The organism is Streptomyces calvus, assembly GCF_006782915.1.
Classification (GTDB): domain Bacteria; phylum Actinomycetota; class Actinomycetes; order Streptomycetales; family Streptomycetaceae; genus Streptomyces; species Streptomyces calvus.
Genome location: NZ_VCNP01000009.1, coordinates 114,494 through 219,061 on the forward strand (window position 1 = coordinate 114,494; position 104,568 = coordinate 219,061).

The following is a 104,568-nucleotide window of genomic DNA, read 5'->3' on the forward strand; positions in this document are numbered from 1 at the left end:
GGATCCGAGCGACGATCGCACGGGCCTCGTCGGTGTCGTGCGGTGTGACGTAGCCGATGTCGGCGGCGCGGGCCACGAGCCGGTACGGGACGGTGTCGTGGGCGAGCGCGCTGACGATCGGCTGGCCCTGCGGCGGACGGGGGGTGATGGAGGGGCCCTTGACGCTGAAGTACGGGCCCCGGAAGTCGATGTAGTGCAGTTTGTCGCGGTCGATGAAGCGGCCGGTGGCGGCGTCCCGGATCTCGGCGTCGTCCTCCCAGCTGTCCCACAGGCGGCGCACCACCTCCACGTAGTCGGTGGCCTCGTCGAAGAGGCCGGCGACCACTTCCTGTGTGTCCGGATGGTCGTGGGCCTCGATCCGCGGGATGGTGCGGCGGCCGAAGTGCGCGGCCTCGTTCGGGCGGGCGGTGATCTGCACGCGCAGGCCCGCGCGGCCGGTGCTGATGTGATCGAGGGTGGCGATCGCCTTGGAGATGTGGAACGGCTCCGTGTGGGTGGCGACCACCGTCGGCACCAGCCCTATGTGCCGGGTCAGTGGTGCCACGCGGGAGGCGATGAGGACGGCGTCCAGACGACCGCGCACCTGGTCGGTGCGCTCGTCCGGGTCCGGGAAGTGGGACGACTGGAGGCCGAGGCCGTCCTCGATGGTCACGAAGTCGAGCAGCCCGCGCTCGGCCTCCGCGACCAGGTCGGCCCAGTAGGCGGCGGTGAACAGGTCGCGGGGGCGGGCCACCGGCTCGCGCCAGGAGGCGGGATGCCAGCCGGTGCCGTCCAGGGCGACGGCAAGGTGCAGCGGGGAACGGGATGCTGAGGACACGCGGGTGTGCCTTCCTGGAAGTCCGTGAAGGGGCGAGGACGGTTCGGGGCGGCCGGCCTTCTCGTTCTTGCTGTTCCACTGGCTCACGGTCGTTCTCCTTGCGCGTGGAACGGGTGAGGGGCGGTCAGAGGACCTTGGCGAGGAAGGTGCGGGTGCGCTCGTGCCGCGGGTCGTCCAGAACGGCCGCGGGCGGTCCCTGCTCCACGACGACTCCGCCGTCCATGAACACCACGGTGTCGGCGACCTCACGGGCGAAGCCGATCTCGTGGGTCACGACGATCATGGTGGTGCCGCTGCCGGCCAGGTCCTTGATGACGTCGAGGACCTCACCGACCAGTTCCGGGTCCAGCGCCGAGGTGGGCTCGTCGAACAGCAGCACCTTCGGTTCCAGGGCGAGGGCCCGGGCGATGGCCACGCGCTGCTGCTGCCCGCCGGAGAGCTGGCGCGGGTAGGCGTCGGCCTTGTCGGCGAGACCGACCCGGGCGAGGAGCCGGCGGGCGGTCTCCTCCGCCTCCTTGCGCGGCCTGCGCAGCGCGGAGACGGGGGCCTCGACCAGGTTGTCCAGCACGGTCAGATGCGGAAAGAGGTGGAAGTTCTGGAAGACGAACCCGATGTGGGTGCGCTGCTTCAGGACGTCCTTCTCCTTCAGCTCGTGCAGCCTGTCCCCGGAGCGGCGGTAGCCGATGAGGTCCCCGTCGACGCCGATCCAGCCGCTGTCGACCTTCTCCAGGTGGTTGATGGTGCGCAGCAGCGTGGACTTGCCGGACCCGGAGGGGCCGAGGATCACGGTGACCTCACCGGCGCGCACCTGGAGGTCGACGCCGCGCAGCACCTTCAGCGGGCCGAAACTCTTGTGGACGCCGTGGACGTCCACCATGACCTGACTCATCGGCTGTCTCCCAGGAGTTCGGGGGTCTTGAGTGCCGCAACGGGCCGGTGGCGCCGGGCCGGCGCCGCGCGCGGCGCCGGCGAAGCGGCGGGCGCGCCGGACCGGAGGGGACGTGGGCGGGCGGCGGGCCGCGCGGGTGTGGTGGTGTGCGGGGACGGCCTGGAGCGGGCCGGGTCGTCCGGGGCGGGTCTCATGTGTGCTCGGGCGGGTTGATCCGCGACGCATCGATCGCGGAGGCGCCGGTGCCCCATTTCGCGAGGATCCGGGCGTAGGTGCCGTCCTCGATGAGCTCGTTGACGGCGGCCTGGAAGGCCTTGGTGAGCGGGGAGCCCTTCTTGAAGACGAAACCGACGTCGAGACGGTGGTACTCGCCGAGGAACGCGGTCCCGGAAGCGGGCTGGGCCGCCTGGTGGCGGAGGCCGTTGATGGTCGACATGATCACGTCGATCCGGCCCTGCTGGAGCGCGGTGAGGGTCGCCCCGTTCTCCGAGTAGACCTTCACGTCGTACGGCTTCCTGCCCGCCTTCGCGCACACGCCCTTCTGTGCGGTGAGGGTCGCCTCGAAGGTGGTGCCGGCGCCGGTGCCGACGGTCAGCCCGCACAACTGGGTGAGGTCGGTGACCTTCGTCCGCAGCCGGGTGTTGCCCTTCTTCACCGCGAAGCCCTGGCCGTCGTTGATGTAGGTGACGAAGTCGATGGTCCTCAGGCGCTCACGGGTCACACCGAAGTTGCCGGTGCCGACGTCGTACTTGCCGCTGCCCAGCGCCGGCAGGATCGTCTCGAAGGAGGCGTCCTGCCGTTCCAGCTTCACGCCGAGCACCTTGGCCACGGCGTCGGCCAGATCGATGTCCTGGCCGGCGGGCGCGCTGTCCGGGCCGTTCGGGTAGTAGGCCCCGGGCGGGAAGCCGATCGAGCTGCCGACCCGCAGTGTGCCCTTCCTGCGCACGTCGGCGGGCAGCAGGGCGGCCACGGAGTCGACCTCGCGTACGGCGGCGACCGGGTCGTCGGTCGGTGCAGGAGAGGACCGGGCGGCCTGTGCCGCCGTGCCGTCGGTGGCACCGGAGCCGCAGGCGGTCAGCGCGAGCAGCGGCAGCAGGAGAGCGAGGACGGCGGCGCTGCGCGGTCCGCTTCCGGTCCTGGGGGCGTTCACAGGTCGGTGGCCTTTCCGGGGTGCGAGGTGATGGCGAGGTGCTCCTCCAACGGCAGCGGGCCGATGCCCTCCGGGCCGGCCGCCGTGTCGAGCCGCGGCGTGCATCCGGTGGCGAGGTGGAGGCCGCCGGCTTCCGGCCGGCGTGGGCCGGTGGTCCATCGGATCCGCCGCTCTCCGCGAGCACGCGCCGCGCGCTCCTGTTCGGCAGGCACGCGCCGGGCGGGGTCGTGGGTGGCGGCGGTGCCTGGGCATTCCACGGGCATGGCGATGGCCTTTCGGAAGCGACCGCACGCGGGCATGGCGGAACCGCCCCGCGAACGGGCATGGGTGATGAATCGTCAGACAGGCGGGTGCGTAAGGGCGTGACGACGTCGGGCGTCAGGAGGAACGGAGCTGCGGCAGCGCGCGTGAAGAGAGAACCCGGCCCGCAACGGGGGCACCGAGGGAGGGAAGGGCCGGTCGGACGGCCCGCTGCCGGATCAGGCGCAACACGCGGCCGACCACACCCGACCGAAGTCGATGTGGTGGCGCGAGACCAAGCGCTCCTGGGCAGTCATGCGGTCAATTGAGCAGGACATCCCGCTGTTCGTCAAGCGGCGGCCGGATGCCGGACACCGTCTCGGACCGCCTCTCCCAACGCCTTGTTGACACATCCGTGCCAGGGGCACATAGCATCTCGGTGACGGACCGGCCCCGCCCTGGCGCGGCAGCCCTTCCGGCCGCGTTGAGGGACGCGGCGAACGTGACGACGCCGAACCCCGGCCGCACCGCACCCCGCGCATCGCCCGCACCGTTGCGCCTCCCTGCGGATGTCACCGGGTGATCACCCACGCCTGCGACTTCCCTCCCGGAGAGCCTCCCGATGGTCACACCATCCGACGTCACATCCGTCTCTGCCGCCAAGTCCCCGGGGCCCGCGCCCGCCCCGGGACCCGACCTGCCGCGGGTCGTGCCTCGCCGCCGCATCGGCCGGTGGGTGGCCGCTGCCGCCGCCCTGCTGGTGTTCTCGATGGTGCTCAACTCGGTCGTCCGCAACGAGGCCTTCCAGTGGGGCGTGGTGGGGCGGTACTTCACCAGCGCCGCCGTGCTCGACGGGCTGGTGCTCACCCTGTGGCTGACGGGCGCGGTGATGGTGCTCGGGTTCCTGCTCGGCACCGTGCTCGCGGTGATGCGGCTTTCGGACAATCCGGTGCTGCGCACACTGAGCTGGGGCTACGTGTGGATCTTCCGGTCCACGCCGCTGCTGGTGCAGCTGCTGTTCTGGTTCAACATCGGTGCCCTGTACCCGACGCTGGGCCTCGGCATCCCGTACGGGCCGGAGTTCGTCACCGTCACCACGGTGCACCTGCTCGGCCCCACCCTCACCGCCGTCATCGGCCTGACCCTGCACGAGGCCGCCTACGCCGCCGAGGTCGTGCGCGGCGGCATCCTCTCCGTCGACGCCGGCCAGACCGAGGCGGCGCAAGCGCTCGGCCTGCCCGGGCACCGCACCCTGCGCCGGATCGTCGTCCCCCAGGCGATGCGCTCCATCGTGCCGACCGCAGGGAACATGCTGATCGGCACGCTCAAGGGCACCAGCATCGTCAGCGTGCTCGCCGTGCACGACCTGCTGTACTCGGTGCAGCTCATCTACAACCAGACGTACCAGGTCATCCCGCTGCTGATGGTCGCCACGCTCTGGTACGTCGCGGTCACCAGCGTGCTCGGCGCGGGCCAGTACTACGTCGAGCGGTACTACGCGCGCGGCGACTCCCGGGCGCTGCCGCCCACTCCGCTGCAGCGGCTGCGCGGTCGCCTCTCCGTCGTACGCACCCGGCTGCGCGTCCCGGCGGCCGCCGACGTCCGCCCCGCGACCGGCGGTGACCGGTGAGCGGCGTCCCCGCCCCGGCCGTCCTGGTCGTCGTCGGCGCGGGGCCGCGCGCCACCGGCCTGCTGGAGCGGATCGCGGCGAACGCCCCCGAACTCTGGGACGGCACAAGGGCGTTGCGCATCCACCTCGTCGACCCGCACCCGCCCGGCCCGGGACGGATCTGGCGGCACGAGCAGTCCCCGCTGCTGCGCATGAACTCCATGGCCGAGGACGTCACCATGTTCACCGACGAGTCCTCCACGATCGAGGGCCCGGTACGGCCCGGCCCCTCCCTCGCCGAATGGGCCGCCCGGCACGCCGGTCACGACCCGCGGCGCTCACCGCACTCCCCCGGCCTCCCGGCCCCTCCCCCGGCCCCGGCCGCGCCCGAACCGGAAGACGCCCCCCGAGCCCGCACGGCGTCCCCACCGCCCGCCGACCCGGACGTGCTCGCGGAACTGCGCACGCTGGCCGGCAGCGACTTCCCCACCCGCCGCGCCCAGAGCGCCTACCTGGACTGGGTGTTCCGCCGGGCGCTGGCCGAACTGCCGCCGTCCGTCACCGTCGAGTGGCACCGGGCCACGGCGACGGCCGTCACCGGGCCTGCGGACGGGCCGCAGTGCGTGCACTTGGCCGACCGTGCCACCCCGCTCACCGCCGACCTGGTGGTGCTCGCCCAGGGACACATCAGCTCCGCACCGGACGCACGGCACCGCGCGCACGCCGAGTTCGCCCGCCGCCACGGTCTCTTCCACCTCCCGCCGGAGTTCTCCTCCGACGCCGACCTGTCGGCGCTGCGGCCCGGCGAGCACGTCATCGTCCGCGGGTTCGGGCTGGCGTTCATCGACCTGATGGCGCTCCTCACCGAGGGGCGCGGCGGCTCCTACCGCACCGAAGCCGACGGCACCCTCACCTACCTCCCGTCCGGCCGCGAGCCCGTCCTCCACGTCGGATCGCGACGCGGGGTGCCGTACCACTCCAAGACCCGCTACCGCCTGCGCGGGCCCAGGCCCCCGCTGCCACGCCACTTCGGTCCCGACGCGGTCGACGCCCTGCTCGCCGGGGCACGCCCGCTGGACCTGCGCCACGACGTGTGGCCGCTGATGGCCAAGGAGATCGGCTACGGTCACTACCACGAGCTCTTCCACGCCCGTCCCGGGCGCACCACGCTGCCCTGGCCGGACTTCGCCGACTCCTACGACCGACTCGACTGGTACTCGGACGACATGGCCGCCCTCGTTGCCTCCGCCGTGCCCGATCCGGCGGACCGGCTGGACTTCGAAGCCCTCGACCACCCCCTGGACGGCGTGTCCTTCGACACGCCGGAAGCGTTCCAGGAGCATCTGCGCGACCACATCGCGCGGGACGTCGCACGCCGCGAGAACCCGGAGTTCAGTGCCGACCTCGGGGCGTTCCTCGCCCTGCTGTCCGTCTACGGCCACCTGCCCCGCCTGGTCGCCTCCGGCCGGCTCACGGCCCGCTCGGTCGCCGACGACCTCGACGGCTGGTGGCACGGCTTCTTCAGCTTCCTCGCCTCCGGCCCGCCCGGCTTCCGCCTGCGCCAGCTCCTGGCGCTGTCGCGGGCCGGCGTCGTCCGCTTCGTCGGCGCGGAGATCCGGATCGGCACCGACGAGGCCACCGGCACGTTCACCGCGACCAGCCCCACCGTCCCCGGCCGTCCCGTCCACGCCGGGGCCCTGATCGAGGCGTACCTGCCGCGCCCCTCCCTGGCCCGCACCGAGGACCCGCTCCTGCGCGGCCTGTACCGGGACGGCGCGCTCGCCGAGGAGGTCGTCGCCGACGCCACCCACACCCACCGCTCCGGCCTGCTGGCCGTCTCCCCCGCCGACGGCCACGTCGTCGACCCCTCACTGCGCGGCCCTCATCCCCGCCGCATCGCCCTCGGCGCACCCACCAACAGCAGGGCCGTCGCCGCCTTCGCCCGTCCCCGCACCGACGCCCCGGTCTTCCGCCAGAACGACGCGGTGGCCCGCGCCCTGCTGCGCACCCTGAGCGCCCTGCCCGGGTCCCCGTCCCCGTCCCCGTCCCCGACGAGCCCGCCGGCCACCCGGCCGGCGATGTCGCAGACCGCTTCCGCGATCGCGCACACCCCGCGTTCGCCCGGCCCGCCCGACCCGGCGGAGCCGGCCGACGGACCACCGGGGCGGCCCTGGGCGGGCGTGCGGTGAGGGAGCTGCCATGACGTGGTCGACGGGGCTCGCCGGGTTCGCGTTCGGCCTGTTGACAGCGGTGGTCACCGCGCCGGTGGGAGTGTCCGGCGCGGTGTTCCTGCTGCCCGTGCAGCTGAGCGTGCTCGGTGTGGCCGGCCCGGCGGTCACGCCCACGAACCTGCTGTTCAACGTGGTGGCCGGGCCCGGTGCCCTGGTGCGCTACCGCCGTGCGGGTTTGCTGCACAGCCCGCTGACCCGCCTTCTGCTCGCCGGCACCCTGCCCGGGGTGGTCGTGGGAGCCGTGCTGCGGGTCTTCGCCGTTCCCGGCGCGACGGCCTTCCGCCTCCTGGTCGCCGTTCTGCTACTGCCTCTGGGCCTGTGGCTCGTCGCGCGTACCCTCCGGCCCGCCCGGCACACCCCGGCCCAGGCTCCCTCCCGCCGTGCCGTCACCGGACTCGCTCTGGTCGTCGGGGTCGTCGGCGGGATCTACGGGATCGGCGGCGGATCCGTCCTCGGGCCCGTCCTGGTCGGCCGGGGCCTGCCGGTCGCCCGGGTGGCGCCCGCCGCCCTCGCGTCGACCTTCGCCACGTCCGTGGCCGGCGCGTCGACCTTCGCGCTGCTGTCCCTGACCGGTTCCGGTGCCGTCGCCCCCGACTGGTACCTCGGCCTGGCCTGCGGTCTGGGCGGTCTGATCGGCGGCTACTTCGGGGCGCGTCTGCAACCGCGGCTGCCCGAAACCGCGCTGCGTCTGGTGCTCGGCGCCCTGGCCGTCGCCCTCGGTGCCCTCTACGCCGTGCAGTCACTGCGCTGACGGTCCCGCTCCCACAGAGACGACGGCAACGACAGCTACGGCTGCGCCGGCGGAATGCACCGGACCGGTGAATCAACAGGATCGGCGGGATCCGCACGTCGACCTCACCGTGCAGTCGGTGCATTGTGAACGCCGTACTGCACTCGCATGTCGGACTGTTGAGAACGTGCGACGTATTCCCACGGCACATTGACGTGGCCGCCCTTCGCTGAAACTCTCGTAACCGTGATCCCGTCCAAGAACCTCGCCGCCCGTCTGCACGTCGATTTGCGACGTCAGGCCAGCGCCATCTGTGCCTGAATCGTCGCAGCCATCTCGGACGAGGCCCTTCCTCCGATCAGGGTTCTCCACTTCCAGGAACGCATTTCGCCGCGTTCCTCATCGTTCAACGGAACTGCGCACGGACAGAATTCCGGAAGGTTTCCGGGAATTCCCCCAATTCCCGCCGGAACAGGCGACGTCAGAAACACAATGCGCTTTCCAGCAGCTCCAGCCGATCTCGAACAGGAATCGCCCATGGCCACGACGGCATCGAACCGACGACAGTTCCTCTCCCTGCTCGGTCTTTCGGCGGTCGCCGTGGGCTGCGGCCCGGTCGCCACGGGCGCCACCGCCGGCGGGGGCCGGACCAGGACCATCCGGTACCAGGGCTGGGCGGGCCAGGTCATCCTGCCCGAACTGGCCGAGGACCTCGGCTATTTGGAGGACGTGACACTGGAGTGGGTCGGCAACACGAGCAGCGGACCGCAGGACATCCAGTCCGCGGCCACGGGCCAGACCGACTTCGGCGGCGCGTTCAACGGCGCGGTCGTCAAACTGGCCGCCAACAACGCCCCCGTCAAAGCCGTCATCAGCTACTACGGCGCCGACCAGTACGCCTACAACGGCTTCTACGTCCTTGAGGACAGCCCCGTCCGCTCGGCCCGGGACCTGATCGGCGCAAAGGTGGGGATGAACACGCTCGGCGCGCACGCCGAGGCCATGCTCGACATCTACCTGCGCAGGGGCGGTCTGCCCCGGGCGCAGATCGGCACGGTGGAGCCACTCGTGGTGCCCCCGGTCAGCACCGAGCAGTCGCTGCGTCAGAAGCAGATCGACGTGGCCGTGCTCGGCGGCATCCTGCGCGACAAGGCCCTGGCCGCCGGTGGCATCCGCCCGCTGTTCACGGACTACCGCCTGCTCGGCGCGTTCAGCGCCGGCACCTACGTGATGACGGACCGTTTCCTGAAGCAGAACCCCGACACGGCCCGGACCTTCGTCACCGCCGTCGGAAAGGCGATCGAGTGGTCCCGTTCCACTCCGCACGAGGAGGTCGTCGCCCGGATGACGGACATCGTGAAGAGGCGCGGCCGCAACGAGGACACCGCGCCCCTGAAGTACTGGCGGTCCTACGGCGTCGCCGAGACGGCGGGCCGGATCACCTCCGAGGAGCTCCAGCTGTGGATCGACTGGCTCGCCGAGCGCGGTGACATCGACAGGGACCGGGTCACGTTGTCGGACCTCTACACCAATGAGTTCAACGCCGCGGGTCAGGGCGCCGTGGCACCGTCCGCTGCGGCCTCCTCCGCCACGACGAGCGGGAGCTGATCCCATGCCCGGAACCACCACGCAGTCCCCGACGCCCAAGATCGTGTTCAAGGACGTACGGAAGGAGTTCACCGTCAAGGACCGCGCGGGAAACCGGCGGACGAGCCGGTTCACCGCCCTCGACGGTGTCGACCTGGAGATCGCGGACGGCGAGTTCGTCGTCATCGTGGGCCCGAGCGGCTGCGGGAAGTCGACCCTGCTGGACCTGCTCGCCGGCCTCGACCGGCCCACCGGCGGGCGGATCCTGCTGGACGGCCGGCCCGTCACCGGTCCGGGACCGGACCGGAGCGTCGTGTTCCAGCAGTACGCGCTGCTGCCGTGGCGGACGGCGCTCGGAAACGTCGAGTTCGGACTGGAGGCCACCGGCGTGCCGCGGCGTCCACGTGCCGCGCGCGCCAGGGAGTTCCTCGGGCTCGTCGGCCTCTCCGGGTTCGAGGACCGGCATCCGCACGAGTTGTCGGGCGGGATGCGGCAGCGGGTGGCGATCGCCCGCAGCCTCGCCTACGACCCCGGCGTCCTGCTGATGGACGAGCCGTTCGCCGCACTGGACGCGCAGACCCGGGAGTCGCTCCAGGACGAGCTGCTGCGCATCTGGCAGCGCACCGGCAAGACCGTCGTCTTCATCACCCACGGCATCGACGAGGCGGTCTACCTGGGACAGCGCGTCGCCGTCATGACGTCGCGGCCGGGACGCGTCAAACAGGTCGTGCCGGTCGCCCTCGGCTCCCGTACGGCCACGGACGACCTGCGTTCCAGTCCCGAGTTCGCACGCCACCGGCACCGGATCTGGTCACTGCTGCACGACGAGGTAACCAGGGCCCAGCGGTTGGAGAAGGAGGAGGTTTCCGTATGAGCCCCGTACCGGGCACGACCACCGGCAGCGGCACGACGGCACCGGACTCCGCACAAGCCGCCGCACCCCTGTCGGCCCCCGCGCTTCCCGCACCGTCCGCACCCACTGCCTCCGCGCCGTCCGAAGGTCCGTCCTCGGACGCACGCCGGGCCCTCGCCACCACGGAACGGATCCGCCGGTCGGTGCGCCGGCTGCCCCACCTGCTGCTGGGCGGGGCGACCAGGTCCGCGGCGATCGTGGCGCTGGTGCTGCTGTGGGAGGCCGCGCCGCGACTCGGCCTGGCCGACCGGACCTTCCTGCCGCCGTTCAGTGAGGTCGCCGCCGCCTGGTGGGACCTGGCCGCCGACGGCCAGTTGGCCGACAACGCACGCGCCAGTCTGGTGCGCTCCTTGAGTGGATTCGGTCTCGCCGTGGTCTGCGCCGTACCGCTGGGCCTGCTGATCGGCTGGTACCGGCCGGTCGCCGACGTCCTGGGGCCGCTCCTCGAGGTCTTCCGCAACACGGCGGCGCTGGCCCTGCTCCCGGTGTTCGTGCTGCTGCTGGGCATCGGCGAGACCTCGAAGATCTCCATCGTGGTGTACGCGTGCACCTGGCCCGTCCTGCTCAACACCATCAGCGCGGTCCGCACCGTCGACCCGACCCTGCTGAAGCTGGCGAAGTCGATGGACCTGTCCGCGGCCCGGGTGTTCCAGAAGGTCATCCTGCCGTCCTCGGTACCGATGATCTTCACCGGCATCCGGCTGGCCGGAGCGGTGTCGATCCTGGTGCTGGTCGCCGCCGAGATGATCGGCGCCAAGGCGGGCCTCGGATACCTGATCAACGCCTCGCAGTACAACTTCGCGATCCCGCAGATGTACGCGGGCATCGTCACGATCTCCGCCATCGGCGTGGCCTTCAACCAGTTGCTGGTGGCCCTGGAGAAGCGGCTCAGCTCCTGGCGCGTACCCGCCGGCGGCTGAACCCGGCCGCCCTCTCCACGACCGTCCCCGACCGATCACCTCCCGACCGGTCACCTCCCGACCGGTCACCTCCCGACCGGTCACCACCTGACGGCCACCACCTGGCGGCCACTTCACGGAAGGACACCCGCATGACCACCGGCACCGGCTTCGACATCCGCAGGATCGGCGGCCGCATCGGCGCCGAGATCCTCGGCGTGGATCTCTCCGCCGACCTCGACCCCGCCGTCGTCACCGAGATCAACTCCGCGCTCCTCGAACACAAGGCGCTCGTCTTCCGCGACCAGCAGCTCGACGACGCGGGCCAGCTCCGTTTCGCCTCCCTCTTCGGTGAACTCACCGCCGCCCACCCCACCGTGGCCTCCGTCGAGGGCCGGCCGCAGATCCTGCCCGTCGACGGCGAAGAAGGCATCCGCGCCAACCAGTGGCACACGGACGTCACCTTCGTCCGGACGCCCCCGAAGGCGTCCACGCTGCGCAGCATCGTGGTGCCGCCCTACGGCGGCAACACCCTCATCGCCAACTCGGCCGCCGCCTACCGGGACCTGCCCGACCCGCTGCGCGAGCTCGCCGACCGGCTGTGGGCCGTGCACACCAACGACTACGACTACGCCGCCCCGAGGAACGAGAAGGCGGCCGAGTACCGCAGGCGGTTCGTCTCCCGTACGTACCGCACCGCCCACCCCGTCGTCCGCGTGCACCCGGAGACCGGCGAGCGCGGGCTGTTCATCGGCGGCTTCGCCCAGACCCTCGTCGGCCTCGGCTCCTCCGACTCCCGCGACCTGCTGCGCATCCTCCAGTCGTACGTCACCCGACCCGAGAACATCGTGCGTGTGACCTGGACGCCCGGTGACCTCGTCCTGTTCGACAACCGCATCACCCAGCACTACGCGCCCGACGACTACGGCGACCTCCCGCGCCTGCTGCACCGGGTGACCGTCGCCGGCGACGTCCCGGCCGGTGTGGACGGCAGCCGCAGCTACATCGTCGAGGGCGACGACGCCTCCGACTACACCCCGGTCGCGGCTGCCTGAGACCCATGAACCGCCGGGCAGGGGACACGCGCCCCTGCCCGGCGGTTCGTGGAACGGCGGCGGGGCGCGCGGGCCCGTCTCAGGACGTCACGAGAGGTACGCCTCCACCTCACTGAACTGGGCCGCCGGCCAGCCGGTGTTGCCGGTGACGTGCAGCCGCAGGTGGCGGACGCTGCCGCTGACCGGGATGGTCACGGTGTTGCCGGTGGCCGGGTCGAAGCGGTAGTCCTTCGAGGCGACCAGCGTCGCGTACGCCGAGCCGTCGGTGCTGCCCTGCACGGACAGTGTCTGGGTGCGGGCCTGCCACGCGGCCTGCGGCGGCAGCTTCAGCACCAGCCGGCGCACGGTCCGCGTGGAGCCGAGGTCGACCGTCAGGGACTGCGGGAAGGCGTGGTTGGCGGACTCCCAGTAGGTGTTCGCGTCGCCGTCGACGGCCTTGCCCGGGGTGTAGACGTCCTGGGAGCCGGTGGCCGTGGCCGTGCGGCCCCGGGCGAGGTTCACGTCCGGGTCGGGGTCGGGGGTGCCCTGGCCGGGCTGCGGCCACGTGGAGCAGTCCGGCCAGGTGCTGTCCCAGCCGGAGTTGCCGCCGCCGTCGGTGAGCGTGAAGGCGCCCGAGCCCGCCGGGTAGGGGCAGTTGTAGACGCCGGCCGAGCCGACGCCGGTCGCGGTGACGTCGCGGAAGGTGACGGCGCCCTGGGTCTCCGCCTGCACGACGACCGTGCCCACCCGGTTCACGGTGGCGCCGTCGACGGTGATGTTCTTCGCGGCGTGTCCGCGTCCGCCGCCGGAGACGAACTCGAAGGCGCTGTAGGGACTGTCGGTGACGGTCGTGTTCGTGATCTTCACCTGCGCCTCGACGGCGCTGTCGTAGGAGTCGACGCGCAGGGCGCCCATCGGGTGGTTCCAGTTGGGGTTCATCGCGCCGGTGCGCACGAGGGTGTTGCCGTCGACGGTGATGGTGCCGGACAGCGGGTGGAAGGGGTCGAGGAACTTCTGGTTGGAGATGGCGATGCCGCTGCCGAGGGCGTTGGTGTCGGTGACCAGGTTGTTCCGGACGGTGATGTCGGTGCCGCCGTAGATCGCGATGCCGTTGGCGAGGTTCGGCTGCGAGACGGTGTTGTTCTCGAAGGTGCTGTCGGTGTTCGGCGCGTACAGCGACCACATGGCGAGCGCGTCGTCGCCCTGGTTGCGCAGGAAGTTGTTGCGGACCGTCACGCCGCGTGCGTTGCCGTTGAGGTTGAGTCCGTCGGCCGTCATGTCGAGGAAGCGGTTGTTCTCCACGACGAGGTTGTCGTTGGTGCCGGTCAGCCAGAGGCCCACCTTGAGGTGCTGGAGCCACATGCCGGAGACGGAGGAGTTCGGGCCGAGGGAGCCGTTGACGAAGTTGTCCGGGTTGGAGTCGACCCGTTCGGTGACCTCGCCGATGACCGCGAAGTCCTGGATGCGGACGTTGCCCGCGGAGTTCTGCTGGTCGATGAAGCGGGAGGTGCGCACGATCGAGTGCCAGTGTCCGGCGCCCCGCAGGGTGACGTTCTGTACGCCGTTCAGTGAGGAGGTGAGGCGGTACTCGCCCGGCGGTATCCACACCACTCCTCCCTGGGCGGCGGCGATGGCCTCCCGGAACGCCTGTGTGGAGTCGCCCTGGCCGGTGGGGTCGGCGCCCTTGTCGGTCACGGAGACGGAGCCGGCGGGCCGCGCGGCCGGACCGGCGGCCTGCTCGAAGTCGGCGACGTCCACGGTGACCTGGACGCCGGTGGCCTGGAGGGCGACCTTGTCCCCGGCCTGCACGTCACGGCCGAGCAGCAGCCGGGAGTTGGCGTAGAAGTGGTGGGTGCGGGCGCCGGGGATCCAGCCGGTGTCGACGTAGGAGTACTTGGAGGTCACCGGGAGGGTCCTGGCGAGCTTCTGGCCGTTGACGTACACGTCGAGCGAGCCGGACTGGCCGTCGGGGACGCTGTAGGCCACGTTCACGGCGTTGGCCGCGCGCGGCACCGTGAACTCCACGCGCTGACCCGCGTTCAGTCGTACCGCCCGGCGGCCGGAGGCCTCGGAGGCGAGGGTGCCCTGGGTGTGGTCGGGGCCGATCTTCGAGCCGGTGGTGGTGGCGGACTCGGCCTCGACGGAGGTGAAGGGGAGGGTGGCGCCCGCGGCGTGGGCGGGCACGGGGGCCAGGGCGACGAGCGTGCCGGCGGCCAGGGCGACCGCGACAGCGACCGCGGACATGCTCCTGACGGTGGACCGGGTGGTTCCGTGCGTGCTCATGTGCTGATCCCTTCGTGTGGGGGTGCGGGAACGAGCGGGTGCGGTCTCAGGCGCGCAGCCAGACCGCCGTGTCCTGCGGCAGTCGTCCGTCGGGGTCGAGCGGGCCGCTGGCGAGGAGGATCCCGGCGGGGTCGGGCAGTGCGGCCGGGGTGTCGGAGAGGTTCACCAGGCAGCGCGCACCGCCGGCCCGCGCGAAGTGGAGGACGCCGTCGGGTGCGGGGAGCCAGGTGAGCGGTCCGTCGCCGAAGGCGGGGCGCAGGCGGATCGCCCGGCGGTACAGGGAGAGCATGGAGCCGGGATCGTCGAGCTGGCGGTCGACCGCGTGGTCCGCCCAGCCGTCGGGCTGCGGCAGCCACGGTGTCCGACGCGACCCGAAGCCCGCATACGGCGCGTCGGCCGCCCAGGGCAGCGGCACCCGGCAGCCGTCGCGTCCCGGGTCGACGCCGCCGGACCGGGCGTGCATCGGGTCCTGGATCAGCTCGCGCTCCACCTCCACTTCCGGCAGGCCCAGTTCCTCCCCCTGGTAGAGGTAGACCGCGCCGGGCAGGGCCAGTGACAGCAGGGCGGCGGCGCGGGCCCGGCGGGTGCCCAGCGCCAGGTCCGTGGGGGTGCCGAAGGCCTTGGTGGCGAAGTCGAAGCCGGTGTCGGCGCGGCCGTAGCGGGTGACCGTGCGGGTCACGTCGTGGTTGCACAGCACCCAGGTGGCGGGGGCGCCCACCGGAGCGTGCTCGGCGAGTGTCTCGTCGATGGAGGCGCGCAGCCGGGCCGCGTCCCAGGGGCAGGCCATGAAGGAGAAGTTGAACGCGGTGTGCAGTTCGTCGGGGCGGAGGTAGCGGGCGAAGCGTTCGGTGTCCGGGAGCCAGACCTCACCGACGAAGACGGCCCCGTACTCGTCGGCGATGGCCCGCCAGGAGCGGTAGATGTCGTGGAGTTCGTCGCGGTCGACGTAGGGGTGGGGGTCGCGGCCCTCGGTGAAGTCGGGCAGCCGCGGGTCCTTCACCAGCAGCGCGGCGGAGTCGATGCGCACGCCCGCCACGCCCCGCTCGAACCAGAAGCGCAGGATGTCCTCGTGCTCCTGGCGGACGGCGGGGTGGGCCCAGTTGAGGTCGGGCTGTTCCGGGGCGAACAGGTGGAGGTACCAGTCGCCGCCCGTATCGGCAGAGCGCGACGGGCCGTCCTGGACAGGGTCAGGGGAGGCGGGAAGGCGGGTCCAGGCGGGGCCGCCGAACTCCGACCGCCAGTCGTTCGGCGGGAGTTCGCCGTGTTCGCCGCGGCCCGGGCGGAAGTGGAACAGGTCGCGTTCGGGGCCGCCGGCGAGGGCGGCGCGGAACCACGGGTGCTGGTCGGAGACGTGGTTCGGCACGATGTCGACGATGGTGCGGATGCCCAGCTCGCGTGCCTCGGCGATGAGTTTCTCCGCCTCGGCGAGGGTTCCGAAGGCCGGGTCGATCGACCGGTAGTCGGCGACGTCGTAGCCGCCGTCCTTCATCGGGGACAGGTACCAGGGGTTGAACCACAGGGCGTCGACGCCGAGTTCGGCGAGGTACGGAAGCCTGGCGCGGACGCCCGCGAGGTCTCCGGTGCCGTCGCCGTCGCCGTCGGCGAAGCTGCGGACGTACACCTGGTAGATGACGGCGGAGCGCCACCAGTCGTCGCTCCGGGCAGGGGTGGGCTGTCCCACGGTGCGTGCCTTTCTCTTCTGTGAAGGGTGCCGGTGTCAGCCCTTGGTGCTGCCCGCGCTGATTCCGGCGATGATGTGCCGCTGGAAGACGAGGAACAGCGCGACCATGGGGATGCTGGCGATCACCATCGCGGCGATGAGCACGGTCAGTTGGATGTTCTGCGAGAGCTGTACGAGGGCCACGCCGATCGGCTGCTTGTCGGTGTCGGAGAACACCATCAGCGGCCACAGGAAGTCCTGCCACACGGCGACCAGCGCGAAGATCGACACCACGCCGAGCACGGGCCGGGACATGGGCAGCACGATGGACCACAGGGTGCGCAGCCGGCCCGCGCCGTCCATCTCGGCGGCCTCCAGCACGTCCCTGGGCAGCTGGTCGAAGAACCGCTTGAGCAGGTAGAGGTTGAAGGCGTTGGCGACGGCGGGCAGCCAGATGGCGAGCGGGTCGTTGAGCAGCCCGAGGTCCGCCACGGTCAGGTACTTCGGTACGACCAGGGCCTGGGCCGGGACCATCAGCGTGGCGAGGATGCCGCCGAGGACCAGCTTGCCGAAGGCGGGCCGCAGCCTGGACAGGGCGTAGGCGGCGGCCGTGCAGAACACCAATTGGAACAGCCAGGCGCCGGCCGCCTGCACCACCGTGTTCCACAGGTGGGTGGGCAGCTGCATCAGGTCCCAGGCGTCGCTGTAGCCGCTGGTGTTCCAGCTCTCCGGGACGAGGGTGGGCGGGGTGCGCGCCACCTCGTCCGGTGACTTCATCGCGCCGCTCACCATCCAGTAGACGGGGAAGAGGAAGGCGAGCGCGAACAGCACGACGACGCCGGTGAACACCGTCCAGTAGGCGGCCCTGCCGCGGGGGCGGGCCAGCACGGCCGGGGAGACGAGGGTGCGGGTGCCGGCGCTCATGCGGCCTCCTCTGCGGAGCGGGTGAGCCGGAGGTAGACGGCGGAGAACACGCCGAGCAGGGCGAGGAGCATCACGCTGAGCGCGCAGGCGCCGCCGAAGTCGTTGTAGAGGAAGGCGTACTTGTAGATGAGGTAGAGGACGGTGACCGTGGAGTTCTCCGGACCGCCGCCGGTGATCACGAAGGGTTCGGTGAACACCTGCATGGTGGCGATGATCTGCAGGAGCATCAGCATCAGGATGACGAACCTGGTCTGCGGGATCGTCACATGGCGGACGCGCTGGAGCAGGCCCGCGCCGTCGAGTTCGGCGGCCTCGTACAGCTCGCCGGGGATGGACTGCAGGGCGGCGAGGTAGATGAGGACGGTGCCGCCCATGTTGGCCCAGGTCGCGACGAGGACGAGGGAGACCAGGGCGGTGTCGGCGCCGTTGGACCAGTTCGAGGTGGGCAGGTGGAGGAAGCGCAGTGCCTCGTTGGCGAGGCCGGCGCCCGGGTCGTAGAACCACTTCCACAGCAGGGCGCTGACCACCGGCGGGATCATCACCGGCAGGTAGACGACGACCCGGAAGAACGCCTTGGCGTGCCTGAGTTCGTTGAGGACGAGGGCCAGCACGAAGGGGATCGCGAAGCCGATCAGCAGGGCGAGCAGGGTGAAGGTGAGCGTGTTGCGCCAGGCGGCGCCGAACTCGGGGTCATGGAGGACGCGGGTGAAGTTGGCGGTGCCGACCCATTCGGCTTCCGAGCCCGGTGTGTACGTCTGGAAGGCGATCACGACCGCGCGGATCGCCGGGTACCAGGAGAACAGCGCGAAGCAGACGAGGCCGCCGGCGAGGAAGCCGTAGGCGCGCAGGTGGTCGGCGAGGCGGCGCCGTCTGCGGTCCCCGGCCGGGGACGGCGCCTGCACCGGGCGGACCGGTGGGAGCGGGGCCGGCCGTTCGACGGTCTTCATCGCCGGTCAGCCCCGCGCCAGAATGCCGTCGATCTTGCCGGAGGCGTCCTTCAGCAGGCGGTCGATGTCCGCGTCCTCCTTGGTGAGGACGGCGGAGACGACGCCGTCGAGGACGGAGTAGAGCTGCTGGGCGTGCGGCGGCTCGATCTTCGTCTCCAGGCTCTGGTTGCCTTCGAGGAACGCCCGGTAGTTCTCCACCGGGACGTTCGCGTGGGCCTTCTTGACCTGCTGGTCCTTCGCGTCGGCGGCGCCGGTGAACAGGCGGGGCTCGGGCAGGCCGACCGGGGCGTCGTGCTTCTCGGCGCGGGCGTAGTCGCCGAGGAAGCCGTCACCGGGCGTGAGGAACATGTGGTCGAGCCACTTGAGGCCGGCGCGGATCTGCTCGGGTGAGGCGTCCTTGTGGAACATGTAGCCGTCGCCGCCGATGAGCGTGGCCTTGCCGCCGGGCATGGGCGCGATCGCGATGTCCTCGTATTCCGCGCCCTTCTCCTTGACCAGGATCGGGATGTTGTCGGGGGCGGCGAGGTACATGCCGAGCTTGCCGGAGCCCATCATCTGCTGGACGTCGTTGATGACGAGCAGCTGCTTGCTGCCCATCGACTCGTCCTTCCACCGCATGTCGTGGAGGGTCCGCAGCACGGCGCGGCCCTCGGGGGTGTCGATGGTGGCCTTCCTGCCGTCGGCGCTCACCACGTCGCCGCCCTGGGAGTACAGCTCGGCGGTGAAGTGCCAGCCGCCCTGGTTCTGGGCGCTGTAGTCGGCGTAGCCGACGGTGCCGTCGCCGAGCGCGGCGATCCTCCTGGCGGCGTCGCGGACCTCGGCCCAGGTGGTGGGCGGCCGGTCCGGGTCGAGGCCGGCCTTCTCGAAGAGGGCCTTGTTGTAGATCAGGCCCATCGAGTAGCCGGTGCGGGGGATGCCGTAGACCTTGCCGTCGACGGTGTAGATGTCCCGCAGTTGCTGCTGGATGGTGGCGTAGCTCTTCAACTCCTTGACGTACGGGGTGAGATCGGCGGCCTGGTCGATGTCGACGACGTGCCGGGCGTCGGTGAAGTACGTGTAGAACACGTCCTCCATCTGGCCGCCGGCGAGCTTGGCGTCGAACGTCTTCGGGTCCTGGCAGGGGAACGCGTCGTGCGGGACGACGTCGATGTCCGGGTTCTTCTTCTCGAAGGCGGCGACGTCCTCCTCGAAGAACTGGCGGTCGACCTTGGCGCTCTTGGGCGGCATGCAGTTGACCGTGATGCGGGTCTTGCCGTCGGCGGCGTCGTCGCCGTCCGAGCCGCAGGCGGTGAGCGCGAGCGCGCCGACGCCCAGCGCGACAAGGGAACGGCGGATCCCGGTGCTTCTCATCGGTGGACCCCTTAAGGGACAGGAGCGAGTGGACCCCTCGCCACAGGAGCGGCGGGCGGGCCACACTCAAGCACCGACGACAACGGTGCGCAAGATGTCGCGCAGACTTTGAAATTATTCGACAGCTCGGTGATTCTCAGGTGCGGGGCGCCTGGGCGGTCGAGCCGCGCACCACCAGCTCGGGTTCGAACAGCAGCTCCTCCGGGGCCACCGCACTGCCGTTGATCTGCGCGTTCAGCAGCTCCACCACGGCCTTGCCCATGGCCTCGATCGGCTGCCGGACGGTGGTGAGCGGGGGCTCGGTGCAGTTCATCAGCGCCGAGTCGTCGTATCCGACCACGGAGATCTGCCCCGGCACGTCGAGTGCCTTGCGGCGCGCGGCCCGTACGACACCGAGCGCGAGGGGGTCACTGGCGCAGATGAAGCCGGTGACGCCCCGCTCGATCAGCCGGGAGGCGGCGGCGTGGCCGCCCTCGATGGAGAACATGGCCCGGGCGACGTGCTCCTCGGGCACCTCCCCGGCGACCGCGCGGGCCGCGGCGAGCTTGCGCGCGGAGGGCATGTGGTCGCCGGGGCCGAGCACCATCCCGATGCGCTCGTGGCCGAGCGAGGCCAGATGCCGCCAGGCCTGCTCCACGGCCACCGCGTCGTCGCACGACACGGCCGGGAAGCCGAGGTGCTCTATGGCCGCGTTGACGAGGACGACGGGGATGTTGCGCTCGGCGAGCCGGCGGTAGTGGTCGTGCGGCGCGTCGGCCTGGGCGTAGAGGCCGCCCGCGAACACGACGCCGGACACCTGCTGCTGGAGCAGCAGGTCCACGTAGTCGGCCTCGGAGACACCGCCGCGGGTCTGGGTGCACAGCACCGGCGTCAGTCCGAGCTGGGCCAGCGCGCCGCCGATGACCTCGGCGAAGGCGGGGAAGATCGGGTTCTGCAGCTCGGGCAGGACCAGGCCGACCAGCCGGGCGCGCTCGCCGCGCAGCTGGGTGGGCCGCTCGTAGCCGAGCACGTCCAGGGCGGAGAGCACCGCCTGCCGGGTCGCCTCGGAGACCCCGGGCTTGCCGTTGAGCACCCGGCTGACCGTGGCCTCGCTGACCCCGACCTTCTTCGCCACCACAGCAAGTCGTCGCGTCATGAACGCAAGCTTAGCGCAAGAAACGCAAACTACTTGCGTAATGACGCAAGAACCGGTGTCAGGGAGCTGCCCAGAGCCCTCGCACATGCCCAAGGTGGCGGGTCATCACGGCCCGCACGGCCTCGGGGTCCCGGGCGAGCAGCGCGTCGAGCAGCTCCAGGTGCTCCTCGGCCGACGCCTCCAGCCGGCCCTGCTCCACCAGCGCGGTCAGCCCGTACAGCCGGGCGCGCTGCCGCAGGTCCCGCACCACCTCCACCAGGTGGCCGTTGCCGGCGAGCGCCAGCAGCCCCAGGTGGAAGCGCTGGTCGGCCTCGACGTACGCGATGAGGTCGCCGGCCGCGGCGGCGGTGACGATCTCCTCGGCGACCGGCCGCAGCGCCTCGAGCGCCACCGGGTCCGCGGTGACCGCGAGGTCCGCCGTCGTCGGGATCTCGATCAGGGAGCGGACGTGGGTGTACTCGTCCAGTTGCCGGTCGGAGACGGCGGTGACCCGGAACCCCTTGTTCGGCACGGTGTCGACCAGGCCCTGCTTGGCGAGGTCGAGCATGGCCTCGCGCACCGGGGTGGCGGAGACGCCGAAGCGGGCGGCGAGCCCGGGCGCCGAGTACACCTCTCCGGGCCGCAGTTCACCGGCGATCAGCGCGGCCCGCAGCGCGTCCGCGACCCGCTCCCGGTAGCTGGGCCCGCGCCCTCCGATGGAGCGCAGGGCGGGAGGGGTCCCGGTCACAGGACGAATCCCGCCGGGAACGGGTCGCGCGGGTCCAGCAGGTACTGCGCGGTGCCGGTGATCCAGGCGCGTCCGGTGAAGCTGGGCAGCACCGCCGGGCGGCCGGCCACCTCGGTGGTGCCGAGCAGCCGGCCGGTGAACCGGGTGCCGATGAAGGACTCGTTGACGAACTCGGTGTGCAGCGGGAGTTCGCCACGGGCGTGCAGCTGGGCCATCCGGGCGCTGGTGCCGGTGCCGCAGGGCGAGCGGTCGAACCAGCCGGGGTGGATCACCATGGCGTGCCGGGAGTGGCGGGCGGTGGCGTCGGGAGCGGTCACCTGCACATGGTGACAGCCGCGGATGGACGGGTTCTCGGGATGGACGGGTTCGCCGGCCGCGTTGACCGCCTCCATCAGGGACAGGCCCGCCGCGAGGATGTCGTCCTTGCGGGACCGGTCGAAGGGCAGCCCGAGCCGGTCCAGCGGCAGGATGGCGTAGAAGTTGCCGCCGAAGGCGAGGTCGTAGGTGACCGTGCGCCCGTCGGGCAGGGTGGCCTGCCGGTCGAGTGCGACGGCGAAGGACGGGACGTTGCGCAGGGTCACGGCGGTGGCGGCCCCGTCCTCGACGGCGACCTCGGCGACGACGACCCCGGCGGGCGTGTCCAGGCGGATGGTGGTGACCGGCTCGACGACCTCGACCATACCGGTCTCGACCAGCACCGTGGCGACGCCGATGGTGCCGTGCCCGCACATCGGGAGGTAGCCGGAGACCTCGATGTAGACCACGCCCCAGTCGCAGTCCGGGCGGGTGGGCGGCTGCAGGATCGCGCCGCTCATCGCGGAGTGCCCGCGCGGCTCGTTCATCAACAACTGCTTGATGTGGTCGCGGTGGTCGCGGAAGTACAGCCGCCGCTCGTTCATGGTCGCGCCGGGGATGGTGCCGATGCCTCCGGTGATCACCCGGGTGGGCATGCCCTCGGTGTGCGAGTCGACGGCGTGCAGGACGAGCTTGCTGCGCATGACCGGCCCTCCCCTACGCCAGTCCGGCCGCGAGGGCCTGCTCGGTGGCCGCGCGGACGGCCGCCTCCTGACCGGGTTCCAGCGGGACGCGGGGCGGGCGGCAGGGGCCGCCGTACCGGCCGGTGAGGTCCATGGACAGCTTGATCGCCTGGACGAACTCCACGCGCGAGTCCCAGCGCAGCAGCGGGTGCAGCCGCCGGTACAGCGGCAGCGCGGTGGCGAGGTCACCGGCCGCGGCGGCGCGGTAGAGCTCCACGCAGGAACGGGGCAGCGCGTTCGGGTAGCCGGCCACCCAGCCCTTGGCGCCCGCGACGGCCAGCTCCAGCAGCACGTCGTCGGCACCCGCCAGCAGGTCGAGTTCGGGCGCGAGTTCGGCGATCCGGTAGGCGCGCCGGACGTCACCGGAGAACTCCTTGACCGCCTGGACGTATCCCTCGCCGTGCAGCCGGGCGAGGAGTTCCGGCACCAGGTCGACCTTGGTGTCGACGGGGTTGTTGTAGGCGACGACCGGGAGTCCGGCGGCGGCGACCTCGGCGTAGTGGGCGAGGACGGAACGCTCGTCGGCGCGGTAGGCGTTGGGCGGCAGCAGCATCACGGCACGGCAGCCCGCCTCCGCCGCCTGCTCGGCCCAGCGGCGTGCCTCGGCGGAACCGTAGGCGGCCACACCGGGCATGACGCGCTCCCCGCCGACCGCGGCGACGGCCGTCTCCACGACCCTGGCGCGCTCCTCGGCGGTGAGCACCTGGTACTCGCCGAGCGAGCCGTTCGGTACGACGCCGTCGCAGCCGTCGGCCACCAGCCGGGCGCAGTGCTCCGCGTAGCGGTCGTGGTTCACGGTGAGGTCGTCGTTCAGCGGCAGCGCGGTGGCGACGAGGACGCCGCGCCAGGGGCGGTGGTCGGTCATGAGTGTCCTTCCTCGGAGTGCTGTCCGGCGAGTACGCCCAGCGGCACGGGCCGGGCGAACGGCCGCCGGGAAGGAGTGGGTTCGCAGCCGGCGAGGCCCGCGACCGCCGGTTGGCACATCCGGCCCTGGCACCAGCCCATGCCGGCCCGGGTGAGCAGCTTGACGGTGCGGGCGTCCCCGGCGCCGAGCGCGAGTGCCTCGCGGACCGCGCCCGCGGTGACCTCCTCGCAGCGGCAGACCACCGTGTCGTCGGTGACCCGGTCGGTCCAGCGGGCGGGCGGTGCGTACACGGATCCCAGGGCGGCCGCGTGCCGGCGCGCGCGGGCCCGCACCCGGGCGGCGGGCGCCCACTGCCGCGGATCCGGTGCGGTGCCGCGCAGCCGGGCGACGACGGAGCGGCCGGCGATGTGTCCCTCGGCGAGCGCGAGCGCCGCGCCGCCGACACCGGTGGCCTCGCCCGCGGCCCACACTCCGGGTACGTCGGTGCGCTGCTCCTCGTCGACGGCGACGGTGAGCCCGTCGAGCCGGCAGCCGAGGGCCTCGGCGAGGTCGGTGTGCGGGAGCATGCCGTGGCCCACGGCGAGGGTGTCGCAGGGCAGGAGGCGTTCGGTGCCGGGCCGGACACCGCCGTGCGCGTCGAGCGCGGCGACGGTGACGCCGGTCAGCCGCTCGTCGCCGTGGGCGCGGACGACGGTGCGGCGGGCGAGGAACGGCACGCGGTGCCGCAGCAGCCGGGCCGCGTACCCGGCCGCCTCCGGGAACTTCCCGGCCAGCGTCACGGCGTGCCGCGGCAGGCGTTCGGGCCCGGCGGACTCCACCAGCGCAGCAACGGTCACTCCGGCGGCGGCGAGTCCGGCCGCCACCGGCAGCAGCAGCGGCCCGGTCCCGGCGACCACGGCGGTCCGGCCCGGTGTCACGAGCCCGCCCTTGAGCATGGCCTGGGCGCCGCCGGCGGTGACGACACCGGGGAGCGTCCAGCCGGGGAAGGGCAGCACGGTCTCGTGGCCGCCGGTGGCCAGCAGCACCGCGCGGGCGTGCACCTCGGCGGGCTCCTCCTGGTCCGGTCCGAGCAGCGCGTGCACGGTCAGTCCGCCGGACGTCCGCTCCACGCCCCACACGTGATGCTCCGTCAGCAGACGTACCGAGCCTGCGGCGAGGCCGTCCCGCAGCCGGGTCCAGGTGCGCCACCGGTGGTGCAGGGCCTCGGGGCGGGCCGCGCGCAGCCCGGCGGCGGGCTGCCGGTGGAACTGTCCGCCCGGCTCCGGTGCCGCGTCGATCAGGGTGACGCGGACGCCGCGCGCGCAGGCCGCGAGGGACGCGGCGAGACCGGCCGGGCCGGCGCCGATCACCGCGAGGTCAGTGGGCATGTCCGGTCCCCTCCTGGGTGCGGATGTCGTCGCCCGGCCGTGCGGGCACCAGGCAGGCCCGCTGGTTGGGTCGGCCGTTGACGGTGACCAGGCAGTCGAAGCACACCCCGATCCCGCAGAACACCCCGCGGGGGCGGCCGCCGTCGCGGGTGGCACGCCAGGAGGTGATGCCGGCCGCCCACAGCACCGCGGCGACGGTCCGGCCGGGCAGGGCCTCGATCCGCCGTCCGTCGAACGTGACCGTGAAGGCGGGTCCGGGCCGGGCCCCGGCGAGCTCCAGTGGGTTCACCGCGCGGTCTCCTTCGTGGTCCGGGGAAAGCGGTCGGGCCGGAACGGTGTGAGGTCCAGGGCCGGTGTCCGCCCGGTCAGCGACTGGGCGATCAGCAGTCCGGTGCCGGTGGCCAGTCCGATGCCGGCGCCCTCGTGACCGCACGCGTGGTACAGGCCCGGCGCCCTGGGGTCGGGGCCGATCGCCGGGAGGTGGTCGGGCAGGTACGGCCGGAATCCGGCGTACGTCCGCAGGGCCCGTACGCCGGACAGGAAGGGGAACAGGGCCGTCGCGCCCGCCGCCAGCGCCCGCACCGCGGGCAGCGACAGGGAGCGGTCGAAGCCGACGCGTTCCCGGCTGGCGCCGATGAGCACCGGTCCGGCGGCCGTGCCCTCCACCACCGGTGAGGTCTGCAGCGCCGCCGAGTCGCTGGCGACGTCGGCCACGTAGTCGGCGGCGTACACCTTGTGCCGGATGCGCGGCGGCAGCGGCTCGGTGACCAGGACGAAACCGCGGCGGGGCAGCACGGGCAGCAACACGCCCGCACGGGCGGCGAGTTCGCCGCCCCAGGTGCCGGCCGCGTTGACGACCGCCGGCGCCTGCACGTCGCCGCGGTCGGTGCGCACGCCGCGCACCGCGCCGCCGGGGGCGCGCAGCACCCGGGTCACCTCGCGGCCGGTGAGCAGCCGGGCGCCGGAGGCGCGCAGCAGATGGGCGGCGGCGAGGGCGGGCATCACCTGGGCGTCCTGCGGATAGTGGACGCCGCCGGCGAGTCCCGGGGCGAGGCGGGGTTCGAGGTCGTGCAGTCCGTCGGCGGTGACGGGGTCGGCCGTCACGCCCGCCGCCCGCTGTGCGGCCGCGAACGCCCGCAGGGAGTCGAGGGCTTCGGGTGTGCGGGCGACGACGAGCCCGCCCTTCGCCTCGTACTCCACGGCGGCGCCCAGTTCTTTGGCCGTCTCGGCCCACAACCCCAGGGAGAGCAGCGCGAGTTGGAGTTCGGGTCCGGGCGCCTTGTCGGAGACGAGGAGGTTCCCCTCGCCCGCGCCGGTCGTGCCGCCGGCCACCGGGCCCCGGTCCACGACGGTCACCGACAGGCCCGCCCGGGCCGCGTACAGGGCGCATGCGGCGCCCGTCATCCCGGCGCCCACCACCACGACATCGCAGGTCAGCGACTCGCTCACGCCAGTACTATGTCACACATCACACATGCGGGGAACAGGTCGGACAAGGGCGGTCCGCAGCCGCTCAGTCGGCGGTGCGGACGACCCTCAGGTGGGAGGCGGCGCGGCGGGCCCTGCGGTGGCCGGCGGAGACCCGGGGCGCCTCGCGCAGGACCAGGGTCAGCCGGGCGCAGTCCATGTCCCGCAGGGTGCGGGTCGTCTCGACGACGATGCGGCAGTCCGTGGCGCCCCAGCGCGGGTCGGGGTGGAGCAGCGGCCGTACGGCGCCGTCGTGCTCGGCGGCCTGCTCGCCGACCACGCGCAGCCAGTGCGGGACCCCGTACCGGTAGGCGGCCTCCATGATGGGGTCCTGGGCGATGTCACGGCGGATCGACTGCAGTCCGCGGTCGTGGCCGTAACGCTCGACGGTCTGGGCGAAGTGGGCGAGCATCGGCAGGCACCAGCTCGACTCGTGGTCGCCGAGCACCGTGGCGGCGTCCGGGTGGAAGAGGACGAACCGCAGGAAGTTGTCGACGGGCAGGGCCGTGGGGTGCGGCTCGACGTCCTGGAAGAGCGCCCGGAAGGCGCTGTTGGTGAGCAGGACGTCCCAGCGGTGGTCCACCACCAGCGAGGGGTGCGGCGCCGCCTCCAGGAGGTCGGCGTAGTCCCGCAGATAGGCCTGGGCCTCGGGAGTCCCGGTGGTGGGCCGCGGCGCCGGCCGCTGCCCTCCTGCCTGATGTGCCATCGGGAGGTCACCCCTCTTGCCTGTGCGGCCCTGACGCGGCGCCCCGATCCTGCTGCCCAGACCTGTGGCATGTCAACTATCGTGGCATTTCATGCCGGTTGACGGCTGAAATTGGCCACAGTTGTGGCGAGACCTGGATGTGAGTTCGAAGCACGGCTAGTCTCCGTGAAGTTCACGGCAATCGCTTGTGAGAAGCCTGTGAGAGACGTAGGAGATCTTTCGGTGACGGGTGGCTTCGAGGGTCCGGGCACCGCGCCGACGACCGCGCTGCCGGCCGTCGTCGCCCGCGTCACCGCACTCGCCGACCGGCTGGGCGTGGCGCAGAGCGAGGTCTTCGACGTGGGCCGGCTGTCCGTCGCCTCCGGTGTGCCGGAACCCGTGGTCAAGGCGTTGCTGAGCGGACGTCCCGCGGGCGAGCCCGATGTGCAGGCCCGGTTCCTGCAGCGGCTGGACCTGCTGCGCCGCACCCGGCTGAAGCCCAACGGCCGCAAGTACACGCAGCAGGAGATCGCCGACGGCGCGGGCATGTCGCGCCAGCAGGCCGGAGCGCTGATCAACGGCGACCGGCGGCCCACCATGGAGCACTGCGACGCCATCCAGCGGTTCTTCCGGGTGCACGCCGGTTTCCTCACCGCGGAGGACCCCGAGGCCCTCACCGGCGCGCTTCAGCACACCGAGCAGGAGCTGCTGCAGAAGCTCGCGGACCGGGAGCGGGCGGCGGCGGCTCCGGCCGACGACCCGCTGGAGCGGCTGCTCCAGGACCACGGGGTGCGCGGGATCGCGTGGCGGGCCGCGCAGCTGCCCACCGACCAGCACCGCGACAAGGTCGCGGAGTGGCTGGACATGCTCCTGGAGAGTGTCCAGCGGCCCAAGTCCTGACCCGGGGAGAACCGTGGGCATCGGCAAGGAAATGCGCCGTCTGTGCGGCGAGTTGGTCGCGGAGCTGACGCTTCCCGCTCCGGCACGGCCCGCTGATCTGTACGCCGCCCTGTGCGAGGCGATGAGCCGGCGCCGGGGCCGCCCCGTGCTGTTCCGTACGGCCGTCTTCCCGCCGGGCACCGCCAGCGGACTGTGGCTCGACATGACGGACCTGGACCTGGTGGTGGTCGAGGAGCGCACCGCGCCCGACCACCAGTTGGTGATCCTCGGCCACGAGCTGTGGCACATGAAGGCCGGCCACTGCGGTCACCATGTCGCCGGCGCCGAGGTCGCGACCCGGCTGCTGGGCGACACGCCCGACGAGGACGCCCTGCGGGCCACCGTCCTGCGGGTCGCCGCGCGCACCCGCTTCGACCTCGCCGAGGAGAAGGACGCGGAGGCGTTCGGCCTGCTGCTGGCCAGCAAGTGCCGGACGTGGCTCGCCGGTTCGTCGCTGCGCGGGCCGGTGCAGCGGGACCATCTCGCGGGCCGGATCGGGGCGTCGCTGGGTTACCTGGGTCCGCAGGGCTGACCGGGCGCGCCCCGGCGCGCGAGCCCCTCCAGGCGGGCGAACCGGGCTGCGTCTCGGCCCGATTGTCAGTGGTGGGCGGCAAGCTGGAGGTGCGCGCCCGCAGTGCGTGGGCGTGGGACCCATGACGACGACACGGGGAGAGCCGAGCGATGCCCACCGCCGTACTGACCGACCGCGAACGCACCGCCGTCCAGGCCTATCTGCGGCTGCTGCACACCGTGCGCGCCGCCTTCGACACGCCGTCGGCGTCGCCGGACACGCCCGGCCCGCCGCTCATCCCGCCCGCCGTGCTCGCCGAGGCGGAGACGGCCCTGGCGCGGGCGGGACTGGCGGGCAACGAGGCGGAGTTCTTCCGCATGCTGCGCGACTGGCGGCGCGCCGAGCCCTGAGGACCGCGGCCGGCCGGGTCCCGGGACGGCGGCCCGCCGTCCCGGGACGGTCCGGTGCAGCCGCGCGGGACCGGCGGAAGGCCGTGAAGTGCAGGACCGGCGGAGGTCCGGACGGTGCGGGACCACCGGGGTCGGATGACGCGGGCCACCGGGGACCGGCTGGCGCGGGACCACCAGGTTCGAATGGTGCGGGCCACCGGGGACCGGCTGGCGCGGGACCGCCGGGTACGGATGGCACGGGCCACCGGGGACCAGTTGGTACGAGACCACCGGGGTCGGATGGTGCGGGCCGCCGAGGTTCGGTGGTTCGGGACCACCGGGGCCCAGTTGGTACGAGACCACCAGGTTCGTATGGTGCGGGCCGCCGAGGTTCGGTGGTTCGGGACCACCGGGGACCAGTTGGTACGAGACCACCGGGGTCGGACTCCGCGGGCCGCCGAGGGTTCAGGTGTGCGGGACCGCGATCGCGGTGGCGATCAGGCCGTCCCGGGTGGTCCAGCGGCCGGTGAAGTGGTCGAGCACCCGGGTGCCCACCCGGGGGCCGGGCACGAGGAGCGTGGCGCGGAAGCCGCCGCGGGTGGCTGCGTCGGGGTCGGGGACGATCTCGATGTCCGCCTCCGAGAAGTCCAGCCACTTGCGGGTCAGCGGGAACCACGCCTTGTAGACGGACTCCTTGGCGCTGAACAGCAGCCGGTCCCAGTGCACGGCCGGGTGCTGCCCGGACAGTCGTTCGAGGCGCGTCACCTCCTGCGGGAGTGCCACGGCGTCCAGGACGCCCTCCGGCAGCGGGCCGTGGACCTCGGCGTCGACACCGAGGGACGCCAGGTCGCCGGCGCGGACCAGAGCGGCGGCGCAGTAGCCCTGGCAGTGGGTCATGCTGCCGGTCACGCCCTCGGGCCAGACGGGGGCGCCGCGCTCACCGGGCAGTACGGGCTGCGGCGGCACCCCGAGCTTCTCCATGGCGCGGCGGGCGCAGGAGCGCACAGCGGTGAACTCCCGGCGGCGCTTGAGGACGGCCCGCGCCACCAGCGCCTCCTCCTCCGGGTACAGCGGGGCGTCGACGCCCTCGTCGCCGTAGGCCGCCACGGCGACCACCGTCTGCGGCAGCAGTTCCTCGATCATCGCTTCCCGTCCTCCCTCGGCACGATCCGGCGCAGCCGGCCCGGCGGCTGGTCCCGCTTGCGCCACTCGCGCGGGTAGCCCACCGACACCTCCTCGAAGCGGACACCGTCCTGCCAGGTGGTCCGGGGGATGTGCAGATGGCCGTAGACCATGGTGTGGAGGTTGAACCTCCGGTGCCAGTCGTCGGTCAGTACGGTGCCGCACCACATGGCGAACTCGGGGTACCACAGCACGTCCGTCGGATGGCGGTGCAACGGATAGTGGTTGACGAGGACGAGCGGCCGGTCGTCCGGCAGTGCGGCGAGGCGCCGCTCGGTCTCGGCGACCCGGGCCCGGCACCAGGCCTCACGGCTCGGGTACGGGTCGGGGTGCAGCAGGTGCTCGTCGGTGCACAGGACGCCGGTCTTGTGCGCGTACGCCAGTCCCTCGTCCTTGGTGGCGCATCCGGGCGGCAGGAAGGAGTAGTCGTACAGCAGGAACAGGGGTGCGACGGTCACCGGACCGCCGGGGCCGTCCCAGACCGGGTAGGGGTCCTCGGGGGTGAGCACGCCGAGGGCGCGGCACTGTTCGACGAGGTGGTCGTAGCGGGCGGCGCCGCGCAGCGTGACCGCGTCACGCGGATGGGTCCACAGCTCGTGGTTGCCGGGCGCCCAGACGACCTTGGCGAACCGTCCTGCCAGGGTCTTCAGGGCCCAGACGATGTCCTCCACGGTCTCCGCGACATCACCGGCGACCAGCAGCCAGTCCTCGTCCGACTCCGGCCGCATCCGTTCGACCAGGGCGCGGTTCTCGTCGTAGCCGATGTGCAGGTCGCTGATGGCCCACAGCTGTCCGCCGTCTGTCCCCGACATCACCCGTCGCCCCTTCAAGCGTCACGAACGACCCCACGAGATCACATCCGTGGCGCCGGGACAAGCGCGACCCGGCACTTGCCGGTGGTATCTGGAGCGTCCGTCGAAGCCGTATGATCTGCGGCACCACCGCCGTGAAACGCCCTTCTGACAGGGCGGTTTGGCGATCCTCCATACACCTGCCCGGGCAACGGGCCGCCGAGCCCTGCCCGCGAACCGTGAAAGGCGGCCTGCATGGTCTCTCGCGTACGCGTCTGGCTCAACCGCACGTACGCGGAGAACGTGTTCTTCATGGATCAGCTGCGGAGAAATCCCAGCGACCGCGCCGTCGAGATCCATGCCACCCACGGCGACCCCGACTCCCCCGTGCTGGCCGCCGCCGACACCGCCGAGCTGGAGCCGGAGGGCCTGTCCCCGGCGGCGTACGTCGAGTACGCGCTCGCCCAGTGCGAGCGGCGCGGCATCGACGTGTTCGTGCCCCGGCTGCACCAGGCGGCGGTCGTCGCGCACCGCGCCGAGTTCGAGGCCGTCGGCACGGCGCTGCTGGCGCCGCCGCCCGAGGCGGTGGCCGTGTTCCGGGACAAGGTGATCGCCTACGAGGCGGTCCAGGCGATCGGGGTGCCCGTGCCGCCGTGGTGGCGGGTCCGTGACGCGGACGAACTCGTCGCCGCCGTCGAGGAGTTGGAGTCGCGGGGACTGCGGGCCTGCTTCAAGCCCGCGTCCGGCGCGGGCGGGGTCGGTTTCCGTGTGATCACCCGAACCCCGTTCTCGCTCACCCAGCTGAACGGCTTCCCCAGCCCGTACGTGCCGCTCGACCTGGTGCTGGAGGCGGTGCGGCAGGCGGAGGAGCCGGTGGACTGGCTGGTGATGCCGCGGCTGGAGCAGCCGGAGGTGTCGGTGGACTGTCTCACCGGACCCGACAACCGGATCCGGCTGGCGGTGGGCCGCACCAAGAACGGCCGGCGCCGCGGGTTCACGCTGCACGAGCAGTGGCTGGAGCCGGCCCGGCGGATCGCCGAGGGTTTCGGGCTGCACCACCTGTCCAACATCCAGTTCCGGATGCTCGGCGACCGGCCCGTGCTCATGGACGTCAACACCCGGCCGGCCGGCGGGCTGCACCAGCTGTCGCTGTGCGGTGTGAACGCGCCGTGGGCCGCCGTGCGGTTGGCGCTCGGCGAGGACCCGGGCGAGATCGTCCCGCCGTTCCTGGGCCAGGACTACACGGTGGTCTCCGGTCCGCGTCCGCTGCTGCCGGTGCCGCTGCCGCAGCAGCTCGCCGACCTGCCCGCGGCCTCGCCCGCGCTGGACGCCGTACCGGCTCCGGCGGCGTCCGTGGAGCCGAGGACGGCGACCGGGGCACGCTCCTGAAAAAAATCTCCGGGGAATTTCCCGCCGGGGTGTATCAGGAGCCGGGCAGCGCGCTCTTAACGGTGAAGGCGACTGGGGAAGCCGCCGGGGGGAGCACGGGGGAACGGGGGGCTCGGGTCGGTCGGCCGCTGTCACGGGGGGCGACCGGCCGACCCGAAGCCGTTTCCCGGCCGCCTAGTTCAGATAGGCGAGGCCGGGGTGGACGGCCGTGTAGCCGTCGACCAGCCGCCGGGCCACGTTCACCGAGTCCACGAGCGGGTGCAGGGCGAACGCCTTGACCGCTGTCGTACGGGAGCCCGACCGGGCGGCGGCCAGCACTTCGCGTTCGACGGCCTTGACCGCGCAGACCAGACCGGTGGCATGGCCGGGCAGCGGGTCCACGGCGACGGGGTGCGCGCCGTTGGCGTCCACCAGGCAGGGCACCTCGATCACGGCGTCCGCGTCCAGCGGGGCGAGGGTGCCGCGGTTGCGGACGTTGAGGATGAGGGTGGTGCGCTCGTCGCGGGCGACGGCCCGCATCAGGGCGAGGGCGACCTTCTCGTAGCCGCCGGACAGGTCGTCCGCCTCGCGCTCGCCCGCGCCGGCCGCCTCCCGGTTCTCGGCCATGTAGGTGGCCTCGCGCTCGGCGCGCGTGCGCTCCCACAGGTCCAGGGCCGAGACGGCGGGGTCGTCCGTCCCGGCGTAGAAGCGGGCCTGCTGGTCGTGCAGGAAAGCGCCCCTGGTGCGCTCGGCCCGCCGGTAGGCGTCGACCGCCTCCCGGTTGAAGTAGTAGTAGTGCAGGTACTCGTTGGGCACCGCGCCCAGCGAGCGGAGCCAGTCGGCGCCGAAGAGCCGGCCCTCCTCGAAGGAGCCGAGCAGCACCGGGTCGTCGAGCAGGCGGGGCAGCTCGTCACGGCCGGCGACGCGCAGGCCGCGCACCCAGCCGAGGTGGTTGAGGCCGACGTAGTCGATCCACGCCTCCTGCGGTCGCGCGCCGAGCACCCGGGCGATACGGCGGCCGAGGCCGACCGGCGAGTCGCAGATGCCGATGACGCGGTCGCCGAGGTGGCGGGACATGGCCTCGGTGACCAGGCCGGCCGGGTTGGTGAAGTTGATGACCCAGGCGTCGGGGGCGAGACGGGCCACCCGGCGGGCGATGTCGACGGCGACCGGGACGGTGCGCAGACCGTAGGCGATGCCGCCCGCGCCGACCGTCTCCTGGCCGAGGACGCCCTCCGCGAGGGCGACCCGTTCGTCGTCGGCCCTGCCCTCCAGGCCGCCGACGCGGATCGCGGAGAAGACGAAGTCGGCGCCGCGCAGCGCCTCGTCCAGGTCGGTGGTGGCGGTCACCTCGGGGGCATCGGGCACCCCGGCCGCCTGCTCGGCGAGCACCCGGGTGATCGCGCGCAGTCGGCCGCCGTCCACGTCGTGCAGCACCACCCGCGTCACCCGCCCCTCGGCACGATCGCCCAGCAGCGCCCCGTACACCAGCGGCACGCGGAACCCTCCGCCGCCCAGAATCGTCAGCCTCACACCGCACCTCCGCCTCGCCGACGCGACGACCCTACTCGCGGGACGCGGTCCCGGCGGGCAGCCGCCCGCCGCAGCGGGCCGGCACCGACCGTCCCCGCGGCTGGGCGGAGTCCGGGCGAAATCCCTCTCACCGGTGAGGACCGGGCGGGCCGGCCGTCGTGATACTGGAACGTCCCCCGCCCCCGAGGAGCCGCCCATGTCCCTCCGGTCCGCCTTCACGCCGGTCGTCACCCGCTGGCGCTCGGCGAATCCGTACGCCCTCGACACGGCGCTCGCCGCGCTCGTGCTGTTCGCCGTGTCGCTGCACTGGATCTTCCCCGGCAAGGGCGACGAACAGCTGACCTGGCAGGGCTGGCTGCTCGCCGCCGCCACGGCCGTACCGCTGGTCTGGCGGCGGCGGTCGCCGTGCGCGTCCGCGTGGGCCGTGTCGGCCGCCACCCCGGCGCAGGCGCTCTACCACGCGCCCCCACCGGACGTGATGTACGGCGGGATGGTCGTCCTCTACACCATGGCCGCCCTGGCACGGCCCTGGCAGCGCCGGCTGATGCTCACCGGCTGGGTGGTGGGGGTCGTCGTGACCATGCAGCACCAGGCGGACAAGCAGCCGTTCGAGTACGCCTTCCACCTGATGGGCCTGGTCTGCGCCTACGCCCTCGGGGTGCTCGCCCGGGTGCAGCGCGCCTACACCACCGAGCTGGAGGACCGGGCCCGGCGCCTGGAACGGGAGCGGGCCGCCGACACCGCGCGGGCCCGGGCCGAGGAACGCTCCAGGATCGCCCGGGACATGCACGACATCCTGGCGCACGCGGTGAGCCTGATGGTGGTGCAGGCGGAGGCCGGGCCGGTGGTGGTGCGCAAGGACCCGGAGCGCGCGGAGGCCACCTTCGACACCATCGCGACGACCGGGCGGGACGCGATGGCCCAACTCCGGCGCATTCTCGGCGTGCTGAAGGAGGAACGGCCGGACGGCGAGGTGGCGCGGCTGCCGCAGCCCAGCGTGGCCGCCCTGCCGCGGCTGGTCCGCCAGGTGCAGGAGTCCACCGGGCTGCGCACCGAGCTGCGCACGACGGGCGAACCCTGTCCGCTGCCCTCGGACACCGAGATCGCGGCCTATCGTGTGGTCCAGGAAGCACTCACCAACACGGTGAAGCACGCCCGCGCCTCCCGCGCGCTGGTGGAGCTGGACTGGGCGGAGGACCACGTGACCCTCACGATGACCGACGACGGACGGGGCCCGTCGGCACCGGTCGGCGGACACGGGCTGATCGGCATCCGGGAGCGGGCCGCCGCCTGCGGGGGCAGCGCCGAGACCGGCAGGGGCCCGGACGGCGGTTTCCGGGTCGTCGTGCGCCTGCCGGCGGCCGGGGACCGGCAGGGGGCCCTCGGGTGAGCATCCGGGTGGTCGTCGCCGACGACCAGGAGCTGGTGCGGGCCGGGTTCGGGATGATCCTCGACGCTCAGGACGACATCGAGGTGGTCGCCGAGGCCGGTGACGGTGAGGAGGCCGTCGCCGCGGTGCGCCGGCACGGTCCGGACGTGCTGCTGCTCGACATCCGCATGCCGGTGATGGACGGCCTGGAGGCGGCCCGCCGCGTGTGCGCGCAGTCGTGCTGCAAGGTGGTCATGCTGACCACGTTCGACCTGGACGAGTACGTGTACGAGGCGCTGTACGCGGGCGCCAGCGGGTTCCTGCTGAAGGACGTCCGCCGGGACGACCTCGTGCACGCGGTGCGGGTCGTCGCGGCCGGTGACTCGCTGCTCGCCCCCGCGGTGACCCGGCGGCTGGTCGCGGACATCGTGCGGCGCCGCAGGGAGCGGTCCGCCGCAGAGGCGGCGCCGCCGCAGCGCCTGGACGCGCTCACCGCCCGCGAGGTGGAGACGCTGCGGCTGCTGGCCCGGGGGCTGTCCAACGCGGAGATCGCCACGACCCTGTTCGTCAGCGAGCACACCGTGAAGACTCATGTGAGCAACGTGCTGAGCAAGCTCGGTCTCAGGGACCGGGTGCAGGCGGTGATCTGCGCGTACGAGACGGGTCTGATCACCCCGGGCTCCCCCTGAGGGGTGAGGCAGGGGGCCGTCTCCCCCGTACGGGCGAGGGCCGCAAACCGCTCCCTCCGGCGATCCGATCACCCGGCCCGCCACGCGAGTCTGAGGGTCGATGAAATCCGTCACTCGCCGGGAGGGACCGTGCTTTCCGCACTTGCCCGGGCGGCCACCCGCCGCCCCTTGACCGTGATGCTCCTGTGGGGGCTCTTTCTGCTGCTGGGCTTCGGGCTGGGGACGGGCGTGTTCGCGCGGCTCTCCGACAACGTGCCCGAGGTGCCCGGAACCGAGTCGGAGTCGGCCGCACAGTACCTGGACCGCGAGGACCCGGTCGGCGAGTCGATCAGCGGCGTGGTCGCCGGCACCGCCGTCTCCGACCCGGCGCTGCGCGCCGACGTCGAGCGGGCCGTCGCCGACGTCCGGAAGGTGGCCGGTGTCGCCGCCGTGCCCGACCCGTACACCACACGCGGCCTGACCGCGGAGGACGGGCAGGCGCTGATCATCCCCGTCACGCTGGAGGGCGGTCTGGACGACGACGACGCGGAGCGCACACTCGACGCGGCGGCCGAGCGGATCCGGGAGATCGACGCCCCCGACGTCCATGTGAGCGGCGGCCCGCTGCTGGGGCAACAGCTCACCGAGCAGGCCCAGAAGGACGTCAAGTTCGCGGAACTGGTCTCCTTGCCGGTGGTACTGGCGCTGCTGCTGGTGGTGTTCGGCGGACTGCGCTCGGCGCTGCTGCCGCTGGTGATCGCGGTCAGCGGGATCGCGGGGGCTTTCCTGGCGCTGTTCCTCTTCAGCGAGGTCACGGACATCTCGGTGTACGCGATCCAGGTGACGACGATGCTGGGGCTCGGGCTCGCCGTGGACTACGCGCTGCTGATGCTGATGCGGTTCCGGGAGGAGCGCCGGCACACCGAGGATGTCGTGGAGGCGGTGCACCGCACGGTCGCGGCAGCCGGGCGGACGGTGCTGTTCTCCGGACTCACGGTGGCCGTCAGCCTGACCGGACTGCTGGTCTTCCCGAGCGTGTTCCTGCGCAGCATGGGTCTCGCGGTCGCCGCCGTGGTGGTCATCGACATGCTGGCCGCGCTGACCCTGCTGCCCGCGCTGCTGACCCGGTTCGGCGGTCGGATCCCGCCTGCGAAGGACCGGCCGGAGGGCGAGGAGGGCAGGTTCTTCGCCCGGCTCGCCCGCTTCGCGGCCCGGCGCCGGATCGCCGTCCTGGCCGTGGCTGTCCCGGTGCTGCTGGTCCTCGCGGTGCCCATGGCCGGGATGAAGATCGCCATCGGGGACGCGCGGCAGCTGCCCACGACCAGCGAGGCCCGGCAGCTGCACGACACCGTGGGCGACCACTTCCCGCCCGGTGCCGGGGTCACGCCGGTCACCGTCGTCGTCCGGCCCGGCACCGACGCCGCGACCGTCGACGGGATCCGCTCGCTGTCCCCGGCCTCCTCGGCCCGTGAACTGCCCGGTGGCGCAACGGTGCTGGAGATCCGGCCGCCCGGCGAGGCCGACGGCAAGGAGGCGACCGACCTGGTCGAACGGGTGCGCGAGGTGCGCGGCGACGAACCGGTCGAGGTCACCGGGCCCGCGGCCCGGCTGGTCGACTTCCGCGAGATGCTCGGCGAACGGGCACCCTGGGCGGCCCTGACCGTCCTGGCCGGCATCTTCGTGCTGCTGTTCGCGTTCACCGGTTCCGTGCTGCTGCCCCTGCGCACCATCGTGACGACCCTGCTCAGCCTGGCCGCCGCGCTCGGCGCGGTGGTGTGGGTCTTCCAGGACGGCCATCTGGCCGGACTGCTGGGCACCGAAGGGCTGGGCGCGCTGAGTCTCACCGCGCCGCCGCTGATCATCGCGATCGCGTTCGGACTCGCCATGGACTACGAGCTGTTCATCCTGGCCCGGATGGGGGAGGCCCGCCGGCACAGCGGTGACGACGCGCAGGCGGTGGTGGACGGACTGCGCCGCTCGGGCCGGGTGGTGACCTGCGCGGCGCTGCTGCTGGCGGTCGTCTTCGCCGCCTTCATGACCGGCGGCTTCTCACCCATCCTGCAGATCGGCCTCGGTCTCACCCTGGCCGTCCTCATCGACGCGACCGTCGTGCAGATGCTCCTGGTTCCGGCGACCATGTCCCTGCTGGGCCGCCGCGCCTGGTGGGCCCCGGCGCCGCTGCGCCGCGTCCACGACCGCTTCGGCCTGCGGGAGGAGCCGGTGGAGGAGCCGCGGCCGCGGGTGCCGACCGGGGTCTGATCCGGCCTGCGGGGACCGTCCGCACGTGGTCGAACGAGTGGCGCGCGCGGCGTCCGGGAGAGGTTTCCGGGCGCCGCGCGCGTCGTGCGGCGGTACGCGCTTGCACCCATTCGCGTCATTCGAGAGGTGAACTCGCCACCGCCGCAAGGACTTTCTCGGCTACATCTCTTGACGGCGGGGGGACCGCAGAGCACATTGACGGCAGTTGAGAGCGCTCTCAGCGATGTTCCGGGCTCTCGAACTCACCTCGCACAGGCCATCCGAACCCGAGAGGGCATCCCCACATGAGAGACACCTCCGGCACTCCCCGCATGCTGCGCAGACCCCGGCCCCTGCGGCGGGCGCTGCTCGCGGTCGTCAGCACGCTCGCCCTCGCGGCGGGCGCCGCCACCGCGGCGAGCCCGTCCGCGAGCGCCTCCGTGCCGCCTCCGCCGTCGGGCTGGACGCAGGTCTTCGCCGACGACTTCGACGGTCCCGCGGGCAGCGGTGTCAACACCTCCAACTGGCAGTACGCCACCGGCAAGGGCTACCCGGGCGGCCCCGCCAACTGGGGCACCGGCGAGATCGAGACGATGACGTCCAGCACGGACAACGTGTCGCTGGACGGCAGCGGCAACCTCCGCATCACCCCGCGCCGCGACGCCTCCGGCAACTGGACCTCCGGCCGCATCGAGACCAACCGCACCGACTTCCAGCCCCCGGCCGGCGGCAAGCTCCGCGTGGAGAGCCGCATCCAGGTACCGAACGTCACCGGTGCCGCCGCCAAGGGCTACTGGCCGGCGTTCTGGATGCTGGGCGCCCCCTACCGGGGCAACTACTGGAACTGGCCCGCGGTCGGCGAGCTGGACATCATGGAGAACACGCAGGGCAACAACACCGTGTTCGCCACGATGCACTGCGGCACCTCGCCCGGCGGCCCGTGCAACGAGACCAGCGGCATCGGCGGCTCGACGACCTGCCAGGGCACCACCTGCCAGGCCGGCTTCCACACGTACCGGATGGAGTGGGACCGCTCCACGAGCGTGGAGGAGATCCGCTTCTACCTCGACGGCGTCAACTACCACACCGTGCGGGAGAACCAGGTCGACGCGACGACCTGGTCGAACGCCACGGACCACGGCTTCTACATCATCCTCAACGTGGCGATGGGCGGCGGTTTCCCGGACGCCTTCGGCGGCGGCCCGGACGCGGGCACCCAGCCCGGCCACTCGATGCTGGTCGACTACGTGCAGGTGCTGTCCTCCGGTGGCGGCGGCACCACTCCCCCGCCGACCGGCAACCGCGACGCGTACAGCGCCATCCAGGCCGAGTCCTACGACGCCCAGTCCGGTGTGATGACGGAGTCGACCTCGGACTCCGGCGGCGGCCAGAACGTCGGCGCGCTGGCCAACGGTGACTGGCTGCAGTTCAAGGGCGTCAACTTCGGCTCGAACGCGGCCCGGCAGTTCTCCGCGCGGGTGGCGAGCGGCGCCGGCGCGAACATCAGCGGACTGGTCGAGGTGCGCCTGGACAGCCGGAGCAACGCGCCCATCGGCAGCTTCGCCGTGGGCAACACCGGCGGCTGGCAGTCCTGGCGGACGATCCCGGCGAACATCAGCAACGTGACCGGGACGCACGACGTCTATCTGACCTTCACCAGCGGCCAGCCGGCGGACTTCGTGAACGTCAACTGGTTCACCTTCGGCCACTGAGCACCCCCCCCCACACCGGCCCTCTGCGGCCGGGCAGGAGGGCCCCACGCACGCGTGGGGCCCTCTTTCGCGTGCCCGGCCCGCGGTTGCCGGTGCGGCGCGCTGGTCAGCGCAGCTCGGCGCGGAACGCCGCCGGGGTCGTGTCGGTGTGCTGGTGGAAGAACTTGGAGAAGTTGGCCGCGTCCGGGAACCCGACGGCCGCGCCGACCCGGCCGATCGGCAGGTCGGTGTGCGCGAGGAGCCGCTTGGCCTCCAGGACCACGCGTTTGTCGATGAAGCCCTTGGGCGTCTCGCCGGTGGCGGCGCGCACCGCGCGCACCAGGGTCCGCCGCGAGTAACCGAGCGCGTCGGCATAGGCGCTGACGCTGTGGTTGGTGGCGAAGCCGTGCTCCACCGCGTCCCGGAACCGGGTGAAGGCGGTGCCGGAGCGCTCGCGGTCCGCCTCGGCGGAACTGGCCGCGAGATGGGCGAGGCGCAACAGGAACGCGGTCAGCGAGTGCCGCAGCACGGCCGTGTGCAGGCTCAGCGGCAGGGTGGCGGTGTCCTCGTACTCGCGGCGCAGCTGGTCCAGGGCGGCCCGCAGCGCGGCGAGTTGCGCCGGGTCCGGGTGGAGCAGGGGCTGCCGGTCGTAGCGGTAGAGGCCGGTGGCCTCGACGGTGGCGCGGGGCAGGAAACCGGGCTGCATGGCGAGGACGGTTCCGCGGTACTCGCTGCCGCGCGAGAAGCGGTGGACCTGCCCCGGGCGGATCCACAGCAGGTCGCCCGCCGCGGCCTCGTGCTCGGTGAAGTCGATCATGTGCCGGACCGGTCCGGCGTCGAACAGCATCACGATGTGGAAGTCGATGCGGTGCACCCGGTCCAGCGGTGCGTCGGCGCGCCAGGTGCGGTCGGGGCCCATCGGGGCGATCTGCATGCCGACGCCGAGGACGCTCCGGTCGACAGGGAAGGGGAAGGTTCTGATCCCGTCACCGTCGTCGTCCCCGCCGTCCGGCCCTCCGCTCCGCGGGTTGCTGCCTGCCATGTCTCCCATGTCCGTCTTGTGTATGCCGCGCCCACCTCGATCGTGCGCCCGGTGTCCCACTTTCACCACAGGCTGGCACACCCCGACCTTCCCGCGAAAAAGTCAGACTTTTACTTTTGAACGCGCAACAGGAGCTCTCCCGCTCGGATCGAGGATTTCTTGAAGATGAGCACGCAGACACCGCACCCGCTGAACTGGACCGACCTGGACCGGCGTGCCGTCGACACCGCCCGCCTGCTGGCGGCCGATGCCGTGCAGCGGGTCGGCAACGGCCATCCCGGCACCGCGATGAGCCTGGCCCCGGCCGCCTACACGATCTTTCAGAAGGTGATGCGGCACGATCCGGCCGACCCCGAATGGACGGGCCGCGACCGCTTCGTCCTCTCGCCGGGCCACACCTCGCTGACCCTCTACACCCAGCTGTACCTGGCCGGCTACGAACTGGACCTGGACGACCTCAAGGCGTTCCGCACCCACGGCTCCAGGACGCCGGGGCACCCGGAGTACGGCCACACCGCCGGCGTGGAGACCACCACCGGGCCGCTCGGCCAGGGCGTCGCCAACGCCGTCGGCATGGCGATGGCCGCCCGCTACGAACGGGGCCTGTTCGACCCGGACGCCCCCGAGGGGCAGTCGCCGTTCGACCACACCGTCTGGGCGGTCGTCTCCGACGGCGACCTCCAGGAAGGCGTGTCCGCCGAGGCGTCCTCGCTCGCCGGCCACCAGCGGCTCGGCAACCTCGTCCTGCTGTACGACGACAACCACATCTCCATCGAGGGCGACACCGCCACCGCCTTCTCCGAGGACGTGCTCAAGCGCTACGAGGCCTACGGCTGGCACGTGCAGCGCGTCGAGCCGCGGGAGGACGGCGACATCGACGTGCACGCCCTGTACGCGGCGCTGACCGCGGCGCGCGCGGAGACCGGGCGGCCCTCCATCATCGCGATGCGCACGATCATCGCGTGGCCCGCTCCGAACGCGCGGAACACCGAGGCCTCGCACGGCTCGGCCCTCGGCGCCGACGAGGTCGCCGCCACCAAGCGCCTCCTCGGCTTCGACCCCGGGCGGAGCTTCGAGGTCGAGGCCGACGTCCTCGCCCACACCCGCCGGGCGCTGGACCGGGGCGCCGAGGCGCACGCCGCCTGGGACAAGCGGATCGCCGACTGGCGCGAGGCCCACCCCGAGCGTGCCGGGCTGTTCGACCGGATCGTCGCCGGACGGCTCCCGGACGGCTGGCAGGACGCGCTGCCGGTGTTCGAGCCCGGCAAGGCGGTCGCCACCCGGGCGGCGTCCGGGAAGGTGCTGCAGGCGCTCGGCGCGGTGGTGCCGGAGCTGTGGGGCGGCTCGGCCGACCTCGCCGGTTCCAACAACACCACGATCGACAAGGGCAGCTCCTTCCTGCCGGCGGGCAACCCGCTGCCGGAGGCCGACCCCTACGGCCGCACGATTCACTTCGGCATCCGCGAGTTCTCGATGGCCGCGGCGATGAACGGCATCGCGCTGCACGGCAACACCCGCGTCTACGGCGGCACCTTCCTGGTGTTCTCCGACTACATGCGCAACGCCGTCCGCATGTCCGCCCTGATGCAGCTGCCGGTGACGTACGTGTGGACGCACGACTCCATCGGCCTCGGCGAGGACGGCCCGACGCACCAGCCGGTCGAGCACCTGGCGTCGCTGCGCGCCATTCCGGGTCTGAACGTCGTCCGCCCGGCCGACGCCAACGAGACCGCGATCGCCTGGGCGGAGATCATGAAGCGGCACGCCACCCGTCCGGCCCCGCACGGCCTGGCGCTCACCCGTCAGGCCGTACCGGTGTACGCGCCGAACCCGGACGCGGCCAAGGGCGGCTACGTGCTGGCCGAGGCGTCCGGCGGGACCCCGGACGTGATCCTCGTCGCCACCGGCTCCGAGGTCCAACTCGCCGTCGCCGCACGGGAGGTGCTGGAGGGCGAGGGCGTCGGTACCCGGGTGGTGTCGATGCCGTCCGTGGAGTGGTTCGAGGAGCAGCCGCGGGCGTACCGCGAGCGCGTCCTGCCGCCGTCCGTGAAGGCCCGCGTTGCGGTCGAGGCCGGAGTGGGACTGACGTGGTACCGGTTCACGGGTGACGCAGGACGCATCGTCTCCCTCGAACACTTCGGCGCCTCCGCCGACGCGCAGACCCTGTTCGCCGAGTACGGCTTCACCACCGACCACGTCGTGGCCGCCGCCAGGGAATCGCTGGCCGCCGCGCGCGGCTGACGCGACCGCGAGAAAGAAGATGATCACTGTGAGCGAAGCGACCGCGACCGCGGGAGCACTGAAGCGGCTGGCCGACGAGGGTGTGTCGGTGTGGCTGGACGACCTCTCCAGGGAACGGATCGCCTCCGGCTCTCTCGCCGGACTGGTCGAGTCCGGGACCGTGGTGGGTGTCACCACCAATCCGTCGATCTTCCAGGCGGCCATCGGCTCCGGCGCGGGCTACGAGGAGCAGCTCGCCGACCTGGCCGTGCGGGGCGTCACCGTCGACGAGGCGGTGCGGATGACGACCACCGCCGACGTGCGGGCCGCCGCGGACGTCCTGCGGCCCGTGTACGAGGCGACCGGCGGACGGGACGGGTGGGTCTCCATCGAGGTGGACCCGCGGCTGGCGCACGACGCGCGGGCGACGGCCGCCGAGGCCCGGCAGCTGGCCTGGCTGGTCGACCGGCCCAACGTGATGATCAAGATTCCGGCCACCGAGGCCGGTCTCCCCGCGATCACCGAGGTGATCGGCGCCGGGATCAGCGTCAACGTGACCCTGATCTTCTCCCTGGAGCGCTACCGCCAGGTCATGGACGCCTATCTGGCCGGTCTGGAGCGGGCGCGCGCCGCCGGGCTCGACCTGGCCGCGATCCACTCCGTCGCGTCCTTCTTCGTCTCCCGCGTCGACCGCGAGATCGACAAGCGGCTGACGGTGCTGGGCACGGACGAGGCCCTGGCCCTCAGGGGCCGGGCGGCCCTGGCCAACGCGCGACTGGCCTACGAGGCGTACGAGAGCGTGTTCGGCTCCGCCGACGGTTCGACCGGGCCCGGCGACCGCTGGTCGGCGCTGGCCGGGGACGCGGGGGCGAACGAGCAGCGCCCGCTGTGGGCGTCCACGGGGGTGAAGGACCCGGCGTACCGGGACACCCTGTATGTGGAGGAACTGGTCGCGCCCGGCACCGTCAACACGATGCCCGAGGCGACGCTGCGGGCCACCGCCGACCACGGGGTGGTCCGGGGCGACACCGTCACCGGCGGTTATGCCGGGGCGCGGGCCGATCTGGCCGCCGTGGAGCGGCTCGGGATCCCGTACGACGAAGTGGTGCGGCAGCTGGAGAACGAGGGCGTCGCGAAGTTCGAGGACGCCTGGCAGGAGCTGCTCGACGCGGTGGCGAAGTCGCTCGGCGACAAGGGAGTTGACGCGGAATGACGGACGAGACGACCCAGCCGGCGGTGGCCGAGGAGGAGCAGGTGACGGACGCCCGGACGAGCCCGCCGCAGGAACCGGCCGACGGCCCGACGGTTCCACCACAGGAACCGGCGGACGTCGGATCGGCCCTCCCCGCGCCCCCGGCCGACTGGTCCAACCCGCTGCGCGACCCCCAGGACCGCAGGCTGCCCCGGGTCGCCGGCCCGTCCGGGCTGGTGATCTTCGGTGTGACGGGCGACCTGTCCCGCAAGAAGCTGATGCCGGCCGTGTACGACCTCGCCAACCGGGGTCTGCTGCCGCCGGGCTTCTCGCTGGTCGGGTTCGCCCGCCGGGACTGGGAGGACCAGGACTTCGCGCAGGTGGTGCACGACGCGGTCAAGGAGCACGCCCGCACGCCGTTCCGCGAGGAGGTCTGGCAGCAGCTCTCGGAGGGCATGCGGTTCATCCCGGGCGACTTCGACGACGACGCGGCCTTCGAGGCGCTGCGCGCGGCCGTCGAGGAGCTGGACGCCTCCCGCGGCACCAGCGGCAACTACGCCTTCTACCTCTCCGTGCCGCCGAAGTTCTTCCCCAAGGTGGTCGAGCAGCTGAAGAAGCACGGGCTGGCCGACGCACCGGAGGGCTCCTGGCGGCGCGCGGTGATCGAGAAGCCGTTCGGGCACGACCTGAGGTCGGCCGAGGAGCTGAACGCGATCGTGCACGAGGTGTTCGACCCGGAGCAGGTCTTCCGGATCGACCACTACCTCGGCAAGGAGACCGTGCAGAACATCCTGGCGCTGCGCTTCGCCAACCAGATGTTCGAGCCGATCTGGAACCGGTCCTTCGTGGACCATGTGCAGATCACCATGGCCGAGGACATCGGCATCGGCGGCCGCGCCGGCTACTACGACGGCATCGGCGCCGCCCGCGACGTCATCCAGAACCACCTGCTGCAACTGATGGCACTGACCGCGATGGAGGAGCCCGCCTCCTTCGACGCGGCCTCGCTGCTGACCGAGAAGCTGAAGGTGTTCCGGGCCGTTCAGCTCCCGGAGGACCTGGGCCGGCACACGGTGCGCGGACAGTACGCGGGTGCCTGGCAGGGCGGCGCGAAGGTGCGCGGCTATCTGGAGGAGGAGGGCATCGACCCGGCGTCCACCACCGACACCTACGCCGCGATCAAGCTGGGCATCGACAACCGCCGCTGGGCGGGTGTCCCCTTCTACCTGCGCACCGGCAAGCGGCTGGGCCGCCGGGTCACCGAGATCGCGGTGGTGTTCCAGCGGGCCCCGCACTCCCCGTTCGACTCCAGCGCCACCGAGGAGCTCGGGCAGAACGCGATCGTGATCCGCGTCCAGCCGGACGAGGGCATGACCGTCCGGTTCGGCTCCAAGGTGCCGGGCACGTCGATGGAGCTGCGGGACGTGACGATGGACTTCGCCTACGGCGAGTCGTTCACCGAGTCCAGCCCGGAGGCGTACGAGCGGCTCATCCTGGACGTCCTGCTGGGGGACGCCAACCTGTTCCCCCGTCACCAGGAAGTGGAAGAGTCCTGGAAGATCCTCGACCCGATCGAGGAGTACTGGGCGTCTCACGGGCGGCCCGCGCAGTACGCGTCGGGCAGCTGGGGACCCGCGGAAGCCGACGAGATGCTCGCACGAGACGGACGGAGCTGGCGCAGGCCATGAAGATCGACCTGACCGACACCACGGCAAGCAAGGTCAACAAGGCGTTGGTGCAGGGCCGCCGCGCCATCGGCACACCGGCCGTGGGCATGGTCCTGACGATGGTGATCGTCACGGACGAGGAGAACGCCTACGACGCGATCAAGGCGGCCGAGGAGGCCTCGCACGAGCACCCCTCGCGCACCCTGGTCGTCATCAAGCGGCACGCCCGCACCCCGCGTGAGCGCACCCACTCCCGGCTGGACGCCGAGGTGCGGGTCGGCTCGGAGGCGGGCACCGGCGAGACGGTGGTGCTGCGAACCTACGGCGAGGTGTCCGAGCACGCCGACTCGGTGGTGCTGCCGCTGCTGCTGCCGGACGCCCCGGTGGTGGTGTGGTGGCCGTCGGACGCGCCCGCGAACCCCTCGAAGGACCCGCTCGGCGCGCTGGGACAGCGCAGGATCACCGACCTGTACGCGGTCGAGAACCCCATGGACGTCCTCGAGACCCGCAGGCGCACCTACGCGCCCGGCGACACCGACCTCGCCTGGACCCGGCTGACGCTGTGGCGTTCCATGCTGGCGGCGGCGCTGGACCAGGCACGCGCGACGGTGACCTCGGCGGCGGTGGAGGCCGAGGCCGACAACCCGGCCGCCGAACTGCTGGCCCGCTGGCTGGAGGCCCGGCTGCGGGTCCCCGTCGACCGGGTGGTGACCGAGGGCCCGGTCGTCACGGCGGTCCGGCTGGGCACCGCGGACGGGGAGGTCGTCATCGACCGTCCCGAGGGCCCGCTGGCCACGCTGACCCTGCCGGGCCAGCCCGCGCGCCGGCTGGCGCTGAAGGTCCGTGCCACCTCCGAACTCATCGCCGAGGAGCTCAGGCGCCTCGACGCGGACGAGATGTACGCCGTCGCGCTGCGCGGCGAGCACACCGAGGAGACCCCCGCCCATGTCTGACGTCCCCGAGCCGACCCGGCGCCCCGAGTGGGCCGCCCTGGAGAACCACCGCAAGGACGCGCTGCCGCAGCCGGACCTGCGCGAGCTGTTCGCCGCCGACCCGTCGCGCGCCGAGCGCTACGTCGTCCACGTGGGCGACCTGCGCATCGACTACTCCAAGCACCTGGTCACCGACGAGACGCTGGCGCTGCTCGGCGAACTGGCGGCGGCGACCGATGTGTTCGGGCTGCGGGACGCGATGTTCCGCGGGGAGCGGATCAACACCACCGAGGACCGGGCCGTGCTGCCCACGGCGCTGCGCGCGCCGCGTGACGCGGTGGTCGAGGTGGACGGGGAGAACGTGGTGCCGGCCGTGCACGCGGTGCTGGACCGGATGGCCGCCTCCGCCGAGCGGGTCCGCTCCGGCGAGGGGACCGGCCACACCGGCCGGCGCATCCGCAACGTCGTCAACATCGGCATCGGCGGCTCCGACCGGGGCCCCGCGATGGCGTACGAGGTGCTGCGCCCCTACGCCGCGCGCGACCTGACCTTCCGGGTCGTGTCCAACGTGGACGGCGCCGCCCTGCACGAGGCCACCCGTGCCCTCGACCCGGCCGAGACGCTGTTCATCGTCGCCTCGAAGACGTTCACCACCATCGAGACGGTCACCAACGCCACCTCCGCGCGCACGGGGCTGCTGGACGCCCTGGGTGACGAGGCCGCCGTCGCCCGCCACTTCGTCGCCCTGTCGACCAACGCCGGCAAGGTCGCCGACTTCGGAATCGACACGGCCAACATGTTCGAGTTCTGGGACTGGGTCGGCGGACGCTACTCCTACGCCTCGGCGATCGGCCTGTCCCTGATGATCGCCATCGGCCCGGACCGCTTCCGCGAGATGCTCGACGGCTTCCGCATCGTCGACGAACACTTCGTCAACGCCCCCGCCGAGGCCAACGGCCCGCTCCTGCTGGGCCTGCTGGGCATCTGGTACAACAACTTCTTCGACGCGCAGTCGCGCGCGGTGCTGCCGTACTCGCACTACCTGTCGAAGTTCACCGCCTACCTCCAGCAGCTCGACATGGAGTCCAACGGCAAGTCGGTGGACCGCCAGGGCGCCCCGTCACCTGGCAGACAGGACCGGTGGTGTGGGGCACGCCGGGCACGAACGGGCAGCACGCCTACTACCAGTTGATCCACCAGGGCACCAAGCTGATCCCCGCCGACCTGATCGGCTTCGCCCGGCCGGTCGCCGAGCTGAGCGACGAACTGAAGGCGCAGCACGACCTGCTGATGGCCAACCTGTTCGCGCAGGGCCAGGCCCTCGCGTTCGGCAAGACCGCCGAGGAGGTGCGGGCGGAGGGCGTGCCCGAGGAGCAGGTGCCGCACCGCACCTTCCACGGCAACCACCCCACCACCACGATCCTGGCCACCGAACTGACCCCGTCGGTGCTCGGCCAGCTCGTCGCGCTCTACGAGCACAAGGTGTTCGTGCAGGGCGCGATCTGGAACATCGACTCCTTCGACCAGTGGGGCGTCGAACTCGGCAAGGTCCTCGCCAAGCGCGTCGAGCCCGCCCTCACCGAGGGCGCCGACGTCCCCGGCCTCGACCCGTCCACGGCCGCGCTGGTGGCCGCCTACCGCGAACGCAGGAAGTGAACTGACATGCAGATCGGTCTTGTTGGTCTCGGCAAGATGGGCGGCAACATGCGGGAACGCATCCGCAACGCCGGCCACACCGTCATCGGGTACGACACCAATCCGGAACTCTCCGACGTCGCCCACCTGTCCGACCTGGTCGACCAGCTCGCCGGGCCGCGCGCGGTGTGGGTGATGGTCCCGGCCGGCGCCGCCACGCAGCACGTCATCGACCAGCTGGCGAGCCTGCTCAAGCCCTGCGACACCGTGGTCGACGGCGGCAACTCCCGCTGGACGGACGACGAGCGCCACGCCAAGGAGCTGGCCGCCCGGGGCATCGGCTTCGTGGACGCGGGCGTCTCCGGCGGCGTCTGGGGCCTGCAGAACGGCTACGCCCTGATGGTCGGCGGCGACGAGGAGCACGTGGAGCGGCTGAAGCCGATCTTCGACGCGCTCAAGCCGGACGGACCGTACGGCTACGTCCACGCGGGCAAGGTGGGCGCCGGGCACTTCGCGAAGATGGTCCACAACGGCATCGAGTACGCCATGATGCAGGCCTACGCCGAGGGCTGGGAACTGCTCGAGAAGGTCTCGTCCGTGGACCACGTGCGGGAGGTGTTCCGCTCCTGGCAGGAGGGCACCGTCATCCGCTCCTGGCTGCTCGACCTCGCGGTGAACGCCCTAGACGAGGACGAGCACCTGGAGGCTCTGCGCGGCTACGCGGAGGACTCGGGCGAGGGCCGGTGGACCGTGGAGGCGGCGATCGACAACGCCGTGCCGCTGCCGGCGATCACCGCGTCCCTGTTCGCGCGGTTCGCCTCCCGTCAGGAGGACTCGCCGCAGATGAAGATGATCGCGGCGCTGCGCAACCAGTTCGGCGGACACGCCGTCGAGTCGGCGAAGAAGGCGTAACGGACGTGGGGGATCTGCTGCTGGCGCGGCACGGCGAGACGGAGTGGAGCAGAGCGGGCCGGCACACCGGCCGGACCGATCTGCCGCTCACGGCGGGCGGGGAGGCGCAGGCCAAGTCCCTCGCACCGCTGCTGGCCGGGCGGACCTTCGGGCTGGTGCTGACCAGCCCGCTGGTCCGCGCCCGGCGCACCGCCGAACTGGCGGGCCTGACCGGGGCCGAACGGGAACCGGACCTGGCGGAGTGGGACTACGGCGCCTACGAGGGCATCACCACCGCCGAGATCCACCGGACCCGGCCCGACTGGGACCTGTGGACCGACGGGGTGCCGCCCGGCACGGAGTTCGCGGGTGAGTCGCCGGAGCAGGTCGGGGAGCGTGCGGACCGGGTGCTGGCGCGGGTGGCCGGAGCGCTGGAGGAGGGGGACGTGATGCTGGTGGCCCACGGCCATCTGCTGCGGGTGCTGACGGCCCGCCGACTGGGCCTGCCCCCGGCGGCCGGCCGGCTGTTCCGCCTGGAGACGGGCACCCTGAGCCGTCTGTCGCTGGAGCACGGCAGGCCCGTCGTCGCGGAGTGGAACACCCGGCCGTGAACGGATGGGCGTGAGCCGCCCGGTCGTGAACGGGCGGACCTGAACAGCTCGGTCGTGACCAGGCGGACGTGAGCCGCCCGGCCGTCGGGTCGCCCGGCCGTCGGACCGCCCGGCCGTCGGGCCGGTTGTTCTTCAGACGCCCGCGTGCGTCTGTGCCGCGTGCTGGGCGGCCAGGCGCACCGGGGCGTTGCGGGCACCGTAACCGCGGTGTCCGGGGTCGCGCTGGAGGAGTTCGAAGAAGACCCGCCCGACGGTGCGGGTGTAGCAGTGGCGCAGGGCGCCGTGCTCGTCACGGTCGTAGAGGATGCCCAGCTCCCGGTAGGCCTCCAGCTCGCCGTCGGCGAACTCGAAGCGGGCGGCGAGGTCGTCGTAGTAGTTCGCCGGGATCGGCAGCAGCCGGCCGCCCGCGTCGCGGAAACGTCGGGCCGCGGCGACCACGTCGTCGGTGGCGAGAGCGATGTGCTGGGCGTGCACGGTGTCGTCCGTGGGCGCGGCGCCGACGGTCAGGGCGATGCGGACGGTGCCGTCGGCGTTGCTGACCGCGCGGCTGCGCCGCAGGCCGTAGGGGTCGGCGACGTCGACGCTGTCCTCGGCCCGCAGTCCGAGCACGGCGCGGTGGAAGAGCACCGCCTCGTCGAAGTGGTGCCACGGCTGGGTGAGCGCGAGGTGGTCGATGTGCCGTACGTCGGTGGACGCGAAGGCGTGCCCGGTGTCCTCGAAGTCGGCGCGCCAGCCTCCGGGCCGGGTACCGCAGAAGAACAGTTCCGTGCCGTCGGGTGCGGCCACCGCGTCGAGCGGGGCGTCCCCGGGGGCGCGGCGGCGCGGCAGGACGGGCGCCAGCAGGGCCTCCGCGCGGCGGGCGGCTCCGGCGGGGTCGGGTGACTCGAGTCCGACGGCGGCCAGCCGGGTCCCGTCACGGCGTACCGCCGCCCCGGTGTTGACCAGGATGCGGGCCTCGCCCTGCTGCCACAGGTCGACGGGCTTGCCGCGGTGCCGGGCGGTGCGGGCGAAGCCCAGGGCGCGGAGCAGTCCCGCGAGGGGTTCGGCGTCCGGGGTGACGACTTCGGCGAAGGCGAAACCCGTGGGCACCACGGCGGCCGGCGGTCCGGCGACTCCGGCCGCCTCCTGGAGCCTGACCTCTTCCCGGGGGGTGAACTCCGCCCCGGGCGTGGCCTCTTCATGGGGCAGTCGCTCGTCCCGGAGCATGCCCTCGTCCCGGAGCATGCCCTCGTCCCGGAGGGTCACCTCCTCCTGGAGCGTGAGCAGGGAGCGGCGGGCGTCCACGGCGGTGGGGCCCGCCTCGGCCTGCCGGAAGACGTCGTTGAACACCTCCAGCGAGAGCGGCCCGGCGTAGCCGGTGCGCAGCACGTGCCGGACCAGGCCGGCGACGTCGAAACCGCCCTGGCCGGGGAAGCAGCGGTGGTGGCGGCTCCACTGCAGCACGTCCATCGCGGGCAGCGGGGCGTCGGCGAGCTGCAGGAAGAAGATCTTCTCGCCGGGGATGTCCTCGATGCCCCGGGGGTCGCTGCCGCGGGAGAGGATGTGGAAGCTGTCCAGGCAGGTCCCGAGCGCGGGACGACCGGCTGCCTCGACGATCCGCCAGGCGTGGTCGTAGGTGCTGACGTGCCGCCCCCAGGCCAGCGCCTCGTACGCCACCCGGCAGCCGAAGTCGGCGGCCAGGTCGGCGAGTTCGCCGAGCTGCGCGGCGGCGAGGGCGTCGTCGTCGACGGCCGCGGGGTCGACGCTGGAGCAGACCAGGACCGTGTCGCCGCCCAGCCGGCGCGTCACCTCGAACGTGTGCCGGGCCCGGCGCAGGTTGCGGGCGAACACCTCCGCGGGCACGGCCTCGATGTCCCGCAGCGGCTGGTAGAGGTCGACGGTGAGCCCGAGGTCGGCGCAGCGGGCGCGGATCTCCTCGGGGGTGAGGGGTGCGGTGAGCAGGTCGTTCTCGAAGATCTCCACGCCGTCGAAGCCGGCCCGCGCAGCGGCCGTGAGCTTCTCGGTGAGGGACCCGCTGAGGGAGACGGTGGCGATGGACGTGCGCACGTCGGTACCTCTTGCTTCCGTGAACTGCCGGGAACGGTCGGGGACTTCTGCGGGCCTGCCGGCCTGCGGGCCGGGCCACCGGTGGCGGGTTGCGGCGGACGCGCGGCCGGGGTGCGTCACCGGCGCCGGGTCACCGGGGGGCCGCGACGGCGCCGCCGGTCAGCTCCGTGAGGTCGGCGAGCATCCGGGCTGCGTCGGGTTCCCGTCCGGTGAACAGGCGGAACGCGTCCGCGGCCTGGAAGGCGGCCATGCCGCCGCCGTCGAGGGTGGCGCAGCCGGCCGCGCGGGCGGTGCGCAGCAGCTCGGTCTCCAGCGGGCGGTAGACGACCTCGGCGACCCACAGGTCCGGGTGCAGCAGCCCGGCCGGCAGGGGCAGGCCGGGGTGGGCGGCCATGCCGGTGGGGGTGGCGTGCACGAGGCCGCCGGTGCCGTGGGCGGCGGCGAGCAGCGCCGGCAGCCGCTCGGGGAGTGCGGAGGCGGCGCGGCCGGTGCCGAAGGCGCGGTTCAGCGCGGCGGCGAGTGCGGCGGCGCGTTCGGGCAGCGCGTCCACGACGGTGACCCGGCCGGCGCCCAGGGTGAGCAGGGCGTGCGCGACGGCGGCGCCGGCGCCGCCCGCGCCGAGCTGCACCACGCGTTCCAGCGGTGCGTCGGGAAGTCCGCGGGCGAAGGAGGCGGCGAAGCCGGTGACGTCGGTGTTGTGGCCGATCGCGCGGCCGTCCTCGAACACGACGGTGTTGACCGCGCCGAGCGCTTCCGCCCGCGGGTCCAGGGCGTCCAGGTGCTCGACGACGAGCCGCTTGCACGGGTGGGTGATGTTGAGCCCGTCGAATCCGAGAAGCCGTGCGGCACGCAGCAGTTCGCCGACCGCCTCGGGCGGCACGCCGATCGTGTCGAGGTCGAGGAGCCGGTACAGGCAGCGCAGTCCCTGGCGGCCGGCCTCCCGCTCGTGCAGCGCGGGGCTGAGCGACGGGCCGATGCCGGAGCCGATCAGTCCGACGAGATACGAGTCCTTGAGCACCGTGGACCTCCAGGCGGCTCACTAATGTACGAACCAGTACGTTAGCTATATCAGCAGTATCCGTCCCGCGGGAAGACCCGGCGGGCCCGGCTCCGGGCTGCTTCTACAATCACCGGCACCGCACCCACCGGCCCGAAGGAACCCGATGACCAGCGTCGAAGAACCGGCACGGCCCGGCGAGCGCATCCGTGACGCCGCCCGCACCAGGGCCGAGATCCTCGACGTGGCGACCCAGGAGTTCGCGCGGGCCGGCTACGACGGCGCCCGTGTCGACGAGATCGCCGCCCGCACCCGCACCACCAAGCGGATGATCTACTACTACTTCGGCGGCAAGGAGCAGCTGTTCACGGCCGTGCTGGAGCGGGCGTACGGCGTGATCCGCGAGGCCGAACAGCAGCTGGACGTCGACCACCTGGACCCGGTCGCGGCCGTCCGGCGACTGGCGGAGCTGACCTTCGACCACCACGAGCGGCACCCCGACTTCATCCGCCTGGTCGGCATCGAGAACATCCACGGCGCCCAGCACATCGCGGCCAGCGAGGAGCTGGGCCGGATGGGCTCCCCCGCCCTGGACGTGATCCGCCGGATCCTGACGGCCGGACAGGAGTCGGGGCTGTTCACCGCGGACGTCGACGCGGTCGACCTGCACGCGATGATCAGCTCGTTCTGCTTCTTCCGGGTGTCCAACCGGCACACCTTCGGCGCGCTGTTCGGCCGCGACCTGGTGGACCCGGACCGGCGCGAGCACTACCGGGCGATGCTGGGCGACATGGTGATCGCCTACCTGACGGCGGAGCGCTCGGCGGACTGAGCGCGTCACCGGACGCGACGCGACCCCTTGACAGTGAGGACGGCCGGGCGCAGCATCCCTACCCAGCCGCGACTAACTATCCAGTGGGTTAATTAGCGTATCGGCCTCTCCCCTCCGCTCGTCCTCCGCGTACCGTCGTGGAGTCCCCCCGAAGGAGCACGCCGTGTCCGTCCCCGCACCGCCCCACGACGCCTCCCCGCCCGGACAGCCGAGGAAGGCCGCGGCCGCGGCCTGGATCGGCAGCGCCCTGGAGTACTACGACTTCTTCATCTACGGCAGCGCGGCCGCGCTGATCTTCCCGGAGGTCTTCTTCGACGACTCCGACCCGGCCACCGCCACCCTGCTGTCGCTGGCCACGTTCGGTGTGGCCTACGCGGCCCGGCCGCTCGGCGCGCTGTTCCTCGGCCACGTCGGGGACCGGCTCGGCCGTAAGAAGATCATGGTCTTCACTCTGGTGCTGATGGGCCTGTCGACGTTCCTCATCGGCTGTCTGCCCACCCGCTCCCAGGTCGGCACCCTCGCCCCGGTGCTGCTCGTGCTGTGCCGTGTCCTGCAGGGCATATCGGCCGCCGGTGAGCAGGCCAGCGCCAACTCGATGACCCTGGAGCACGCGCCACCGGACCGGCGGGGGTTCTTCACCAGCTTCACGCTCAGCGGCACCCAGGGCGGTCAACTGCTCGCCACGCTGGTCTTCATCCCGGTCGCCGCGCTGCCCGAGGAACACCTGCTGTCCTGGGGCTGGCGGGTGCCGTTCTGGCTGAGCGTCGCGGTCGCCGTCGTGGGCTGGGTGATCCGGCGCCGGCTGGACGAGACACCGGCGTTCGAGCAGCAGACCGCCACCGAGGGTGTGGTGAAGCTGCCGCTGGTGGTGCTGGTGCGCGAGCACTGGGCGGACGTCCTGCGCGTGGTCGCGGGTGCGCTGATCGCCTCCGTCAGCACGATCTTCACGGTGTGGGCGCTGGCGTACGCCACCGGTGACTCGGTGGGCATGTCCCGCTCGTCGATGCTGTGGGTGGGCGCCCTGGCCAATGTCGTCGCGCTGGCCGCGATCCCGTTGTGGGCGGCGCTCTCCGACCGGGTGGGCCGCCGTCCGGTGTTCCTGGTCGGCGCGGCCGGCAGCGCGGTGGCGATGTTCCTGTTCCTGTGGGCGATCTCCACGGGCAGTTATCCGCTGACGCTGGTCCTCGGTGTCCTCGCCTTCGGTGTCGTCTACAGCGCCGCGAACGGTGTGTGGCCGTCCTTCTACGGGGAGATGTTCCCGACCCGGGTCCGGCTGTCGGGCGTGGCGATCGGCACCCAGATCGGTTTCGCGGTGGCCGGCTTCGCGGTCACGTTCGCCGCGCAGATCGCCGGCCCGGACGGCGACGACTGGTTCGCGGTGTCGCTGTTCACGGCCGCCCTGTGCGTGCCGCCGGTACTCGCGGCGCTCACCGCCCGGGAGACCCACCGCACCGCCACGGAACGGCTCGGCGAGCGCGTGCCCGGCTCGGGGACGGAACGGCCGGCGAAGGTGACGGCCTGACCGTTGGCCCCTCTGACCTGCCGCACCTGCTGACGAGCAGGAGCGACGCGCTGCGGCCGCGCACGGAAACGTGCGGCGGCCGCACACGTCCCGGGCCGGTCCCGAAGCGAGCCCCGGACCGATCAGGGATCGGGGCCGGGACCGGTCGGGGATGGGGACGGGCCAAGGAAACGGGACCGGGACCGGTCGGGACCGGGACCGGGACCGGTCAGAGATCGGAACCACTACCGGTCGGGGAGCGCGATCGAGGCCGTCCGGCATCGGATGGAGATCGTGGCCGGCCGTCAATCGGGACCGGGACCGGTCGGGAATCGGGACCGAGACCGGCCGGGAATCCGGACCGGGACCCGTCGGGAATCGGCACCGGGAGCGGTCAGGAACCGGGACCGGGGCCGGGACCGGTCAGGAATCGAGAAGCGCAGGTGGCCGCGGCGCGCCTAGCCTAGCCTTGGCGCGGCACCGCGGCCGGACCCCGTCGGACGGACGGCGGGCCGTGGCCGCGACCGTGACCATGACCTACGACCCGCAGCCGCACGCACCCGTCGCGGCCGGTCGTACCGAGCCGGGGAACGCCGGCGGGGGCCGTGACGGCGGGCCCCGCCCGACGGATGGAGAACGATGAGCAGGGCCACGAGGGCGGACCAGGGGCCGGCCGAGCCGCACGCCGCCGACAGCCACGACCTGATCCGCGTGCACGGCGCGCGGGAGAACAACCTCAAGGACGTCAGCGTCGAACTTCCCAAGCGGCGGCTGACCGTCTTCACCGGTGTGTCCGGCTCGGGCAAGAGCTCGCTCGTGTTCGACACGATCGCCGCCGAGTCGCAGCGGATGATCAACGAGACGTACAGCGCCTTCCTGCAGGGGTTCATGCCGACGCTGGCGCGGCCCGACGTCGACGTCCTGGACGGGCTGACCACCGCGATCACCGTGGACCAGCAGCGGATGGGGTCCGACCCGCGCTCCACGGTCGGCACCGCCACCGACGCCAACGCGATGCTGCGCATCCTGTTCAGCCGGCTCGGCAAGCCGTACTTCGGCCCGCCCGGCGCGTTCTCCTTCAACGTCGCCTCCGTGCAGGCGAGCGGCGGGTTCACCGTCGACCGCGGCGCCGAGAAGACCAAGACCGAGAAGGTGTCCTTCAGCCGCACCGGCGGCATGTGCACGCACTGCGAGGGCCGGGGCACGGTCTCCGACATCGACCTCACCCAGCTCTACGACGACTCCAAGTCGCTCTCCGAGGACCCGTTCACCATCCCCACCTACACCGGGGGCGGCTGGGTGGTGCGGGTCATCGCCGAGTCGGGCTTCTTCGACCCGGACAAGCCGATCCGCGAGTACACCAAGAAGGAGCGGCACGACTTCCTGTACCGCGAGCCGACCAAGGTGAAGATCAACGGCATCAACCTCACCTACGAGGGCCTGATCCCCAAGCTGCAGAAGTCGATGCTCTCCAAGGACCGGGAGGCGATGCAGCCGCACATCCGGGCGTTCGTGGACCGGGCGGTCACCTTCACCACCTGCCCCGAGTGCGACGGCACTCGGCTCACCGAGGGTGCCCGCTCCTCGAAGATCAAGGAGATCAGCATCGCCGACGCCTGCGCGATGGAGATCAGGGACCTGGCGGAGTGGGTCCGCGGACTCGACGAGCCGTCGGTGGCGCCGCTGCTCACCGCACTCCAGCACACCCTCGACTCGTTCGTGGAGATCGGCCTCGGCTATCTGTCGCTGGACCGCGCGTCGGGCACCCTGTCGGGCGGTGAGGCGCAGCGCGTCAAGATGATCCGCCATCTCGGCTCCTCGCTCACCGACGTCACCTACGTCTTCGACGAGCCCACGATCGGTCTGCACCCGCACGACATCCAGCGGATGAACAACCTGCTGCTGCGCCTGCGCGACAAGGGCAACACGGTGCTGGTCGTGGAGCACAAGCCGGAGGCGATCGCGATCGCCGACCATGTCGTCGACCTCGGTCCCGGCGCCGGCGCGGCGGGCGGCACCGTCTGCTTCGAGGGCACCGTGGAGGGTCTGCGGGCCAGTGACACCGTCACCGGGCGCCATCTGGACGACCGGGCCTCGCTCAAGGACACGGTGCGCGAACCCACCGGCAAGCTGCCGATCCGCGGCGCGACGGCGAACAACCTCCAGGGCGTCGACGTCGACATCCCGCTCGGCGTGCTCACCGTCGTCACCGGTGTCGCCGGCTCCGGCAAGAGCTCGCTGGTGCACGGGTCGATCCCGGCCGACGAAGGGGTGGTCGCGGTCGACCAGACGCCGATCCGCGGCTCCCGGCGCAGCAACCCGGCGACGTACACCGGGCTGCTCGACCCGATCCGCAAGGCGTTCGCCAAGGCCAACGGTGTGAAACCGGCGCTGTTCAGCGCCAACTCCGAGGGCGCCTGCCCCACCTGCAACGGCGCCGGTGTCCTCTACACCGACCTCGGGATGATGGCCGGCGTCTCCACCACCTGCGAGGACTGCGAGGGCAAGCGGTTCCAGCCGTCGGTGCTGGAGTACCGGCTCGGCGGGCGCGACATCAGCGAGGTCCTCGCGATGCCGGTGACGGACGCCGAGGAGTTCTTCGGCACCGGCGACGCGCGCACCCCCGCCGCGCACCGCATCCTCCAGCGGCTCAGCGACGTCGGCCTCGGCTACCTCACCCTCGGCCAGCCGCTCACCACGCTGTCCGGCGGCGAGCGGCAGCGCCTGAAGCTGGCCACCCACATGGGCGACAAGGGCGGCGTCTACGTGCTGGACGAGCCGACCACCGGCCTCCACCTCGCCGATGTGGAGCAGCTGCTCGGGCTGCTGGACCGGCTGGTCGACTCCGGCAAGTCGGTCATCGTCATCGAGCACCACCAGGCCGTGATGGCGCACGCCGACTGGATCATCGACCTCGGTCCCGGAGCCGGCCACGACGGCGGCCGCATCGTCTTCGAGGGCACTCCCGCCGATCTCGTGGCGGCCCGCTCGACCCTCACGGGCGAGCATCTCGCGCAGTACGTCGGCGCCTGACCCGCGGCCGGCGCCGGGGCCCGCTACGCCCCGGCGCCCCGCGGGATGCCGTACGCCCGTTCCACCCGGAGCCGCAGCACCAGCCGGCGGTCGCGGACCATGGCGGCGCGGTAGTCGTCCCAGTCGGGGTGCTCGCCGCGGAGGTCGCGGTACAGCCGGACCAGTTCCTCCACCGTCCCGTCGTGCGGGTCCCCGGCGACGGGCGACAGGTCGGCGGTGCCCTCGGCGACCGTGTAGGCCCAGCGGTCCCGGGTGGTGACGTGGTAGGAGGCCCGGGGGTCGCGCCTCAGGTTGCGGGTCTTGGCCCGGTCGTCCGTGAGCGAGACACGGATGATCCGCTCGTCCGGGTAGTAGACGTGCATGACGTTCGACAGCTGGGGCCGTCCGTCGCGTTTCAGCGTGACGAGCACTCCTCCCCTCTCCTCGGAGAGCAGACGGAGCAGTGCGTCCTGTGCGGCGTCCTGAGTCATGACACGGTCAACAACGCGTCGCGGCCGGGCGTTCCCGGCACCCGCCCGGTGACGAGGTCTGAGGCGGCCCTGGCGGGGTATGCCGGACTCACCTGGACGAACACGTGATCCAAGGAGAGCGATGGCAGTGCTGCGGCAGGAGACCGGTCCCGGGGAGGCCGGGCTGGACGCGGGGGCGCTGGAGCGTCTGGACCGGCACTTCGCCCGCCGGGTCGACGAGGGGCAGCTGCCCGGGTTCCTCGTGGCGGTCGCCCGGGGCGGCCGGGTCGCGCACCTCACGGCGTACGGGGCGCGGGACGTGGCGGCCGGGCTGCCCGTGGAGAGCGACACGCTGTGGCGGATCTACTCCATGACCAAGCCGGTGACGGCGGTGGGCGCGCTGATGCTGGTGGAGGAGGGCCGGCTGTCGCTGGACGATCCGGTGGGCCGTCATCTGCCGGAGTTCGCGGAGCCCCGGGTGTACGAGAGCGGCTCCGGCGACGAGGTGCGCACCCGTCCGGCCTCCGGGCCGCTGCTCGTACGGCATCTGATGACGCACACGGCGGGCCTGACGTTCGCCTTCTACCACGCCCATCCGGTGGACGCGCTGTACCGGGCGGCCGGGCTGGAGTCGTCGGTGCTGCCGGGTTCGGATCTCGCCCGGACCACGGAGGTGTACGCGAGTCTGCCGTTGCAGTTCGACCCGGGCACCCAGTGGAACTACTCGGTCGCCTCCAACGTGCTGGGGCGGATCATCGAGGTGGTGTCCGGGCAGCCGCTCGACACGTACCTCGCCGAGCGGGTCTTCCGTCCGCTCGGCATGACCGACGCCGGGTTCCGGGTCACCGACGAGCAGGCGGAGCGGCTCGCCGAGCTGTACGGGCAGTCCGACGGCGGCGGCCTCGAGCCGATCGCGGGACTGCCGCTGCGGGGGCGGCCCCGCTTCCTGTCCGGCAGCGGCGGCATGGTGGCCTCCGCGCACGACATGCACCGGTTCATGGAGATGCTGCGCCGGCGCGGCGAACTCGACGGCGTCCGGCTGCTCGCCCCGGGGACCGTGGACCTGATGACCCGCAACCACCTGCCGGGCAACGCCGATCTGCGTGCCTTCGGCAGCCGGCCCGCGCACGACGAACCCGGCAACGACGGGGTCGGCTTCGGACTCGGCGTCTCGGTCGTCATCGACCCGTCCCGCACCCGGGACCCCTCCGCACGGGGCAGTTACGGCTGGAGCGGCGTCGCCACGACCACGTTCTGGGTCGACCCGGGCCGCGACCTGACCGTGCAGTTCTACACACAGGTGCGGCCCCGGTCCTCCCACACCGTCTTCCGTGACCTCAAACGGCTGGTGCACGAGGCGGTGACGGGCTGACGGGCGTCAGGACAGGTGCGCCACCGCGTCCAGGTGCGGCAGGTGGTGGTCGAGGCGCTCCCGCTTGGTGCGCAGATAGGTGATGTTGTTCTCGCACGGCGGGATGAGCAGCGGCACCTGTTCGGTGACCTGGATGCCGTGCTGCACCAACGCGTCCCGTTTGCGCGGGTTGTTGGACATCAGCCGCACCGACCGTACGCCGAGGTCCCGCAGGATGCCCACGGCCACGGCGTAGTCGCGGGCGTCCACGGGAAGTCCGAGCGCCAGGTTGGCCTCGACGGTGTCCAGTCCTTCCGCCTGCAGGGCCATCGCGTGCAGTTTCGCGAGCAGGCCGATGCCGCGGCCCTCGTGGCCCCTCAAGTACACGACCACGCCCGCGCCTTCGGCGACCACCGCGCGCAGCGCCGACGCCAACTGCTCGCCGCACTCGCAGTGCCGTGAGCCGAAGGCGTCCCCGGTGAGGCACTCCGAGTGCAGCCGGGTCAGCACGTCCTCGGCGCCCGGATCCCCGTACACCAGGGCGACTTGCTCCTCGCCCCGGTCGTGGTCGAGATAGCCGACCGCCTGGAACGTCCCGTACACGGTGGGCAGCGGCGCATTGACGACGCGTTCCACGCCGGTCCGCCGGGCGGGCTTCTTGCCGAGTACGCCTACTTTTTCTGTCATGATTCTCGCGTTCCTAAGCAGAGACGAAAGGCCGTGAAGACATGGGTGGTTCACACAATCGGTCGGCGGCATACGGCCCGGTGCACGGTCTGTTGCCGGCGGACACTACGGAGGATGTACGGAATCGGGGCGCCGGCGTCTCACGGCAGATCGCGGTGCTTCCCGTCGGGAGTTTCGAGCAGCACGGCCCGTTCCTTCCGCTGGCGACCGATACGCTGGTCGCCTGTGCGATCGCCCGGGAGATAGCGGACGCCTACCCGGTGCACCTCCTCCCTCCGGTGACGATCTCCTGCTCGCACGAGCACGCGGCCTGGCCGGGCACCGTCTCCCTGTCCTCCGTCACCCTGCACGCGGTGGTCCGGGACATAGCCGACTCGCTGCGCCGGTCGGGCGTGGAGGCTTTGGTGCTGGTCAACGGGCACGGCGGAAACTACGTACTGGGCAACGTCGTTCAGGAGTCCTCCGCCCGCGGTGAACGGATGGCCCTCTTCCCGGCCCCGGAGGACTGGGAGACGGCGCGGGTACGGGCCGGTGTGGTCACCTCGCTGCTCACCGACATGCACGCCGGGGAAATCGAGACCTCCGTCCTTCTGCACACGCATCCCGAATTGCTGAGGGCCGGTTATGAGACCTCCGATCACGTCGCGGACGACCGGCGCCATCTCCTCACCGCCGGAATGTCCGCCTACACCGATTCCGGTGTCATCGGCCGCCCTTCCCTGGCCTCGCCGGAAAAGGGCAAGGAACTGCTGACGAGCCTGACGGAATCCTTCGGCGCGTATGTCTCGCTGCTGACCTCGACGGACTCCCGGCAACCGGATGAACCCGATTCATCTGGTTCACCTGATGCACGGGGTTCCGGAAAGTCGGACGCCTGAGGTCGACCCGGTGGCCCGCCCGGCGGGTGGCTTTTCGACCCGTCCGGTGCAGGGCTCCTCGCACCGGCATGGTCACCGCCTCCTCCACCCGCGCTCCCGTCCCCGGCTGCCTCACGCAGGCCTTGCCGCCAACGGACGACCAGGACCACCGCGCCCGGCAGGCTCGCCACCAGACTGAGCACCCCGTAGACGACGGCAACCGTCAGCCCTCGCCCCGGCCCGAGCCCCGCCGCCCCGAACGCCCAGGCGGCAACCCCTTCCCGGGGCCCCCACCCGCCGACGTTCAACGGCAGCCCCATGGCGAGCAGCGCCAGCACGGCGAGCGGCACCACCTCCCGCACCGAGGCGCCGGCCCCGGCGACCTGTGCGGCGAGCACGAACATCACGACGTATCCGCCGAGAACGACCACGGAGGACACCACGACCCCCGGCGCGTTCCGGCGCGAGAACAACCCCTGACGTGCCTCGGTGAGCAGCCGTCCCCACCGGCGCCCGCGTCCCCTCCCCGGGCCCGACGGCGCCCGGTTCATCCGCAGCGCGAGCACCACCGCGCCGGCACCGAGCAGGGCCAGCCCGGCCGGCGCGGCCACCTGCCGGGCCTCGTCGAGCACCGGAGACGGCATGGTCAGCAGCACCACACCTCCGGTGGCGAACAGCGCGAGCTGCCCCGCCGTCCGCTCCAGGACCACCGCCCGCACCCCGCGCCCCAGGTCACCGGTGCTCCGCCCGTGCCGCACGGCCCGGTGGACGTCGCCGAGGACACCGCCGGGCAGGGCGGCGTTGAGGAACAGGGCACGGTAGTAGTCGGCGACGGCCGGCCCGAGCGGCAGCCGGATCCCGAGCCCCCGGGCCACCAGTGCCCAGCGCCAGGCGCTGAACCCGGTGGTCACCAGCCCGATCCCCAGCGCCGCGAGCAGCGTCGGCCCGTCGATACGGCGCAGCCCGTCGAGCAGGACGCCCGTGCCCAGCCGCCAGCACAGCACCGCCAGGATGGCGACACCGGCGAGAGTGCCCAGACGGGTGCGCAGGGCTCGGGAGTTCAACCGGCCCGGGACCTTCATGCGCCACCGTCCACCGGCGCGCACAGGGCGAGCAGGTCGTGGTGGTGCACGACGACCCGCAACTCCCCCGCCGCGCAGGCGGCCAGCCGCTCGGCCAGATAGGCGTCGGCCCGCTCGGCGAGGTCCGGCCGCTCCTCCACCGCCGCGCCGACCCACCCGCGCAGCCACTGCTCGGTCAGCGCGGCCTGTCCGGGTCCGAGCCGCCAGGGGCTCGGTTCCAGCCGTACGGTGGCGCCGTGTTCGGCGAAGGCCTCCGCCGCGGCCGTGACCGCGTCCGGTCCGAGCAGGCCGCCGCGACGCTGGTGCGCGTTGAACGCCTCGGTGATCTCCGCGTCCATCGGGTGCGGTTCGGTCAGTTCGACGCGTCCGGCGACGGAGAGCGTCAGCAGGGCGGGGCAGCCGGCTCCCGCGCAGGCGGCGACGAGGGTGCCGATCTCCTCGCGGGTGAGGACGTCGAGCAGCGCGGAGGCGGTGACCAGCGAGGCACCGGCGAGTGCGTCCGCGGTGAGCCGGGCGATGTCACCGCGCCGGGTCTCGGCGGTCACCCGGCTGCCGTCGGCGGCGGAGCGCGGGGAGGCGGCCGCGGCGAAGTGGAGCAGGTAGGGGTCGCGGTCGTGCAGGACCCAGTGCTGGGCGCCGACCAGACGGGGGGCGAGCCAGCGGCCCATGGAGCCGGTGCCGCAGCCGATGTCGTGGACGACCAGGCCGTCCGCCCGCCGAGGCGTCCGGACGAGCCGGGCGCGCAGCGGGTCGAGCAGGCCACGGGAGCGGGCGGTGGCGTCGGCCGGCTCACGCAGCCGGAGCCATTCGGGCGCGTAGCGGGGCGGTTCGTCGGCACCGGTCTCCCGCAGCCGCAGTGTCGCCCGCTCGCCCGGCCTCGACACGGGCCCGGCCCCGGGGACGACGGACCTGTCGCTGCCCGTCGTACGGGGCGGGTCCGCGGGACGGCCCGGGTCCGTCCCGTCCCGCGGACCGGGTACTGCACCCGCCGCGTCCCGCCGACCGGATACCGCATGCGCCGCGTCGCGCGGGCCGGATACCGCATGCGCCGCGTCGCGCGGGCCGGGTGCCGGGCCGCCCGTGGCGTCCCGTGTTACGGGCCGCTCCGGGGCGGTCGCGTCGTGACGGGTGGTCGCCGGTTCGGTCATGCGGCCCTCCGGGGTTCGGTGGACAGTCCGCGCAGTACCGCCGCCAGGCCCTGTGCGGTGCTCGCCCAGCCGCTGAGCGCGGCGCGCCGCCCGCGCGCCGCCGCCTTCAACCGCCGCCGCTCGTCCGCCTCGCCGAACCAGCGGCGCAGTCCGGCGGCGATCGCGGCGGGGTCGTCCGGTGGGACGAGGATGCCCGGCACCCCGCCGTCGGGTGCCCGGCCGACCGCCTCGGGCAGCCCGCCGACATCGGTCGCCAGCACCGGGATGCCGCGTGCCAGTGCCTCGGTGACCACCATGCCGTACGTCTCCGCGTACGACGTGAGCACCATCAGGTCCGCGCCGGCGAAGTGGGCGTCGAGTGCGGCGCCGGTCCGCGGACCGGCGAGCTCCAGCCGGTCCCGCAGACCGTGGTCGCGGATCAGGTCCCGCAGGCGGGCGACGTACCCGGGATCCTGGCCGAGGCTGCCGACCAGGGCGCAGCTCCACGGCAGGTCGGCCACCGAGGCGAGTGCCTCCACGAGGCGGTGCTGTCCCTTGCGCGGTGTCACGGCGGCCACGCACAACAGTCGGGACACTCCGTCGGTGCCGGGCGCGAGGGGCGCGATGTCGGCGCCGGGTGCGGCGGCGTGGACGCGTTCGGGGGCCAGCCCGTGGTGGGCGACGAGGCGGCGGGCCGCCCAGTCGCTGGTGGCGACGACCGCCGGGACCGCCCGCAGCACCGCGCGCTCCCGGGCGTCGAGTTCCGTGGCGACGGCGGGGTCCAGCCCGGTCTCGTCACCGAGGGGAAGGTGGACGAGGACGGCCATGCGCAGCCGTGCCGCCTCCGGGACGACGATGTCGGGAACCCCGCAGGCGACCAGCCCGTCCAGCAGGACGGCCGCGCCGTCGGGCAGTTCGCGCAGAGTGCGGGCGAGTTCCGTCCGGGCACCGGTGTCCGGGCGCGGCCAGGCGCCGGGCACGGGGTGCCGGTGCACCTGCCAGCCGAAGCCGGGCAGGTCCAGGCACAGACGCCGGTCGTAGGCGTTGCCGCCGCTCGGCGCGGACGGGTCGTCGACAGCGCCCGGCATCACGAAGTGCACGGAGCGCAGGGACATCGGGATGATGCCGCCGTTCCTCGGCAGCGACATCTGCTGGGGAACGTAGCTCAGACGGGCGGCCCCGGACCGACCGGTGACCGCTCCGGTGCCGGTGCCGGTGTAGGCGTCGGTCTCGGTGTGGCTGTGGGTTTCGGTCACAGCGCACGCTCGTAACTCGCCCAGGCGATGTGCGACTCGTGCAGCGTGACGGTGATTCCCGCGATGCCCTTGGCGCCCTCGCCGAGCGCGCCCTTGTGGATGCGTTCGGCGAGCCGGTCGGCGATGACCTTCGCCAGGTACTCGGTGGAGGTGTTGACCCCCGCGAAGTCGGGTTCGTTGTCGAGGTTGCGGTAGTTCAACGCGCCGACGACAGCGCCGAGTTCCTGGGTCGCCAGGCCGATGTCGACGACGATGTTGTCCTCGTCCAGCTGCTCGCGCCGGAAGGTGGCGTCCACGAGGAACGTGGCCCCGTGCAGGCGCTGGGCCGGCCCGAAGACCTCGCCGTGGAAGCTGTGGGCGATCATGATGTGATCGCGGACGGTGATGCTGAACAACGGACGACCCTCCAGGTGCGGCGCGTCTGTTCCCCGGCCGATCTTCGCCGGGGATGCCGTGTAGTACGGCTGACTGTCTTCCCGTGTTCAGCGTCCGCTACGTCTTGCCGCGTCTTCCCTCAGGTCAGGTACGTCTCGTCGTGTCTCCCCTCAGGTCAGGGGCGCGCGTCGGTGCGGTGCGGGTCGCCGTAGCGGATGCGGTGGCACAGCGCGGGCGTCTCGCCGGAGGCGAGCCGGGGCATGACCTCGGGCAGTTCCTCGAAGGGGGACTCGCCGGTGACGAGGGCGTCGAGCGCGGGGTCGGCGAGCAGGTCGAGGGCGAGGGCGAGCCGGTCGGCGTAACCGCGGTGGGCGCGCGCCGGGGAGACCGTGCCGACCTGGCTGCCGCGGATGACCAGCCGCCGTGAGTGGAAGGCCTCGCCCAGCGGGAGGCTCACCTTCCGGTCGCCGTACCAGCTGAGTTCGACGACGGTGCCCTCCGCGCGGAGCAGTTCCAGGGCCGTGGCGAGCCCTTCCTCGGTGGCGCTGGCGTGGACGACCAGGTCGCACGCCCCGAGGGCGTCACCGGGCAGCGCGAAGCCGACCCCGAGGGCCTCGGCGGTCCTCGCCCGGGCGGGATCCGCGTCGACCAGCTGGATCCGTACGCCCGGGAAGCGGGCCAGCAGTGCCGCGACCGAGCAGCCGACCATGCCGCCGCCGACCACGGCGATCCGGTCACCGACCAGCGGCGCCGCGTCCCACAGGGCGTTGACGGCGGTCTCGACGGTGCCGGCCAGCACGGCCCGGCCCACGGGCACACCGTCGGGCACGGGAGTGACGGCGCTCGCCGGGACGACGTACCGCGTCTGGTGCGGGTAGAGGCAGAACACCGTACGGCCGGTGAGTGCCGCGGGCCCCTCCTCCACCACGCCGACGTTCAGGTAGCCGTACTTCACCGGTCCCGGGAAGTCGCCTTCCTGGAACGGGGCGCGCATCGCCGTGTGCTGGCTCTCGGGCACGCCGCCGCGGAAGACGAGCGTCTCGGTGCCCCGGCTCACCCCGGAGTAGAGCGTGCGCACCACCACCTCGTCGGGACCGGGTACGGGCAGGTCGACCTCGCGGATTCCGCCTCGGCCAGGTGAGTCGAGCCAGAACGCGCGGGCGGTGCGGTTCATCGGGATCCTCCTGAACGATCGGGAAGCTGCACGCGTACCGAGTGGTGCACAGGCCGCGCACAAGGTAGCGGCGTTGATCGACTCTGTCACACGGCCGGAGGGTGTTCGGTGGCCCTGAACAACACGTACGACGCGAGGCCCGTACAGCAGGAGACCGCCGTGGGAGCGGGCGTGCAGATCCTGTTGCTCGCGCTGCTCGGCACGGCGATCGGCATGGGCCCGGCCGGCTGGCTGACCGGGCTGGCGTTCGCGATCGCCACCTGGGCGGTGCTCTCCCGGGCCCTGCACCGGTCCCGGCTGCGTTCCTTCGGTGCCGCGAACCGGGTCACCCTCGGCCGCGCCACCCTCGTCGGCGGGGTGACCGCACTGGTCGCCGACTCGTTCCACGGCTCGCCGCCGGTCTCGCTGTTCGTCGGTCTCACCGCGGTGGCCCTCGTCCTCGACGGCGTGGACGGCAAGGTGGCGCGCAGGACCGGTACGGCGACCCCGCTGGGCGCCCGCTTCGACATGGAGGTGGACGCCTTCCTGATCCTGGTGCTGAGCGTGTACGTGTCGACGGCGATGGGCCCTTGGGTGCTGCTGATCGGCGGGATGCGGTACGTGTTCGTCGCGGCGGCGCGGGTCTGGCCCTGGCTGACCGCCCCGCTCCCGCCGAGCACGGCCCGCAAGACGGTGGCCGCGCTGCAGGGGGTGCTGTTGCTGCTGGCCGGCGCGGCCCTGCTGCCGCACACGGTCAACGTCGGGGTGGTGCTGCTGGCGTTGGCGCTGCTGGTGTGGTCGTTCGGCCGGGACGTGCTGTGGCTGTGCCGGGCGTCGCGGGCGACGGCGGTCCCGGCGGGACGTCAGGCGCAGGAAGAGCGGGAGCGGCGGGAGTTGGTCGCCGGGTGAGAAGGGGCCGCCCGGCGGCGGGGGCGTGTCCCGTCGGCCGGGTGGGCGGAGGACTGCTGTCACGGCCTGCGCGGCAGCAGTGCTGCCGTCGCCGCGGTCACCGCTGCCAGGACGAGCCACGGCGCCGCCGGCGGGAGTCCTGCCTCCAGCAGGCTGCCGGTGGCAGAGCTGCCGAGCAGCACGATCAGGCCGGACACCGACGACAACGCGCCGGTGTAGAGGCCCAGTCGGCCCTCCTCGGCGAGGTCGGGGACCCAGGCGCGGGCCACGGGCACGACGAGCATCTGGCCGAGGGTGAGCAGCACGACGAAGCAAGCCGCCGGCGCCAGCCCGGCCGTCCCCGTCCACCCGGCGGGACGCGCCACCGCCACCACCGCGAACCCGGCCGCCACGATCAGCAGTCCCGCCGCCATGGAGCGGCGCATCGCCAGTCGCTTCCCGGCCCAGCGGGTGACGGGCAGTTGGGCGGTCACCACCAGCAGCGAGGACAGTGCGAACAGCCAGGCCAGCGCCGTCTGGGAGCCGGTCGCGCGCTCCACCTCCGCCGGCAGGGCGAGGTACAGCTGGTTGTAGGCGAGCAGTTGGGCGCCGTAGGCGCAGCACAGCGCCAGGAAGGGCCGGTTGCGCAGCAGCAGCCGCAGCCCGCCCCGGGCCCGTGTCCGGTCGCGGCCCGGTATGCGCTGCGGCAGCAGCCGGGCGTGGCCGGCCAGCACCAGCACGAAGATCCCGGCGCCCACCAGGCAGGCGGTGCGGAAGTCCACCGCCAGCAGCAGCGCCCCCAGCAGCGGCCCGACGAACGCCCCCGCCTGCCCCGCCACGGTGAACAGCGCCAGGACCCGCGTCCGCGGTCCTCCGCCCGTCTCCTCCCACACCACCGCCTGCCGGGCCACCTCCGACTCGACGGCCGGTGAGAACAGCGCCGCGGCGAACCCGATCATCAGTACCGCGCAGACCACCGACCAGGTCCGCTCCGCGTACCCCAGCCACACGAACCCGGCGATCCGCAGCGCACACCCGGCCAGCACCACCGGCCGGATGCCGTACCGGTCGGCCAGCGCCCCGCCCACCACGAACAGCCCCTGCTGACTGAACGTCCTGAGTCCCAGTACCAGCCCCACCAGCCAGCCCGCCATGCCGATGGCCCCGCCCAGGTGTGCGGACAGGAACGGCAGTACGGCGTAGAACCCTACGTTGAAGGCGAGTTGGGTGAGGATCAGCAGCCGCAGCAGGGGCGAGAGCCGCGGGCGGCGGCGGGACATCCTGCCGGATCCCGTGGACAGCGCGGTCACCTCGTCTCCGCCAGTTCCTTGGCGGGCGCGGCGGGAGGCGCGACGGGCGGCGCCTCGGACCCGTGGTTCCTGCGCTGTCGTCCCGGCCGTCGCACGCCGCCCGCCGCGGTCACCGCCAGCGCGCCGAGCAGGGCGAGGACGGCCGCCGGGGCGAGCACGGTCCAGGGTGCGCGTTCGGCGTAGGGCTGGTTCTCGGCGAGCAGCGCGCCCCACTCCGGTGACGGCGGCTGCGCGCCGAGCCCGAGGAAGCCGAGCGAGGCGAGGGTGAGCGCGATGCCGGGCAGCCTCAGCAGGGCGTGCCGGGTGACGGGCGGCAGTACGGCCGGCAGCAGGTGGCGGCGCAGGAGGTGCCGGCGGCTCGCGCCGAGACTCCGGGTGGCCGTGAGGTGCAGGGTGGCGCGTTCCTGCGCCAGCAGTGCGGAGGTGTGGGCGGCGAGCGGCGCCCATGCCACGGCGGTCACGGCGAGCGCGGGCGTGGTCGTCCCGCTGCCCGCGACGGCGGTGACGAGCAGCGCGGCGAGCGCCGCTGGCACGGCGTTCACGGTGTCCACGAGCGGCCCGGACAGCCGGGGCAGCAGCCCGAGCAGCACTCCGGCGCACAGGGCCGCCGCGCTGATCGCGAGGGCGAGCAGCAAGGTGTCGAGGGCACCGTGCGCGACCCTGGCGAGCAGGTCCCGTCCGAGTGCGTCCGTGCCGAACGGGTGTGCCGGGGACGGTGCCTGGAGCCGCTCACCGGTGTTCAGCGCGAGCGGGTCACGGGGCAGCCCGAACGCCACGACGGCGGCCAGGACGGCGCCGTGGACGAAGGGTTGCACACTGCGGCGCGACCGGGCCGGCCCGTGCAGCGTCGGCAGCGCGCCGTCCCGCAGGGCGGGCCCGACGAGCAGCCGGGCGGCGAGTCCGCAGGCGCCCGTGGCGACCGCCCCCAGCAGGACGAGGGCGAGCGTGCCGGCCTGGAGGACCGGCAGGTCCTGCGCGAGGGCGGCCTGCAGGGTGGTGCGGCCGATCCCCGGAATGTCGAAGATCTGCTCCACGGCGACGGAACCGCCGGTCAGTCCGACGACGAACAACCCGAGGTTGGGCAGCAGGGCGGGCAGACAACGGCGTACCGCCTGCCGGGCGATCCGCCGGCCGGGCAGGCCCCGTGCGGCGGCCGCCCGCGCCCACTGCTCACCGAAGGCGCCGGGCAGCAGGTCGTCGAGCAGCCGTCCCAGCACGGCACCGGCCGGCAGACCGAGGGCGAGCGCGGGCAGCACGGTCCACTGCGGCCCGTACCAGCCGAGAGCCGGCAGCCACCCCAACTGCACCCCTACGACGGTGGCGAGCACGGACCCGACGAGGAACTCGGGCAGCGCGGCGAGCACCGCGGAACCCGTCCCGCCGGCGCGCCGTCCCTTGAGCCGTCGCCGCGCCCCGAGGTGGAGCGTGCGGGCGCAGACGGCCGCGGCGACGACGGCGGCGACGAGCAGCGCCACCGCCATCAGCAGCAGTGAGGCGCCCAGGGCCCGCAGTACGGCGGGCATCACCTCGCCGCCGGAGATCCAGGACCGTCCGGCGTCCCCGTGCGCCAGTCCGCCGAGCCACTGCGCCAGCAGGGCCGACGGGCCGGAGTCGAGGCCCAGTTGGTCGCGGATGTCCGCGAGCACCTCGGGCGTGGGGTCACGCTCGGGCGACCGGGCCTTGAGCACGGTCAGCGCCGGGTCGGTGTGCGTGAGCCAGGGCAGCAGGCCGATGCCGCAGACGAGGCCGGCCGCGAGCGCGGTGCGCCACAGGAGTGCGGCCAGGTGTGGTCGCACGGGTCAGCGCCGCGTTCCCGTACCGACGAGGGCGCGCTCGTAGGGGTCGAGCACGACGCCCCGCACCGTGGTGCCGACGCCGGTGATGATCCGCTGGTGCACCAGCGGCACCACGGCGTCGGTGCCGAGTATCTCGGCCTCCGCGGCCATGGCCGCGTCCTGCCGCTCCCCGGGGTCGGCGGTCCGCTGGGCGGCGGCGACGGCCCGGTCGACGTCCTTGTCGCAGAGCTGGGCGATGTTGTAGCCGCCGTCGCAGGTGTAGTCGCCGGCGAGGACGGCGACGGGGTCACCGGTGTCGACGAGGGTGTTCCGGGCGAGGACGAACGCGTCGAACTTCCCTTCCAGCGCGTCGCTCTCCAGCCGCGAGTACTCCCGCACCTCGAGCTGGACCGCGAATCCGGCCTTCTCCAGCTGCTGCTTCAGCACCTGGGCCACTTCGGGAAGTTCGGGCCGGTTGTCGTACGTGGCCAGGGTGATCGGGGTGTCCTTGGCGCGCTCGGCCTGCGCCCGGCCGGCCGGTTTGCGGCGCTTGCCGTCGGCCCAGGTCACGGCGGGCCCGTAGACACCGGCGCCCGGGTCGGCGTACCCCTCGTACACGCCGTCGGCGAGCGCGGAGGTGTCGACGGCCGCGCGGGCTGCGGCGCGCAGGCCCGGGTCCTTGAAGGGTCCGGAGGAGGAGTTGAGCAGCAGGGCGGTGGTGCGGGTGGTGGCGGTGTCGCGCCGGGTGTCCTCGTCGAGGGTGGCCGCCTGGGCGACGGGGACGGCTTCGGCGATGTCGACCTCGCCGGTGCGCAGGGCGTTGGCGCGGGCGGTGCCGTCGGCGACGAACCGGGCGTCGATGCCGGAGGCCTGGGCGCGTCCGCCCCAGTAGGCGTCGAAGCGGTCGAGCGTGGCGGACGCGGCGCCGTCGACCTCGGTGAGTTCGAAGGGGCCGGTGGCGGTGCCGACGGGATCGACACGGCCTCCGTCGCCGCCCGTGCCGTACGCCTTGCCGGAGAACACGGCGAGGGCGGGGCTGGACAGGCGCAGCGGAAGGATGGGATCGGGCTCGGCGGTGCGGACCCTCACGGCCTGCCCGCCGTCGGCCTCGGCGGTCAGCGTGACGCCGGAGAGGGCGGCGGGAGCGGGTTCGGCGCGGGTGGCGCGGGTGAGCGCGTTGACGACGGCGGACGGGGTGACGTCCGTACCGTCCTGGAACTCGGCGTCCCGGAGCGTGAACACCCAGGTCTTCTCGTCGACCTGCCGCCAGGATGCGGCGAGGGCGGGTGCGGCGGCACCGTTGGCGTCCATGGTGGTCAGGCCCTCGGCGACGCCGAGGCGGCTGAGGAGGGTGGCGTCGGCGCCGTAGGGCGAGAGCCGCTCGGCGGGCGGGAAGGCGAGCGCGACCCGCAGCCGCGACCCGTTCCCGCCGTTACCGTCGTCCTGCGCTTCGCCGCCTTGTGAGGCGAAGCAGCCGGCCAGCAGCGGAGTGAGCGCGAGGGCGGCGAACAGCCGGGAGCGAAGCGGGCGCACAGGTCACCGTCCCATCGGGATCTCGAAGTGGAGGACGGCACTTCCGCCGTCCGTGGTCTCACGTTCGTCGTGCACGAGCTTGCCGAGCGACCGCCAGAAGGCCTCCGCCCCCGGCACGGACGCATCGGTGTGCAGGTACACGGACCGGTAACCGCCGTCCGCGGCGGCGAAGTCGAGCAGTTCGCCGACCATCCGCCGGGCCAGGCCCCGACGGCGGTGGTCCGGCCGCACATAGACCCGCCGCAACTGCGCGGTGTCGCCGGAGGGGTAGCGCTCGGCGAGCGGGCGCGGGTTCGGCGGATGTGCGGGCCCACGGGAGTCGAGGGCGGCGGTGGCGACGACTTCGCCGCCGTCCGGGTCGAGTGCGACGAGCAGGGTGTGGCGCGGCGAGGCAAGATAGGCGGCGGCCGGATCGATGATGTCGCCGTGCCAGTGGGGCACGTAGCCGGTGCCGAAGTCGCGGTAGACGGTGTCGAGCATCACGGCTCGCGCACGGTCGAGGTCTGCCGGGCCCGCAGCCCTGATGCTGTAGTCACGCACTTGCACACCATATGCATTAAGCCTCCGAAGTCGATCACGGGGGTGAGATTCACGAGACACGACGCGGATGATTTGACGCGTCGCCGATCACACCCCTAAAACTACCTACATGACATTCATTTTCAAAAAGGTGGGGTGTCGGTGAGGATCGCGTTCGTCGGCAAGGGCGGTAGCGGCAAGACGACCCTGTCGGCCCTCTTCGCCCGTCACCTGGCGCACTCCGGCGCCCCCGTCCTCGCCGTCGACGGCGACATCAACCAGCACCTGGCGCAGGCCCTCGCGCCCGGCGAGGACGCCCCCGCCACGCCTCCTCCCCTGGGCCCGGCCCTCCCTGCCGTCAAGGCCCTTCTGAGCGGCACCAATCCCCGCATCACCTCCCCCGATGCCATGATCAAGACGACGCCGCCCGGCCGCGGCTCCCGCCTGCTGCGCCTCCTCGGGGACGACGACCTGCACACGCGGCACGTCACCCGGGTCGGCGGGGTCCCGCTGATGGTCACGGGCGAGTTCGACGAGAGCGATCTGGGCGTCGCCTGCTACCACTCCAAGCTCGGAGCGGTGGAGCTGTACCTCGGCCACCTCGTCGACGGCCCCGGCGAGTACGTCGTGGTGGACATGACCGCCGGCGCGGACGCCTTCGCCTCCGGCCTGTTCACCCGTTTCGACATGACGTTCCTGGTCGCCGAACCGACCCGCAAGGGCGTCTCGGTCTACCGCCAGTACCGCGAGCACGCCGAGCAGTTCGGCATCCGTGTCGCGGTCGTCGGCAACAAGGTGACCGGCGAGGACGACCTGCTCTTCCTCAAGGAGCAGGTGGGCGACGACCTGCTGACCCACCTGGTGCAGTCGGACTGGGTACGCGCTGCGGAGCAGGGCCGGGCCGAGACGCGCGTGCCGGACGCTTTGGAGCCGCAGAACCGGCACGCGCTGAACGTGCTGCGCGAGACGGTCGACGCACAGCACCGCGACTGGGCCCGCCTGCACCGCCACGCCGTCGAGTTCCACCTCCGCAATGCCCGCGCCTGGGCGGACGAGCGCACGGGTGAGGACCTGGCGGCCCAGGTGGACCCCCATTTCGTACCGGGCCCTGCGGCCCTGTCCTGAGCCGGCCCCGGGACGTCAGAAACCGCCGAAGTGCTCCACCGGTTACTCGACACCCGCCGCATCGAGCAGCCGGACCACGTCCTTGCGTCCGTATCCGAGCAGCCGGGCCCGGTGGGCGGCCATCAGCACCAGGTGCGCGACGATCTCCGCCGCGTACCCGTCCTTGCTGTCGGCGTCGAACCATTCATCGGGCTTCTCGACACCCAGGCTGTTCATCACCACCGCGTGTTCGCGGCGGATCTCCGCGACCGTGCCGGCGACCGCGTCCAGGAGCGTCCTGCCCGGCCGCTCGCACGTCAGGGCGAACCGCCCCCAGTCGACCGGTACACACCCCTCCGGCGGGCTCGCCCGCAGCCCTGCATACCGCTCGTCCGCGAACCGGCGGTCCGGAACTCGTCGTGCACCAGCGAGAAGCGGTGGTGGCCGGGCGGCACGGGAGGCGGCGGAGGCGTGTACTCCCATCCGGCGTCCTCGTACAACTGCCGCTTCACCTCTTCCTCGTCGGCGTGCGTCACCGTGAAACCGTTGGCGTCGTTGCGCCCGGTCGTCGTGCCGTCGGGATTGCGGTGGAAGGTCAGACTCATGTGTGCCCCCGTTGCCGTGCTGATCGAGACCAGCTGATGAGATCCAAGTGAGAGATCCACGGGATGCGAACTCCCGTCATCTGCTCGAACGGCCCGCGGGCCCGGCAGGTGCCCACTCCACGGGACATCACCCGATCGTGTTATCGACCCCCGGGGATGTCACCGGACCTCGCCTGCCGGCCCCGCCCCTCACCGCTGTCACCCAACCGCACAGTCAGGATCAAGGCTCTCCGCAGGACTGCCCGGGCGGTCACCCGGTTCGGCCTCGCGGCCCCCGACGAGCACCAGGCGGAGGCGCTCCCTCTCGCCGCCCGGCAGCTTCGGCGCCGGAACGCGGCGGCTACGCGCCGGTGCCGGCCCGCGACACCGAGAAGTCGCAGGACCGCTGCACCAGCGAACAGGCAACCGACTTCGCCGGCGGGCAGACCGCGTTCTCCCACGACGCCACGCGTGCGGTGTACTGGTCGGCCGGCCTCGGTGACGAACCCCAGAGCCGCCCCGCGACCGGGTCGACCTCCGGGGCGTCGAGCTCGACGGGACGGCCACCGGCCGGATCGACTCCACCGACGCGCCCCTGAACGACGCACGGCGCGGCCGCAGCATCGCGCTCAAGCGGGTCAAGCGCACCGCGAAGGGCGTCTCGCAGGTGGAAGTGCTGTGCAACCCGGCCTTGCGGCTCCGAGCCGCTCAGCGTGAAGGAGTGCGCCATCGAGCGAGCGGAACGGCGGTTGTTACGCTCCTCGAGTGAGGATTCCGGGACCCGAAGAGATCCGTGCCCTGCACGAGAAGTACGCGCCCACCGCCGAAGCGTTCGCGCTCGTCCACACGCACTGCGAGATCGTCTGGAGCATCGCCGAGCAGCTCATCTCGGCCTCGCGTCTCGACATCGACGCCGAACTGGTCCGCGCCGGCTGCCTCCTCCACGACATCGGCGTGTACCGCCTCTACGGTGACGACGGGCGGCTGGACCACGGGAACTACGTCCGGCACGGGTTGCTCGGCCACGAGATCCTCGAACGGGAGGGCTTCCCCGAGCCGTTGCGCCGGTTCTGCTCCCATCACACGGGAGTGGGCATCACGCGGCAGGACGTCCTGGCCCAGGGCCTCCCCCTGCCTCCCGCCGACTACCTGGCGGTGACGCACGAGGAGAGGCTGGTGATGTACGCGGACAAGTTCCACACCAAGTCCCGTCCGTCGGTGTTCCTCTCCCCCGACGAGTACGCCGCCCACGTCCGCCGCTTCGGCGAGGAGAAGGTGACCGCGTTCGGGGCGCTGCGCGCGGAGTTCGGCGACCCGGACCTCGACCGCCCGGTGCCGGAGGTCGATGTGTCCGTCCGCCCGTGAGCGTTGCCGGGCGCGACGACGACTGACCACCGCAAGGGAACCGTTCCGGTGTGGACGTTGGCCACCGGTGACGTCCGGGTGCCCGCACTGGCCGAAGACGGACCGATGACGGCTGAGCGCCTGGCCGAACCGCGCAGTGTGCTGGCCGCCCTGGCCGACGATCCGATCGCCCCCTCTCCCGTGCCACCTCGAACTCGCGGCCCTGACCATTGCGTTGAAGCGACGGGTCGTCGTCCTGCAAGCCGTGGAACACGCCCGGACCTCGACTCCACTTCGTCGAAGCGCTGCTGGTCGCGCTTGAGAGCAATGCAGGTGTCCTGGTCCGCCTGTCGACACTCGAACCGGCCCGCCCGCACGGGACGTCGGTAGCGCTGCCGTCGAGCACCACGACGTCACCGTGCTGGAAACAGGCGATCGAGATCGCCCGCGACGAGGACGGCTCGGTGGTCGCGTTCCCCGCGCTGCCCGCGTAGCGGGTCGACCCACCACCGCACCAGCCGCGACGCCCGCCGCCGACCGTCCCGAACACCGCCGCCGCGTACGGCGAAGGCACGGCCTGAGAACTCCCCTCCGTGCATTGCCGTCATGACGGCACCCGTGTGGACGGCGGCACCGGGTTCTCGCTCGCTCTGATCCACCCAGCGGCGGCGGTGCTGATTGTGAGGCTGACGGCAGGTAGCCCAGGGGCGGGAGCCGGTGCCGTCAGGCGGTGACCTCCCGCACCGAACGGGCCGCGACCATGCCCGATAGGGGCAGCCGAGCGGGACGCCGGGTGAGCGGGAATGGGCCTTTTCCGCTCTTTCCGTAGCCCTGCGACTGACGCGAAGACATGACGGACATAAGGCTCGGCCCCCATCTGCCGTGTTCAAGGCATTGACACGTGCATTACAGAGGCTTTACGTTCCGCCCACCTGAGAGCGCTCTCAGAGCGTTCTCGGACTCCCCACTTGTCATGACTCGAGGTGTTTCATGCCAGCCCCCCGCACCAGACCGGCAGCCATTGCGCTGCTGGCCTCGGCCCTCGTCGCCGTCGGCGTGGGCCCGGCCGCCGTCCCGGCGGCCGCGGCCACCGTCCCCGTAGGCTCCGGCAGTTACTCCGACACCCGGCCCTCCGGCACGTCGGGCCCCACCACCAACACGGGAACCCCGGTCACGCCCAAGGTGACCGACGCCGCCCGGAACCGGCCGGTGCCCACCAACGACTGGTGGTCCTCCCTCGCCTTCCAGCGCTACGGCGACAACCCGTACTCGACCCCCATGTACGGGCACCCCCTCACCTACCAGGCCACGGCCGGCGGGCTCGACGTCGGCTATCCGACGACCCCCGCGATCGTCGGTGACGGCCGCCAGTACGAGTACGCCCACAAGCGCGACCTCACCATCGGCCTGACCGGCCTCAACTCACCCGACACCAAGGCCGACGACTGGTCCGACTGGACGGTCACCCCCTATTGGTCCGACGGCGCCCGCACCCTGCGCACCACCATCGGCCACGGCTCCCCGTTCGTCTACGCCCAGGGCTCCGGCGGCAACGCCCAGATCACCACCGCCGGCTCGCCCGCCGTCTTCGCCGACCAGGGCAACGTCCTCGGCATCACCGTCGCCGGGCACCACTACGCCCTCTTCGCGCCGACCGGCAGCGACTGGAACGTCGCCGGCTCCACCGTCACCGCGGGGCTCGGTTCCAAGGACTACTTCTCCGTCGCCGTGCTGCCGTCCACCGACGCGCTGGCGACGTTCAAGAAGTACGCCTACAGCTTCGTCACCGGTTCCAAGGTCACCTGGAACTACTCCGGGGGCACCGTCGGCGCCACCTACACGCTCACCACCGAGGCGAAGGAAGGCACCGAGCGCGGCACGCTCCAGGCGCTCTACCGCCACCAGTGGCTGAACACCAAGGACCCCCTCACCTCCTACACCTACGTCTCACCGCGCGGCACCATGAAGGTCCGCGAGTCGGCCTCCTTCACCACGAGCCAGAAGGCGGCGGCGGTACTGCCCGCGCTGCCCAAGTCGAACGGCGTGGACACCGCCAGACTGCGCGGCTACCTGAACGAGGTCGTGAACGCCTCCGACCCCTTCTCCGGGGCCTCGGACACCTACTGGACCGGCAAGGCCCTCGGCCGCCTCGCCCAACTCGTCCCGGTCGCCGACCAGATCGGCGAGACCGGCACCCGCGACCGGATGCTCGGCCTGATGAAGGGCAAGCTCCAGGACTGGTTCACGGCGGGAGGCGCGAACGAGTTCAGCTACGACAAGAACTGGAAGACCCTCACCGGCTACCCCGCCTCCTACGGCAGCGACACCGAGCTGAACGACCACCACTTCCACTACAGCTACTACGTCTACGCGGCGGCGATCGTCGCCCAGTACGACCCGGCATGGGCCGCCGACTCCGCCTGGGGCGGCATGGTCAAGGCCCTCGTGCGGGACGCCGCCAACCCCAGCCGCACCGACACCGCCTTCCCCTTCCTGCGCGGTTTCGACGTCTACGCGGGCCACAGCTGGGCCTCCGGTCACCAGGGTTTCGCCGCCGGCAACAACCAGGAGTCCTCCTCCGAGTCGACCAACCTCAGCGCGGCCCTCGTCCTGTGGGGCTCCGCCACCGGGGACACCTCACTGCGTGACCTCGGCACGTACCTGCTGACCACCGAGTCGGAGTCGATCGCCCAGTACTGGTTCGACGCCGACGAGCAGGTCTTCCCGTCCTCCTTCGGTCACGACACGGCCGGCATGGTGTGGGGCAGCGGCGCCGCCTACTCCACCTGGTGGACCGCCAACCCCGAGGAGATCCACGGCATCAACGTCCTGCCCGTGACCGGCGGATCGCTGCACCTCGGCGGCGAGAAGGCCGCCATCCGGCGCAACATCGCCGAGATGGAGCGGGAGAACGGCGGCCCGGCCGTCGAATGGCGCGACATCCTCTGGGAGTTCCAGTCGCTCGCCGACCCGGGTGAGGCCAAGGCCAAATGGGACGCGGGCCACGCCGGCTACACCCCGGAACAGGGCGAGTCGAAGGCGCACACCTACCACTGGATCAACACCCTCGACACCCTCGGCGCCCCGGACGCCACCGTCACCGGTGACATCCCGACCTCCGCCGTCTTCACCAAGGGCACGACCCGCACCTACGCGGCCCACAACCACGGATCGACGGCCCGCACCGTCACCTTCTCCGACGGCAAGACCCTCTCCGTGCCGGCCCGTTCCACCGCGACCGGCACCGGAAGCGGTTCACAGGACCCCGACCCGCAACCGCCGACCGGCAACACCTTCCAGTTGCGCAGCGGCGGCACCCTGACCACGGCGACCGGCGGCACGGCGGGCAGCGACACCATCGCCTCCGGTGGCGGCGCCAACCACGACGGCACCCCGTACCAGCCCCTCGTCTACGAGGTGCGCGGCGTCAACGGCACGCTCACCCCGGGCGCGCAGACCGCCTTCCGGCTCCAGGTGGACGCGGGCACCACGGTCGGGCTGGGCCAGCAGGCGCGGATCAGCTACGACTTCACCGGCGACGGCACCTTCGACCGGACGGAGACGTACAACTACTTCGCGACCGACCCGGTCACCGGATGGGAGGAGTACACGCAGGCCCGCGGTCTCAAGGCGTCCACGGGCACAGCACGCGACCTCGCCGGCGGCACCGTACGCCTCGAGGTGTGGCACGCGATCGGCAACGGCACCTCGAAGCTGCAGACGGGCACGGACAAGTCCGTGCTGGTGATTCCCTACAGCTGAACCGGTGAAGGCCGACGGCGGGCATCGGTATCCGGCCGGTGCCCGCCGCACCGGCATGGTGCGCGTACGTCCGTGGCCGGGACTTCCCACCCCTCCGGCAGCTCTTGCCCGCGTGCTCGGTCCGGCGAGGACGAGAACCGGGCCGGGTGATGTGGCAACGGCCTCGACGGCCGGCTCCGGCTGCCCCGTCGGCCGGTGCCTGCTCCAAACGGACGTGCCGAGGATTCCGGCGCGGGCGGGGCGTCGATATAGGGAGGAGAGTAAGGAGATCCGCCATGCCCATGCAGGGACGCACGCAGCAACCCACGACCGAGCTCGACCCCCGATACAGCTCCGCGCTCAATCCCCGCCCGGGTGCCGCGGACGTCACCGCCACCGAGTGGGCCGAGGCCCAGCGGCACCTGGAGGCAGCCGAGATCTTCTGGGTGTCCACGGTACGGCCCGACGGCAGGCTGCACGTCACGCCCGTGATCGCGGCCTGGCACGACGGTGCGCTGTACTTCTCCACCGGCCGCCAGGAGCAGAAGGCGAAGAACCTCGCACATGATGCGCACTGCGTGCTGACCACTGGCGGGAACTCGCTCGCCGAGGGCCTCGACCTGGTGGTCGAGGGCGAGGCGAAACCGGTCACCGACCCGGCGCTGCTGGAGGAGGTGATCGCGGCGTACGAGGCGAAGTACGGGCCGCACATCACCTCACCCGAGGGCGCCTTTCACGGGATCGGCGACGCGTTCCGGAAGGGTGACGACGTGGTGTTCGCGGTGGCCCCGGCCACGGCGTACGGCTTCGGCCGCGACAACGGGGTGTACAGCCATACGCGGTGGGCGTTCTGACAACCCGACCCGACCCGCTCGGGCACCGCGTGGCACGGCCGGCCACCGTCGGCGGAACGGAGTGAGTGCCGCCGCCGTCAGCGGCCGTGGAGCAGGTCGCCGGAAGAGCGGCGCATCCGACACGGGGCCGTGATCAGGTGGCTGCCTCCTCCGGCCGCAGTACGTCCAGGCAGCACTGGACGAAGTCCTGAACGACGGGATCGGCGTCCGCGGCGGGCGCCCAGACGACGCCGACCCGACTGGGGCCGACCCCGCGGACGGGGCGGTAGGTGACGCCGGGCCGGGCATAGAAGCGGGCGGCGGACGCGGGGGCGAGCGCGACGCCGTAGCCGTTGGCGATGGCGCTGAGCCAGTCGTCCGGCTGGTCGGCCACGGCGCCGATGCGGACGGGATGGCCGTCTCGTTCGTCGGCGGCCAGCCAGTGGTCCCGCCACCAGCCGGTCGATGCCGGCGCGGCCACGAACGGCTCCTCCCACAGGTCCCGGAAGGGGATCACGTCACGCGCGGCGAGAGGGTGCCCGTCGGGGAGGGCGACCCAGCGGGGCTCGGTGAACAACACCGCCGTGCGCAGTGCGCTCTGGCCGGGGAAGGGCAGCCGCAGCAGGGCGACGTCGACGTCCCCGTCGGCGAGCCCGGCGCTCGGGTTCGACCAGGCGGCCTGCCGCATCTCCACCCGTCGGCCCGGTCGGCGCCGGGTGAACTCCGCGATGATGTCCGGGGTCGCCTCGTTGGCTGCACTGGCCATGAAGCCGACCCTCAGCAAGCGGGCCGCCCGGTCGGCGGTGCTCTTGGTCTCCCTCAGGGTCCGGTCCCAGTCGGCCAGCAGCGCGGGCACCCGCTCCGCGAGGGTCCGGCCGGGTTCGGTGAGGGTCATGCCGGTGCGGGACCGCGTGAACAGGCGCACGCCGAGCCGGGCCTCCAGTTGCCTGATCTGTTTGGTGAGCGCTGGCTGGGACACGAACAGGCGTTCCGCGGCGCGGGCGAGGGTTCCCTCCTCCGCCACGGCGACGAAGTAGCGCAGCAGCCGCGTGTCCACATCCATGCCGCCAGGTTATAGAAGCAGGTATTGGACGCCGTTCGAGGCTGTGGAGAGGCTTGTCGAGGTGGGCGTGCCGGGCACGCGCGCCGGGCCAACGACACACACGACCGAGGACGAGTCACATGTTCACCGCCTACGCGATCATCACCGTCGTCACGATTCTGGCCAACGCCGCGATCGCGGTCGCGGACTTCCTCAGGGCCGGGTTCGTCCTCGCCAACTCGGCGGAGGTGGGCGTCCCGGAGACCTGGCTCCCGTGGCTCGCCTCGCTCAAGGGTGCCGGAGCAGCCGGTCTCCTCCTCGGGCTTCTGGGCGTGCCCGTCATCGGTGTCGCCGCCGCGACGGGACTCGTCCTGTTCTACGTCGGTGCCGTCACCGCGCACCTCCGCGCCCGCGTGTACTACAACCTCGCCGTTCCGGGCGGCTTCCTGGCTCTGGCCGGTGCGTCTCTCGTGCTCGCCGTCGTGCGGTGAGCGAGTCTCACGGCCGCTGCGGTGAACGCCGAACCGTGGCAGTCGAGCCGTGGTTCGCCTGGCCCTCTCAAATCCCGTCGCGGCCGGCCCGGCGGGCCCTCTACGCTGCCGGTATGGCCCACGCGAAGACCTCGTACGTCTGCCTGCCCTGCCGGGCCTCCTACAAGCAGCCCTACGACAGGGACAGGCAGCACCGGCTCTGCCCTCGTTGCGCGGAGCCGCTCGTCCACGTGGGCTCGGCCTTCGCCCCGCCGCCGCGTCGCGACACGGCGGCCTGGCGGACCCTGTCGGTCCTGCTGCACGCAGGTGTCCGCTTCCACAAGAGCTGTTGCGGCGGACCCGGTTACCGGCCGCGCACCTTGCGCGAGGTACGGGAGCGGATGACTTACGCCCGGCGCACCGGCGAGCCCTTTGCCAAGGCACTGGTCCGCCGCGAGGTTCCGTGACACGGCCGCCGGTCACCAGCCGCACCGGGCGCTCACCCACCCCGGCAGAGACCGTTCCCGCAGTGTCAGAGGTTCGCCCGTGCCAGCAACACCGGCAGAGCCTCGGGCTTCACCTTCTGTACTGACCTCACCTGCCCAAGGTCCAATTCCGCACGGTCCACCGGGTCGCGGTACAGCGCCTTCGTCGCCTCCGGCAACAGGGTCGCGGCGACCAGATAGGGGACATCGGGGTCGTCGGGCTCCTCCCGCGGCTCCTCGTCGACCTCGGCCACCGCCGCGACCGCCGCCTCCGGACCGGTGAAGTAGAACCAGAGACGGTCACCCGGCCGCATACGGTTGCGACGACTGAGCCAGAGCTCCAGCTCCGGTTCCTCTTCCGCCAGTCGACGTATCGTCTCCTTGTCGGACGGCTCCCCGTCCAGCGTGTCCTTGCGCGGATCGAGAATGTACAGCCAGTCCGCCATGGAGTTCCTCTCGATCAGCGAAAAGTCACGTCGGTGCAGCCTCCATGCTGCCAGGTCTCCGCCCCAACGTGCGCACGCATTTTCGATGCAGACCGGATCGGGTCGCCTCGCCGGGCGCCGTCGCCCCGGATCGTGCGGTGATCCTCGGACAACTGCACACCCGCCCCTGCTTCCGGCTCCGCGGGCTCGACGTCGCCGCCGCGCAGCGGCCCGGGGCGGCGGGAGGCAGCCGTGCCGATACGGGCGTCAGCCGTCGGTCCCGAGGGCACCGAGCAGCATCGGCAGTGACGCGTGCAGTTCGCGCTGCCAGTACGCCCAGGTGTGCGTTCCCGGACCGTAGAAGTGGGTGGTGAGGTGTCGGGCGCCGACGCGCTCCAACTCCGCGGCCAGCGCATGGTTCTGCCGGTTGAAGTCGGCCTCGAGGGCGCTGGTGCTGCCCGGCGGGTCCAGCGGGCCGGTGGTGCCGTCGCCGCAGGACAGGTACACGGGAAGCGACTTGAGCCGCTGGGCCAGGTGGAACGGGTCGTGGGCCTGCCAGATGGCGCGCTGTGCCACCGGGTCGCCCCAGACGCGCAGCGGATCGTTGCCCTGGCCGGCGAAGAAGCCCATGATGCGGTCGACCGACTCGTCGTTCAGCAGCGGATGCGCCGAACCGGAGTAGGCGGCGGTCGCCTTGAACATGCCGGGATGCCGGGCGGCGTACAGCAGGGCGCCCTGGCCGCCCATGGACAGGCCGGCGACGACACGGTTGCTGCCGGCGCCCCAGTCGCGCTCCAGCAGGTGCCGCAACTCGACGGTGTGGAAGGTCTCCCAGGCGGGGTCGCCGCCCCGGCCGTGGTTCCACCAGTCGCTGTACCAGCCGTTCCAGCCGGCTTCGGGCATGACGACGAGCACGTCGCGCAGGCCGTCGATGTCGGCCACGTCGGTCCTGGCGGTCCAGGAGGTGTAGTCGCCGCAGCAGCCGTGCAGCAGCCAGAAGGTCGGCCAGTGCCGGTGCCGGTCGTGCGGGTTCCAGCCGTCGGGGGTGAGGAGGCGGACCTTGACCGTACGGCCGCCCAGGGCCGCCGACCGGACCGACAGGTCGACCTGCCGGTCCGCGACCCGGTTGACCGCGACGACCTCGGCGCCGCGCGGGCTGGGGGTGGCCGCCGCGTCCGCGGTGAGCGCGGCGGTGGTCGGCGCGGATCTCGGCGGGTGTGCGCCCGGCGGGGACGCCTGCGCCGGCAGCGCACCCAGTACGAGGAGGGCGCCGAGGGCCGCGACCGCGCCGCACAGTCTCTTCTTCATCTGCACCGCCTGGGAGGATGGGCGTGAGGATGTGACCGTGGTTCGTCGGGCGCGTGCCGATGGTCCCGCGCCCCGATCAACTATGGACCGGTTCCGGCGCGCGTCAAGACGTGGCCGACCGTCGTCGCGGTCCCGCGCGGATGAGTCGCGGCGTCGGTGCGCGCCGTCCCGGGTCCGGGAGGTGCGCAGACGGATCAGGTGTAGGGGTACTGCTCGGACGCCACCTCGACGGTCTTCTCCACGTGCAGGAAAGTGCACGTCACCGTTCCCGACTGGACGATGAACATGTCGGGCACGTGCGACTCGTAGAAGCGCAGGTATCCGATCGGGCCCGAGGTGATGGACCTCGCGCCGAGCCACTGCACGATCCGGCGCAGATCGTGGAAGTCGTCGGGGTGCGCCTCCTGCCGGACGGTCAGCGCCCATCCCCAGTCGACCGGCCGCAACTCCGCGACCTGCAGCCCTCCGATGCGCCGAGCCCACCCTCGGCCGTCCCACAGGGGATACTCGTAGCCCTCGTCCTGCGCACCCCCCTCCTCACCCAGGTGCCAGCGCAGCAGCGCGAGTTCGCCGGGCGCGAGGGAGTCGGGCAGGTCGAGCGCCAGCTGGAGTTCGTAGGTGTCGGCCATGCCCGAAGGCTACGCGCACGGCCGGAAGCGGCGGAGCGCGGTCACCGTGGTCGTGTGGAGGACAACCGCCGTTCCGGGCTGGGCAGTTGCAGCGAATCGTCCTGCGCCGCCGGAAACCCTGTGGGCCGCAGCGGTCCCGGGTGGCGACCGCGCCCGGGACCGGAACGAGGGGCCGGCTACCTGCAGACCGGGGGATCCGGGTAGGAGCAGCCTCCGTACGTGTCGCCCTCGTACGTGATGCCTCCGTCCATCCGCTGGTCGCACTCGGGGCAGTGGACGACGAAGTGCGGGTTGACACGGAGGAGAGCCGAGTTCTTCATCTCGAAGATCGACCTCACCGAGTCCACACCGTGTTCGCGGATGCCCTGCCGCAGGAACGCGAGCGCGCCGAACCTGTGGCCGGACTCGCAGGAGAAGCTCCCGAAACGGAATCGGCCGATATCGCTGATTCCCAGTTCGGCTTCGATGCTCGCCTTTTCCTCGCTCGACACCGGTTCGAGGTTCGAGGCCTCGATGAGCTCGGGTGTCCAGTGCGCGTCTCTGATCCGGGCGGACTGTTCACGGGACACATAGAACGATGCGGTTCTGCCGCTTTTCACGGCCTCCTGCACCATGGCTGCGATCGTTTCGTCGTCCGCCGAGACGACGACCTTTCCGCTGCCGACGAGATATTCGATCCTGTCCACTGTCGCTTTGTCCACGCAACACCTTCCGAGTCCGGCCCCCCGGGTCCCGATGCTTGTTCGCGGACACATATTCAGTTCACCGGCCCCGCGGGTCGGGATGCCACACGGACACCGCACCCGCCCGGCCCAATCCGTCCCGCCTTCCTGCCCCTGCCCGTGCCTCCTGCACCGGTCGGCGGGTCACCGTTCACACGGCGGCGGACCGCTCGGCGCGACGCGCGGAACGGCGCCGGAGGCTTCGTGAGGCCGTCGGCGGGCCGGTCGTCCGCTGTTCCGACGGCGTTGTCAGTGGCCCCCGATAGATTCCGTCACGTTCCGCCGCGGTGGCGTGAACGCCCCCTTTCGCATGCATGGGAGATGGTGCGTTGTCGGTCTGGGAGAAGTCGAGCACGGCGCGGGTGGTGCCCTCCGCGCGGCCGCGCAAGCTGGCCAAGGTGCCGTTCGTGGAGCTGGCCGACGGGCGGCTGCAGGGTGTGGTGTCCAGTGGGTCGGACATCGGGCGGGTGTACGTGTCGTCGGTCGAGGCCGGTACGTACGCGTTCGCGTGCAGCACCAACAACAACCGCCCGTGCGGCGGGGCGCACGGATGGTCCTGCAACCACATACGCGCACTGATCGGTGAGGCCGTGCTGCAGTACGGGGCCGACCGGGTGGCCCGGTACCTGAAGGTCGAGGTGGCCGGTGAGGCCGACGCCGGAACCCTCACCGACGCCATGACGTCGACGCGCCCGGCGCAGGGCGACAGTTCGGCCGCGGCCCAGGTGTTCAGCCGGTTCCTGCGGCACCTGGCGTACCTCGAACTCGCGCCGACCACCGCGCCGTTGCCCGAGATGCACTGGTTCCCGACGACGAGGGCGGTGGCCTGATGCGCACCGATCTGCTGACCGACACCGTCGACGGCCTCGACGAGGCCCTCGCCGCCGTGGACGCTTTCGACGAGACCCTCGTCGGCGGACTGCTCCGCCCGCAGCCGGCCCAGGCCGGAGGGCTGGCCGGGCTCGCCGACGCCGTCGCCGGGTCGCCGCTGGCCGGGCGGGTCGCCGAGGCGGCCGAGAAGACGGCCGCCGGGTCCGCCGGCGAGGAGCACTTCGTGGCGCTCGCCGCCGCGCGCACCGCCCTGCTCGGCTCCGTGCACGACGCGCTCCTCGTGCGGGTCGAGGAGGCCGTCGGGCGGCCGTGCGCCGCGGAGGGTGCCGCGCCGGCCGGTGACGGCGAGCACGCGGTGAACCTGCATGCCGCCGCCCGCACCTGGCTGTGCGACCTGGCGCGGGCCGGGTGGCAGGGCATCGACCACGAACTGGTCGGCGGCGCCGCGCCCGTCGTGTCCGCGATGCTGCCCGACCCGGCGCTGCGCCGCCTCGCGACGCTGCTCGACGGTTTCGCCGCCGAACTGGCCGCCTCCTGCCCCGGCGCGACCCTGGAGCGTGTTCCGGTACGCCGCTGGGCCGACCTGTGGACGCGGGCCGTGCTGCTGACCCTGCCCGGCGCGGTCACCACCTCCCCGACCGAGGAGGTGACGGGGCGTCTGCTGCCGCTCGGAGTCGACGTGCAGGAGCACGCCACCGCCGTACAGGCACAGGTGCACGCCGTGTTCGAGCCGGCGGACGGAGGGACTCCGCGGCTGGTGCGGGCCAGTGTGTCCGCGCCGAAGCCGGACACGGTCGTCGGGGCCGGGCTGTGGCAGCTGCTGCGGCCGCACATGTCCCTGCTGGCCGCGGTCGGCGAGGGACGGGCCGTGGAACTCGACGCGATGCCCGTCACCGCCGACGGTGACCTGGTGTGGGACGACACACGCGCCCGGACCGGAGAGCCCGCCGAGGTGTTCACCACCGCACGCGTCGCCCTGCCCACCGCGTCGGCCGCCGCGACCGCGCCCCTGGACCGGCATCCGGCCCGGATAGCGGTGCCCGTGCTGCTCGAGGGGTACACCGTGGAGGAGGACGAGGACGGGACGGCGTTCCGGGTCGCCGGGCAGCGGCTCGCGGTCGACACCGACCGGGCTCCGGCCGCCGGACCGCTCACCGCGGAGGTGGTCGCCTCGTCCGTGGCCTGCCTGGCGCTGCTGCGCTGGGACGCCGGGGAGTTCCTGCTCCAGCCGCTCGCCGTCGAGCGGACCGTGCGGAAGAAGCCCGTCGCCGTGCACGCCGGCGCCTGGGCCGGGGGCACCACCGACAAGGCGGGCGTGCGGGCCGAGAAGGCGGCCACCGAGGCCGTCAAGGTGCTGCGCGAGCGTGCCGGAAGGCTGCTGCGGAAATGAGCGAGCAGAGCATCGACGGGGCGCCGGCCCCGGATCCGTACGACAACCGGCGGCAGGTGCTGTACTGGCGGCTGCTGGCCCGGCTCTTCGACCCGGAGGAGCAGGCGTCCCTGGAGTCGGCCAGTCTCGCCGTCGTCGAGGACATCGGCCTGCCGTCCGCGCTGCTCGACCCGGGCGCGTCCGTCGATTCCGTGGTGCAGCGGCATCCGGAGCTGGCCGAGGAGTTCGACGGGCTGATGACGCCCGAGCCGGACGAGGACGGTGAACGCGACCGGGCCGCCGAGGTGCGGCGCGCCGCGCTCGCCTCGAAGGTCCTGCTGAACGTCTTCGCCCCGCACTCCGGTACGGTCACCGCCGGGCAGCTGGCGCGCTGGCAGTCCGACGCGGGCTGGCTGGAGCGGGCGCTGGGCTGCCGTCCCGGTGAACTGCGCGGCGGTCGCGCGGGCGGCCGTACCGGCGGAACGGGCGTCGGCCCGACCGGTACCGGCCTCGGCGGGGCCACGCCCGACCTCAGCCGGCTGGTGCCCGAGATCGGACCGGAGCTCGGCTCGATCGAGGCGGGTCTCGTCAAGCGCATGCATCTGCGCGAGGTCCTGGCCGACCCGCAGCTGGCCTCCCAGCTGACGCCGAGCATGTCCCTGATCGAGCAGTTGCTGCGCGACAAGGACAACCTGTCGGGCGTGGCCCTGGCCAACGCCAAGGCGCTGATCCGGCGTTACGTCGACGAGGTCGCCCAGGTGCTGCGCACACAGGTGGAGAAGTCCACGGTCGGTGACATCGACCGCTCGGTGCCGCCCAAGCGGGTCTTCCGCAACCTCGACATCGACCGGACCATCTGGAAGAACCTCACCAACTGGGACCCGGAGGAGGAGCGGCTCTACGTCGACCGCCTCTACTACCGGCACACCAGCCGCAAGACGACGCCGCAGCGCCTGATCGTGGTCGTGGACCAGTCGGGATCCATGGTCGACTCGATGGTCAACTGCACCATCCTGGCTTCCATCTTCGCCGGACTGCCGAAGGTCGACGTCCATCTGATCGCCTACGACACCCAGGCTCTGGACCTTACGCCGTGGTCGCACGACCCGTTCGAGACGCTGCTGCGCACCAAGCTCGGCGGCGGTACCGACGGCACCGTCGCGATGACACTCGCCCAGCCGAAGATCGCCGAGCCGCGCAACACCGTCGTGGTGTGGATCTCCGACTTCTACGAATGGCGGAGCGAGGAGCTGTTCGAGAGCATGGCCGCCATCCACCGCTCGGGAGCGAAGTTCATCCCGGTGGGTTCGGTGACGAGCGCCGGCCGCGGCAGCGTCAATCCCTGGTTCCGGGAGAAGTTCAAGGACCTCGGTACGCCGGTGATCTCCGGCCACATCAAGAAGCTCGTGCACGAACTCAAGACGTTCCTCACCTGATCGGGGCCGCGCCGCGTCCGGCACGGACGCGCCCCGTTCCCTCACCGATCACCGTACGAAAGGCCTACCCCCATGTCCGACCTGCTGCGTGCCCCCGCCGAGATCAAGTACGCCGAGGAACTCGACTGGCTGGAGTCGATCGACGACAACCCCAAGCCGTTCTCGTGGCGCCTGTCGCCGAAGATGGTCCGCCTGTTCATCTGCGGCTCCGAGCGGTCCGACGGCCTGGACCGGGAGATCTCGCAGAAGTGGTTCGGCGACCGCAGTTTCGTGGAGCGGTCCATCGTCACGCTCGCCTCCGACCGCGGTCTGCTGCTCATCGGTGACCCCGGCACGGGCAAGAGCTGGCTGGCCGAGCTGCTGTCCGCCGCGATCTGCCGCAACTCCACGCTGGTGGTGCAGGGCACGGCGGGCACGACCGAGGACCACATCAAGTACTCGTGGAACGTGTCGATGGTCATCGCCAAGGGGCAGTCACGGGAGTCGATGATCCCCTCGCCGATCATGACCGCGATGGAGGCCGGCTCCATCGGCCGGTTCGAGGAGCTGACCCGCTCCACCAGCGACGTCCAGGACGCGCTGATCTCCATTCTCTCCGAGAAGTACATCTCCGTCCCGGAGCTGGAGAGCGGCGGCGGTGACGACAACATCGTCTTCGCCAAGCCCGGCTTCTCCGTCATCGCCACGGCCAACAGCCGCGACCGGGGCGTCAACGACCTGTCGTCCGCGCTGAAGCGCCGCTTCAACTTCGTCCGCATCCCCGTGGTGACGAACAAGAAGAGCGAGGCGGAGATCGTGCGCTTCCGCACCGAGGAACTGCTGCGCCGCCACGCGATCGAACTGGACGTGCCGCCGACCCTGCTGGACGTGCTGCTGCAGAGCTTCGCCGACCTGCGGGCGTCCGCCGCCGCGGCCGGCAGCGACGACGAGAAGCTGGAGTCGGCACTGTCGACGGCCGAGCAGATCGGTGTGCTGGAGGACGCCGTGCTGCACAGCAACTTCTTCGGCGAGCGCACCCTCACCGCGCGCACCCTGGCCTCGTCACTGGTCGGGTCCCTCACCCGGCGCGAGCCCGAGGACCTGGCCATCTTCAACAAGTACCTGCACGGCGTCGTCGAGCCGCGCAGCAAGGAGGAGGGCGGCTCCTGGCCCGAGTTCCTGGAGGGCGGCCGCGACGCGATCGCCACGCTGTCATGAGCGGGTCCCACGAGAACAGCGCGTTCGCGGCGCTGCGCGGTCAGCTCCAGGACGCGGCCGCCACGTTCGCGGACGGGCCGGGCGCGCTGGAGGGCATCCTGCTCGGCATGGTCGACGACGTCGACCGCGCGGCGCGCGAGCCACTGGAGATCTTCCCCGTCTGCCACCACTCCCCCGCCTCCGCGCTCGCCATGGCCCGCCGGCTGCGCGAGAAGCAGCCCAAGGTCGTCTACCTGGAGCTGTGCGAGGACATGGCGCCGCTCCTGACCGAGCTGCGCAACTGCCGGCTCCCGGTGGCGCTGCAGGCGTTCGCCGGTGACGTCGACGGCTTCCCCGCCCAGTGGGCGCCGCTGTCGGTCGTCGCACCGATCACGGAGGCGTCGGCCGAGTACCAGGCCATCGCGTACGCGCTCGACACCCCCGACGTCGAACTGGTCCTGGTCGACCGGTCCTCGGACCACGTCTTCCGGTGGGACCGGCGCGACGAGCTCACCCAGGAGACGGAGACGGAGGCGAGCGCCTCTGAGAAGCCGGCCGAGGCGGCGCTGCACGGCGAGGCCGTCGGCGTGGAGATCGGTGACCTGCGGCCGCGGTTCGCCGAACTGGAGGAGCACCTGCTGCGGCACGGCAAGGTGCGGCACTGGTCGGAGTGGTGGCACCAGTACGTGGAGGTGCCGCTGGGCACCAGCGACCACGACACCTACCGGCAGGTCATGTTCCTCATCGGCAGCCTGTTCCGGCGGCTCGCCCCCGGTGACGGCGACCGGGTGCGGGTGGACGAGGACCGCGAGCGGTACATGTGGACCCGGATGCGTGAGCACCTGGCGGCGACCGGCACGGACCCGGCGGACTGCCTGTACGTGTGCGGCGCGTTCCACGCGGCCAGCCGTGTCGAGGAGTTCGGCGTGGACGGCTCCGCCGGCACGTTCACGATCTCCCCGCGCACCGGCACCACTTGGCAGTACGGGCTGATCCCGTCCAGTCACGCGGCGATAGAGGCGCAGTTCGGCCTCGCGTCGGGCTCGGTGTCGATCGCCTCGACGGAGTGGACGAAGAGCCTGAAACGTACCCGGGTGCAGCCGTACCGGCTGGCGGGTCAGGCCGGCACGAAGCCGTCCCGGGCGAAGAAGACGCCGGGCAGGAAGACCGCGGCCGGGGTGGTCCTCACTCCGGCTCCGGATCCGGCCGGTGCGGACCGGCTGACCGGATTCCTGCAGCGGCCGCCGGTGCTCGACCGGCTCGACGAGGCCGAACTGCTCGGCTGGTCGGTGGACATCGTGCGCGCGGCCCGGCGCAACGGTTACCTCGCCTCCACCGCCGACGCCATCGCCGTCTTCGAGACGTCGATCCTGCTCGCCGGCATGCGGGACCGGGCCAAGCCGACGCCGTACGACTTCCAGGACGCGGCGGTCACCTGCATCGAGAAGGACCGCGTGCCCGGGCGGCGGGACGTGCGGCGCCTCGTCGAGATCATGATGGGCGGCGACCGCATCGGGCAGGTGGGCTACGAGTCGCTGCCGCCGCTCGCCCGCGACGTGTACGACCGGCTGGCGCCGCTGGAGTTGAAGCTCCAGCAGCGGGGTGTGCAGCGGGCCCTGCTGGACCTGGCCGCCCGTCCGGAGCTCCAGGCGTGTTCCGATGTGCTGTGGATGCTGCGCAGGCTGATGCCGCACGGCGCGGCGCGGCCCATCATGGGCGAGCGGCGGCTCGGCGAGCGGTCGGTCCAGGAGTCCTGGGACCTGGCGCTGGGCACCCACCAGCGGGCCCTCATCGAGCTCGGCTACGAGGGCGTCAGCCTGGAACAGGTGCTGGAGCAGCGGCTGCGGCGCGAGGCGTACGGGCCGCAGGCGACGACCGCGACCGTGCTGGCCGCGGTGGAGGACGCGACGCTGTACCTGGGCAGCCGCCGCCTGGCCGACGAACTCGGCACGCACGCGCTGAAGGTGCTGGCCGCGGAGCGCACGGTCGACGGGGCGCCGGAGGTGCTGCGGCGGGTGCGTGCGCTGCTGGCGTACTACCGCACCAACGAGCCGGTGCTGCCGGCGTGGATCGAGGCGTTCACCAAGACCGGGTACGCCCACTACTGCACGCTGCTGCCGACGGCGTTCCGCGACGAGGACGCGACGGTGGGGCAGGTCGCGGCGATGCTGGGCTTCCTGTTCAGCATGGAGAGCCTGGCGCTGTCGCTGGGCTGCGACCGCACCCAGCTGGAGCTCGCGGTCGCCCAGTCCCACCCCGAGGACCCGGCGAAGACGGCACTGCTGTGGGCGGCGCAGGTGCAGCTCGGCACACTGTCCCGCACCGAACTGCGGGACCGCTGCGCCGAGTTGTTGGACAACCCGCTGGTGGTACCCACCTATCCGCGCTACCTCAGCGGCTTCGTGCACGCGCTGGAGCCGGTGCCGGGGCTCGCGGACGTGGTGGTGGAGGCGGTGTCGAACGCGTTCGCGCGGCTGCCGGACCCGGTGCTGCTGCCGTGGCTGCCACGGCTGATCACCACCCTGCGCTCGGGCGCGGCGGACCTGGCCCCGCGGCTGATCCGCGAGGCCGGGCGGATCTTCCCGGCCCGGCTGGCGGCACTGGACGCGTGGATACCGCCGTGGCGGGCCCCGCAGACGGACCCGTTCGCCGCCCGCAGAGCACCGCAGCCGGACACCCCGCAGGGCGCCACCCTGCTCCGGGCCCGCCCGGCGACGTGCGACGCGGTCGCGGACCTGCTGGGCTGCACGGAGGGCTGGTCCCGGCCCGGCACCCCGGCGCCGCCCCCGTCGGGCGTGGGCCTGCTGTCGGCGCACCCTGCGGCGTGCGACGCGGTGGCGGGGCTGCTGGGCTGCGACGGCGAGTGGACGGCGACCGGCCCCGTGCCATCGGCCGCCACCACCCTCACCACCCGCCATCCGGCCACGGCACAGGCACTGGACTCCCTGCTCACCGGCCACTGACGACGAGGCCGGGTCCCGGACCACGGGACCCGGCCGCAGCCGGGTCCACCGGCGCCGCCCAGTCCGTCGGCTGCCGAGATTTCGTCGGAGGAACGAGCCACAGTCTCATCCCGGTCCGGACGGCTATCGTGGCGGCGCATTCGGCGCAGCGGGTGGGCCGCGGCGGTCGCCGCCCAGGAACCTTGACCGGGGCGTGCTGTGCGCCTGGTACGCGGGACCGGACATGCGTCTCGACGACCAGCTCGGCAGCGACAACGGCAGACGGTGGAGCACAACCACTTGTGCTGGGCGAACGGCTGTCGGCCGCGGACCACGGCACCCCTACAACGTCGAAGTCACGTCGGCGAGTCCGTCACACGACAGACGACTGACGCGCTGGTCCCCCCGCGAGTTCTTTCAGTTTCGCTCGCGTCTCCGGGTCGGTCGAGTACACGACCGTACCGACCATGCCGCGTGTCAGCAGCACCTTGTAGGTGTTGCGGATCAGGCGGTCGACGTCGGCGTCCGGGGTGGACTTCTTGAACACCGGGTCCTTGGAGGCCGTACGGTCCGTGACCCAGCGGTCGCCGCGCCAGAGGAGGTCGGGGCCGATGATGACGCCGGACCAGTCGTACTCGAAGCCCTGGGCGGTGTAGACGCAGCCGACCTGGCCGAAGCCGGCCGGGTCCGTGGCCCACAGGGCAGCCGGGGGTGCTCCGGAGACGGAGCGGTCGCCGCGCAGGTTCCAGGGGCGGGCCCAGTCGCCGATGACGACATCGGGCGGAAGGGGATCCCCGGGTTTGGGTTCCGGGGACCAGCGCCAGCAGTAGCCGGCGGACATGCGGGCTCCGTAGCCCTGGGCCCGGCGGGCCTCCAGGAACGCCTCCATCTCCTGCGGGCTGTCGGCGACCAGGAGCTGCATACGGCCGTCGGGTTCCCAGGTCACCGGTCCGCCGGCTGCCAGGCCGAGGAGGCGGACCACCCAGCGCAGGTACGCGTCGCTGCCGCCGCAGCGGAACTGGCTGTCCAGCGGTACGACGTGGCAGGGGATGTCACGCTTCGCCGCCGCCTCCTTGATGTCGGCGACGGTGCCCATCTCGCCGGGGCGCACGACCTGGTGCTCGTCGAGGAAGAAGACGGGTACGTAGGCGACGTCGATGAGTTCGTCGATCTGGGCCCTGCCGCTCCGGTGCTCGGCGCGGGTGTAGCGATTGGCCGAGGTTTCGCGAATGCGGTGTGCCTCGTCGCAGATCAGGGCGCCCAGGCTGTTCTTCTCGGCGGTCATGAAGCTGTTGAAGTACTTGAACAGGTCCTGCACTTCGCGCTTGCGGGCCCCGGCGATCTTTCGCATCGTCTTGGTGAACGACTGCGAGCCGGTGGCGTGCAGCGCCGGGACCCCGCGCCGGTACAGCTCACCGAGCAGTTGGAGGGCGATCACGCTCTTGCCGGTGCCGGGGCCGCCTGTGACGATGACGACCTCTTTGCGGTCGGCGTGCTTCGCCTTCTGCACCGCGTTGAGCACCATGCGGTAGGCGACCTGCTGTTCGTCGAGGAGCACGAACTGGGTGCGTTCCCGCACTTCTTCGGCGGCCACGGACATCAACTGCTTCGACGGTACGGCGGCACCGTCGCGCAGTTCGTCCGCCGCGAGCGCCCCCGGGTGCTTGTCGCTCAGCCTGGTGCGGAGGTGGTCCAGGAAGGCGCCACGGCGTTCCCCCGTGAAGAGCAGACCGTGGCCGTCACGCTCGATCTCCCGCAGGCCGGTCACGCCGAACTCGGTGGCGTTGTGCAGGAAGGCCACCCCGTTGACCCGGTGTCCGTGCTCGGACACCGCCCCGTTGAAGTTGACGAGGTACTCGCAGTAGCGGCGTACCTGCTCGATGGGGTTGAGGACCGGGTGGGTGTAGGCGTCGACGTGGCAGAGGGTCGGGTCGTCCTCGTGGGGAAGGGCCTGGCTCCACTGCTTCAGCTCCACCACGACGTACGACGGCTCACCCGTGCTGGGGTGCACGCCGGCGAGGACGACGTCGGCGCGCTTGCTGTTCAGCGGGAGCGCGTACTCCAGCATCATCTCCACGTCGCCGAGGCCCGCGTCGATGAGCGCGGCGGCCAGAACGGGGATGCTGCGCTCCCAGGAGCGAGCCTCCGAGGCTCCGGGCCGGTAACCGTGCATATGGACGAAGTTGTCGGTGAGGTGCAGAAACAGCGAACGGTCGAGCGCCATGACGGCGACCGTTTTCGCGGACGCGCGGAACAGCAAGAACTTCCCCCAGGCAGCACGAAAGACTCGTGCGGGTGGGGGCATGTCCTTCGAGACTCCACCGTGGTGGAGCGGAAGCCCGTCGGGCCGCGTTGACGATGCTTCCGAGGTTACCTGGCATCACTGACGGCTGCGAAGGAAGCCACAGCAGGAGGAGCGCGGTGCGGTTGGCTTGAGAGGTCGGGCGCGGCCCCGGCTGCAGGCCGGGGACCGCGCGGGTGCCGGGCGTGGACAGTCCCCTCGTATGGAGCGACGTCCGCAGAGCCGCGATATGTCAAATGGGGCCCGCTGCCCGCGAGCGCTGTGTTCTCCTATGCGTCAAGTCACGGCCCGTGGGCCGTTCATCACCCCTGGAGTCCTTCGTGATCACTCTGACGCCGACGGAACGTGACATCCACCGTGTCCTCAGCACCCGCGCTCGTGAGGCGGATCCGGCGAAGCCGCGCGAGGTGTGTCTGACCTACAAGGAACTCGGGCTGCTCATCGATCCGGAGGGCGAGAACACGGGGATGAGCCGACCGCCTTTTCGCACCTTGTTCCCAGCTCTGGGCAACGTCAGCAGGTACGAGGTGGAGCACGGCAGGCCCATGCTGTCGGCTCTGGTGGTGGCGCAGGAGTCAGGGGTGCCCGGTCCCGGGTTCGCGGAGCTGGCCCGGCAGCTTCAGCTTCACGTGGGCGACGAGGACACGTACTGGGACCGAGAACTGGACGCGGTGGTCCGCTTCTGGTCCGCCCACGATCCGGTGCTTCTGCTGGATGCCGCCGTCGACCGGCTGACGGCCCAGCTGGACGACATCAAGGCTGCGATGCACCGGTTGGGCGACGCCTGACATCCCTCGCCAGCAGGTACAGCTCAGGCATCCGGTTCCGGGATCGACCCGTTCGAGGGCCGGACGTGCCCTGTCGCCCCGTCGGGGCGGCGCACCTCCCTCTCCGTGTCCGAGGGAACTGCGCAGCGGGCACGTCCGACCCGTTGAAGCGATGGGAACCCATCCCGCAGCGGTGCGCGGGCGAGCCGGCCGTGCGCGTCTGCCGCCCACGACGTCGGCGACGACGGTACGCGATCCCGACACGCCCACGCTCCGGACCTGTCAGCCCTTCTGCTCCACCCGTACCCAGTCCACCTCTGCGCGGACTCCGCCGGCCGCGATGCGGTCGACGCTCGACTGCGGGAGGCCCCAGTACGGGGTGGTGACCTTGTTCCAGCCGGCCGGATAGGCGCCGCCGAGGGCGAGGTTGAGGATGACGTACTGGTTGTGGTCGAAGACCCACTGGCCGCGGGTGGATTCGAGCTTGTTGCGGGTCGTCTCCTGGACCAGGCGGTCGTCGACGAAGAAGCGCATGCCGGTCGGCGTCCACTCCACCGCGTAGGTGTGCCACTGGTCGGCGCGGCCGCCGTTCGGGTAGGTCTGGCGGGCGCCGATGTTGCCGTCGGCGGAGTAGCCGGGGCCGTGCAGGGCGGTGCTGGTCCAGTCGCCGTAGCCGATGTTCTCCATGATGTCGGTCTCGCCGGAGGCCGGCCAGGAGACGGTCGGGTCGTCGACGTTGCTGCCGAGGAGCCAGAAGGCGGGCCAGAAGCCGTCGCCTACGGGGAGTTTCATGCGGGCGCTGACCCGGCCGTAGGTGAAGTCGAACTTGGTGTTGGTGTCGATGCGGCCGGAGGTGAAGTCGTAGGTGCCGCCGCCGGCCTGGGTGCAGCCCTTGCAGTGCTTGGCCTCCAGGACCAGGTTGCCGTTCTCCTGGCGGATGTTGTCCGTGGAGTCGACGTACGCCTGGGACTCGCCGTTGACGGAGCCCATCTCCGTGCCGGTGCGCACCACGCGCCACTTGGCGCGGTCCAGGGAGGCGGTGGTGAAGTCGTCGAAGAAGGTGGTGCGGTAGGTGCCTGGCCGGTCGGCGGGCAGGGCCGGGTAGGCGGCTGCCGCGCTGCCGCCGGTGCCCCAGACCTGGAATTCGTAGAGCGAGTAGCCGAACTGGGCGGTTGCGGGGGCCGGGTTGTGGAAGGAGCGGCGTTCCTTGCCGAGCATGCGGACGTAGCGGCCGGTGGCCGGTTGCGGGAGTCTCACCGAGTCGTGCAGGCCCACGGCCTCGCCGGGGGACGTGACGTTGGCGCGGCGGGCGGCGACCTCGGAGGCGGAGGGGCGGTACACGGTGCGCCAGGTGCGGTTGTCGTCGGAGACCTGGAGTTCGTAGTCGACCGCGTACGCCGCTTCCCAGTAGAGGTCGACGGTGTCGATGGTGGAGGTCGCGCCGAGGTCCACCGAGATCCAGCGGTCGGCGTTCCAGTCGCTGGACCAGCGGGTTTGGTCCGCCTTGAGGTCGGCCGGCCAGCCGCCGTCGGTGACGAAGGCCGGGGAGGTGCCGGCGTGCTGGTAGAAGTTCGCGTAGGCCGGGTGGTTCAGGGCCAGGTTGGTGCGGGTGGTGGAGGCGGGCGCGGGTTCGCCGCCGTAGATCCTGAAGGAGTAGAGGGAGTAGCCCCAGGCGGTGGCGCGTTCCACGCCGCGCATGCGGACGTAGCGGCCGGTGATCTCCTGGGGGTAGGTGTGGGCCGTGACCGTGCCTCCGGTGCCGGCGGTCTCCGTGTAGAACGGGGTCCAGTCCGTGCCGTTTCTCGAGGCCTCCAGGACGTAGCGCTTTCCGTAGGCCGCTTCCCAGTCGAGGACGACGCGGTCGATGCGGATCGTCGAGCCGAGGTCCACGCGGATCCAGGCGTCGTCGGCGAAGTTGCTGGACCAGCGGGTGGTGCCGTTGCCGTCGAAGGCGGCGCCGGGTGCCACGTCGGCGTTCTCGCTTCCGGAGGCGGTGACGCCGGCCGGGTTCGCGGCGTAGGCGGCCGCCGCGCGGTCGGTGTCCCAGGCGGCTGCCGCCGCGTGCGGCTGCGGGGCGGGGGCGGCGAAGGCGGGGCCCGCCGTCAGGACGGCCGTGGTGGCGAGGGCGGTCAAAAGGATGCGGGGGGTGCGGGATGGCATGCGGCTCTCCTTGTGGAGGTGGGGACGCCGGTTTCCCCGTCATGGGTGGTGGGTGAGCGGGACTCGCCGGTGAGCGCGGGGTGTTCGCCGCCCGCGCTCACCGGTGGATCGTGGGTGTCAGGCCGCTCGCCGTGCTCCGTCGGCGTGTCCGCGGATGATGTCCGCGTACCGGTGGCCGGAGCCCTTGATGGTGCGGACCTGGGTGGCGTAGTCGACGTGGACGAGGCCGAAGCGCTTGTCGTAGCCGTACGCCCACTCGAAGTTGTCCAGCAGGGACCAGGCGAAGTAGCCGGCCAGCGGGGCGCCCTTGCGGGCGGCGGACGCGCAGGCGGCCAGGTGGCCCACCAGGTAGTCCTGGCGTTCCGGGTCGTCGATGGTGCCGTCCGGGCGGACGGCGTCGGGGAACGAGGAGCCGTTCTCGGTGACGTACAGCTTGCGCGCGCCGTATTCGTCGGTCAGGCGCAGCAGCAGGTCCTCGATGCCGCTCGCGTCGACCTCCCAGTCCATGCCGGTGCGCGGGACGCCGTCGCGGCGGACGGTGCGGACGCGCGGGGCCGGGCCGGTGGGGTCGTCGGCGACGGTCTGCGGGAAGTAGTAGTTGAGGCCGAGCCAGTCCAGTTCGGCGCCGATCAGTTCCATGTCGCCCTGGCGTTCGGGCAGTTCGACGCCGTAGACCTCCCGCATGTCCTCGGGGAAGCCCCGGCCGTGGACGGGGTCGAGCCACCAGCGGTTGGTGTGGCCGTCCATGCGGCGGGCGGCGGCCAGGTCCTCCTCGCGGTCACTGGCCGCGTGGATGGTGGAGAGGTTGTTGACGATGCCGACCTGGGCGTTCGGGGCGGCGGCGCGGATCGCCCGCATGCCCAGGCCGTGGGCGAGGAGCAGGTGGTAGGAGGCGCGGACGGCCGCCGTCAGGTCGGTCAGGCCCGGCGCCATGACGCCTTCGAGGTGGCCGATCCAGGCGGAGCACAGCGGCTCGTTGAGGGTGGCCCAGTGGGTGACGCGGTCGCCGAGGCGTTCGGCGACGACCGAGGCGTACGACGCGAAGTGCTCGGCGGTCGCGCGTGACTGCCAGCCGGCGTGGCGGTCCTGCAGCGCCTGCGGCAGGTCCCAGTGGTAGAGGGTCACGGACGGGGTGATGCCCGCCTCCAGCAGGCCGTCGATCAGCTCGTCGTAGAAGGCCAGTCCCTTGGCGTTGACGGGGCCGTCGCCGCCCGGGACGACGCGCGGCCAGGCGATGGACAGGCGGTAGGCGTTGGTGCCGAGCCGGCGCATCAGGTCGATGTCCTCGCGCCAGCGGTGGTAGTGGTCGCAGGCGACGTCGCCGTGGTCGTCGTTGTCGATCTTCCCCGGGGTGTGGGAGAAGGTGTCCCAGATCGACGGTGCACGGCCGTCCTCCGCCACGGCTCCCTCGATCTGATATGCCGATGTGGCCGTGCCCCACAGGAAGTCGTCCGGGAGTGCGGCGAGGTCGATGGTCACGTGCGTCCTTTCGTTCACGGGGTGGGGGGTCACTTGACGGCGCCCGCCGTCAGGCCGGCGACCAGGTAGCGCTGGAGGAGCAGGAAGCCCGCCACCACGGGGACGCTCACCACCAGCGACGCGGCCATGATCTGGTTCCAGTACACGTCGTTCTGGGTGGAGTAGCCCTGGAGGCCGACCGCGAGGGTGCGCGTGGTGTCGTTGGTCATCACCGAGGCGAACAGGACTTCGCCCCAGGCGGTCATGAAGGCGTAGACGGCGACGGCGACGATGCCGGGGACGGCCGCCGGGACCACGACCAGGAACAGCGCCTTGAGGGGGCCGCAGCCGTCCACCAGGGCCGCCTCGTCCAGGTCGCGCGGCACCGAGTCGAAGTAGCCGATCAGCATCCAGATGGAGAACGGCAGCGAGAAGGTGAGGTAGGTGAGGATCAGGCCGCCGCGGGAGCCGAACAGGGCGATGCCGGTGGCGTTGCCGATGTTGACGTAGATGAGGAACAGCGGCAGCAGGAAGAGGATGCCCGGGAACATCTGCGTGGACAGGACCGTCACGGAGAAGACCCGCTTGCCGCGGAAGTCGTAGCGGCTGACGGCGTAGGCGGCGAAGACGGCGATGACGACCGAGCAGACCGTCGCGGCGCCCGCCACGACGAGGGAGTTCACGAAGTACTTCGCCAGCGGGACCGTCGACCAGATGTCGATGTACGGGCGGATCGTCAGGCCGGTGGGCAGCCAGTGGAACGTGCCGGTGACGTCCTCCAGCGGTTTGAGCGAGCTGGAGACCATGACGTACACGGGCAGCAGAACGAAACCGGTGAGCAGGGTCAGGAAGACGCGTCGGGTCCACAGGAAGGAGGCGGGTGCGGCCATCGGGGACCGCGGTGCGGCCGTTCGGAACCGGGGCGTGGCCGTTCCGGGGTGGGACGGAGCCGTTCCGGGGTGGGACGAGGCTGTCTGTGGGCTAGGCACGGGCGGACCTCCGTCCACGCGAGGTCAGGAACAGGTACACGCCGGTCACCAGCAGCAGGAAGAGCAGCAGCAGGACCGACATGGCGGCGCCGGTTCCGAAGTTCCAGGTGACGAACGACGACTGGTAGATGTGGATGGAGATCAGGTCGGCGGCCTCGGGTGCGGCCTCGCCGAACAGGACGTACGGGGTGTTGAAGTCGTTGAACGTCCACAGGAACAGCACCAGGACGAGGACCTGGTTGACGGGGCGCAGCGACGGCAGGGTGATGCGGCGGATCTGCTGCCACACGCCGGCGCCGTCCAGGCCGGCGGCCTCGTACAGCTCCTTGGGGATGTTCTGCAGTCCGGCCATGACGATGAGGAAGGCGAACGGCCAGCCCTTCCACACCGACACCACGAGCAGCGCGACGAAGCTGTTGTCGCCGATCAGCCAGAAGGAGGGCTTGTCGGTGAGGCCGAGCTGGTCGTGCAGGACGTGGTTCACCAGGCCGTTGTCGTGCTGGAACATGAACGCCCAGGTGATGACGGCCGCGTAGACCGGCAGGGCGTACGGCACCAGGAAGAGCGCACGGAGCAGGCCCCGGCCGCGGAAGGCGTCCTGCATGCAGATCGCCGCGGTCGTGCCGATGGCCCAGCACAGGCCGACGGACAGGAGCGTGAAGGCGCAGGTGACCAGGAAGGAATGGAGCAGCGCCTCGCCGACGGGGGCGTTGAAGTCCACCGACAGGCTGTAGTTGTCGAGGCCGGTCCAGGGGGCGGTGGTCCAGTCCCGGATGTAGAACTGGGTGAGTTCCTTGAAGCTCATCACGATGCCGATGACCATCGGCACCAGGTGGACGAGGAGTTCGAGGAGCAGGGCGGGCAGGAGGAGCAGGTAGGGCAGTCCGATGCGGCGGATCCGCCCGGTGCGGCGGCGGGGGCCGCGCGCCGCACCGGGGGTGGTCTTGCCGGCCGTCCGCTCACCCGGTCCCGCCGTGGCGGTCGTGGTGGTCATGGCGATGTCCGTGTCGTGTCGGTGTCCGTGGGGGTGCTCACTTCGTCGGCATCTGCTGCTGGGCCTTGGCGAGCTTGGCCTTCACCGACTCGGTGGTGACCGGGCGGCCGGCGGCGGCGTCGGCGAAGAGTTCCTTGACGGCCGTGCCGACCGCCGTCTCGAACTGCGACTCGTCGGGCACCTGGGGCAGCGGGGCGGCGCTGGTGGCGAGGGTCTCGCGCAGGACGCCGGTGGCGGGGCCGTTGAACGCCGGGTCGGACTGGGCGGCCTTGACCGGCGGGATGGAGCCGTAGGCCTTGTTGAGGATCTTCTGCTCGGCCTCGCTGGTCATGAACTTCACGAACTCGGTGGCGCCGTCGATGTTGTCGCTGTTCTTGAAGACGGCCATGTTGATGCCCGCGACCATGGAGTTGGTCTGCTTGCCGGCGCCGGGCGCGCCGGAGGGGACGGGCGCGGGGGCGACGCCCCATTCGTCGTCCTTCATGCCCATGGTCCTGAAGGTGGCGGAGGCGGTCTGCCAGAGCACCATCGCGGTCTTGCCCTTGGCGAAGTCACCGAGGGACTGGTTCTGGGCGTACTCGGCGTTGCCCGGGGCGATGACCTTGTCCTTGGCCATCAGGTCGACGTACTGCTTGACCGCGGCGACCGCGCCGTCGGAGGTGAAGTCGGGCTTGCCGTCGGCGGTGAAGAAGTCGGCGCCGTGCTGCTTGCCGAGGACGAAGACCTGGTGGATGTTGTTCGACAGGTTGGAGCCCTCCGCGCCGAGGCCCCACTTGCCGTTCCCGGCGATCTTCCTGCCGGTCTCGACCAGCTCGTCCCAGGTGGCCGGCGGCTCGGTGACGCCCGCCTCGGCGAACATCTTCTTGTTGTAGTAGAGGGCGTACGCCATCGAGTACAGCGGGACGGCGGCCGGGTCCTGGCCCCGGACGCCGGTGGAGCCGAGCGCGGACTCCACGAAGCGGTCGCTGCCGCCGATCTTGTCGAGGTTCTTGTCGTCCCAGGGCATCAGGGCGCCGGTGGCCTGGAGGGAGGCGCTCCAGGTGTTGCCGATGTTGAGGACGTCGGGGCCCTGTCCGGAGGTGGTGGCGGTCAGGATCCGGTTGAGGAGGTCGGACCAGGGCACGACCTCGAGTTTCACCTTGATGCCGGTCTGCTTCTCGAACTTGTCGAGCTCGGGCTGGAGGACCTTCTTGTCGACCTCGACGTTGGCGCCCTGGTTGGAGGCCCAGTAGGTCAGTTCCTTGGGCGAGTCGTTGGACCCGCCGCCCGTGGCGGAGCCCCCGCCGCAGGCCGAGGCGGCGAGAGCGAGAGACATGGTGACGGCGCCTACGGCCGCGGCTCGGATGCTGCGCATGGCTCCTGGGTCCCTTTCCGGGAGGCGAGAAGTCAGAGGGCGGGCTCCGGAAGCGATGCCCCGTTCGCCGACCAAAGCCCCTCATGGCTTAATTTAGGACGTGAGTTAAACCTCAAGAGAAGCAAGCGTCAAGATGTCTCGCACGGTCGGTCTCCGGCCGGCGGCCACGAAGGAGGGGCCGGATGGCCACACGGACCGGGCGTACCGTCCGTGACCTGCGGCGGGAGAACCGCACCGCCGTTCTGCAACGGTTGTATTTCGACGGCCCGATGAGCAGGCTCGCCCTCGGCCCGGCGGCGGGGCTGAGTTCGGGCTCCGTCAGCAACGTGGTCGCCGAACTGCTCGCCGAGGGACTGGTGGAGGAGGCGGGCAGCCTCGGCCCGGACGGCGGCCGACCGCGCACCCTGGTCCGCGTCGCGGCGGACCGCGGGCGCATGATCGGCGTCGACGTCGGCGAAACCCGGGTGCGTGTCGGACTGTTCGACCTGTCGATGCGGGAACTGGCCCGCGCGGAACGGCCGTTGCCCGGCCACGGCAGGCGGTCCTACGACGTCGACGTCGTCGCCGGTCACATTCTCGACGGGGTTGCGGAGGTGCTGGGAGGCGACGGATGCGGTGGCCCGGAGGAAACCGGGGCGGACGGTGGAGGCATCGGGCCCGGCTGGGACCTAGGGGGCGGCGGCGTCCGGGCCGGCGAGGGTCTCGGCTCCGGTGGGACCCTCGGGGACGGCGAGGGTCCCCGAGACGGCGGGGGCCTCGTGTCCGGTGGAGGGCTCGGGCCTGGTGGGAGCCTGAGCCCGGGGTCCGACCGGAAGCTTCGGCCCGGCGAGAACCTGCGCTCCGGAGATGGCCTGCGGTCAGGAGACGGTCTGAGGTCAGGAGACGGTCTGAGGTTCGGTGGGGGCATAGGGCCCGCCTGGGGCCTACCCGGCGACGGATTCGGGTCCGGCAGCGGACTCGGGTCCGGCAGCGGATCCGGGTCCGGCGGAGGCGCCGGATCGGGCGAGATCCTCGGGGCGGGCGATGGCCTCGGGGCGGGCGAGGACTTCGGGTTCGGCGGAGGTCGAGGCAACGGCCGGGTGGCCGGCGGCGCGGGTGTCGGGGCGGCACGAGGTGCCGGGCCCGGTGCGCTGGGCGGCCCCGGTGAGTTGCTCGGCATCGGGATCGGTGTGCCCGGGATCGTCGAGCACACCCCGGACGGTCCCCTGGTGCACGGTCAGACCGTCGGCTGGGACGCCGTGCCGCTGGAACGCCTGCTGCGCGCGTCGGGGCGGCTGCCCGCCCACGTGCCGCTGTTCGTCGACAACGGCGCGAAGACACTGGGACAGGCCGAGATGTGGTTCGGCGGTGGTCGCGGTGCGCGCGACGCCGTGGTGGTGCTGTTCGGCTCCGGGGTCGGCGCCTGCGTGGTCGGCGCCGAGGCGGAACCCGGCCGGGCGGTGGAGTGGGGCCATCTGACGGTGCGGGTGCGCGGCCGACGGTGCCGCTGCGGTGCGCGCGGGTGCCTGGAGGCGTACGCGGGCGCGGAGGCGCTGGTCGCACGCTGGCGGGAGGAGGGCGGCCGGCCGCCGAGCGGCGCCGGTGAGGAGGCCGCGCTGACCGCGCTGCTGGCCGCCGCCCACCCGTCCGACGGGAGTGCACCCGACCCGGTGGCCGTCCGGGTGCTGGAGGAGACGGCGGAGTACCTGGGCGCGGGACTGGCCGACCTGATCAATCTCTTCCAGCCCGAGCGGATCCTCGTGGGCGGCTGGGCCGGCCTCCAACTCGGCGCGCCTTTCCTGGACTCGGTGCGCAGGCACGCACTGGACCACTCCCTGCGGTACGCCGCGTCCCGGGTCTCCATCGTGCTCGGCCGGCTCGGACCGGACGCCGTGACGGTGGGCGCCGCGACGCTGCCCCTCCCCCCCCGGTTCCCCC

The 104,568-nt window shown here is 72.1% G+C and carries 88 protein-coding genes and 4 pseudogenes (1 of these 92 running past the window's edge); 44 read left to right on the forward strand and 48 right to left on the reverse strand.

Annotation, left to right across the window (positions count from 1 at the left end; translation table 11 throughout):
* The 4 genes from FGW31_RS03875 to FGW31_RS35465 form a co-directional block, all read right to left on the reverse strand.
* Window positions 1-817: the 5' portion of an LLM class flavin-dependent oxidoreductase gene (locus FGW31_RS03875; protein WP_142191900.1), read on the reverse strand. The gene continues 401 nt to the left of window position 1, outside the view; 817 of the gene's 1,218 nt are visible here — the first part of the coding sequence; it begins with the start codon at window positions 815-817; its stop codon lies beyond the left edge, outside the window.
* A gap of 124 nt (window positions 818-941) precedes the next feature.
* Window positions 942-1,706 (reverse strand): amino acid ABC transporter ATP-binding protein, encoded by a 765-nt coding sequence (locus FGW31_RS03880; RefSeq protein WP_142191901.1) that lies wholly within the window; start codon window positions 1,704-1,706, stop codon window positions 942-944.
* Window positions 1,707-1,896: 190 nt separating this feature from the next.
* On the reverse strand, window positions 1,897-2,856 hold the full coding sequence (locus tag FGW31_RS03885; RefSeq protein WP_233452374.1) for an ABC transporter substrate-binding protein: 960 nt from the start codon (window positions 2,854-2,856) through the stop codon (window positions 1,897-1,899).
* A complete protein-coding gene (locus FGW31_RS35465; protein ID WP_373303465.1) occupies window positions 2,853-3,068 on the reverse strand; it encodes a hypothetical protein in 216 nt (71 codons plus the stop codon). Before FGW31_RS35465 ends, FGW31_RS03885 begins: the two co-directional genes overlap by 4 nt.
* A 650-nt stretch (window positions 3,069-3,718) precedes the next feature.
* Between FGW31_RS35465 and FGW31_RS03890 the strand changes: the two genes are divergently transcribed.
* The 8 genes from FGW31_RS03890 (at window position 3,719) to FGW31_RS03920 (ending at window position 12,120) form a co-directional block, all read left to right on the forward strand.
* Complete coding sequence (locus tag FGW31_RS03890; protein ID WP_142191903.1) at window positions 3,719-4,726, forward strand: amino acid ABC transporter permease; 1,008 nt, start codon at window positions 3,719-3,721, stop codon at window positions 4,724-4,726.
* Window positions 4,723-6,894 carry an FAD/NAD(P)-binding protein gene (locus FGW31_RS03895; RefSeq protein WP_142191904.1) on the forward strand — a complete coding sequence of 724 codons (2,172 nt, stop codon included), beginning with the start codon at window positions 4,723-4,725 and terminating at the stop codon, window positions 6,892-6,894. Before FGW31_RS03890 ends, FGW31_RS03895 begins: the two co-directional genes overlap by 4 nt.
* A gap of 10 nt (window positions 6,895-6,904) precedes the next feature.
* Entirely contained in the window at window positions 6,905-7,687 is a 783-nt protein-coding gene (locus FGW31_RS03900; protein WP_142191905.1) for a sulfite exporter TauE/SafE family protein, read from the forward strand.
* 225 nt (window positions 7,688-7,912) lie between these two features.
* Window positions 7,913-7,987: a putative leader peptide gene (locus FGW31_RS36175; RefSeq protein WP_373303468.1), complete on the forward strand. Its 75-nt coding sequence runs from the start codon at window positions 7,913-7,915 to the stop codon at window positions 7,985-7,987.
* Window positions 7,988-8,203: 216 nt separating this feature from the next.
* Entirely contained in the window at window positions 8,204-9,274 is a 1,071-nt protein-coding gene (locus tag FGW31_RS03905; protein WP_142191906.1) for an ABC transporter substrate-binding protein, read from the forward strand.
* 4 nt (window positions 9,275-9,278) lie between these two features.
* Entirely contained in the window at window positions 9,279-10,127 is an 849-nt protein-coding gene (locus tag FGW31_RS03910) for an ABC transporter ATP-binding protein (protein WP_142191907.1), read from the forward strand.
* Entirely contained in the window at window positions 10,124-11,086 is a 963-nt protein-coding gene (locus tag FGW31_RS03915) for an ABC transporter permease (RefSeq protein WP_208765803.1), read from the forward strand. Before FGW31_RS03910 ends, FGW31_RS03915 begins: the two co-directional genes overlap by 4 nt.
* A gap of 131 nt (window positions 11,087-11,217) precedes the next feature.
* A complete protein-coding gene (locus tag FGW31_RS03920) occupies window positions 11,218-12,120 on the forward strand; it encodes a TauD/TfdA dioxygenase family protein (protein ID WP_142191908.1) in 903 nt (300 codons plus the stop codon).
* 87 nt (window positions 12,121-12,207) lie between these two features.
* Here FGW31_RS03920 and FGW31_RS03925 read toward each other — a convergent pair whose 3' ends face one another.
* The 13 genes from FGW31_RS03925 to FGW31_RS03985 all read right to left on the reverse strand — a co-directional run bounded on the left by FGW31_RS03925 (window position 12,208) and on the right by FGW31_RS03985 (window position 26,567).
* A complete protein-coding gene (locus FGW31_RS03925; RefSeq protein WP_142191909.1) occupies window positions 12,208-14,382 on the reverse strand; it encodes a discoidin domain-containing protein in 2,175 nt (724 codons plus the stop codon).
* Window positions 14,383-14,428: 46 nt separating this feature from the next.
* On the reverse strand, window positions 14,429-16,063 hold the full coding sequence (locus FGW31_RS03930) for a glycoside hydrolase family 13 protein (protein WP_142191910.1): 1,635 nt from the start codon (window positions 16,061-16,063) through the stop codon (window positions 14,429-14,431).
* A gap of 36 nt (window positions 16,064-16,099) precedes the next feature.
* The gene (locus FGW31_RS03935; protein WP_142191911.1) at window positions 16,100-16,966 is read right to left on the reverse strand and encodes a carbohydrate ABC transporter permease; all 867 of its coding nucleotides are present in this window, start codon (window positions 16,964-16,966) and stop codon (window positions 16,100-16,102) included.
* Window positions 16,963-17,913 carry a carbohydrate ABC transporter permease gene (locus tag FGW31_RS03940; RefSeq protein ID WP_142191912.1) on the reverse strand — a complete coding sequence of 317 codons (951 nt, stop codon included), beginning with the start codon at window positions 17,911-17,913 and terminating at the stop codon, window positions 16,963-16,965. The genes FGW31_RS03935 and FGW31_RS03940 overlap by 4 nt, the downstream gene beginning before the upstream one ends.
* Window positions 17,914-17,919: 6 nt before the next feature.
* The gene (locus tag FGW31_RS03945; protein WP_142191913.1) at window positions 17,920-19,263 is read right to left on the reverse strand and encodes an ABC transporter substrate-binding protein; all 1,344 of its coding nucleotides are present in this window, start codon (window positions 19,261-19,263) and stop codon (window positions 17,920-17,922) included.
* Window positions 19,264-19,399: 136 nt separating this feature from the next.
* Complete coding sequence (locus tag FGW31_RS03950; protein WP_182674453.1) at window positions 19,400-20,398, reverse strand: LacI family DNA-binding transcriptional regulator; 999 nt, start codon at window positions 20,396-20,398, stop codon at window positions 19,400-19,402.
* A gap of 58 nt (window positions 20,399-20,456) precedes the next feature.
* A complete protein-coding gene (locus FGW31_RS03955) occupies window positions 20,457-21,125 on the reverse strand; it encodes a GntR family transcriptional regulator (RefSeq protein WP_182674454.1) in 669 nt (222 codons plus the stop codon).
* Window positions 21,122-22,123, reverse strand: a complete 1,002-nt coding sequence (locus FGW31_RS03960; protein ID WP_142191914.1) for a proline racemase family protein — start codon at window positions 22,121-22,123, stop codon at window positions 21,122-21,124. Before FGW31_RS03960 ends, FGW31_RS03955 begins: the two co-directional genes overlap by 4 nt.
* Before the next feature lie 13 nt (window positions 22,124-22,136).
* Window positions 22,137-23,027, reverse strand: a complete 891-nt coding sequence (locus FGW31_RS03965) for a dihydrodipicolinate synthase family protein (RefSeq protein ID WP_142191915.1) — start codon at window positions 23,025-23,027, stop codon at window positions 22,137-22,139.
* Complete coding sequence (locus tag FGW31_RS03970; RefSeq protein ID WP_142191916.1) at window positions 23,024-24,394, reverse strand: NAD(P)/FAD-dependent oxidoreductase; 1,371 nt, start codon at window positions 24,392-24,394, stop codon at window positions 23,024-23,026. Before FGW31_RS03970 ends, FGW31_RS03965 begins: the two co-directional genes overlap by 4 nt.
* Entirely contained in the window at window positions 24,384-24,683 is a 300-nt protein-coding gene (locus tag FGW31_RS03975) for a (2Fe-2S)-binding protein (RefSeq protein ID WP_142191917.1), read from the reverse strand. The genes FGW31_RS03970 and FGW31_RS03975 overlap by 11 nt, the downstream gene beginning before the upstream one ends.
* Window positions 24,680-25,843 carry an NAD(P)/FAD-dependent oxidoreductase gene (locus tag FGW31_RS03980; protein WP_142191918.1) on the reverse strand — a complete coding sequence of 388 codons (1,164 nt, stop codon included), beginning with the start codon at window positions 25,841-25,843 and terminating at the stop codon, window positions 24,680-24,682. The genes FGW31_RS03975 and FGW31_RS03980 overlap by 4 nt, the downstream gene beginning before the upstream one ends.
* Window positions 25,844-25,907: 64 nt before the next feature.
* On the reverse strand, window positions 25,908-26,567 hold the full coding sequence (locus tag FGW31_RS03985) for an MmyB family transcriptional regulator (RefSeq protein ID WP_142191919.1): 660 nt from the start codon (window positions 26,565-26,567) through the stop codon (window positions 25,908-25,910).
* Window positions 26,568-26,789: 222 nt separating this feature from the next.
* Between FGW31_RS03985 and FGW31_RS03990 the strand changes: the two genes are divergently transcribed.
* The 3 genes from FGW31_RS03990 to FGW31_RS04000 all read left to right on the forward strand — a co-directional run bounded on the left by FGW31_RS03990 (window position 26,790) and on the right by FGW31_RS04000 (window position 28,406).
* Window positions 26,790-27,446, forward strand: coding sequence for a helix-turn-helix domain-containing protein (locus tag FGW31_RS03990; protein ID WP_142191920.1), 657 nt, complete (start codon window positions 26,790-26,792; stop codon window positions 27,444-27,446).
* A 31-nt stretch (window positions 27,447-27,477) separates the two neighbouring features.
* Entirely contained in the window at window positions 27,478-28,017 is a 540-nt protein-coding gene (locus tag FGW31_RS03995) for a toxin-antitoxin system, toxin component (protein WP_142191985.1), read from the forward strand.
* Between the two features lie 149 nt (window positions 28,018-28,166).
* Entirely contained in the window at window positions 28,167-28,406 is a 240-nt protein-coding gene (locus tag FGW31_RS04000; protein ID WP_142191921.1) for a hypothetical protein, read from the forward strand.
* 444 nt (window positions 28,407-28,850) lie between these two features.
* Here FGW31_RS04000 and FGW31_RS04005 read toward each other — a convergent pair whose 3' ends face one another.
* Both FGW31_RS04005 and FGW31_RS04010 read right to left on the reverse strand, forming a co-directional pair.
* Window positions 28,851-29,528: a 4'-phosphopantetheinyl transferase family protein gene (locus FGW31_RS04005; protein ID WP_142191922.1), complete on the reverse strand. Its 678-nt coding sequence runs from the start codon at window positions 29,526-29,528 to the stop codon at window positions 28,851-28,853.
* The gene (locus FGW31_RS04010) at window positions 29,525-30,379 is read right to left on the reverse strand and encodes a metallophosphoesterase family protein (RefSeq protein WP_142191923.1); all 855 of its coding nucleotides are present in this window, start codon (window positions 30,377-30,379) and stop codon (window positions 29,525-29,527) included. The genes FGW31_RS04005 and FGW31_RS04010 overlap by 4 nt, the downstream gene beginning before the upstream one ends.
* A gap of 234 nt (window positions 30,380-30,613) precedes the next feature.
* Between FGW31_RS04010 and FGW31_RS04015 the strand changes: the two genes are divergently transcribed.
* Window positions 30,614-31,747 carry an ATP-grasp domain-containing protein gene (locus FGW31_RS04015; protein ID WP_142191924.1) on the forward strand — a complete coding sequence of 378 codons (1,134 nt, stop codon included), beginning with the start codon at window positions 30,614-30,616 and terminating at the stop codon, window positions 31,745-31,747.
* Window positions 31,748-31,921: 174 nt separating this feature from the next.
* On the opposite strand, the gene FGW31_RS04020 is transcribed toward FGW31_RS04015, so the two are convergent.
* Complete coding sequence (locus FGW31_RS04020; protein ID WP_142191925.1) at window positions 31,922-33,259, reverse strand: 6-phospho-beta-glucosidase; 1,338 nt, start codon at window positions 33,257-33,259, stop codon at window positions 31,922-31,924.
* Window positions 33,260-33,455: 196 nt separating this feature from the next.
* Here FGW31_RS04020 and FGW31_RS04025 point away from each other — a divergent pair, with 196 nt between their 5' ends.
* From FGW31_RS04025 to FGW31_RS04040, 4 genes are all read left to right on the forward strand, one after another.
* Complete coding sequence (locus FGW31_RS04025; RefSeq protein ID WP_142191926.1) at window positions 33,456-34,649, forward strand: sensor histidine kinase; 1,194 nt, start codon at window positions 33,456-33,458, stop codon at window positions 34,647-34,649.
* Entirely contained in the window at window positions 34,646-35,317 is a 672-nt protein-coding gene (locus FGW31_RS04030; RefSeq protein WP_142191927.1) for a response regulator, read from the forward strand. Before FGW31_RS04025 ends, FGW31_RS04030 begins: the two co-directional genes overlap by 4 nt.
* A gap of 129 nt (window positions 35,318-35,446) precedes the next feature.
* A complete protein-coding gene (locus FGW31_RS04035; RefSeq protein ID WP_142191928.1) occupies window positions 35,447-37,555 on the forward strand; it encodes an MMPL family transporter in 2,109 nt (702 codons plus the stop codon).
* Between the two features lie 284 nt (window positions 37,556-37,839).
* Complete coding sequence (locus tag FGW31_RS04040) at window positions 37,840-39,246, forward strand: glycoside hydrolase family 16 protein (RefSeq protein WP_142191929.1); 1,407 nt, start codon at window positions 37,840-37,842, stop codon at window positions 39,244-39,246.
* Window positions 39,247-39,352: 106 nt separating this feature from the next.
* On the opposite strand, the gene FGW31_RS04045 is transcribed toward FGW31_RS04040, so the two are convergent.
* Window positions 39,353-40,267, reverse strand: a complete 915-nt coding sequence (locus FGW31_RS04045; RefSeq protein WP_142191986.1) for a helix-turn-helix domain-containing protein — start codon at window positions 40,265-40,267, stop codon at window positions 39,353-39,355.
* 165 nt (window positions 40,268-40,432) lie between these two features.
* Between FGW31_RS04045 and tkt the strand changes: the two genes are divergently transcribed.
* The 7 genes and pseudogenes from tkt (at window position 40,433) to FGW31_RS04080 (ending at window position 49,415) form a co-directional block, all read left to right on the forward strand.
* Window positions 40,433-42,508 carry a transketolase gene (gene tkt / locus FGW31_RS04050; protein WP_142191930.1) on the forward strand — a complete coding sequence of 692 codons (2,076 nt, stop codon included), beginning with the start codon at window positions 40,433-40,435 and terminating at the stop codon, window positions 42,506-42,508.
* 19 nt (window positions 42,509-42,527) lie between these two features.
* Window positions 42,528-43,700 carry a transaldolase gene (tal, locus tag FGW31_RS04055; RefSeq protein WP_142191931.1) on the forward strand — a complete coding sequence of 391 codons (1,173 nt, stop codon included), beginning with the start codon at window positions 42,528-42,530 and terminating at the stop codon, window positions 43,698-43,700.
* Entirely contained in the window at window positions 43,697-45,367 is a 1,671-nt protein-coding gene (gene zwf / locus FGW31_RS04060; RefSeq protein ID WP_142191932.1) for a glucose-6-phosphate dehydrogenase, read from the forward strand. Before tal ends, zwf begins: the two co-directional genes overlap by 4 nt.
* A complete protein-coding gene (gene opcA, locus FGW31_RS04065) occupies window positions 45,364-46,299 on the forward strand; it encodes a glucose-6-phosphate dehydrogenase assembly protein OpcA (RefSeq protein WP_142191933.1) in 936 nt (311 codons plus the stop codon). Before zwf ends, opcA begins: the two co-directional genes overlap by 4 nt.
* Window positions 46,292-47,934, forward strand: a pseudogene (gene pgi / locus FGW31_RS04070) (glucose-6-phosphate isomerase). Before opcA ends, pgi begins: the two are co-directional and overlap by 8 nt.
* Before the next feature lie 6 nt (window positions 47,935-47,940).
* On the forward strand, window positions 47,941-48,825 hold the full coding sequence (gene gnd / locus FGW31_RS04075) for a phosphogluconate dehydrogenase (NAD(+)-dependent, decarboxylating) (protein ID WP_142191934.1): 885 nt from the start codon (window positions 47,941-47,943) through the stop codon (window positions 48,823-48,825).
* A 5-nt stretch (window positions 48,826-48,830) separates the two neighbouring features.
* Window positions 48,831-49,415 (forward strand): histidine phosphatase family protein, encoded by a 585-nt coding sequence (locus FGW31_RS04080; RefSeq protein WP_142191935.1) that lies wholly within the window; start codon window positions 48,831-48,833, stop codon window positions 49,413-49,415.
* Window positions 49,416-49,547: 132 nt separating this feature from the next.
* Here FGW31_RS04080 and FGW31_RS04085 read toward each other — a convergent pair whose 3' ends face one another.
* Window positions 49,548-51,461: a bifunctional sugar phosphate isomerase/epimerase/4-hydroxyphenylpyruvate dioxygenase family protein gene (locus FGW31_RS04085; RefSeq protein ID WP_142191936.1), complete on the reverse strand. Its 1,914-nt coding sequence runs from the start codon at window positions 51,459-51,461 to the stop codon at window positions 49,548-49,550.
* A gap of 130 nt (window positions 51,462-51,591) precedes the next feature.
* Window positions 51,592-52,479, reverse strand: a complete 888-nt coding sequence (locus tag FGW31_RS04090) for a shikimate dehydrogenase (RefSeq protein WP_142191937.1) — start codon at window positions 52,477-52,479, stop codon at window positions 51,592-51,594.
* A 145-nt stretch (window positions 52,480-52,624) separates the two neighbouring features.
* Here FGW31_RS04090 and FGW31_RS04095 point away from each other — a divergent pair, with 145 nt between their 5' ends.
* From FGW31_RS04095 to FGW31_RS04105, 3 genes are all read left to right on the forward strand, one after another.
* The gene (locus FGW31_RS04095; protein WP_142191938.1) at window positions 52,625-53,290 is read left to right on the forward strand and encodes a TetR/AcrR family transcriptional regulator; all 666 of its coding nucleotides are present in this window, start codon (window positions 52,625-52,627) and stop codon (window positions 53,288-53,290) included.
* Between the two features lie 163 nt (window positions 53,291-53,453).
* Window positions 53,454-54,812, forward strand: a complete 1,359-nt coding sequence (locus tag FGW31_RS04100; RefSeq protein WP_142191939.1) for an MFS transporter — start codon at window positions 53,454-53,456, stop codon at window positions 54,810-54,812.
* A 618-nt stretch (window positions 54,813-55,430) separates the two neighbouring features.
* Window positions 55,431-57,824: an ATP-binding cassette domain-containing protein gene (locus FGW31_RS04105; RefSeq protein ID WP_142191940.1), complete on the forward strand. Its 2,394-nt coding sequence runs from the start codon at window positions 55,431-55,433 to the stop codon at window positions 57,822-57,824.
* A gap of 23 nt (window positions 57,825-57,847) precedes the next feature.
* Here FGW31_RS04105 and FGW31_RS04110 read toward each other — a convergent pair whose 3' ends face one another.
* Window positions 57,848-58,294 (reverse strand): TIGR03618 family F420-dependent PPOX class oxidoreductase, encoded by a 447-nt coding sequence (locus tag FGW31_RS04110; RefSeq protein ID WP_142191941.1) that lies wholly within the window; start codon window positions 58,292-58,294, stop codon window positions 57,848-57,850.
* 121 nt (window positions 58,295-58,415) lie between these two features.
* Here FGW31_RS04110 and FGW31_RS04115 point away from each other — a divergent pair, with 121 nt between their 5' ends.
* The gene (locus tag FGW31_RS04115; RefSeq protein WP_142191942.1) at window positions 58,416-59,645 is read left to right on the forward strand and encodes a serine hydrolase domain-containing protein; all 1,230 of its coding nucleotides are present in this window, start codon (window positions 58,416-58,418) and stop codon (window positions 59,643-59,645) included.
* 6 nt (window positions 59,646-59,651) lie between these two features.
* On the opposite strand, the gene ribA is transcribed toward FGW31_RS04115, so the two are convergent.
* Window positions 59,652-60,311 carry a GTP cyclohydrolase II gene (ribA, locus tag FGW31_RS04120; protein ID WP_142191943.1) on the reverse strand — a complete coding sequence of 220 codons (660 nt, stop codon included), beginning with the start codon at window positions 60,309-60,311 and terminating at the stop codon, window positions 59,652-59,654.
* 41 nt (window positions 60,312-60,352) lie between these two features.
* Between ribA and FGW31_RS04125 the strand changes: the two genes are divergently transcribed.
* Window positions 60,353-61,189 carry a creatininase family protein gene (locus FGW31_RS04125; protein ID WP_142191944.1) on the forward strand — a complete coding sequence of 279 codons (837 nt, stop codon included), beginning with the start codon at window positions 60,353-60,355 and terminating at the stop codon, window positions 61,187-61,189.
* 212 nt (window positions 61,190-61,401) lie between these two features.
* On the opposite strand, the pseudogene FGW31_RS04130 reads toward FGW31_RS04125, so the two are convergent.
* The 5 genes and pseudogenes from FGW31_RS04130 to FGW31_RS04150 all read right to left on the reverse strand — a co-directional run.
* A pseudogene (locus tag FGW31_RS04130) lies at window positions 61,402-62,250 on the reverse strand (lysylphosphatidylglycerol synthase transmembrane domain-containing protein); the annotation flags it as partial.
* Entirely contained in the window at window positions 62,247-63,398 is a 1,152-nt protein-coding gene (locus tag FGW31_RS04135; RefSeq protein WP_373303389.1) for a trans-aconitate methyltransferase, read from the reverse strand. The pseudogene FGW31_RS04130 and the gene FGW31_RS04135, both read right to left, overlap by 4 nt.
* Window positions 63,395-64,525 carry a glycosyltransferase family 4 protein gene (locus FGW31_RS04140; RefSeq protein WP_142191987.1) on the reverse strand — a complete coding sequence of 377 codons (1,131 nt, stop codon included), beginning with the start codon at window positions 64,523-64,525 and terminating at the stop codon, window positions 63,395-63,397. Before FGW31_RS04140 ends, FGW31_RS04135 begins: the two co-directional genes overlap by 4 nt.
* Window positions 64,526-64,629: 104 nt before the next feature.
* Complete coding sequence (locus FGW31_RS04145; protein ID WP_142191946.1) at window positions 64,630-65,028, reverse strand: 6-pyruvoyl trahydropterin synthase family protein; 399 nt, start codon at window positions 65,026-65,028, stop codon at window positions 64,630-64,632.
* Window positions 65,029-65,183: 155 nt separating this feature from the next.
* Window positions 65,184-66,182: a zinc-dependent alcohol dehydrogenase gene (locus FGW31_RS04150; RefSeq protein ID WP_142191947.1), complete on the reverse strand. Its 999-nt coding sequence runs from the start codon at window positions 66,180-66,182 to the stop codon at window positions 65,184-65,186.
* Window positions 66,183-66,290: 108 nt separating this feature from the next.
* Between FGW31_RS04150 and FGW31_RS04155 the strand changes: the two genes are divergently transcribed.
* Window positions 66,291-67,070: a CDP-alcohol phosphatidyltransferase family protein gene (locus FGW31_RS04155; protein WP_142191948.1), complete on the forward strand. Its 780-nt coding sequence runs from the start codon at window positions 66,291-66,293 to the stop codon at window positions 67,068-67,070.
* Window positions 67,071-67,129: 59 nt separating this feature from the next.
* Here FGW31_RS04155 and FGW31_RS04160 read toward each other — a convergent pair whose 3' ends face one another.
* From FGW31_RS04160 to FGW31_RS04175, 4 genes are read right to left on the reverse strand one after another with little or no spacing between them, the layout of a single operon-like run.
* Window positions 67,130-68,329 carry an MFS transporter gene (locus tag FGW31_RS04160; RefSeq protein WP_142191988.1) on the reverse strand — a complete coding sequence of 400 codons (1,200 nt, stop codon included), beginning with the start codon at window positions 68,327-68,329 and terminating at the stop codon, window positions 67,130-67,132.
* 26 nt (window positions 68,330-68,355) lie between these two features.
* Entirely contained in the window at window positions 68,356-70,155 is a 1,800-nt protein-coding gene (locus FGW31_RS04165) for an ABC transporter permease subunit (RefSeq protein ID WP_142191949.1), read from the reverse strand.
* Between the two features lie 3 nt (window positions 70,156-70,158).
* Window positions 70,159-71,667, reverse strand: a complete 1,509-nt coding sequence (locus tag FGW31_RS04170; RefSeq protein WP_142191950.1) for an ABC transporter substrate-binding protein — start codon at window positions 71,665-71,667, stop codon at window positions 70,159-70,161.
* A gap of 3 nt (window positions 71,668-71,670) precedes the next feature.
* Window positions 71,671-72,207, reverse strand: coding sequence for a GNAT family N-acetyltransferase (locus tag FGW31_RS04175; RefSeq protein WP_142191951.1), 537 nt, complete (start codon window positions 72,205-72,207; stop codon window positions 71,671-71,673).
* A 141-nt stretch (window positions 72,208-72,348) separates the two neighbouring features.
* On the opposite strand from FGW31_RS04175, the gene FGW31_RS04180 reads away from it, so the two are divergent.
* The gene (locus FGW31_RS04180) at window positions 72,349-73,311 is read left to right on the forward strand and encodes an ATP-binding protein (RefSeq protein WP_142191952.1); all 963 of its coding nucleotides are present in this window, start codon (window positions 72,349-72,351) and stop codon (window positions 73,309-73,311) included.
* Window positions 73,312-73,353: 42 nt separating this feature from the next.
* Here the strand turns inward: FGW31_RS04180 and FGW31_RS35470 are convergent, their stop codons facing one another.
* The 3 genes from FGW31_RS35470 to FGW31_RS04190 form a co-directional block, all read right to left on the reverse strand.
* The gene (locus FGW31_RS35470; RefSeq protein WP_233452378.1) at window positions 73,354-73,527 is read right to left on the reverse strand and encodes a hypothetical protein; all 174 of its coding nucleotides are present in this window, start codon (window positions 73,525-73,527) and stop codon (window positions 73,354-73,356) included.
* Window positions 73,528-73,607: 80 nt separating this feature from the next.
* Entirely contained in the window at window positions 73,608-73,895 is a 288-nt protein-coding gene (locus FGW31_RS35475; RefSeq protein ID WP_233452379.1) for a hypothetical protein, read from the reverse strand.
* 340 nt (window positions 73,896-74,235) lie between these two features.
* On the reverse strand, window positions 74,236-74,604 hold the full coding sequence (locus FGW31_RS04190) for a hypothetical protein (RefSeq protein ID WP_142191953.1): 369 nt from the start codon (window positions 74,602-74,604) through the stop codon (window positions 74,236-74,238).
* Window positions 74,605-74,639: 35 nt separating this feature from the next.
* Between FGW31_RS04190 and FGW31_RS04195 the strand changes: the two genes are divergently transcribed.
* From FGW31_RS04195 to FGW31_RS04210, 4 genes and pseudogenes are all read left to right on the forward strand, one after another.
* Window positions 74,640-75,239 (forward strand): HD domain-containing protein, encoded by a 600-nt coding sequence (locus FGW31_RS04195; protein WP_142191954.1) that lies wholly within the window; start codon window positions 74,640-74,642, stop codon window positions 75,237-75,239.
* Window positions 75,240-75,242: 3 nt separating this feature from the next.
* Window positions 75,243-75,428: pseudogene (locus FGW31_RS36180) on the forward strand (hypothetical protein); the annotation flags it as partial.
* A 780-nt stretch (window positions 75,429-76,208) separates the two neighbouring features.
* Window positions 76,209-78,980 carry a glycosyl hydrolase gene (locus tag FGW31_RS04205; protein WP_142191956.1) on the forward strand — a complete coding sequence of 924 codons (2,772 nt, stop codon included), beginning with the start codon at window positions 76,209-76,211 and terminating at the stop codon, window positions 78,978-78,980.
* Between the two features lie 275 nt (window positions 78,981-79,255).
* The gene (locus FGW31_RS04210) at window positions 79,256-79,813 is read left to right on the forward strand and encodes a pyridoxamine 5'-phosphate oxidase family protein (RefSeq protein WP_142191957.1); all 558 of its coding nucleotides are present in this window, start codon (window positions 79,256-79,258) and stop codon (window positions 79,811-79,813) included.
* A 133-nt stretch (window positions 79,814-79,946) separates the two neighbouring features.
* Here FGW31_RS04210 and FGW31_RS04215 read toward each other — a convergent pair whose 3' ends face one another.
* Complete coding sequence (locus FGW31_RS04215) at window positions 79,947-80,855, reverse strand: LysR family transcriptional regulator (RefSeq protein ID WP_142191958.1); 909 nt, start codon at window positions 80,853-80,855, stop codon at window positions 79,947-79,949.
* Window positions 80,856-80,974: 119 nt separating this feature from the next.
* Between FGW31_RS04215 and FGW31_RS04220 the strand changes: the two genes are divergently transcribed.
* Together FGW31_RS04220 and FGW31_RS04225 are read left to right on the forward strand one after the other, a co-directional pair.
* The gene (locus tag FGW31_RS04220; RefSeq protein WP_142191959.1) at window positions 80,975-81,325 is read left to right on the forward strand and encodes a DoxX family protein; all 351 of its coding nucleotides are present in this window, start codon (window positions 80,975-80,977) and stop codon (window positions 81,323-81,325) included.
* A 113-nt stretch (window positions 81,326-81,438) separates the two neighbouring features.
* A complete protein-coding gene (locus tag FGW31_RS04225) occupies window positions 81,439-81,771 on the forward strand; it encodes a deoxyxylulose-5-phosphate synthase (RefSeq protein ID WP_142191960.1) in 333 nt (110 codons plus the stop codon).
* Between the two features lie 65 nt (window positions 81,772-81,836).
* Here FGW31_RS04225 and FGW31_RS04230 read toward each other — a convergent pair whose 3' ends face one another.
* The 4 genes from FGW31_RS04230 to FGW31_RS04245 form a co-directional block, all read right to left on the reverse strand.
* Window positions 81,837-82,235 carry an EVE domain-containing protein gene (locus FGW31_RS04230; protein ID WP_142191961.1) on the reverse strand — a complete coding sequence of 133 codons (399 nt, stop codon included), beginning with the start codon at window positions 82,233-82,235 and terminating at the stop codon, window positions 81,837-81,839.
* A gap of 246 nt (window positions 82,236-82,481) precedes the next feature.
* Window positions 82,482-83,522: an alpha/beta hydrolase gene (locus FGW31_RS04235; RefSeq protein WP_233452381.1), complete on the reverse strand. Its 1,041-nt coding sequence runs from the start codon at window positions 83,520-83,522 to the stop codon at window positions 82,482-82,484.
* Window positions 83,523-83,716: 194 nt separating this feature from the next.
* The gene (locus FGW31_RS04240; protein WP_142191962.1) at window positions 83,717-84,151 is read right to left on the reverse strand and encodes a hypothetical protein; all 435 of its coding nucleotides are present in this window, start codon (window positions 84,149-84,151) and stop codon (window positions 83,717-83,719) included.
* A gap of 176 nt (window positions 84,152-84,327) precedes the next feature.
* The gene (locus FGW31_RS04245) at window positions 84,328-84,852 is read right to left on the reverse strand and encodes a hypothetical protein (protein WP_142191963.1); all 525 of its coding nucleotides are present in this window, start codon (window positions 84,850-84,852) and stop codon (window positions 84,328-84,330) included.
* Window positions 84,853-85,187: 335 nt separating this feature from the next.
* On the opposite strand from FGW31_RS04245, the gene FGW31_RS04250 reads away from it, so the two are divergent.
* The 5 genes from FGW31_RS04250 to FGW31_RS04270 all read left to right on the forward strand — a co-directional run bounded on the left by FGW31_RS04250 (window position 85,188) and on the right by FGW31_RS04270 (window position 92,648).
* The gene (locus tag FGW31_RS04250) at window positions 85,188-85,703 is read left to right on the forward strand and encodes a hypothetical protein (protein WP_142191964.1); all 516 of its coding nucleotides are present in this window, start codon (window positions 85,188-85,190) and stop codon (window positions 85,701-85,703) included.
* Window positions 85,703-87,094 (forward strand): hypothetical protein, encoded by a 1,392-nt coding sequence (locus tag FGW31_RS04255; protein ID WP_142191965.1) that lies wholly within the window; start codon window positions 85,703-85,705, stop codon window positions 87,092-87,094. The genes FGW31_RS04250 and FGW31_RS04255 overlap by 1 nt, the downstream gene beginning before the upstream one ends.
* Window positions 87,091-88,509 carry a vWA domain-containing protein gene (locus tag FGW31_RS04260; RefSeq protein ID WP_142191966.1) on the forward strand — a complete coding sequence of 473 codons (1,419 nt, stop codon included), beginning with the start codon at window positions 87,091-87,093 and terminating at the stop codon, window positions 88,507-88,509. The genes FGW31_RS04255 and FGW31_RS04260 overlap by 4 nt, the downstream gene beginning before the upstream one ends.
* A 72-nt stretch (window positions 88,510-88,581) precedes the next feature.
* The gene (locus tag FGW31_RS04265; RefSeq protein WP_142191967.1) at window positions 88,582-89,706 is read left to right on the forward strand and encodes an ATP-binding protein; all 1,125 of its coding nucleotides are present in this window, start codon (window positions 88,582-88,584) and stop codon (window positions 89,704-89,706) included.
* Window positions 89,703-92,648 (forward strand): DUF5682 family protein, encoded by a 2,946-nt coding sequence (locus FGW31_RS04270; RefSeq protein WP_142191968.1) that lies wholly within the window; start codon window positions 89,703-89,705, stop codon window positions 92,646-92,648. Before FGW31_RS04265 ends, FGW31_RS04270 begins: the two co-directional genes overlap by 4 nt.
* Window positions 92,649-93,000: 352 nt before the next feature.
* Here the strand turns inward: FGW31_RS04270 and FGW31_RS04275 are convergent, their stop codons facing one another.
* Window positions 93,001-94,887 (reverse strand): DUF2075 domain-containing protein, encoded by a 1,887-nt coding sequence (locus FGW31_RS04275; RefSeq protein ID WP_142191969.1) that lies wholly within the window; start codon window positions 94,885-94,887, stop codon window positions 93,001-93,003.
* Between the two features lie 362 nt (window positions 94,888-95,249).
* Here FGW31_RS04275 and FGW31_RS04280 point away from each other — a divergent pair, with 362 nt between their 5' ends.
* The gene (locus FGW31_RS04280) at window positions 95,250-95,717 is read left to right on the forward strand and encodes a hypothetical protein (RefSeq protein WP_142191970.1); all 468 of its coding nucleotides are present in this window, start codon (window positions 95,250-95,252) and stop codon (window positions 95,715-95,717) included.
* Window positions 95,718-95,978: 261 nt separating this feature from the next.
* Here the strand turns inward: FGW31_RS04280 and FGW31_RS04285 are convergent, their stop codons facing one another.
* The 5 genes from FGW31_RS04285 to FGW31_RS04305 all read right to left on the reverse strand — a co-directional run bounded on the left by FGW31_RS04285 (window position 95,979) and on the right by FGW31_RS04305 (window position 102,651).
* Window positions 95,979-97,856, reverse strand: coding sequence for a discoidin domain-containing protein (locus FGW31_RS04285; protein ID WP_142191971.1), 1,878 nt, complete (start codon window positions 97,854-97,856; stop codon window positions 95,979-95,981).
* Window positions 97,857-97,973: 117 nt separating this feature from the next.
* A complete protein-coding gene (locus tag FGW31_RS04290; RefSeq protein WP_142191972.1) occupies window positions 97,974-99,335 on the reverse strand; it encodes a GH1 family beta-glucosidase in 1,362 nt (453 codons plus the stop codon).
* A gap of 29 nt (window positions 99,336-99,364) precedes the next feature.
* Complete coding sequence (locus FGW31_RS04295; protein ID WP_142191973.1) at window positions 99,365-100,204, reverse strand: carbohydrate ABC transporter permease; 840 nt, start codon at window positions 100,202-100,204, stop codon at window positions 99,365-99,367.
* Window positions 100,205-100,295: 91 nt separating this feature from the next.
* On the reverse strand, window positions 100,296-101,297 hold the full coding sequence (locus FGW31_RS04300; RefSeq protein ID WP_142191974.1) for a carbohydrate ABC transporter permease: 1,002 nt from the start codon (window positions 101,295-101,297) through the stop codon (window positions 100,296-100,298).
* Between the two features lie 37 nt (window positions 101,298-101,334).
* On the reverse strand, window positions 101,335-102,651 hold the full coding sequence (locus FGW31_RS04305) for an ABC transporter substrate-binding protein (RefSeq protein WP_142191975.1): 1,317 nt from the start codon (window positions 102,649-102,651) through the stop codon (window positions 101,335-101,337).
* Window positions 102,652-102,833: 182 nt separating this feature from the next.
* Between FGW31_RS04305 and FGW31_RS04310 the strand changes: the two are divergent.
* Window positions 102,834-103,313: pseudogene (locus FGW31_RS04310) on the forward strand (sugar kinase); the annotation flags it as partial.
* A gap of 96 nt (window positions 103,314-103,409) precedes the next feature.
* Window positions 103,410-104,568 (forward strand): ROK family protein (locus FGW31_RS04315; RefSeq protein WP_233452386.1); only part of this gene is annotated, 1,159 nt, incomplete at its 3' end.

Bases quoted from the DNA above. Each gene is read 5' to 3' on its own strand.
- FGW31_RS03970 (WP_142191916.1), bottom strand. From the start codon at position 24,394: ATGCCCACTGACCTCGCGGTGATCGGCGCCGGCCCGGCCGGTCTCGCC.
- FGW31_RS03960 (WP_142191914.1), bottom strand. From the start codon at position 22,123: ATGCGCAGCAAGCTCGTCCTGCACGCCGTCGACTCGCACACCGAGGGC.
- FGW31_RS03940 (WP_142191912.1), bottom strand. From the start codon at position 17,913: ATGAAGACCGTCGAACGGCCGGCCCCGCTCCCACCGGTCCGCCCGGTG.
- FGW31_RS04230 (WP_142191961.1), bottom strand. From the start codon at position 82,235: ATGGCGGACTGGCTGTACATTCTCGATCCGCGCAAGGACACGCTGGAC.
- FGW31_RS04295 (WP_142191973.1), bottom strand. From the start codon at position 100,204: ATGGCCGCACCCGCCTCCTTCCTGTGGACCCGACGCGTCTTCCTGACC.
- FGW31_RS03925 (WP_142191909.1), bottom strand. From the start codon at position 14,382: ATGAGCACGCACGGAACCACCCGGTCCACCGTCAGGAGCATGTCCGCG.
- tkt (WP_142191930.1), top strand. From the start codon at position 40,433: ATGAGCACGCAGACACCGCACCCGCTGAACTGGACCGACCTGGACCGG.
- FGW31_RS04205 (WP_142191956.1), top strand. From the start codon at position 76,209: ATGCCAGCCCCCCGCACCAGACCGGCAGCCATTGCGCTGCTGGCCTCG.
- FGW31_RS04215 (WP_142191958.1), bottom strand. From the start codon at position 80,855: ATGGATGTGGACACGCGGCTGCTGCGCTACTTCGTCGCCGTGGCGGAG.
- FGW31_RS04265 (WP_142191967.1), top strand. From the start codon at position 88,582: ATGTCCGACCTGCTGCGTGCCCCCGCCGAGATCAAGTACGCCGAGGAA.
- FGW31_RS04250 (WP_142191964.1), top strand. From the start codon at position 85,188: ATGGGAGATGGTGCGTTGTCGGTCTGGGAGAAGTCGAGCACGGCGCGG.
- tal (WP_142191931.1), top strand. From the start codon at position 42,528: ATGATCACTGTGAGCGAAGCGACCGCGACCGCGGGAGCACTGAAGCGG.
- FGW31_RS04150 (WP_142191947.1), bottom strand. From the start codon at position 66,182: ATGAACCGCACCGCCCGCGCGTTCTGGCTCGACTCACCTGGCCGAGGC.
- FGW31_RS04305 (WP_142191975.1), bottom strand. From the start codon at position 102,651: ATGCGCAGCATCCGAGCCGCGGCCGTAGGCGCCGTCACCATGTCTCTC.
- FGW31_RS04045 (WP_142191986.1), bottom strand. From the start codon at position 40,267: ATGGCAGGCAGCAACCCGCGGAGCGGAGGGCCGGACGGCGGGGACGAC.
- FGW31_RS04285 (WP_142191971.1), bottom strand. From the start codon at position 97,856: ATGCCATCCCGCACCCCCCGCATCCTTTTGACCGCCCTCGCCACCACG.
- FGW31_RS03985 (WP_142191919.1), bottom strand. From the start codon at position 26,567: ATGGCACATCAGGCAGGAGGGCAGCGGCCGGCGCCGCGGCCCACCACC.
- FGW31_RS03915 (WP_208765803.1), top strand. From the start codon at position 10,124: ATGAGCCCCGTACCGGGCACGACCACCGGCAGCGGCACGACGGCACCG.
- ribA (WP_142191943.1), bottom strand. From the start codon at position 60,311: ATGACAGAAAAAGTAGGCGTACTCGGCAAGAAGCCCGCCCGGCGGACC.
- zwf (WP_142191932.1), top strand. From the start codon at position 43,697: ATGACGGACGAGACGACCCAGCCGGCGGTGGCCGAGGAGGAGCAGGTG.
- FGW31_RS03890 (WP_142191903.1), top strand. From the start codon at position 3,719: ATGGTCACACCATCCGACGTCACATCCGTCTCTGCCGCCAAGTCCCCG.
- FGW31_RS04135 (WP_373303389.1), bottom strand. From the start codon at position 63,398: ATGACCGAACCGGCGACCACCCGTCACGACGCGACCGCCCCGGAGCGG.
- FGW31_RS04240 (WP_142191962.1), bottom strand. From the start codon at position 84,151: ATGGCCGACACCTACGAACTCCAGCTGGCGCTCGACCTGCCCGACTCC.
- gnd (WP_142191934.1), top strand. From the start codon at position 47,941: ATGCAGATCGGTCTTGTTGGTCTCGGCAAGATGGGCGGCAACATGCGG.
- FGW31_RS04300 (WP_142191974.1), bottom strand. From the start codon at position 101,297: ATGACCACCACGACCGCCACGGCGGGACCGGGTGAGCGGACGGCCGGC.
- FGW31_RS04025 (WP_142191926.1), top strand. From the start codon at position 33,456: ATGTCCCTCCGGTCCGCCTTCACGCCGGTCGTCACCCGCTGGCGCTCG.
- FGW31_RS04160 (WP_142191988.1), bottom strand. From the start codon at position 68,329: ATGTCCCGCCGCCGCCCGCGGCTCTCGCCCCTGCTGCGGCTGCTGATC.
- FGW31_RS03965 (WP_142191915.1), bottom strand. From the start codon at position 23,027: ATGACCGACCACCGCCCCTGGCGCGGCGTCCTCGTCGCCACCGCGCTG.
- FGW31_RS04235 (WP_233452381.1), bottom strand. From the start codon at position 83,522: ATGAAGAAGAGACTGTGCGGCGCGGTCGCGGCCCTCGGCGCCCTCCTC.
- FGW31_RS04220 (WP_142191959.1), top strand. From the start codon at position 80,975: ATGTTCACCGCCTACGCGATCATCACCGTCGTCACGATTCTGGCCAAC.
- FGW31_RS04010 (WP_142191923.1), bottom strand. From the start codon at position 30,379: ATGTCGGGGACAGACGGCGGACAGCTGTGGGCCATCAGCGACCTGCAC.
- FGW31_RS35470 (WP_233452378.1), bottom strand. From the start codon at position 73,527: ATGAACAGCCTGGGTGTCGAGAAGCCCGATGAATGGTTCGACGCCGAC.
- FGW31_RS03950 (WP_182674453.1), bottom strand. From the start codon at position 20,398: ATGACGCGACGACTTGCTGTGGTGGCGAAGAAGGTCGGGGTCAGCGAG.
- FGW31_RS03910 (WP_142191907.1), top strand. From the start codon at position 9,279: ATGCCCGGAACCACCACGCAGTCCCCGACGCCCAAGATCGTGTTCAAG.
- FGW31_RS03920 (WP_142191908.1), top strand. From the start codon at position 11,218: ATGACCACCGGCACCGGCTTCGACATCCGCAGGATCGGCGGCCGCATC.
- FGW31_RS04190 (WP_142191953.1), bottom strand. From the start codon at position 74,604: ATGGCGCACTCCTTCACGCTGAGCGGCTCGGAGCCGCAAGGCCGGGTT.
- FGW31_RS03900 (WP_142191905.1), top strand. From the start codon at position 6,905: ATGACGTGGTCGACGGGGCTCGCCGGGTTCGCGTTCGGCCTGTTGACA.
- FGW31_RS04115 (WP_142191942.1), top strand. From the start codon at position 58,416: ATGGCAGTGCTGCGGCAGGAGACCGGTCCCGGGGAGGCCGGGCTGGAC.
- FGW31_RS04000 (WP_142191921.1), top strand. From the start codon at position 28,167: ATGCCCACCGCCGTACTGACCGACCGCGAACGCACCGCCGTCCAGGCC.
- FGW31_RS04015 (WP_142191924.1), top strand. From the start codon at position 30,614: ATGGTCTCTCGCGTACGCGTCTGGCTCAACCGCACGTACGCGGAGAAC.
- FGW31_RS04260 (WP_142191966.1), top strand. From the start codon at position 87,091: ATGAGCGAGCAGAGCATCGACGGGGCGCCGGCCCCGGATCCGTACGAC.
- FGW31_RS03905 (WP_142191906.1), top strand. From the start codon at position 8,204: ATGGCCACGACGGCATCGAACCGACGACAGTTCCTCTCCCTGCTCGGT.
- FGW31_RS03880 (WP_142191901.1), bottom strand. From the start codon at position 1,706: ATGAGTCAGGTCATGGTGGACGTCCACGGCGTCCACAAGAGTTTCGGC.
- FGW31_RS03935 (WP_142191911.1), bottom strand. From the start codon at position 16,966: ATGAGCGCCGGCACCCGCACCCTCGTCTCCCCGGCCGTGCTGGCCCGC.
- FGW31_RS04110 (WP_142191941.1), bottom strand. From the start codon at position 58,294: ATGACTCAGGACGCCGCACAGGACGCACTGCTCCGTCTGCTCTCCGAG.
- FGW31_RS04255 (WP_142191965.1), top strand. From the start codon at position 85,703: ATGCGCACCGATCTGCTGACCGACACCGTCGACGGCCTCGACGAGGCC.
- FGW31_RS04105 (WP_142191940.1), top strand. From the start codon at position 55,431: ATGAGCAGGGCCACGAGGGCGGACCAGGGGCCGGCCGAGCCGCACGCC.
- FGW31_RS04040 (WP_142191929.1), top strand. From the start codon at position 37,840: ATGAGAGACACCTCCGGCACTCCCCGCATGCTGCGCAGACCCCGGCCC.
- FGW31_RS04005 (WP_142191922.1), bottom strand. From the start codon at position 29,528: ATGATCGAGGAACTGCTGCCGCAGACGGTGGTCGCCGTGGCGGCCTAC.
- FGW31_RS04125 (WP_142191944.1), top strand. From the start codon at position 60,353: ATGGGTGGTTCACACAATCGGTCGGCGGCATACGGCCCGGTGCACGGT.
- FGW31_RS35475 (WP_233452379.1), bottom strand. From the start codon at position 73,895: ATGAGTCTGACCTTCCACCGCAATCCCGACGGCACGACGACCGGGCGC.
- FGW31_RS04225 (WP_142191960.1), top strand. From the start codon at position 81,439: ATGGCCCACGCGAAGACCTCGTACGTCTGCCTGCCCTGCCGGGCCTCC.
- FGW31_RS03945 (WP_142191913.1), bottom strand. From the start codon at position 19,263: ATGAGAAGCACCGGGATCCGCCGTTCCCTTGTCGCGCTGGGCGTCGGC.
- FGW31_RS04270 (WP_142191968.1), top strand. From the start codon at position 89,703: ATGAGCGGGTCCCACGAGAACAGCGCGTTCGCGGCGCTGCGCGGTCAG.
- opcA (WP_142191933.1), top strand. From the start codon at position 45,364: ATGAAGATCGACCTGACCGACACCACGGCAAGCAAGGTCAACAAGGCG.
- FGW31_RS03995 (WP_142191985.1), top strand. From the start codon at position 27,478: ATGCGCCGTCTGTGCGGCGAGTTGGTCGCGGAGCTGACGCTTCCCGCT.
- FGW31_RS04140 (WP_142191987.1), bottom strand. From the start codon at position 64,525: ATGTCGCTGCCGAGGAACGGCGGCATCATCCCGATGTCCCTGCGCTCC.
- FGW31_RS04095 (WP_142191938.1), top strand. From the start codon at position 52,625: ATGACCAGCGTCGAAGAACCGGCACGGCCCGGCGAGCGCATCCGTGAC.
- FGW31_RS04210 (WP_142191957.1), top strand. From the start codon at position 79,256: ATGCCCATGCAGGGACGCACGCAGCAACCCACGACCGAGCTCGACCCC.